Consider the following 115,343-nt stretch of genomic DNA (forward strand, 5'->3'; position numbering starts at 1 on the left):
ACCTATGATCTTGTTCATAATCGTACTAGCAGTGCACATCAACCTGGTACATGGAACTACAACGCGGATAACCAACTTACGCGCTATCCATACTTGAAACCCTTCACATTGGAAGCAACTCCACTCGACACTACCGTGAACTTCACGCCTCAGGGGCACACAAGCTTGGAAACTAATGCGCAGGAAGAAAAGCGTTATGTCTACAACGCGGCTGAACGCTTGGTAGAGTATAAATCAACCCGATTCGGAGACGCTATACCGAGTATCAAGGCTCAATATCGATATGACCCTATGGGTCGGCGTATCAGTAAGTCTATAACGGACGCACAACAGAGCGGAACAAGTACTACCTATTTTGTGTATACCGACGCGGGGTTGATGGGTGAGTTGAATGGCTTAGGCGAGCTCACGCGCGCATACGGATTTAATCCAAACATGGCGGAAAAAGGGCTGTGGAGCACGGAGCCTTTATGGCAGGCTGATAAGGATATCGGAAAAGGACAAAAACTAAACCTTGCAAATGACAATGATGCAGTCTATCAGTATTTGCAAACGGATTATTTAGGAACCCCGATGCTCGCAGTTAATAACGTTGGAGATGTTAGCTGGAGTGTATTAATGGAGGCATTTGGATCTGCGAATGTCAACAGTTCGGCATTTTTTGAAATGAATTTGAGATTCCCGGGGCAGTATTTTGATGTTGAATCTAATTTGCAATATAATTATAGACGAGATTATTTATCGTATAGAGGGGTTTATTTGCAAAGTGATCCTATTAGTATTCGTGGGGGGATTAATTTTTATGAATATTCGCGCAATAACCCAAACATGATATTTGATAGCAATGGGTTAATTTCCTCGGTGCAAGGGTATTCTCACTATTGTGGTAGATCTGGCACGGATTTAAGCATGAATTTTTCAGAAATTAATTTTTCTGGAGCTGAAGGCGAAATAAGAAATAAAATCGTGGAAAAAATTGGATCAAACTGCACGGAGAGAAAGATTCCGTTCTATTGGGTTAGATCATTCAATGCATCAGGAGATGATTTTTTTCTAATAGGGAGTCTTTCGGTAAAAATCGATGGCAACATATCTGTAAAATGTGATTGTTCATGGTCATTTTCTGCATCGATGGAATCTGCTGTTGGTTATGATTTGTACGATTTTAATAAGGCCAATAGGGGTTTTATTGGAGAAACACTAACCGCTATAGGGAGAAATGTCTGTGATAAAGGAGTCGACTACAAAATTCACCTGCTAGGGAAAAGTCAAATTAATCAAAATGGCATTGTAAGATTTGGAAAGAATACATGTTGTGGCGAAAAATGATGATTGGGTTTTCAGTAATTTTGATTGTCGTTTTTATTTCGATCTATATTTTTTATTTTAATAATTATAAAAATGATAACATGAGCTGTATATTTCAGGGGTATCAGAACTCTGTTGAAATGGCAATAAAAGGTCTTAGAGTGACAAATACACTGAAGAATGGGGAAAGCGCGAGTCTTATAAATACTGCCTCACATAACGGTCGTATTGATTATTTCTTTTTAATTGATGATGGCGTTTTTAAAGTTATTGTCTTGAATGACGGCTGTGTTTTGGAAATAGAGCGGCAGTAAGCACCACGATGGGGGTAGGTCTTTAATTTTGAGCCACCCGGCGTTAACATTGAGGTACGGTATATCTCTTTGGGCGTTGTTGCATAAATCCAGGTTCCAGCTGGGGTAGCCTCGAACGATGAGAGAGACGAGCTGGGGTCGGGTAGGTACCGCACAACAAACTGGAAGGCGTACAACGCAGCGTTGAAGGCGCGAGGGGATCTGACCATCTGGCTCGATAGGGAGATGCAGTGGCTAGCCCCACCCACGGGCAAGCGTGGTTGTTGCCAGAAGTTCTCAGATACGGCCATCCAGTTTTGCCTGACCATCAAGAGCCTGTTTGGCCAGCCCTTGCGCCAGACGCCGGGCCTGGTGTAGTCGCTATTGCGTATGGCAGGCCTATCTCAGTGCCCGACTACAGTACGGTGTGCCGCAAACAAAAGAGCTTGGACGTGCGGGTGCGTTACCTGGCAAGCGACAAAGGCTTGCACATGCTCGCTGACTCCACGGGCATCAAGTTCTTGGGCGAAGGTGAGTGGAAAACCAAGAAGCACGGAGCTGAGCGGCGCCGCCAGTGGCGCAAGGTGCATCTGGGTATTGATGCCCAGACGCTGCAGATTCGGGCCATCGCAGTCACAACCAATGAAGTGGGCGACTCGCCCATGGCTGCCGACCTGCTAGGTCAAATCCCAAGCCATGAAGAGATAGTTAGCTTTACCGGTGATGGAGCGTACGACACGCAGGATGTGCATAAGGCGTGCTACCTGAGGGGAGCCATTCCAATCATCCCGCCACGCAAAGGAGCGAAGCTGCGCAAAGGGCTGGCATTTGCTCACCGCAATGAAGCGGTCAAGGCGTGTAGGAGGTTGGGGCGGGCTATCTGGAAAAGATGGAGTGAATCGCCCCGACTTGGCTAGACACTCTTGAGCCGTTGGGAATGGCGCTGTTCAAACTCGATGGGCGATAGCCCTGCTGCCGATGAATGACGGCGCTGCGAGTTGTAGAACATCTCGATGTAGTTAAATATATCCGCTCGCGCATCGCTGCGAGTCGTATAGATACGACGTCGGATGCGTTCGCGTTTGAGCAGTTGGAAGAAGCTCTCCGCCACAGCATTGTCATGGCAGTTGCCGCGTCGACTCATGCTGCTGACTAGATTATGGTCCCGCAGGAAGGCCTGCCATTCGTGGCCTGTGAACTGGCAGCCTTGATCGGAATGGACCAGGACCGATGCATTGGCTTACGTCGCCATAATGCCATCAGCAGCGCATCCAGCACCAGAGCCGTATCGATACGACTGCCCATGGACCAACCCACCAGCACCAAGGCATGCGTTGCCCTCACCGTGGCAGCGCTGTATGTGCTATGGCAGCATCTGTTTACTGAGGGTCGCTGGGTGTTCTTGTTGGACCACGCCAACCTCGCCATCCATGAAGCCGGGCATCCCATCGTGGGCATCTTTTCCAGCCACCTGGCCGTGTATGGCGGCACCCTTTTCCAACTGCTGTTTCCGCTCTTGTTTGTGCACCACTTTTGGCGACAGCGCCAGAGCCTGGGTTTTGCCGCTAGCTGGCTGTGGTTTGGCGCAAGCCTGTTGAATGTGGCGCGCTACATGAAAGATGCACGTGCACAGCTGCTGCCACTAGTTGGTGGCGGTGACCATGACTGGACAGAGATTTTTGGCCGCTGGAATGTGCTTGGCAGCGATGTACGAATAGCCGGATTTTTTGGCTTGGTAGGTACAAGCATTTGCTTGGCTGCAATGGCTTGCCACTCATCCGTAGTCACTTCCTCCCAATAGTCCCTCAGCCACATACATTGCCTTCTTTGTCTATTCTTTAAACCCGCTAACACCACTCTTGATACGTCATTGCTTCGTCGGGGGCGCCCAGCCGGGGGCGCCCAGCTAGGAGCACCTAGCCTTGTCGTACGTTTGTGCTGCCTGCGGCTTCGCCTGACGCGGCCCGGCCTGGCGCGGCCCGGCGCCTCGTCTCAACCGCAAATCTACGATTTGCTGGGTTGTGTTGGCGGCTCTTCATGTGCGGCGAGCGGGTATGTTTGTGCGGCGGGCACAGTTGACGCTCAACAACGGTGTCTATTCTTTTGAGTGTTCGCCACAGGCCCAGCCATGTCAACCAGGGGTGTTGCGTTATGTGCTTCTGCGTTGAATTAGTCCGGTTTTGTATGGCGCATTCGGCCAGCCGCTCGCTTTGCCCTGCAAAGCCAGGGCGCCATGCACGCGCATGAATCCCTGTTTGCGTATGACGGGCGATTGCTAGCAGTGAATGGTGCTGTATGAAAAAACAGTATCATTTGCGCAAATGCTGCCGCCCCATCGTTTCTACTACCTGCACAACTTTCAGCGTGCGCTCGACTGGATTGGCGAGCGCTATGCGGATTTGCTGGATGCGCGCGAGCAGGCGTTTCTGGCCGGTTTTTCCGGGCTGCCGCAGCCGTCGCAGGCGTTGCTGGTGCGCATGCTGATGCGGCGGGGCCCGTGGTTTCGGGTGGACAAGCTGGTGTACGAGGAAATCCCCGATGTTCCGGCGGCCGCAGGCCCCTTGCTCGCGCAAGGCTGGATCGATGCGGATGCCGCCATGGCCTTGGCCGAGCTGTTTGCGCTGCACACCAAGCCAGAGCTGCTGCAGATACTGAGTGGTTTGGGCCTGCAGCGCTCGCTGGGTAAACGCGAAATGCTTCAAATTTTGCAGCAGACCGAACCAGAGGCGAAGCCCTACGCGGCATGGTTTCCTGCTGCTCCGCATGCGGCGTGGCGCGTGGCGATCAGCGATCTGGCCGAGCGGTTGCGGCTGATGTTCTTTGGCAATCTCCACCAGGATTGGTCGGAGTTTGTGCTGGCCGATCTGGGTATCTTCCAATACGAATCGGTGGCGTTCGATGCGCAGTCGCGGGCCTTCCAATCGCGTGCCGACGTGGATGGGTATCTGGCCCTGCAGCAGTTGCGCCAGTTGCTGGACGAGAGCGGTGATGCGGCGGCAGTGCTGGCGGCCATTGACGATGGCCGTGGCGAAGACTGCTGGCGCAACCCCTGGCTGGAGCGGCGCCGCGCCAAGCTGCTGCTGCGCGTGGGCCAGGCCTGTGAGCGTGCGCAGGATTGGGCGCTTGCCGGCGAGGCGTATGCGCGGTGCAACTACCCGGGCGCGCGCCACCGGCGCATTCGGGTGTTGGAGCGGCAGGCGCTTTTCGGTGATGCGCTTGCTCTGGCGCGGACGGCGCAGGCTGCGCCGGAGAGCGACGAGGAAAGCCAACGCATTGCGCGCATGTTGCCGCGCCTGCTGCGCAGCCTGGGTGAATCCCGCCCTGGCCGCCGTGCCCATCTGCAGCCCGAGGTGGCGCAGATGCGCATCGATGTGGAGCTGGAGGCGCCACGCCCACCCACGGCGGTGGAATACGTACTGCGTGACCACTGGCAGAGCGATGCGGCGCCGGTGTTCTATGTGGAGAACGCGCTCATCAACTCGCTGTTTGGCCTGCTGTGCTGGCCAGCCATTTTTGCGCCGCTGCCGGGGGCGTTTTTCCACCCTTTCCAAACCGGCCCGGCAGACCTCGGCGCGCCTGATTTTGCAGCGCGCAGGGCAGCGCTGTTTGATGAATGCCTGGCGCTGCTCGATGGCGATGGCTGGCACGAGGTGATTCTGCAGCGGTTTGACGCCAAGGCAGGCACGCTGTCGCCCTTTGTGTTCTGGGGCACGCTGACGCCCGAGCTGCTGGCGCTGGCGCTGGCCTGCATTCCTGCGGCGCATCTGAAGCTGCTGTTTGCGCGGCTGCTGCGCGATGTGAAGGCCAACCGCAGCGGTTTTCCCGATCTGGTGCGTTTCTGGCCCGCAGAGCAGCGCTACGAGCTGGTAGAGGTGAAAGGCCCGGGCGACAAGCTGCAGGACAACCAGATCCGCTGGTTGGAATACTGCGCCGCGCACGGCATTGCGGTGCGCGTGTGCCATGTGCGCTGGCGCGATGGGGAGACGCCTTCTTTGGGGGCGCCCTTGGGCGATTCCGCCGTGGGCACCTCTGGTGGGGGCATTGCGTGAGCTACGCCATTGCCGTGCGCGCGCTGTGCGAGTTCACGGCCCGTGCGGGCGATCTGGACTTGCGCTTCACCCCTGCGCCCACGGCGCTTGAAGGCGTGGAAGGCCATGGCGTGGTGCGCGCACGACGCAGCCAGGGGTACGAGGCAGAAATCAGCCTGTCCGGCCAGTGGGACGATCTGCTGGTGCGTGGCCGGGCCGACGGGTTTGACCCGGATGCGCAGCAGCTCGAAGAAATCAAGACATATCGTGGCCAGCTGGAACGGGTGCCCGCCAACCACCGCGCGCTGCACTGGGCACAGGCCAAGGTGTATGCGCACCTGCTGTGCCAGGCGCGCGGCCTGCCGCAGATACGGGTGGCGCTGGTGTATTTCAACATCGGCACGCAGCAGGAGACGGTGCTGGCCGAAACCTGGGACGCCGCGCCGTTGCAGCAGTTTTTTGAAGGGCTTTGCCAGCGCTTTCTGGCCTGGGCGCGCAGCGAGGCGGCGCACCGCAGCGCGCGCGATACGGCGCTGGCGGCGCTGCGGTTTCCGTTTGCGCAGTTCCGCGCCGGGCAGCGCGAGCTGTCGGTGGCGGTGTACCGCACAGCCAGCACCGGCGAGGCGGGAGCCTGCCTGATGGCGCAGGCGCCTACGGGCATCGGCAAAACGCTGGGCACGGTGTTTCCCATGCTCAAGGCCTGTGCCACGCAGGGGCTGGACAAGCTGTTCTTTCTGACGGCCAAAGGCACCGGCCATGGGCTGGCGCTGCAGGCGCTCGCCACGGTCAACACACAGCTGCGCACCCAGGGCGAGGCCGCGCAGCTGCGGGTGGTGGACTTGCAGGCGCGCGACAAGAGCTGCGAGCACCCAGACAAGGCCTGTCATGGCGATTCCTGCCCGCTGGCCCGTGGTTTTTACGACCGGCTCGCCGCTGCGCGCGCCCAGGCGTTTGCGCACCACAGCGCACTGGAGCCTGCGCAGGTACGCCAGGTGGCGCTGGCGCACCAGATCTGTCCGTACTACCTGACGCAGGAGCTGGCGCGGTGGAGCGACGTGGTGGTGGGCGATTACAACTACTTTTTCGACAGCGCGGCCATGCTGTATGCGTTGACGCAAGTCAATCAATGGAAGGTGGGCGTGCTGGTGGACGAGGCGCACAACCTGCTCGAACGCGCCCGCCGCATGTACACGGCCGAGCTGCCGCAGTGGGCGCTGGTGGCCGCGCGTGCATCGGCCACCGGTGCGGTCAAAAAGGCGCTCGATGGCCTGCAGCGCCAGTGGGCCGCCATCAACCAGGCGCAGGTACAGGATTACGAGGTGCATGAGAGCGTGCCCGCTGGCTTGCTGGGCGCCTTGCAGCGCGTGGTGGGGGTGATTGCCGATGCCCAGGGCGACAGCCCGCTGCTGCCGGGCGATGCGGTGCTGGATTTTTACCTGGCAGCGCTGCAGTGGCTGGCGCTGGCCGAGCAGTTTGGTCCCCACGCGCTCTTTGATGTGAGCCGCCATGCCAGCGGGCAGGCTGCCATGGCTCGCACAGCAGGGCGCAGAAAGCCGCTGTCCACCCTGTGCATTCGCAATGTGGTGCCCGCGCCGCACCTGGTGCCCCGCTATGCGGCAGCGCAGGCCGTGGTGCTGTTTTCGGGCACGCTGAGCCCGGCGCAGTTCTACCAGGATCTGCTGGGGCTGCCACAGGCCACCCGTTGCGTCGATGTGCCCGCGCCATTTGACGCGGCGCAACTGCAGGTACGGGTGGCGGGCCATATCTCCACCCGTTTCAGGGACCGCGAGCGCTCGCTGGCACCGATTGCCGATCTGGTGGCAGAGCAGTACGCCCGCCTGCCGGGCAACTACCTGTGCTTCTTCAGCAGCTTTGACTACCTGCAGCGCGTGGCGGCCTGCATGCTGGAGCGACACCCCCACCTGCCTCTGTGGCAGCAGACGGCGGCGATGGACGATGCCAGCCGCACGGCATTTCTCGACCGTTTTGTGGAAGACGGGCAGGGCATTGGCTTTGCCGTGCTGGGCGGCGCGTTTTCCGAAGGGGTGGATTTGCCGGGCAAGCGCCTGATTGGTGCCTTTGTGGCAACCTTGGGCTTGCCGCAGGTCAACCCCATCAACGAACACATGATGCAGGCCATGGTCGGGCGGTTTGGCGCAGCCCGGGCCTACGACTACACCTATTTCTATCCGGGTCTGCGCAAGGTGGTGCAGGCCGCAGGCCGGGTGATTCGCACCGAGCAGGACCGGGGAGTGGTGGTGCTGATCGATGACCGCTACCGGCGCGCTCAGGTGCGCGCCTTGCTGCCAGCCTGGTGGCATGTAGAGGGGCGTTAGCAGGCTTTTGCTATGCTATTTAATGATCTGGCGCGCACCCACCAAGCGCTGGCGGCCGGTTTTGTATAAATTCTGGCGCAGCGCTGCCGTGCCATGGCCTGCAACGGCGTGGCAGCCTGCCAAGACGGCATGACGACCGTACTGGCGCTTGGCGGGCCAGGGGCCTGGGCAAAGTCAACCAGCCCATCGCCAGATCGAGAGGCGCCATGAGCTGGGGCGCACTGCGGGGGCATAGGCACAACCCGTAAAATCACCGCTTTTGCAGATGCCCCCGTGGCCCTGCATGCCTGATTCTGAAACGCCCGATGTTCCTGGCGGCCCGGAGCGCTTTGCGCAGCCTGGGCTCCGGTGCGGGCGCCTGTTGGTGCTTTCATGAACAACACCCCCCCATCCTTTTTCAGCCGCATCGCCATTGCGATCGGCAGTTTTTTTGCCATTCTCGGCAACGGCCGTCTGGCAGGCGATGTCAGCCGCTTGCGCGGCGGCGAGGCCCTGGCCGCCGATGTGCAGCCCCAGGAAGTGCGCGTTGAGGTCCCCATCGAGAAGATCGTCGAAGTCCGCGTGGAAGTACCGGTGGAAAAAATCGTCGAGAAGACCGTGGAAAAGCGCGTCGAGGTGCCGGTCGAAAAACTGGTGGAGAAGACCGTTGAGGTGCCGACCGACACCGCCGCCCTGCAACTGCTGGGCCTGATGCAGCGCGAGGCGCGCTTTGTCGACTTCATCCAGGAAGAGGTCGCACCCTACACCGATGCCGAGATTGGCGCTGCCGCCCGTGTGGTGCACGAAGGCTGCCGCAAGGTGCTGCGCGAGCATTTCGCCATGGAGCCCGTGCGCCCTGAGGCGGAAGGCAGCCGCATCACGCTGCAGGCCGGTTTTGACGCCGCCGCCGTGCGGCTGACCGGCCATGTGGTGGGCCAGGCGCCCTTCACCGGCACGCTGGGGCATCGCGGCTGGCAAGTAACGCAAGTTAAGCTGCCGCAGCTCACCGATACGCAAGCCGCCAAAATCATCGCGCAGGCCGAGGTGGAACTGTGAGCATGGAGCACAACGCACAGTACAGCATCGGCATTGACCTGGGCACCACGCACTGCGCGCTGTCGTGGGTGGACAGGTCCGCCAGCGATGGCGAAAAAGTGGTGCAGGGCGTGCTGGACATTCCCCAGCTCTCCGGGCTGGCCAGCGTAGAGGCCAAGCCGCTGCTGCCGTCCTTTCTGTACCTGCCGCACGAGAGCGAGCTGACGGCCGCCGACATGGCGCTGCCATGGGGGGCGCAGCAGGATTTTGTGGTCGGCGAGCTGGCGCGCACGCGCGGCGCTGCCACGCCGATCCGTCTGGTCTCCAGCGCCAAGAGCTGGCTGTGCCACCCCGGTGTGGACCGCCGCTCGCCGCTGCTGCCCGCCGATGCGCCACCCGAGGTGCACCGCGTATCACCGCTCACCGCTTCCATCCGCTACCTCTCGCACCTGCGCTGGGCCTGGGAGCAGGCCCACCCTGAGGCGCCGTTTGACGCCCAGGACATCACCGTCACCATTCCCGCATCGTTCGACCCTGCAGCGCGCGAGCTGACGGCCGAGGCGTGCAAGGCCGCAGGTTTCCAGAACCTGACGCTGCTCGAAGAGCCCCAGGCTGCGCTGTACAGCTGGATTCAGGCCACGGGTGGCGACTGGCGCAAGCAGGTCAGCAACGGCGACGTGATCCTCGTCGTGGACGTGGGTGGCGGCACCACCGACCTGTCGCTGATCGCCGTGCTCGAGCGCGATGGCAATCTGGAACTGCAGCGCGTGGCCGTGGGTGAGCACATCCTGCTGGGTGGCGACAACATGGACCTGGCCCTGGCCTACGGCGTAGCGCGCAAGCTTGCCCAAGAGGGCAAGCAGCTCGACGCCTGGCAGACCCGTGCGCTCGCCCATGGCTGCCGCGCCGCCAAGGAGCAGCTGCTGGCCGACGAAAACCTGCAGGCCGTGCCCGTGGTGGTGCCCAGCCGTGGCAGCAAGCTCATCGGCGGCAGCATCCGCACCGAGGTGACGCGCGCCGAAGTGCTGGCCATGCTGGTGGAGGGCTTTTTCCCCCAGGTGGCCGTCGGCGACAAGCCCCAGACCCGTGCGCGCGGCGCGCTCACCCAGCTGGGCCTGCCCTATGCGCAGGACGCGGCCGTCACCCGCCACCTGGCGGCCTTCCTGTCGCGCCAGGCAGGGGCGACCGAGCAGATCGAAGGCCTGCAGGGCACGCAGCCTGCGGGCGCGAGCTTCCTGCATCCCACGGCCATTCTGTTCAATGGCGGCGTACTCAAGGCTGCGCAAATCGAGCAGCGCATTCTCGCCGTTGTGAACGGCTGGCTGGCGGCTGAAGGTGCGCAGCCCGCGCGCCTGCTTGATGGCGCCAACCTCGACCTGGCCGTTGCGCGCGGCGCTGCCTATTACGGCCATATCGCTGCCATGGGCCACGGCGTGCGCATCCGTGGCGGCACGGCGCAAAGCTATTACGTGGGCGTGGAATCGAACATGCCCGCCATCCCCGGCATGGAGCCGCCCATCTCGGCGTTGTGCCTGGCACCCTTTGGCATGGAAGAGGGTACGGAAGTGGCGCTGGACGCGCAGGAGTTCGGCCTCGTCGTGGGCGAGCCGGTGCGCCTGCGCTTCTTTGGCTCCAGCGTGCGCCGCAGCGACGCCGTTGGCACCATGCTCGACTTCTGGGGCCCCGAAGAACTAGTGGAACTGCAGGAGATCGAAGCCCATCTGCCCGCCGAGGGCCGCGCGAGCGGCGAAGTGGTGCCCGTCACCCTGCATGCCCGCGTGACCGACATCGGCACGCTGGAACTCAACGCCGTGCCTGTGGGCGGCAACGAGCGCTGGAAGGTGGAGTTCGATGTGCGGGCGGAGACTGTAGCCGCAGACGCCGAGTCTGCCGCGTATTGATACCTTGACCTGATCCACCTGCCGCATGACTGCCGTGACTGAAAGCACTTCTTTTGGCTCCGCACGTTATGTGGTGGGTATCGATCTGGGCACCAGCCACACCGTCGTCGCCAGCGTGCCTTTGAGCGGTGTGGCCGCAGAGATTGCGCTGCTGAACATTCCCCAGCGCAGCACGGCTGGCGAAGTGCTTGCGCAGCCCCTGCTGCCTTCGGTGCGCTACCAGGCGGCACCCGGCGAGCTGGGAGACGCCTGGCGCGAGCCCTGGCCGCCGCAGGGTGCCGATGCACAGGCACCCGCCATTATCGGCCGCTGGGCGCGTGATCTGGGCACGGCCGTGCCGGGGCGGCTGGTGGCCAGCGCCAAGAGCTGGCTGTCGCACACCGGTGTGGATCGCACGGCGCCCATCCTGCCCTGGGGGGCGGCTGAAGATGTAGCCAAGATATCTCCGCTGGCGGCATCGAGCGCCTATCTGGCCCACGTTCGCGCCGCGTGGGACCGCGCACACCCCGAGGCCCCGCTGCACCAGCAGACCGTGGTGCTGACCGTGCCTGCCTCGTTCGACGAAGGCGCGCGTGCGCTGACGCTGGAGGCCGCGCAGTTGGCGGGCTTGCCCGGCGTGCATCTGCTCGAAGAGCCCAAGGCCGCCTTTCACGACTGGCTGGTGCTGCAAGGCGAGCAACTGGCATCTCAACTGGCGGGCAGCCGGCTGGTGCTGGTTGTCGATGTGGGCGGCGGCACGACCGACCTGACGCTGATCCGCGTGGATGCGTCGCCCGATGGCGGCCTGCCCGTGCTCACGCGCACGGCCGTGGGCGAACACCTGATGCTGGGTGGCGACAACATGGATCTGGCACTCGCCCACCAGCTGGAGGCGCAGTTCGCAGGGGAGGGCGAGCGATTACCTGCGCCAAGATTTGCCCAGCTGGTGCAGCGCTGCCGTATCGCCAAGGAGCAATTGCTGGCGGCCGATGCGCCCGAGCGCGTGGCGGTGACGCTGCTGGGCGGCGGCAGCCGCCTGCTGGCCCAGGCCCGTAGCGCCACGCTCACGCGCGAGCAGGTGCGCCAATGGGTGGTCGATGGTTTTCTGCCGCCCGCGCAGATCAGCGATGTTCCCGCCCGGCGCCAAGGCGCGTTGCGCGGCTTTGGCCTGCCGTATCCGGCCGATGCGGCGATTTCGCGGCATCTGGCGCAGTTTCTATCGCAACACGCTGCAGGCGCCGGTGCGGCCTATCTGCCCGATACCGTGCTGCTCAATGGCGGCGTTTTCCACGCCCATGCCGTGGTGGAGCGGCTGACCGAGCAGCTCTCGGCCTGGCGCGGCAGTTCCGTGCGCGTGCTGCACAACCCGCACCCTGATTGGGCCGTGGCGCGCGGCGCGGCAGCGTATGGACTGGCGCGTTTTCAGCCAGTTGTTGAAGAAAAAGCGGATTCGCACGAACAGGGTCAGGCGCAGGTTGCTGTCAAAATTGACAAGCCAGTGGCTACCGCGCGCCTGCCACAGATCGGCGGCGGCTCGGCGCGTAGCTACTGGCTGCTGTTGCCCGCAAAATCCGGCGCCCGCCCGCAAGGCATCTGCCTGTTGCCGCGCGGCACGGAAGAGGGAGTGCGCATCGTGCTCTCGGGCCGGCGCTTTGCGCTGCGGCTGGGCGAGGCTGTGCGTTTCAATCTGCTGGCCAGCAGCCGCAGCGATATACCGGCGCAGGCGGGGCAGATTGCAGAGATCGGCGGCGAGGGCTGGGTGGAACTGCCACCGCTGTCCACGGTGCTGCCCGCACCGCAAGGGCGCGATAAGGCTCAGGTCGAGGTGCAGTTGCAGGCCAGCATGACCGAAGTGGGCACGCTGGAAGTGCGCTGCGTACCCGCGCAGAAGTCCGAAGGCGCTTCCCCATCCTGGCTGCTGCCGTTTGTGGTGCGTGGTGCGGTAGACCATGCTGCTGATGCTGCTGATTTGGTCGCTGATGGCGCAGATGAAGATGCCGTTGGGAGCCAGAACGGCTTGAAATCATCGGATGCGCGCCTGCCCGAGGCCGTGGCACTGATCGACCGCATCTTCGGCAACCAGGCGCAGGATGTGACGACCAAGGAAGTGCGGCAGCTGCGCCAATCGTTGGAAAAAGTGCTGGGCCCGCGCGAGGCCTGGGGCATTGCCCTGCTGCGTGCCTTGTTCGATGCCCTGCTGGCCCGCGCCCGGCGCCGGCGCCGCTCCGTGGAGCACGAGCGCGTCTGGCTCAATCTTGCAGGCTGGTGCCTGCGGCCCGGCGTGGGGGCCGAACTCGATGCCTGGCGCATGGAGCAGGTCTGGGTGCTCTATCCCCATGGACTGGGCCATGGCAAGGAAGCCGGCACCTGGACCGAGTGGTGGGTGTTCTGGCGCCGCGTGGCGGCGGGCCTGAGCGAAGCGCAGCAGATGGAGCTGCTCGAAGACGTGGCTGGCCACATGCAAAAAGCCGTGCAGCAAACTGCCCGGGGCAAGAGCAGCCATGGCAGCTACGACGACATGCTGCGCCTGTTTGCCGCCATGGAGGCCGTGCCCTGGCAGTACCGCCAGGAAATGGGCCAGTGGATGCTGCAACGCTTGAAGCGCCCCGAGGAAACCGTGCAGACCTGGTGGGCCATCGGCCGCCTTGCTGCGCGCCAGCCGCTGGCTGCCAATGCACACCGCGTGATGCCGCCCGAGGCTGCGCAGGAGTTTTTGAACGCCACGCTCGCCCAGGATTGGCGCAGAAACGAAACCGCCATGTTCGCCGCCGTGCAGATGGCCCGCATGACAGGTGACCGCGCGCGCGATCTGGCCGATGCCCCGCGCACCCAGGTGCTGGAGAAAATGCGCGCCGCAGGCGCCCCGCCGCGCTGGATCGCCATGGTGGAGCAGGTGGTGCAGATGGAAGCCGAAGACCAGAAGCGCAGCTTTGGCGACAGCCTGCCGCCAGGGCTGGTATTGCTGTAGCCGTAGCAGTTTTTGTCGCCAAGGCGGAACGGTTCGCGCGTGCTGTGGGCGCTTTGCCTGTAAATTGGCAGCTTCCGTGTCATCTGTGGGCCATGGGCCGCCGCGCCATGAAAGATTCTGTATTGCACATTCGGCCGCTTGCCGCTGGCGATTTGCAGGCACTGCTGGCGCTCTACCAGCATTTGCATGCATCAGACGACCCTCTGCCGTCTCCTGCTCGGGTGGAGGCCATCTGGGCAGACCTGGTGGCCGATCCGCACAATCTCTACCTGGGCGGCTTTGTGGGCGACCAACTGGTGGCCAGTTGCGTGCTCACCACCATCCCCAACCTCACGCGCGGCTGCAGACCGTATGGTTTGATTGAGAACGTGGTGACGCACGGGGCATTCCGGCAACGCGGGTTTGGCAAGGCTGTACTGCAGCACGCCTTGCAGCAGGCCTGGGCCCAGGGGTGCTACAAGGCCATGCTGATGACTGGCCGCAAGGACGAAGCGGTGATGCAGTTTTATGAAGGCGCGGGTTTTGACCGCCACGACAAGCAAGCCTTTGTCGCCCGGCCACCGGCGTGACCGGTGCAACAATGCACCGACTCCATTGCGCAGCAACCGGGAGGGTGCTGCCAACAAGTACAAACCTACCGAAAGAGTTTGCTATGAAATTTGATGTTGTGGTGCGCACTGGCCATGCGCCTGAAGCTGTTTTTTTCCCCAACCGACGGTGGCTGGTCTTGGCTGCTGGCGCTGCCGTGCTGGCTAGCATGCCGCAGGCCTGGGCGCAGGCGGTGGGCAACTGGCCTGCCAAACCCATCACCTTCATCGTGCCTCAGGCGCCCGGTGGAGCCAACGATGTGATTGCACGCGCGGTGGCGCAGGGCCTGGAGAACTCGCTGGGCCAGCCCGTGGTGGTGGAGAACCGGCCCGGCGCCAATGGCAACCTGGGCACGAGCCAGGTGGCGCGCGCTGCAGCAGACGGTTACACCTTCCTGGTGACGGCGCAAAGCGCCTACACCATCAACCCGGCGCTCTACACCACGGTGCCGTTTGATCCGCTCAAGGATTTCACGCCCATCATGCAACTGGCGGTGGCGCCATACCTGCTGGTGGTCAATCCCAAATTCCCCGCCAAAACGCTGGACGAGCTGGTGGCCTATGCCAAGGCCCAACCGGGCAAGGTGGAATATGCCTCGGCAGGCAACGGCACGCTCAACCACCTGCTGGGCGAAATGCTGAAAAAGCAGAAGAAGATCGAGTTGCTGCATGTACCGTACAAGGGCGCATCGGCTGCGGCCACCGATGTGGTGGCGGGCCAGTTGCCCATGACGTTCGGCAGCTTTCCCGGTGTGATGCCCTTTGTGACCAGCGGCAAGCTGCGCGTGCTGGGCGTGGCTTCCGACAAGCCCACGCAGTTGGCCCCCGATATTGTGCCCCTGGGCAAGGATCTGGCGGTCACCAGCTGGTACGGTCTGTTTGCTCCCGCTGGCACGCCTGATGCCATCGTCACCCGGCTGCACGCTGCCATCGCCAAGGTGATGGCAACGCCCGCCATGGCAGAGCGGTTGAAGGGGCTGGGCGCAGAGCCCGTGCAGTCCGATCCGCGCAGCTTCAAGGCAGCCCTGCCTGCCGAGTTGGCCTACTGGAAGCAGGTGGTGCAGGATTCGGGGGCGCACATTGACTGATGCACAACTGCTGGCAGCCTGCGCCACTGTGCCCCGGGTAGGCCATTTACCCGCCGGGCCGCGCAATGCCATTACCGATGTGGCGGGCCTGCGCGTGGGTCACTGCACCGTTGCCCAGGGCGACCTGCAGACCGGTGTGACGGTGGTGGTGCCGCCGGCGGCCAACCCCTTCTTGCACAAGCTGCCAGCGGGGCTGGCGGTGATCAATGGCTTTGGCAAGAGTGCGGGCCTGGTGCAGCTGGCCGAGCTGGGCCAGATTGAAACGCCCATCGCACTCACCAACACCTTTGGCGTGCCGGCCGTGGTGCAGGCGCAGATTGCCGAGTGCATTGCCGCCAACCCCGAATGCGGCCGCAGCCTGCCCACGGTGAATGCGCTGGTGCTGGAGTGCAATGACGGCTACCTGAGCGACATCCAGCGCATGGCGGTGACGGCAGACCACTATCGCCAGGCCGTGCAATCTGCCGCCTGTGACGTGGTCCAGGGCGCAGTGGGTGCGGGGCGCGGCATGTCGTGCTTTCAGCTCAAGGGCGGCATTGGTACGGCTTCGCGTGTGGTGGAGATGGCGGACCGCCACTACACCGTGGGGGCGCTGGTGCAGGCCAATATGGGCAAGCTCGCTGACCTGCGCTGGGGCGGTATGCCGGTGGGTGCGGCGCTGCAGCAGCGCCTGCAGGCCAAGGAGCAGCAGGCTGCGCCCGGCGATGGTGTGGACAAGGGGAGCATCATCATGCTGCTGGCCACCGATGCGCCGCTGGACAGCCGCCAGCTTAGCCGTGTGGCCCGGCGCGCCGCTGCGGGGCTGGCGAATACGGGCTCCTGCTATGGCCACGGCAGCGGCGATATTGCGCTGGCGTTCAGCTGTGCCTATACGCAGCCCGCCGATGTGAACGAACCCATGCCCGCCGTGGCAATGGCGCACGAGACGCAGCTCGATCCGCTGTTCCGCGCCGCGTCAGACGCCGTGGAGCAGGCGATCTACCATGCGATGTGGCATGCGCAGACGGTGCAGGGGCGCGATGGCCATCGCCGCTGGGGCTGGCAGGATCTGTGGAAAGACTGAGCAATGAAAGTACTGATTTCTGTTGATATCGAAGGCGTGGCAGGTGTCTACCACGCCGAACAGGTGCGTGCGGGCAACCCCGAGTACGAGCGTGCCCGCCGCTGGATGTCCCAGGAGGCCAATGCGGCGATCGATGGCGCCTTTGCAGCCGGGGCCACCGAGGTGTTCGTCAACGATTCGCACGGCGGCTTTCGCAATATGCCGCCCGATCTGCTGGATGCGCGGGCGCAGGTGATTCAAGGCAAGCCGCGTTACCTGAGCATGGTGGCCGGCGTGGAGCTGGGCGTGGATGCGGTGTGCATGGTGGGTTACCACTCGCGCGCCCAGGGGCGCGGCATTCTGGCGCACACCATCAATGGTTTTGCGTTTGCGCGGGTCTGCATCAACGGCCAGCCAGCCAGCGAAGCCCATATCTACGGTGCGCTGGCTGGCGCCTACGGCGCGCCGGTGGTGATGCTGGCAGGCGATGATGTGTTGCGCGCGGAAAACGAGGCCCTCTTTCCCTGTGCCGTGTTTGTGCAGACCAAGCGTGCCACGGGCCACGCAAGCGGCATCAGCCTGGCGCCCGAGCAGTCTCAGGCCGCGATCCGCGAAGGGGTGGTGCTGGCGCTGACGCAACGCGCGCAGTGCGAGCCGCTCCTGGCCGTCAGCCCGGTGCGGGTGGAGATCACCGCGACCTCGCCCGGCATGGCCGATCTGTTCTGCCAGTGGCCGACGCTGGAGCGTGTGGATGGCTGCACCGTGCGCTTCAGCGCGCCAGAGATCGAGTCTGCCGTGCGCATGGTCAACTGCCTGTCAGCCATGTCGTCAATGCTGCGTTAGGCCGCTGCACCTCGGTGCTGCGTGCAGCAGCCGCGGCGTTGCTCAGCGTATGGGTATCTGCACCGAAGCGGGTACCGGCACCGCCGTCACGCTGTTCTGTGGCGAGCCTTCGATCACGCGGTCGGAATAGGTCATGTAGACCAGCGCGTGGCGGCTGGTGTCGACCATGCGCACCACGCGCAGGCGCTTGAAGAGCAGCGACGTGCGTTCGCTGAACACTTCATCCTGCTGCTTGATCGGCTTGTCGATGGTGATGGGCCCCACCGGCACGCAGGCAATCGACGCTTCGGAGCGGTCTTCCGCCAAGCCCAGGCCGCCTTTGATGCCGCCGGTCTTGGCGCGTGAGACATAGCAGGTCACGCCCTTGACCTGGGGGTCGTCATAGGCTTCGACGACGATCTTGTGGTCGGGGCCGACCAGCTTGAAGACCGTGTCCACCGAGCCGATGGTCTCCGGGCTGGCCATGGCGTGGCCTGCTGCGGAGCAGGCACCTGCCACCAGCACGGCGCGCAGGCAAGGGGTAAATCGCATCATCGAATACTCCTGTAAAAAATCCTTGAAATCCGCGCTGCCGCGCATCTGTCAAGGATTTTGTATTTTATTTTGATAGAAGATGCCGGCGAGGCCGGCATCTTGGGGGCAGCGCGGTTTCAGCGCAGCCGCTACGCAGTTCTCAAGCCAGTGCAGCTTCCGCCACGTGCTTGCGCAGATGTGCCAATGCTTCTTCCACCTGGTCGACCAGCACCAGGCACAGGTCATCCGGTTGCAGGCGCGAGAGCGCGTGGTCGATGGCGATGAACTCGCCGTGGATTTCGGTGACATAGCTGGTGCGCGGCGCACCTTGCAAGCCCTTTTGCAGCAGGGCCAGCACTTCGCCGTCTTCACGGCCACGCTGGCAGGCATCCTGGTACAGGATCACATCGTCGAACACCTTGCCCAGAATCTGGGTCTGCTCGATGATGTCCTGGTCGCGGCGGTCGCCCGCGCCGCTGATGACCACGCTGCGGCGCTTGGCGGGCATGGCTTCCACGGCCTGCACCAGGGCGCGCATGGCATCCGGGTTGTGGCCGTAGTCGGCAATGATGGTGGCGCCCTTGTAATCCATCACATTGAAGCGGGCAGGCGCATTGTCGCTGTCGCTCAAGAAACCAGCAAGGCCGCGGCGGATGGTCTGCCAGGGCAGGCCCGTCGCCCAGGCGGCGCCGATGGATGCCATGATGTTTTCCACCTGGAAGGTGATGGTGCCGTTGCGGGTGAGCGGAATCTCGCGCAGCGGAATGGATTCGCGCCACGAGCCTTCGGCGGCCACGATGCTGTCGCCATCGACATAGACCACGCGGCTGCCCTGGGCGCGGTGCGTGGCCATGACGGGGTGGTGGCGGTCTGCGGCAAAGAAGATGACCTTGCCGGGGCAGACATGGGCCATGGCGGCCACGAGCGGATCGGCCGCGTTCAGCACGGCGTAGCCGGTGGGCGCTACGTTCTGCACGATGACGCGCTTGAGCACACCCACATCTTCCTTGGTGGTGATGTAGTTCAGGCCCAGATGGTCGCCTTCGCCCACGTTGGTGACGACCGCCACCTGGCAGCGGTCAAAGCCCAGGCCTTCGCGCAGGATGCCGCCGCGCGCGCATTCGAGCACGGCCGCATCGGTTTCGGGGTGTGCGAGGGCGTTGCGGGCGCTCTTGGGGCCGGAGCAATCGCCGCTGTCGATCTGGCGGCCATTGACCCACACGCCATCGGTGTTGGTCATGGCGGTGCGCCAGCCGTGCGAGGTGAACAGGTGGGTGATCACGCGCGTGGTCGTGGTCTTGCCGTTGGTGCCGGTGACGGCCACCACGGGAATGCGACCATCGTCGCCCGGGGCGAACAGCTCGTCGACCATGGGCACGCCGACATTGCGCGGGCGGCCGAACGAGGGTGCCAGGTGCATGCGCAGGCCGGGGGCGGCATTGACTTCGACGATGCCGCCGCTTTGCTCTTCCAGCGGCTTGAGCATGGTTTCGCAGACCACATCCACGCCGCAGATATGCAGGCCGATGGTCTGGGCGGCTTCAATGGCGCGGGCGGCGATCTCGGGATGCACATCGTCGGTCACATCGGTGGCGCTGCCGCCGGTGGACAGGTTGGCGTTGTTGCGCAGCACTACGCGCTGGCCCTGGGCGGGCACGCTGTCTGGCGTAAGGCCTTCGCTGGCGATGCGGGCAATGGCGATGTCATCGAGGCGAATCTTGGTGAGCGCCGTGCCGTGGCCCGAGCCGCGGCGCGGGTCCTGGTTGACGATGTTCACCAGCTCGCGGATGGTGTGCTGGCCGTCGCCCAGCACCTGGGGCGGCTCGCGGCGGGCCGCTGCCACCAGTTGGCCGCCAACGACCAGCATGCGGAAATCATGGCCGGGCAGGAAGCGCTCGACCAGGATTTCATCGCCGAATTCGCTTGCCACCTTGTAGGCAGCTTCCAGACCTTCGCGGGTGGTGATGTTGACCACCACGCCCTTGCCCTGGTTGCCATCCTGCGGCTTGACCACGACGGGCAGGCCCACTTCCTGGGCTACGGCCCAGGCGTCTTCCACATCGACCACCGGCCGACCCATGGGCACGGGCACGCCTGCGGCATGCAGCAGGCGCTTGGTCAGGTCCTTGTCCTGCGCAATCGACTCGGCCACGGCACTGGTGGAATCGAGCTCTGCCGCCTGGAAGCGGCGGGCCTTCGAGCCCCAGCCCAGCTGCACGAGTGAGCCTGTGGTCAGGCGCCGGAACGGAATGCCCCGGGCAACGGCGGCATCGACAATCGCGCCGGTGGAGGGGCCGATGCGGTCGTCTTCGTCCAACTCGCGCAATTGGGCAATCGTGGCGTCCGCATCAAAGGCGGTGTCGTTCAGCGCGGCCTGGATCAGCGCCTCGGCCTTTTCCATGGCCAGCTTGCCCACGGCTTCTTCGGTGTATTCAACCACGACCTGGAAGGTGCCGCGTTCCACGGTCTCCTGCGTGCGGCTGAAGGTGACGGGGCAGCCAGCCTGTGCCTGCAGCGACAGGGCTGCGCGCTCCAGCACATAGGCCAGCGACAGCTGCTGGGCCGCGCCGTGCGGCTGCAGCGTGCCAATGGTGGGGAAGCGCGCGCGCAGCTTTTCTTCAAAGCCGGGCATGGCGGTGTACAGCAGTTCGCTGTCGTCACAGTGCACGACGGCTTCGATGGCGGTGCTGCGGGTCCAGAGGTTGGGGCCACGCAGGGCTCGGGTGCGGGTGATCTGCATAGTGTTCTTTCAGCTGAATATCAAGCTTTGTATTGATTTGCGCTTCTGGGGTAAGCGGTAGCAGCTATATTTATAGGAGCAATTGAGGTGCAGGCTCAAACTTGGTATTCAAAGGTCTTGATGCCCGCGCCGATCAGATCGGGCGTGATATCGAGCGCCCAGGCTGTTGCAATCGCAGCCAGCAGCGCAGGGGTATCGGGCTTCTTGCCGCCGGGCAGCGACAGGGCATCGAGCGTGCCCAGGACGCGCTCCTGCGTGCCGGTGGCCAGCACCACGTTGTTGCCCTTGACGAACACGGCGCGGCCGCCTTCATGCTGGGCTTCGGTGTTGGCGCGGTGGGCAGCTACGGCTTCGTTGCCGGCATCGGTCGAATACAGGATCACTTCGCCGTCGCACAGTTCGGCGAGGTCGGCCACTTCGGGCAGGTCGGCGTTCAGCACGCCAGCGCCTTCGTCCAGCACCACATCGATCTGGGTGCGCATCACGCGGCGCATCTGGCCGGGCTCCAGCACATCGTGGTCGGCCAGTTGCTCGTAGCCATCCATGTCGGTGACCACACCAACCAGGCAGCGGTCGTAGGCGAGGCCTTCTTCGAGGATGGAACGGGCCGTGGTCTGGATGACGGCGGCCTGGGCCAGCCGGTTGGTGAGCAGGCGGTGGGCACCAGCCCAGTTGCCGGTATCGGTCTTTTGCGTCTGGCGGTTGGCGATGAACATGCCTTCGCTGCTGGCAACGCCGGTGGCCTTGCCCGACAGTTGCAGCAACCAGCCCACCAGGCGGGCGATGAAGGCATTGTTGCGGGTGCCGACGATGCCTGCAATGGGAATGCGGCCAGCGCCGGGTCCGTCTTCACGCGGGAAGAGATGATCGGCAATCGCCATGCCCACGGGGCGCGGTGCGCCGCTGGTGGGCTTGAGGTGCATGAGCAGGCCCGGGCCCGCGTTGACTTCCAGGATCGCGCCCTGGCCCTGCATGGGCTGGGAGACGTCCTTGAGGATCATGTCCATGCCGGCGATGTCGAGGCCCACGATCTTTGCCGCCAATACGGCGTAGTACGCCACGTCGGGGTGCACATCGTCCAGGCAATCGATTGCCATGTTGCCATTGCGCTGCAACAGCACGCCCTGGCCTTGGGGAATCACGCTGTCGGGGGTGACATGCTGGCGGTTGAGCTCCAGCTTGACGGCGCCGGCTTCCAGGTTGATCCAGTCGAGCGGGTATTCCTGCTCGGGGCCGCGGCGCGGGTCCTGGTTCAGCACGGCAACCAGCTCGCGCAGCGTGGCCTTGCCATTGCCGTACACGCTCACGGTTTCGCCCTTGGTGGCGGCGACGACCTTGTCGCCCACCACCAGCAGGCGGTGTTCCACGCCGTCGATGAATTTTTCGACGATGACATCCGAGCCTTCGGGCTCTGCCAGCGCAAAAGCGGCCTTGATGTCTGCTTCTTCAGACAGCTCCAGCGTCACGCCACGGGCGTGGTTGCCGTCCGATGGCTTGACGGTGACGGGAAAGCCGATGTCCTGCGCCACTTCCCAGGCTTCTTCGGGCGATGCCACGATCTGGCCTTCTGGCACGGGCACGCCGCAGGCGGCCAGCAGGCGCTTGGTGAAATCCTTGTCCTGGGCAATGCCTTCGGCAATCGCGCTGGTCTGGTCGGATTCAGCCGTCCAGATGCGGCGCTGTGCAGCGCCATAGCCCAGCTGCACGAGGTTGCCATCGTTCAGTCGGATATGGGGAATGCGGCGCTCGCTGGCGGCATCGACGATGCAGCCGGTCGACGGGCCGAGGTAGCGGTCATTGATTGCCGTCTTGATGGCATGCACGGCGGGCTTGAGATCGAACGGCTCATCGTTGATGGCCGCCATCAGCAGCTTGTGGCCATGCTCCAGCGCCACGCGGGCCACGGCCTCTTCGGGGCAGCGGAACACCATGCGGTAAACGCCACGCCTGGAGATCTCGCGCGTCTGGCCAAACTCTGCAGGCATTCCCGCCAGGTTCAGCAGTTCAATGACCACATGCTCCAGCACATGGCCCATCCAGGTGCCGCCTTCGAGGCGCTGAATGAAGCCGCCGCGTTCGCCGACACCACAGGTGTGCTCGATCAGGTCGGGCAGCCAGCTGGTCAGGCGCTCGTTGAGGCCGGGAATCTTGTTGGACGGATAGTCTTCCAGCTCTCCCAGATCCAGCCAGACCTCCAGTACCGGGCGGTAGGTCCAGACGCTGGGGCCACGCAGGAAAGTTGTGCGCAAGAGTTGGATGTCGTTGAATTTCGCCATATCAATCAGCGGATAAACATTGGTAACAATTCTGGAGAATTGCCGTCGATGGGAATGCATTGTGCGCCCAAATCGGGCAAGGCGGTGGGCTGTCAGCCCAAATGCATGGTCATGCGTTAATGGGGAGATGGACGGGTGCTAACGTCATTCCGTATCGCCGCAATAATAGGCGGCCTGCCGGCAGCAACGCCGGGCAGCTGCGACCGCCGAGGGCGGGGAAAAACAACGCTATATGCAAAATCACCAATCCGCGGATGCTTCAGCATTCTTTGCTGGCCCTTTGGGGGCCGAACTGCGAGCCAAGCTCAATACCCAAGAAAACGTCTTAGCCGTCGCTCCCGTTGACTTGGGGGCTGATTTGCGTTTTGCCAGTGGGCTGATTGCCCTGACGTCACAGCGCATTCTGGTGGCGGATCCCACGACCCGGCAGTGGAGCGAGTGGGCGCTCGCTACGGATTTGAGCGTGCGCTTCTATGACCACGGCGGAGTGGGTAATCTGGAACTGCACGACACCACGCAGCGCCTGGGCCTGTGGCGCATGACCTTGACCCACCAGACCGCCGTGCTGGGACTGGTGCAGAAATTCGAGCAGCAGCGCGAGCGCCTGTTGCGCAATGAGGCTTACCAGCACCTGGAGGATGAACGCGCCCACTGCCAGGTATGCGGCACCCTGTTGCCGCCCGACGCCGAAGAATGCCCGGCCTGCGCCCGCCAGAACAACGCCCCCACCTCCAGCTGGGTGCTGCTGCGCCTGTGGCGGTTCGCAGAGCCCTACAAAATGCAATTGTTGTTGGGTTTTGTGTTGACCTTGCTGTCCACCGCCGCGCACATGGTGGCGCCGTACCTGACGATCCCTTTGATGGACAAGATCCTGATTCCGTTCCAGAACGGCGAAAAGATCGATAAAAGCCTGGTGATGTTCTACCTGGGGGCCTTGCTGGTGTCGGCACTGGTGGCCTGGGTGCTGGGCTGGGCGCGCACCTTTGTGCTGGCGCGCGTGTCCGAGCGCATTGGCGCCAATCTGCGCACCACCACCTACAACCACCTGCTCAAGCTGTCGCTCGATTTCTACGGCAGCAAGCGCACGGGCGATCTGATGGCGCGCATTGGTGCCGAGACTGACCGCATCAACCTGTTCCTGTCGCTCAACGCGCTGGATTTCGCCACCGATGTGCTGATGATCGTGATGACTTCGGTCATTCTGTTCTCGATCAACCCCTGGCTGGCGCTGGTAACGCTGGTGCCGCTGCCTTTCATCGCCTGGATGATCCACACCGTGCGTGACAAGCTGCGCACCGGCTTCGAGAAGATTGATCGCGTCTGGTCCGAGGTGACCAACGTGTTGGCCGACACCATTCCGGGTATCCGCGTGGTCAAGGCCTTTGCCCAGGAACAGCGCGAAGCCGACCGCTTTGCCCATGCCAACCAGGTCAACCTGGAAGCGAATGACCGCGTCAACAAGACCTGGTCATTGTTCACCCCCACGGTCACGCTGCTGACCGAGATCGGCCTGCTCATCGTCTGGGCATTCGGTATCTACCTGGTGGCCAACGAGAAGATCACGGTCGGTATCCTGACGGCCTTCATCGCCTACATCGGCCGCTTTTACACCCGGCTGGATTCGATGAGCCGCATTGTCTCTGTCACACAGAAGGCAGCCGCTGGCGCCAAGCGCATCTTCGACATTCTGGACCATGTGAGCAACGTGCCCGACCCGGCCAACCCGGTCAAGCTGGGCAAGGTGCAGGGCGCGATCACCATGGAGAACGTGGGCTTTCGCTATGGCAGCCGTTCGGTCATCAAGGATCTGAATCTGCAGATCAGGCCTGGCGAGATGATTGGTCTGGTGGGCCACAGTGGCTCGGGCAAGAGCACGCTGGTCAACCTCATCAGCCGTTTCTATGATGTGACCGACGGCTCGATCCAGCTCGATGGCGTGGATGTGCGCCGCATTGCGGTATCGGATTACCGCAGCAACATCGGCTTGGTGCTGCAGGAGCCGTTCCTGTTCTTTGGCACGATTGCCGAAAACATTGCCTATGGCAAGCCGCACGCCACGCGCGAAGAGATCGTGGCTGCCGCCCGCGCTGCGCATGCGCACGAATTCATCCTGCGCCTGCCGCATGGCTACGACTCGCTCGTGGGTGAGCGCGGCCAGGGCCTGTCGGGTGGCGAGCGCCAGCGCATTTCCATTGCCCGTGCGCTGCTGATCGATCCACGCATCCTGATCCTTGACGAGGCAACGTCGGCGGTCGATACCGAAACCGAAAAGGAAATCCAGCGTGCGCTGGACAACCTGGTGCAAGGCCGCACCACCATTGCGATTGCGCACCGCCTGTCCACCCTGCGCAAGGCCGACCGCCTGGTGGTGATGGACCGCGGCGAGATTGTGGAAGTGGGCCCGCACGACGAGTTGATGGCCAAGGAAGGCGCCTACTGGCGCCTGTACATGGCCCAGGCCCGCCGCGCCGAAGAAGATGCCGAAGCCGCAGGCGTGGCCACGGTGCGCGCCGCTGGCGTCACCTACGACGTGCAGGCCATTCCCAAGACGAATGCCGAGTCGCTGAACGACAACGCCTGATCACCCGGTGCAGAAAGTACCCGCATGAATACGACCCTTACCCCTGCCGCCACTCAGTTGAATGCGCCAATGCCGCTCTCGCGCAACCCTTTTGGGCGCCTGGTGCTGCAAAAGGAAGACGGAACCAGCGCCGTGGTCAACCCGGTGCGTGCCTTTCCGCTGTCTGCCCCGGTGCATGGCATTTCGCTGATTGCCGAAGACGGCAAGGAAGCATTGTGGATTCCCGATCTGGACGCCGTTGACACCGCAGCGCGCGCCTTGCTCGATGAAGACCTGGCCGCGCGCGAGTTCCAGCCGCTCATCGAGCGCATCCTCAGTGTCTCGACCTTCTCGGTGCCCAGCATCTGGGAGATCGAAACCGACCGTGGCCCGGTACGCATGACCCTGAAAGCGGAAGAAGACATCCGCAAGCTCGGCAGTCGGCAGAACCTGCTGATCACGTCGGCCGACGGTGTGCACTACAAGCTGCCCGACACCACCAGGCTCGACAAGGCATCGCGCAAGCTGCTGGAGCGCTTTTTGTAGACGCTTGCCGTCGCTATCTATCCACCCGGATCCACCCAGGCCTGCCATGCAGGCCTTTTTCATGCCCGTGATGTGGAATAATGCAACGTTGTTGCAATAATTGTCGGTTTATATCGCGCAGTCCACCCCATGTTCCGACTTCACCCCACCCGCTGCTTCAGGGCCCGGCAGGCCAATGGACGGGTGCGTGCGGTCTGGGTGCGTTGGCTCTTGGCCTGCTGCGCCTTGCAGGTATTCATGGCCATGCTCGGCCAGATGCACCAGGTGGCCCATGCCCCGGGTGCAAGGGCGGCATGGAAGACCGGCACCGATGCGCTCAGTTTGCCTGTGCGCGGCATTGCCAAAGCCGCTGCAGATGGTTCCTTGACCGCCGCAGAGAAGGCGGCAGGCGATCCGGCGGCAGGCGATCCGGCGGCCGGCGACCCGGCGACCGGCGACCCGGCTGTCAGCGGTATCGAGCGCTGGTTTGGCGCGCACGGCAGCGCTGACTGCGAGCTTTTCCACCACCTGGCATTGGGGCCCGCCATGGCCGGTGTGGCCACGGCCTTGCATACCTTCCTGTTTGCACCCGTGCGCAATGCCTGCATGGGTGCCGTGCTGTTGCGCCAGAGCCCGGCACTGTTCTTTGCGCGTGGCCCGCCCAAGGCGCTGTTCCATTTCTGAATCCGGTATCTGCGCTGCCGAATGCGTCAGCCGGGCCAGGCCTTTGCTGGGCCGTGGCGCCGGGAGTGCGTTGCGTACCCGCGTGATTCTCTGATCTGAAATGGGTTGATGCTATTTAATTTGTAGCTTAAGGCGCTTCATTCAGAGGCGCAACAGGCCGTTTCTTTCTATCTTTGGTTGCCTGCCCGCTGGCGTTGCATGCGGGCGCGCAGCCCTTGGGCATGCCATGTCTTATTCTTCCAAATATTTTTCTTCCTTCACGGCGCGTCTGGCGCAACCGGCCATCGCTGCTGCAGTGGCTGCGCTGTGCGCCAGTACGCCCGTATTTGCACAAAACGCTGCAGACACGCAGCAAGCGCCCGAAGAGGTCACGCTAGGCCAGGTGACGGTGCAGGCCGATGCGCTGGCGCGCAGCGTGGATGACCTGACCACGCCTGCCGATGTGCTGACCGGCGACGAGCTGGTACAGCGCCGTGGCGCCAACCTGGGCGATACCTTGTCAGGGGAGCCGGGCATTCAGGCAACCCACTTTGGCGCGGGGGCGAGCCGTCCGGTGATCCGTGGCATGGACGGTGCGCGCGTCAAGGTGCTGCAAAGCGGCGCGGCGATCCAGGATGCCTCTACCGTCAGTCCGGACCACCTGGTGACCACCGAGCCCATGCTGGCTCGGCAGATCGAAGTATTGCGCGGCCCATCGGCGCTGATCTATGGCGCGGGTGCCATCGGCGGCGTCGTCAATGTGCTGGACGACAAGATTCCCACCAGCGTGCCGAAAAAAGGCTACGAAGGCCAGGTCGAAATGCGCGCGGGCACAGGCGGTGCGGGTGCAGCAGGTGCTGTGTCGGTGACCGGCGGCAGCGGCAATTTCGCCATCCATGCCGAGGGCATGGCCCGCAATGCGCACGATTACCGCGTCGGCAGCGGTTGGGAAGGCGGTGGCAAGGTGGCAGGCAGCCGCTCGCGTGGCAATGATGGCGGTGTCGGTCTCTCCTGGATTGGAGACGATGGCAGCTACCTGGGCGCGGCCTACACGCGGCAGACGGCAAACTATGGCCTGCCAGGCCACAACCATAGTATTGAAGGCTGCCACCTGCATGGCCTGCACCTGCACTGCGGCGGTCATGACCATGGCGACGGCGACGGCGACCATGAAGATCACGACCACGACCATGAAAGCGGCGATGTACCCGTGGTGCGCCTGAAGAGCGAGCGCTACGATCTGCGCGGCGAGTGGCGCAACCCCGTGGCAGGGATCAGCGCCGTGCGCCTGCGCGGCGGTGTCACGGACTACAAGCACGACGAGGTCGAGGATGGGGCTGTGGCCACCACCTTCCGCAACCGTGCGCACGATCTGCGCCTGGAAGCCGTGCACGAGCCCATTGCCGGATGGACGGGCGTGTTCGGTCTGGAAACCTCACGCCGACGCTTTAGCGCCGTGGGAGAGGAGGCCTATCTCCAGCCCACTGTTACACGCCAGAATGGCCTGTTTCTGATGGAGCAGCAGCGGTTTGGCAATGTCAGCGTTGAAGCCGCAGTGCGCCACGACTGGCAGAGTGTCGATGCCGACGAGGTGGAGGGCGGCGAGCGCCGCAGCCACCACGGCACTTCGGCTTCGATAGGAGCAGGCTGGCGCTTTGCCCCCGGCTGGCGCCTGACGAGCCATCTCACCACCGCGACCCGCATGCCGACCGCCGAAGAGCTGTATGCCAATGGCCTGCACATGGCAACGGCCACCTACGAACTGGGCAATTCGAGGCTGCGCGCCGAGCGCTCCAACAACATCGATCTGGGGCTGGAGCGCAAGTTCGATCCCCAGGGCAATACCATTGCCAGTGTCAACCTCTACCGCAACCACATTGCCAACTACATCTACGGCAAGACGCTGGACGCGGTGGACGGTCTGCAACTGCTGCAATACAGCCAGCAGACGGCCACCTTCACCGGGCTGGAAGCCAAGGTGCAGCACAAGATCAATGCCAACTGGCGTGCCACGGTCTGGGGGGATATGGTGCATGCAAGGCTGGACGATGGCAGCCACATCCCGCGCCTGTCTCCCGCACGCGTCGGCTTGCGGCTGGCAGGCCAGTGGGAGCATTGGCGCAGCGAAGCGGAATGGACGCTCGTCAAGCGCCAGGACAAGGTGGCGGAATACGAAACCGAAACGCCCGGTTACGGCATGCTGGGCTGGCGCCTGAGCTACCACGACCGCGCCAGCGACGGCTCGCCATGGCAGGCCTACCTGAAGGTGGACAACCTGACCGACAAGCTCGCGTATGCGCATACCTCGTACATCAAGAACGCAGCGCCGCTGCGGGGCCGCTCGGTGACCGTGGGGTTCGTCAAGCAGTTCTGATGGCTTGATCGCTATGGAAGAAGAGCAGCAGGCGTCTTTGTTGGAAGACGCCTGCAGCTCTTTTCATTTGCTTTGGAAAAAGGACGCTGTTCAAGCGTTGGGCGCAGGCAGCTTCCAATCTCAGGTGTTGGCAATCCCGCTGCTCACATGGCCGGCGGGCACATGGCGCGCGGCACTGTTGACGTGGCCGGTCTGGTCGTCAAAAAAGAAATCCGGCTCGAACTCGCGCAGGAACTCTCCCTTGGCCAGCCCTCCCAGAAACATCGCCTCGTCCACGCCAATATTCCAGTCCATCAGGGTACGGATGGCGCGCTCATGCGCGGGAGCGCTGCGCGCCGTCACCAGCGCCGTGCGGATGCGCATCTGGCTCTGCGTATCTTGCTGCAGGCGGTGCAGGGCGGCCAGCAGGGGTTTGAAAGGGCCATCGGGCAGCGGGTGCGAGGCGCGCTCGATCTCGTGGCGCTGGAAAGCATCCAGGCCCTGGGCCTGGTAGACGCGCTCGGCTTCGTCGGAGAACAGCACGGCATCGCCGTCAAAGGCAATGCGTACTTCATGCGGATGGCCGTCGTGCGCCTGCACCGATTCGGTCAGCACGCGCGCCGCCGGAAAACCCAGCTGCAGCGCCTGCTGCACATCCACTGCATTGGCGGAGAGAAACAGGTGCGCGCCCAGCGGCTTGAGGTAGCTGAATGGATCACGTCCTTGTGTGAACACCCCCCGCTGGATCGAATCGAGCCCATGCGCCTTGCAGGAGCGGAACACGCGCATGCCGCTGACCGGATCATTGCGCGACAGAAGCACCACCTCCACCTTCTGGTCGGTGCCACTGTTGAAGGCCAGGAGCTTCTTGACCAGCGAAAATGCCACGCCCGGAGGCGCAGGTACGTCCAGCTTCTGCATCTGCAGCGCGACATAGGCGCGGTCGTCACCCTGCTCGAACACGAGGTTCTCTTCCTCAAAATTGAACAGCGCCCGTGACGAGATGGCAACGACGAGCTTGTTATCGAGCGTGACGGGCATAGGGTTCTCTATGGACTCAGGAGGGCTAAAAATCCGGTGCGACAGATAAGGCCGAACAGCGCTGCGTGTGCTAGCGCACAAACTGGTTGAGCTGGATGATGGGCATCAGCACTGCCATCACGATGATGCCGACAATGATGCCCATGCCCACGATGAGCAGTGGCTCCAGAATGGTCGCAAGGCGCATCGACCGGCGCTTGACATCGCCCGCCAGCTGGTTGGCCACGCGCTGCAGCATCTGCGGCAGCTCGCCAGTCTGCTCGCCCAGGCGGGCAAACATGGACAGGAGCGCAGGGTAGCGCTTTTTCTGTGCCAGGGCCGATGCCAGCGGCGCGCCTTCGCGCACCATGTCCAGCGCGTCGATGGCATCCTGGCGCATGGCCTGGTTGTTCACGGTCTGCGCGGCAGCCTGCAGGGCTTTCAGAATGGGCACGCCAGCATTGCTGAGCATGGCCAGCGTGGAGGCAAAACGCGCTGCGTTGTAATTGCGGGCCAGCTTGCCCACGATGGGCAACTGCAGCCATGCTGCATCGAAACGTTGCCGAAAATGCGGCTGCCGCAGCGACAGGCGCAGCATCACCGTGCCCACTACCGCCACGCCAGCTGCCAGCCACCACCAGTGGCGGATCAGCTCGCTGAAGGCCAGCATGATGCGGGTGAGAATCGGCAGCGCGTGCTTGGTGCCGGCAAATACCTCGGCGACCTGCGGCACCACATAGCTCATCAGCACCATCACCACCACAAAGGCAAAGCAGGTGACGATGGCGGGGTAGAGCGCTGCGCCCACCAGGCTGTTCTTGAGCTGTTCGCGCTCTTCCAGGTCGTCGGCCAGGCGCTCCAGCACGCGGTCGAGGTGGCCGCTGTGCTCGCCTGCGTCGATCACGGCGCGGTAGATCTGCGAAAAATCGCGGGGATAGAGCCCCAGCGCATTGGCAAAGGTCGATCCGCCATTCACCTCGGCCCGCAGGCTGGCCACCAGTTGCCGCTGCGATTCGCTGTCGATCTCCTCCATCAGCGCGGTGAGCGCCCGCTCCAGCGGCAGGCCGGAACTGATGAGGCCCGCAAGCTGGCGCGTCCAGACCGCCAGCCCCGTCGCGTTGAAGACCGAACGGCGGCTGCGCGCCGCGCCGGGCATTGTGTCATCGCTGCCGGAGGTGGGTTCGACCACGAGCGGTACCATGGCCTGGGCGCGCAGCTGGTTGCGAGCTGCCTTGGCGCTGTCGGCCTCGATCATGCCCTTGCGGGTCTGGCCCTGGGCGTCTAGAACTTCGTACGAAAAAGCTGGCATGGGTGGCTGAGTGGAACAAGGTGGCACCGGCCACATCCGGTCTATTGTGCCTGATCCCCATGGCACGGCGATGGCACCACCCCACCTGCGCAGGCTGCGGGGTTAGGTGATGCCAATTGCTATCAATTTAGATGACCTGACGCGCGCCAGCCGGGCGGCGAAACCGCTTTTGCGCTAAACCGCAGCGGCAGCTTCGGTCTCCATGGGGCCGTCCAGCGCGTCGCCGCGCTGCGAGGCCGGGCGCTGCAGCAGGGGCTCGGCATAGGCCTTGAACTCAGGCAGGGACGGAAGACTGCCTTCCATCATGCCCCAGCCGATGTAGCTGGCAAGGCACAGGTCAGCAGCGGTGAAATGGTTGCCGCACACATAACGCCTGCCCTGGACGGCCAGCTGCAGGCTGCGCACCACATCGTCAAAACGGCCAAAGCCGGCCCGCAGCGCCTGCTCACTCGTCTGTTGGGCCAGCCAGCCTTCGGCCTTGGCGGTGATGGCGGCTTCCACCGGCCCCGCCACGAAAAACAGCCAACGGTAGTAGGTGCCGCGTGCCGGATCGCCGAGCGCTGGCGCCAGTTGCTTTTGTGGAAACAGATCGGCCAGGTAGGCCAGGATGGCCGCGGTCTCGGTGATCACCCTGTCGCCATGCTGCAGGGCGGGTACCTTGCCCATGGGGTTGAGCGCCAGGTACTCCGGCGCCTTCATCGTGGTGCCGAACTCCAGTGGCACAGGTTCATAGGTGGCGCCGCACTCCTCCAGCATCCAGCGCACGATGCGGGAACGCGATTGGGGGTGGTGGAAAAAGCGCAGTGGAGCGGGGGTGTGAGCGTTCACGGTGTGTCCTTCTCGTCATGGCGAAGCTGCCATGCAGGCACTGTAGAAAGAGGCGCTGACAGTTTTTGTCAGCAGTGAACAGGCTCTCGGAACGTAAGCCTCTTCTAGTCGAGCGTGTAGCCCGTTTCGGCCAGCCAGCGCTGGATCAGGTGCTGGCGCGCCTCCGGGTAACGCTCGCCCAGGTCTTGCAGGTGGTGCACGCGGTCGGCGCGGAAATGGCGAAACGCCTGGCGCAGTTCGCACCAGGCGGTGACGACCCGGCTGCGCTCAAAATAGGCCATGGCCACAGGCCAGACCAGGCGCTCGGTCAAGGTGCCATGCTGGTCCTGGTAGTGCAGCACTACCTTGTGCTCGGCGCGGATGGCGCGGCGCAGCGCGGCCTGCCAAGCCTCTGGCGCAGGAGTCTCATGCATATTGGGCACCAGCAAGCCGCTGGTGTCGACGGCAATGCGCAAGTCCAGCGGCAGCGCGGTGCGGATGCGGTCCATGGCGGCTTCGGCGGCGTGGGCGAGGTGCGGATCTGCCTGCAGGCTGGCCCAGCGTGCGCCCAGCAGCAAGGCCTCCAGCTCGTCGGCGTTGAACATCAAGGGCGGCAGCAGAAAGCCGGGTCGCATCTCGAATCCCACGCCAGGGTCGCCTTCGATGGCAGCGCCTTGTTCGCGCAGGCTGGCGATATCGCGGTAGAGCGTGCGCAGGCTGATGTCCAGCGTCTGGGCCAATGCCGGCCCGGTTTGTGGCTGGCGCGCACGACGCAGCAAATCGAGCAGTTGCAGTAATCGGGCAGAGCGGGACATGGCGCAAGCATAGCGCGCCTGCGCCGGGAGGCCGTGGAGAGCGGCGCAAAAAAGCCTGGCCAGCCCTTGTGGAGAAAGCGGTTTCCTTCCGGGCCATGCCTGCCATAAAAAAAGGCCGGCTCTTTTGGCCGACCATTCACTCGCAATGCCAACGGTTGTTTTATGCAGGCGCTTTCTGCCCTATCTCGAAGTTGGCCTGAATCTCCAGTGCGCGCACCAGACCCGAATGGTCCCAGCCCGCGCCGCCATGCGCCACGCAGCTGTTGAACAGCTCCTGCGCCTGCGCCGTGTTTGGAAGCGAAACACCCAATTGGCGTGCGCTGGAGAGCGCCAGGTTCAGATCCTTCTGGTGCAGCGCGATACGGAAACCCGGGGCGAAGGTGCGCTTGATCATGCGCTCGGCATGCACTTCCAGAATCTTGGACGAAGCGAAGCCTCCCAGCAGCGCTTCGCGCACGCGGGCGGGATCGGCGCCAGCGCGCGATGCGAAAAGCAGTGCCTCTGCCACGGCCTCGATGTTCAGGGCCACGATGATCTGATTGGCGACCTTGGCGGTCTGGCCGTCACCATTGCCGCCCACGAGCGTGATGTTCTTGCCCATCTTCTCAAAGAGCGGCTTGACGCGCTCGAAGGCGGCGTCCGGGCCACCGACCATGATGGACAGCGTGGCATTCTTGGCGCCGACTTCGCCACCGGAGACGGGCGCGTCCAGGTACTGAACGCCCAGAGCCTGTATGCGCTTGGCAAATTCCTTGGTGGCGACTGGCGAGATGGAGGACATGTCGACGACGATCTTGCCTGTGCTGCCCTTGAGGCCTGCAGCCAGGCCGTCTTCGGCGAACAGGACTTCTTCGACATCAGGCGTGTCAGGCACCATCACGAAGATGATGTCCGCCCGCTCGGCCACGCCGCGCACGGTGGTGCATTGGGTGGCGCTGCTTTCAGCGATGTTCGCAGGCATCTTGCCTCGGGTGTTGACGAACAGCTGGTGGCCGGCCGCGATCAGGTGGCTGCACATGGGTGCGCCCATGATGCCCAGGCCGATGAAACCGAGCTTGAGGGGCGTTGCATTCATGAAGAGATCTCCTTGGTTTTCTTGAATATGAAAATCAATTTCTATAGTGGATAGCGCTTATCAGGCGGCCACGGCAGCGCATTTCTGGCCTGCAACGGTCTCGATCCAGCGCAGCCCGGATTCGGTGTCTTTGGCGGGCTTGTATTCGCAGCCGACCCAGCCGGTGTAGCCGATGCGGTCCAGGTGCGAGAACAGGAAGGGGTAGTTGATCTCGCCCGAGCCCGGCTCGTTGCGGCCCGGGTTGTCGGCCAACTGCACGTGGCCGATGCGGGCCAGATGCTTTTGCAGGGTGGCTGCCAGCTCGCCTTCGGTGCGCTGGGCATGGTAGATGTCGTACTGGACAAAGGCGTTGGCGGCGCCCACTTCGTCCAGAATGTCCAGCGCCTGGTCCGTTCGGTTCAGGTAGAAGCCGGGAATGTCGAACGGGTTGATGGGTTCGACCAGCAGGCGCAGGTTGGCCATCTTGAGCGCGGCTGCAGCAAAGCGCAGGTTTTCGACGAAGGTGCGGCGCAGCGTTGCTGCGTCCACACCTGCCGGTACCTTGCCGGCCAGGCAGTTGAGCTGAGGCACGCCCAGTGCGTGGGCATAGGTCACGGCCTTGGCCACACCGGCGCGGAATTCATCCACGCGCATGGGGTCGCAGGCGATGCCGCGCTCACCCGCATCCCAGTCGCCCGCAGGCAGGTTGTGCAGCACGATCTGCAGGCCCGTGGCGTTGAGCCGCTCCTTGATCTCTTCGACCGTGTGGGCATAGGGAAACAGAAACTCGACGGCTTCAAAGCCTGCATTGGCGGCGCGCTCGAAACGCTCGAGGAAGGGTACCTCGGTAAACAGCATGCTGAGGTTGGCAGCAAAACGGGGCATGGCAAAACTCCAGTGAAAAAGAGGAACGTTCAATCCAGCAGCGCGAGTGCGCTGGGGGCATCGGCCTTGCCTGCGGCGAGGCCCTCGAACTCGACCACGTTGTCGATTTCGGTGCCCATGGCGATGTTGGTCACGCGCTCCAGAATGCATTCGATGACGACGGGGGTCTGGTGTTCGGCCATCCAGGCTTCGGCCTGTTGCATGGCGGGGGCAAAGTCTTCGGGGCGGTGCACGCGGATGGCCTTGCACCCCAGGCCTTCGACGACCTTGACGTGGTCTACGCCATAGCCGCGCGCGGCCTCATCCTCGCTCATGTTGATGTTGTCGAAGGCGAGCTGCACGCAGTAGTCGATGCTGAAGGCGCGCTGCGCCTGGCGGATCAAACCCAGGTAGCTGTTGTTGACCAGCACGTGGACATAGGGCAGCTTGAACTGCGCTCCCACGGCCAGCTCCTCGATCATGAACTGGAAGTCGTAGTCACCGGACAGGGCCACGATCTTGCGCTTGGGATCGGCCACACGCACACCCAGGGCGGCAGGCGTGGTCCAGCCCAGGGGGCCTGCCTGGCCGCAGTTGATCCAGTTGCGGGGCTTGTACACGTGCAGGAACTGGGCGCCTGCAATCTGTGACAGGCCGATGGTGGACACATAGGTGGTGTCGCGGTCCAGCGAGCGGTTCATGCACTGGTACACGCGCTGGGGCTTCATCGGCACATTGTCGAAGTTGGTCTTGCGCAGGTATTCGACGCTGTTCTTGCGGCCCTGGCACTCGGACACCCAGGCGCTGCGGTCCTTGAGCTTGCCTGCGGCTTTCCACTCGCGAGCCACGGCAACGAATTGCTCCAGCGCCGCCTTGGCGTCCGAGACGATGCCATAGTCAGGCGCGAACACACGGCCGATCTGGGTGGGTTCGATGTCGACGTGGATGAATTTGCGGCCCTTGGTGTAGACATCGACCGAACCGGTGTGGCGGTTGGCCCAGCGGTTGCCGATGCCGAACACGAAGTCCGATGCCAGCATGGTGGCGTTGCCATAGCGGTGGCTGGTCTGCAGACCGCACATGCCTGCCATCAACGGGTGGTCGTCGGGGATGGTGCCCCAGCCCATCAGTGTGGGGATCACGGGCACGTTCAGCGTTTCCGCCAGCTCCACGAGCAGATCGGCCGCGTCGGCATTGATGACACCGCCGCCGGAGACGATCAAGGGACGCTCGGATGCGTTGAGCATCTCGATGGCCTTCTCGGCTTGCTTGCGTGAGGCAGCAGGCTTGTAGGCAGGCAGTGGCTCGTAGGTGTCGATGTCGAATTCGATTTCTGCCAGTTGTACGTCGATGGGCAGATCGATCAGCACGGGGCCGGGGCGGCCGGAGCGCATCAGATGGAACGCTTGCTGGAAGGCGCGTGGCACCTGGGCGGGCTCCAGCACGGTGGTGGCCCACTTGGTGACGGACTTGGCAATGGAGGCGATATCTACAGCCTGAAAGTCTTCCTTGTGCAGGCGGGCACGTGGTGCCTGGCCGGTGATGCACAGGATCGGGATGGAATCGGCGCTGGCCGAATACAGGCCGGTGATCATGTCGGTACCGGCCGGGCCGCTGGTGCCGATGCACACACCGATGTTGCCTGCGACAGCACGGGTATAGCCTTCGGCCATGTGGCTCGCGCCCTCGACGTGGCGGGCCAGGATGTGGCCGATACCGCCGTGGTCCTTCATCGCTGCGTACAGCGGATTGATCGCAGCGCCGGGCACGCCGAACGCAACAGTCACACCTTCTTTTTCGAGCACGCGGACTGCGGCTTCGATCGCTTTCATTTTGGCCATGAGGTCTCCTTTACAACTGGGATTGACTGTATTGAAGACAAACGCTTGCCGGAAGGCGCATGCAGACCATAAAATTTATTCCACTCAAGAATAGATAAGAGTGTTCCGCTTGGAGCGCCGCGCCGCCAGCATCTGCGGTTCAGGCGCGACTGCGGCATTGCGCGCGGTCCGGGCAGAACACTTCAAGGAGACAAAATCATGGACAGACTCGATGCCATGCACATGTTTGTGCGCGTGGTGGAAACCGGCAGCTTCACCAAGGTGGCGCAGGAGTTCTCCACCACCCAACCCACCGTGACCAAGCAGGTTGCAGCCATGGAGGCGCGGTTGAAGGTGCGCCTGCTCAACCGCAACACGCGCGGTGTGAGCCTGACCGAGGCCGGTGCGCTTTACTACGAAAAGTGCAAGCTCATCGTGAACGATGTGGCCGAAGCCGAGAATGTGGTCAAGGTGCGGCAGACGCAGGTGCAAGGCCAGTTGCGTATTGGCAGCTCCGTCGCTTTCGGGCGGCGTGTGTTGATTCCGCTCGCGATGGAGTTCATGAAGCACAACCCCCAGGTGCAGGTGGATCTGAGCTTTGAGGACCGCTACACCGACCTGGTGGCCAATGGCATTGATGTGGCGCTGCGCCTGGGCAAGCTGGCCGATTCATCGCTGGGCGCGCGCATGCTGGGTGTGAACCCCTGGACGTTGGTGGCGTCGCCATCGTATCTGCGCAAGCACGGTACGCCACGCAGGCCATCCGATCTGAAAGAGCATTCTGCGCTGATCTACAGCAGTGTGCAGGGCAACGACATCTGGCGGCTGCGCAATGCCAGTGGTGAGCCGGTCTCGGTACCTGTGACGGGGCGCTTGCGCTCCAACAACCTATCGGCCCTGCTGGCGGCTGCGCGCTCGCACATGGGCATAGCGGCGTTGCCGCGTTATGTGGCGCATGAATCGCTGAAAGATGGCCGCGTGGTCGAGGTGCTCAAGACCTGCCGCCTGCCCGAGCAGGAGATCCACGCCGTCTACCCGTCGCCGCGTCTGGTGCCGCAGAAGGTGCAGTCGTTCATCGCGTTTCTGCAAGGCACCTTCGATGCTGCCTGGTGGGAGAATCTGCCCAATGGTGGCTAGCGGGAGGCGAGGGGTTGGGTGCCTCAAGCGCTTGTCAATCAAGCGCTTTTTGCTATGAAAATTAAAGCTATCAAAGCACCAGAATTGCGCGAAAATCGTTGACGTTGGTGTGTGTGGGGCCGGTCACCACGAGGTCATTGAGAGCCAGAAAATAGCCATAGGCATCGTTGCGGTCCAGATGGTCGCTGATGCGCAGACTTGTGGCTGCCGCGCGTTGCAGGGTGTCTGGAGCCACGCGGGCGCCAGCATTGTCTTCCACGCCGTCGATGCCGTCGGTATCGGCGGCCAGGGCCCAGACCTTTTCCTGGCCTTGTAGTGCTTGCGCCAGGCCCATGCAGAACTCCCCCGCGCGGCCGCCGCGCCCCTTCGCGGCGCCAGGCTGGCGCGGGCGGATGGTCACCGTCGTTTCGCCACCCGAGAGAATGACGCAGGGCCTGGCAAAGGGCATGCCATGGCGGGCTACGGCGCGCGCCATGGCGGCATGCACCTTGCCTACTTCGCGCGATTCGCCTTCGATCTCGTCCGACAGCACATGGGCGGCGATACCGGCCGAGCGTGCGGCTGCGGCTGCGGCGTCCAGCGATTGCTGGGGCGTGGCGATCAGGTGGACTTCATGGCCTGCAAAGCGTGGATCGCCGGGCTTGGGCGTTTCCAGTGTTCCATCTTCCAGCGCGGCGCGCACGGAGTCGGGCACGCTGATCTGGTAGCGGTCCAGGATGGCCAATGCATCTGCGCAGGTCGATGCATCGGGCACCGTGGGGCCGCTGGCGATGATCGAAGGATCGTCACCGGGCACGTCGCTGATGGTCAGCGTCACCACCTTGGCCGGGTGGCAGGCGGCGGCGAGGCGACCGCCCTTGATGCGCGAGAGGTGCTTGCGCACGCAGTTCATCTCGCTGATGGCGGCGCCGCTCTCGAGCAATACCTTGTTGATGCGCTGTTTTTCCTGCAGATCAATGCCTTCGGCGGGGAGTGTGAGCAGGGCCGATCCGCCGCCAGAGATGAGGCACAGCACCAGGTCATCCGCCGTCAAGCCATCCGTCAGCGCCAGTATGCGCTCGGCTGCGGCAAGGCCCGCCGCATCGGGTACGGGGTGCGCGGCTTCCACGACTTCCAGGCGCTGGGGCAGTCCCTGCGGGCGCGGCGGGATATGGTCGTAGCGCGTGACCACCAGGCCGGACAGCGGTGCATCCTTTGGCCACAGTGCTTCGAGCGCCTGGGCCATGGAGCCGCCCGCCTTGCCCGCGCCCAGCACCACCGTGCGGCCCTTCGGTGGCTTTGGCAGATGCTGCGCCATGCTGTGCAGGGGCTGCGCGCGCTGGACGGCGGTGCGGTACAGGTCCAGAAGAAACTGCTGGGGATCGCGGCGGGGATCGGCCAGCACGGGGTGCGGTGCGTTGTTCATGGTGTGGTGTCTCCACTGGCCATTATGAAAGCAGCCACCGGCCATGGGCGGAATATGCGTTATTCCCCCCAGGGCCTGCACACTTCGTGCCGTAAGAACGATTAGCCAAGCGGCGGTGTGCGGTTGCCCCAGTCGGTGTAGTACACACCGTCCGTGCCTTTTCGGATATAGGCGTAGGCCGGGCCAGCGTGCGTATCCCCGTGGGCATTGGCCTTGTCAGGAATGCGCCAGTAGTACACCGTGCCATCCGGTTCAGGGTAGTTGCCCATGTACTCCAGATCCTGGGCCTGGACGGCATGGGCGTCTTGCAGAGACTGGCCCAGTTCCATGCGCACGTAGCGCGGCAGTGCGCGCTCCTGTGCATCGCTCAGGCCCGTATGTCCCAGCCAGGGAGCGCTTTCCTGGATCTGCGCCTCGCTCTGCAGCTGTTCCTGCTTGGTGCGGTATTCGCGGCGGAACTCCGGCGTCTTCATGTGCGCAGCGAGCTGAGGGTCTTCGTTGGCAGCGGGGGATGCTGGCAAGGCCGTCGCCTGTGGCTGGGCAGGCGCGGATGCGGAGGGCGGGTCTTCAGGCGGCTGCTGAATGCAGCCAGCCAGCAGGGTGCTGAGCGCACAGGCACTCAGCACCCCGGTCAGGGCAATGCGAGGGTAGACGGACATGCCCCAAGCATAGCGCGGCTGTACACCCTTGCCGTGTGCTTTAAGTGAAAAGACGCAGTGGTGCAGGATTGATGCAGGCTGATAGCTATCAAAATAATAGTTTTTAACCCCAGGAGTGCACAGCCTGTGCGGCAATCTCCAGCGAGCGCAGGCGCAGTTCTCCGTCGTAGACGTCACTCACCAGCATCAGCTCATCGGCGCCGGTGGAATCGGCCAACTGCCGCATGCGCTGTTGGACGCGCTCGGGCCCGCCAATCGATGCAACGGCGAGAAAGCCTTCAATGGCTTGGCGCTCGGCCTCGTTCAGTTTGTCCATGAAGCCTTCCACCGGGCGCGGCAGCAGGCCGCGCTGGCCCGTCAGGATGCCGAGCACGCGCTGGTAGGTGCTGCTGGCCAGGTACTCCGCCTCGGCATCGGTAGGCGCGGCGATCACGGGCGCACCGACGATGACATAGGGCTTGGCGAGGACTGCAGAAGGTTTGAACAGATCGCGATACAACTGCACTGCCTGGTACAGCATGCGCGGCGCAAAATGCGATGCAAACGCATAAGGCAGGCCCAGATGCGCGGCCAATTGGGCTGAAAACAGGCTGGAGCCCAGCAGCCAGATCGGCACATGCGTGCCCGCGCCTGGTGTGGCAATCAGCTTTTGGCCCGGCTCTGCATCGGCCAGCAGGCGTTGCAGCTCCATCACATCGCGGGGAAAATCCTCTTCGCTCTCGACCCGGTCGCGGCGCAGTGCGCGCATGGTCATGCCATCGGTGCCGGGCGCGCGGCCCAGGCCCAGGTCGATGCGGCCCGGGTACAGTTCGGCCAGGGTGCCAAAGGCTTCGGCCACCACCAGCGGTGCATGGTTGGGCAGCATGATGCCGCCCGAGCCCACGCGGATATGCTGCGTGGCCCCGGCGATATGGCCAATCAGCACGGCGGTGGACGAGCTGGCGATGCCCGGCATGTTGTGGTGCTCTGCCAGCCAGTAGCGCGTAAAGCCGAGGGATTCGACATGCTGCGCGGTGCGCACCGCCAGTTGCAGCGCCTGGGCTACCGTGCCGCCTTCGCGCACGGCCACCAGATCCAACATCGAAAGGGCGGGTCGTTTGTGTGTCTCAGTCATGCAGACATTCTTGCCTAGGCAAATATCCTTTGCTGACTGTGGATATCGGTATGAGGTAAGGCTGCTTACACCCGCTCGAAAATCGCCGCAATGCCCTGACCGCCACCAATGCACATGGTCACCAAGGCGTAGCGGCCACCGGTGCGATGCAACTCATAGATCGCCTTGGTGGTGATGATGGCGCCGGTGGCGCCCACCGGGTGGCCGAGCGAAATGCCTGACCCATTAGGGTTGACCTTGGCAGGATCCAGCGCCAGTTCCTGAATCACCGCGCAGGCCTGCGCGGCAAAGGCTTCATTGGCTTCGATCACATCCATGTCGCCCACGGTGAGCCCGGTGCGCTGCATGAGCTTTTGTGTGGCTGGCACGGGGCCGATACCCATGTACGCAGGCTCCACACCTGCATGCGCCCAGCCTACCAGGCGCGCCAGCGGTTGGATGCCCAGCGCAGCCAACCGGTCGCCAGCCACCAGGGTGAGGGCAGCTGCGCCGTCGTTGATGCCCGAGGCATTGCCAGCGGTCACTGTGCCGCCATCCTTTTTGAAGGCCGGTTTCATGCCTGCCAGCACTTCGGCGGTGGTGCTGCCACGCACATGCTCGTCGGTGTCGAACACGGTGGTGCCCTTGCGGGTTTCCAGCAGTACGGGCGTGATCTGTTCCTTGAAATACCCTGCCGCAATGGCCGCAGCGGCGCGCTGCTGGCTTTGCGCGGCCAGCGCATCCTGCATGGTGCGGCTGATGCGGTAGCGCTCGGCCACGTTTTCGGCGGTGATACCCATGTGCATCTTCTGCCACGGATCGTGCAGGATGCCCAGCATATAGTCGATGCTCCTTGCATCGCCCATGCGCTGGCCCCAGCGCGCAGCCTGGTCGAAATAAGGGCCCCGGCTCATGCTTTCACTGCCGCCCGCCACAGCGATATCGCAGTCGCCATAGCCAATGGCCTGCGCTGCCGAAACAATCGCCTGCAGGCCCGAGCCGCACAGGCGGTTCACGTTCATCGCGGGCGTCTCGATCGGGCAGCCCGCATCGATGGCGGCCACGCGCGCGAGGTAGGCATCCTTGGTGTCGGTGGGGATCACATTGCCCATCACCACGTGGCCGACCGCATCGGCTGCAATGCCCGCGCGCTCGATGGCCGCCTTGACGACGATGGTGGCCAACTGGCTGTTGGGCACATCCTTGAGGCTGCCGCCAAAGGTGCCGATGGCGGTGCGGACGCAACTGGCGACGAATACATCACGATGGGACATGGGGAACTCCGAGGATATGCAAAAGGATGGGATGGCTCAGGCGCCAATGAACTGTGGCTGGCGTTTGGCAAAAAAGGCGTTGATGCCTTCGGGCAGGTCATGCGTTTGGGCGCAATGCAAGAATGCTTCGCCTTCGGCGCGCAGTTGCGTGGGCAGATCGCGCTCGAAGCCACTGCGCATCAGGCGCCGCATTTGCGCATAGGCTAGTGTGGGACCATTGGCCAGCCGCTCTGCCAGCGCGGTGGTGGCGGCCTGTAGCTCCGCAGCAGGCACCACGCGGTTGATAAGGCCCAGGCGCAGGGCTTCATCGGCGTCGAGGTTCTCGCCCAGCATCGCAATTTCCAGCGCGCGGCGCAGACCCACGAGGCGCGGCAAGGTCCACGATGCGCCAATGTCGCAGCTGGCGCCGATGTTGATGTAGGCCAGGTTCATGCGTGTTCCCTGCGCGGCCAACACAAAATCGCACAGCATCATCAGTGACAGGCCAGCGCCTGCCACCGCGCCATGTACCTGCGCGATGATGGGGGCGCGCAGCTGGTGCATCAGGGTGGCCGCCTCGATCAAGGGCTCCAGCAAATCCTTGGCGCCTTGCGTGGGGTTGGCCTGCAGAGTGGCCAGGTCGCCGCCTGCGATGAACGCCTTGCCCGCACCTTGCAGCACCAGGGCGCGCAGTCCCTGGTCGGCTGACAGCGAGCGCATTGCGGCGGCAAATTCCTGTGCCAGCTCCACATTCAGTGCGTTGAACGCTTCGGGCCGATTGAACTGCAGGGTGACAATGCCTGCCTGGCGCTGTATGAGCAAGGTCGCGGTGGATGTCATGTTTTGCTCCTGAATCGATAGCTTGATGCGCATGCAAGGTTTGCGCTGCCGCCATTCGCGAGATTACTGGTACAGCGCCTCGATCTCTTGTGCATAGGTCTTGTAGATGCTGGTGCGGCGCACCTTCATGGTGGCGGTCACTTCGCCGTCGTCGTGGTCCAACTCCTTCTGCAAGAGGTGGAACTTGCGGATCTGCGAGACCTGGGCGAGGCGGTGGTTGCCATCGCTGATTTCCGCATCGATCAGTGCGCGCACCTGCGGAGTATCGACCAGCGAGCGGAAGTGGGTGAATGGCAGGCGGCGGGCCTCGGCCCATTTGCCGACGGTTTCATAGTCGATCTGCACCAGCGCTGCAACAAACTTGCGGCCTTCGGCCACGATGATGCATTCCTTGATGTAGGGGCTGCCCTTCATTGTGTTCTCAATCTCGGATGGCGTCAGGTTCTTGCCGCCAGCAGTGATCATGATGTCCTTGAGACGGTCGACGATCTTGAGTTGGCCTTGCACCTCGCGCACCACATCGCCCGTGTGCAGCCAGCCGTTCTGGATGGATTGGGCCGTAGCCTCGGGGTTCTTGTAATAACCGGCAAATACCATCTCGCCCTTGATCTGCAGCTCTCCCTGGCTGGGGTCATCTGCTGGGCCCGCCTGACCAAGACGGTATTCCACGCCTTGCGTGACTGGCCCCACGGTGCCTACCACGACATCGTCCAGCCGGTGGCCGGTGATCATGCCGGTGGATTCGGTGAGGCCATAGACTTCGACCAGCGGCACACCCAGCACGCGAAAGTAACGCACTACGTCGGGTGGAATGGGGGCGGCGCCGGTGAGCGCCACCTTGGCCTCGCGCAGGCCGATGAAGTTCTGCAGCGCGCGAAAGACCAGCCAGTAGCTGGCGGCAAAGCGCAGCCGCTCGCCAATGGTCCAGCGGCTGCGCGGCTTTTCGGCCAGCGGCGCGCATGCCGCATAGGCCCTGGCGTACAGCGCTCTGCGCAGGCGGCCAGTCTCCATCGTCTTGATGGTGATGGCGGCATGGAGTTTTTCCCAGATGCGCGGCACGCCCAGGAACATGCTGGGCGCGACCTCGCGCAGGTCTTCCTGCACGGTGCGGATGGATTCGCCGAAATTGACCTGCGAGCCCAGATAGATGGGGCAGAACGTGGTGAGCATCTGCTCTGCCACATGGCACAGCGGCAGGTAGGACAGGTGCGTCGTGCGCATATCGAGTTGCAGGCGCTCGATGATGCCAGGCGCCACGCCACGCATGTTGCGCCACGAGATCATCGCGCCCTTGGGCTTGCCGGTGGAACCCGAGGTGTAGATCATCAGCCCGATGTCATCGAGCGTCTGTCGGGCCAGCGCTTCGTCGATGGTGTGGTACTGGCGGTTGGCAGCACCGAGCTTCTCCACCTCGTCGAATGTGGTGATCATCGCGCGTACCTCGGGGGCAAAGCTGCGCAGGCCCTTGGTTTCCATCACGATGATTTTTTTCAGCAGCGGCAGGTCGGGCAGTGCTTCCAGCACCTTGTCCGTTTGCTCCTGGTCTTCGCAGACCATGATCTCGATATCGGCGTGGCCAATCACATAGGCCACTTCGGACGTGGGGCTGGTGGGGTAGACACCCACGGTGATGGCCCCGATCAGCCCCGCACCCATCTGGGCCAGCACCCATTCGATGCGGTTCTCCGCAATGACGCCGACATGGCCGCGCTCCGTCATTCCCAGGGCGGCCAGACCCAGGCCGAAGTGGCAGGCGCGCTCGTAGTATTGCGCCCAATTGATGGGCTTCCAGATACCAAAATCCTTTTGCCGGATGGCGATGCGCTGCGCATCGGTGCGGGCGCGTTGGCGCAGCATCTGGGGCAGGGTGAGTTCAGGAAGATTCATAGCGCCCATCCAGTACGCCGTACCCGACGTATCCCTAAAAACTGGCACGGTCCAGGTGCGCGGCACCGAGGAAGGGCTGCCTCGCACCGAGGGTGTCGTCCCCCTGCCCACATCGTTTTGCGAAGCGGGAATGGGGGGAAGGCGCGCAGCGCCTCAGGAGGTTGTTCTTTCAAGACAGCCACCTTTTCCTGCGCTTGTAGTGCTTGATGTCCTTGAAGTTCTTTGCCTCGCCGCCGCCGCCCATGCCCAGATAGAACTCGCGCACATCCGGGTCGCTGGCGAGGCGCTCGGCCGTGCCGTCGATCACGATCTTGCCGTTTTCCATGATGTAGCCGCTGTGCGCTACTGCCAGCGCCACAGTGGCGTTCTGCTCCACCAGCAGCATGGAGGTGCCGCGTTCGGCGTTGATGCGGGCGATGATGCCGAAGATGTCTTCGGTCAGTTTGGGAGAGAGGCCAAGCGAGGGCTCGTCCAGCAGAATCAGCTCGGGCTGTGCGATCAGCGCGCGGCCAATGGCCAGCATCTGCTGCTCGCCGCCCGACAGGTAGCCGGCCAGGCCCTTGCGCCGCTCGTGCAGGCGCGGAAAGTAGGTGTAGACCAGGTCAAAGTCCGGCTTTGCGGCTTGCTGGCGGCCAGAAAGCGCATAGGTGGACGCCACCAGGTTTTCTTCCACCGACAGGTCTTCAAACACGCGGCGGCCTTCCATCACATGGCTCAACCCCTGGCGCACCAACTGCTGGGGCGCAATACCGGCGGTGCTGGCGCCGTTAAAGCGCACGGTGCCTGATTCAAGCGCGCCATTCTCCAGCGCCAGCAGACCCGATACGGCCTTGAGCGTGGTGCTTTTGCCGGCGCCGTTGCTGCCCAGCAGTGCCACGATCTGCCCACGCGGCACCGCCAGCGACAGGCCGCGCAGGGCCTGTACCACCTTGTTGTAGATGACCTCGATGTTGTTCACTTCGAGGACATGGTCCGAGCCGGTTTCGGTCATGGTCATTGGCAGAGCGTCACTGTGCATGCTCGATCAGGGGGGAGTTCACAACTTGATCCAATCAGAGGCAGCCACCATTTTTTGGGCCTTCATATCGGCCTGGTAGACGCGGCCAACCGGAATCGAGTTGCCGCTGATGGTGATGGGCACGCCGATCAGACCGCCGGTGTCGAATTCCTTGAGGCTGTTGAGCGCAGCCTTCAGGTTGGGGCCCGACAGCGGCTTGCCGGCATCGAGGCAGCGCTTGGCAGATTCGAGAAACAGCATGGCCGCCAGAAACCCCTGGACGTAGGCGGTACTCTGGTATTCGGGCCGCATGGCGCGAATCTTCTCCAGCATTGGGGCTTTCTCGGTGTCGTAGTAGTAGCGGAAAGGCATGACGCCCATGAAGCCGTCGGCGGCTTCGCCCATCTTCATGACGGTGGAGCTGTCCATCGTCCAGAAGGTACCCATCCACTTGCTCTTCATGCCTTGCTGCTTGCCCTGGTTGATGAATTCCGGGATGGGCGCAAGGATGTAGCCGTGGAAGATGGTGTAGTCGGGCGCGGCACGGCGCAGCTTGATGACTTCGGTGGAAACATCCACGCTGCCTGCGGGTGTCATGATCTTGATCGGCACCGACAGGCCGAGCTTTTTGGCCGCGGCTTCGCTCGCTTCGATCGGGTCACGGCCAAATTCCGAATCCGAGTAGACGAAGGCGACCTTGGCCCCTGGCTTTTCCTTGGCGATGTGCTTGAGCAGAATGCCGAACATCTCGGTGTAATCCGGCCCGACGAGGAACTGGTTGGGATATTTCTTGGGGTCGTTCAGCTCGGATGCGAACGAGGCGCCTGCCATCAGAATCTGGCCATTGCGATCCAACTCGGGGTTGATGGTCTTGGCAAAGCCGGTGCTGTCGCCGTAATACAGATTGATCTTGTTCTGGCTCGTGAGTTTCTTGAAGGTGGCGACCGAGACATCGACCTTGTAGCCGGTGTCCTCAGGCACGTACCTGACCTTGCGGCCCTTGATGCCGCCTGCGTCGTTGATGATTTTCACGTAATCCTGCATGCCGGCATTGATGCCTACCCCGGCAAAGGCGAACACGCCGGTCATTGGAATCGAGCCGCCGATGACGATCTCATCGGCGCCTTGGGCCAGCACCGACAGGGGCTGCGTCAGTGTCGCCACGCCCGCCGCAGCGGCTCCCAGCATCAGATTGCGGCGCTTGAGCGAAATGTGTGGTTGCTCCATGCTTGTCTCCTGTGATTCTGTTGAGAGGAAATCGGTGGCCCACACCATTCAATTGCGGAAAGGCCACAGGTGGAAGAAGCGCCGCACACGGCGCCACATTTCTGCGAGCCCCAGCGGCTCGAACACCAGAAAGGCGATGATCAGCCCGCCGAAGATGATCAAGCGCACGGGCGAGAGGAAAACGGTCAGCTCCGATCCGCCGGGCAGCAGATCGACGATGAGCTTGAGCAGCTCGGGCACCATGGTCATGAACACTGCGCCCAGGATGCCGCCCAGGATGGAGCCCATGCCGCCCACGATGATGGCTGCGAGAAAGAAGATGGACATGGTGAGCGGAAAACTCTCGGGCGTGACCACCCGAAAGAAGTACGCCCACAGGCCGCCTGCGATCCCCGCATAGAACGACGACAGGCCAAACGACAGCAGCTTGTAGCGCAGAAGCGGAATGCCCAGCACCTCCGCCGAGATGTCCCGGTCACGGATGGCGATAAAGGCGCGGCCGATGCGGGTACGGAACAGGTTGGCTGCGCCCAGCAGCATCAGCACCGTCACCGGCACGATCAGCCAGTACAGGCGGAACGATGTGTCCAGATCGATACCCAGCATGCGCGCGGGCGGCATGGAGATGCCTGCCGTGCCACCGGTGATCTTGAGGTTGGCGAACAGAAAATGGGCGATGAAGGAGGCGGCAATCGTGGCAATGGCCAGATACAGCCCCTTGACGCGCAGCGATGGAATACCAACGATGACGCCGCCCACCATGGCTACCAAGCCACCAGCCAGCAGATTGAATGCGAACGGCGTACCCCAGCGGGTTTGCAGAATGGCGACCGTGTAGGCGCCCAGCCCCATGAAGGCGGCCTGGCCCAGGCTGACCAGGCCGGTGTAGCCTGTCAGGATGTTGAGACCGGTGGCGCTTGCCACATGGATGGCCACAAGGCATGCCAGATAGAGCCAGTAATCGCTGGCCATGAAGGGAAACAGCACGAGCAGAGCGGCGGCAATGGCCAGCCAGAGCTTTTGCGTGCGCGAGTCGAACAGCGCGGCGTCTGCGGTGTAGCTTTCTTTGAGGGTTCCGATGCGCATGGTGTTGTGCCCTTAAAGACGTTCGATCTCGTGCGTGCCAAACAGGCCATAGGGCCGAATCATCAGAATGATGACCAGCACGACAAAGGTGGCCAGCAGTTTGTACTCGCCGCCCAGGTAGGCACCCGCCAGCGCCTCCACCAGCCCGATGATCAGGCCACCGATCAGGGCGCCCAGCACGCTGTCAAGACCGCCCACGATCACCACCACCAGTACAGACAGGCCAAACACGCCCATGCTTGACGAGATGCCGCCAATGGAGCCGACGATGATGCCGGAGATGGCGGCCAGCATGGCCGACACCACCCAGGCCAGCGAAAAGACGCGTGGCACATTGATGCCGACCGAATAGGCGGCAGCCTGGTCACTGGCCGTTGCCCGCAGCGCAACGCCGCCGCGCCAGAATCGGAACACCAACAATACGCACGCGATGAGGACTGCTGCAATCACCGCCCCCCAGAACACCTTGGGTGCCAGAAAGGCTTCGCCCACCATGATGGGCTGGTTGGGCATGAACTCGGGCAGGCGGCGCTGGTCGGCAGTCCAGATCATTTCAACCAGGCCAATCAAGACCGACGACAGACCCACGGTGACCATGAAGACGGAGATGGGCGGCTCGCCCAGCAGCGGGCGGATCATGGTGCGCTCAATCACCGCGCCGAGCAGGCCACAGGCCAGCACGGCCGCCGGGATGGCCAGCCACAGTGGCAGTGCCCACATGGCGGCAAAGGTGAAGAACAGGTAGCCGCCTGCCATCAGCATTTCGCCAATGGCGATATTGACCACGCGTGTGGCCTTGTAGACCATGACGAAGGCGAGCGCCGCCAGCGCATAGAGGCCGCCGCTGGCCAGGCCCGTCAGGCTGATCTCGAACAGGTAGGCCCAATCCATCATACCGCTCCTGCAGTTGCGGTGGCTGGGCTCGCAGCGGCCTGGAGCTTGCGGCGCAGTTCGCCCACATCGCCCGACCCGAGGTATGCGCGACCTACTTCGGGGTCCGCCTGCACCACGGTGGGCGTGCCCTGGGCAATCACCTGCCCGAAGTTCAACACCACCACATGGTCGGACAGGTCCATCACCATGCCCATGTCGTGCTCCACCATCAGCACCGTGACACCCCATTCAGCGCGCACGTCCAGAATGAAACGCGCCATGTCTTCGGTTTCTTCGCGGTTCATGCCGGCCACGGGCTCGTCCAGCATCAGAATCTGCGGCTGCATGGCCAGGGCTCGCGCCATTTCCACGCGCTTTTGCAGGCCGTACGAGAGGGCCGCAACCGGCGCGTGGCGGATGTGATCGATTTCGAGGAAATCGATGATGCGCTCTTCAATATCGCGGCGCAGTTCGGCTTCTTCCCGGCGGGCGCGGCCCAGGTAGAAGAGGGCGTCGAATACATTGGTCTTGAGGTGGGCGTGGCGGCCCAGTTTGATGTTGTCGAGCACCGTCATGCCGCGAAACAGCGCAATGTTCTGGAAGCTGCGGCCCAGGCCCAGCTTTGCCCTGCGGGGCGCGGAAATGCGTGTGATGTCCTGGCCCTGGAAGTGGATCCTGCCGCCGGTGGGGCGGTAGAAGCCGGAGATGGTATTGAACAGCGAGGTCTTGCCTGCGCCATTGGGACCGATGACGGCGGTGATCGAGCCTGGTTGCACGCCAAAGCCCACGCCTGACAGCGCCTTGACGCCGCCAAACGCCAGCGTGACTCCATCTACCTGCAACAAAGGGGCCGTTGCGTTGGCACTGCCTGGCTGTCTTGTCTCCATCGGCTTCCTCTACGGGTATGTTCGATGCGGTGATGATCTACTTTTGCGTAGACTCTTTACTCGTGAGTAGATTTTGAAGATGATGATCCCGTATGGCATCGGTACTTTCCCGCTCCGATGAGGAATGATGATGGCGTCAACAGTTGCTAAATCAACAGATAAACAGCGCAAAGTGGCATCTCGATCGGGCAGGACCACGGGTCGGTCGGTGGTGGAGGACTCGCCCTGGGCCAGTGCGCCCAGCCGTGAGATGCTGCGCGAGGCCAAGCGCAATGCGGTGCTGACGACCGCGGCGAAGATGTTCAACGAGCGCGGCTTTCCTGCCACCTCTCTGGACGATATTGCCGCGCGCCTGCAGGTCTCCAAGCCTACGCTGTACTACTACGTCAAGAACAAGGACGAGATTTTGCTGGAGTGCGTGCGCAAGGGCCTGCACATGACGCTGGACGGTATCGAGGCGTCGCGCCAGGCAGGAGGAAATGCGCTGGACCAGTTGCAGGCCTGCATGCGCAGTTATGCGGCCATCGTGATCCAGCCCTTCGGCACCTGCCTGATCCGCGTTGGAGACGAGCAGGTGCCCGCTGAAAGCCGCAAGGAACTGCGCAGGCTCAAGTCAGCCATCGACCACGAGTTCCGCAAGCTGGTGGCGCAGGGGATAGAGCAAGGCCTGCTGCGCCCCTGTGATCCCAAGATGGCAGCCTTTGTGATTGCCGGTGCGCTGAGCTGGATTGGCCGTTGGTACCAGGAAGATGGCGACTACACGGCAGAGCAGGTGATTGACCAGTGCGTGGAGCAACTGCTCTGCGGGGTGTTGATGCCGGTGCCGGCCTCGCCGACAGTTACACGCAAGCCTGGCACAAAAAAAGCACCGACCCGCAAGGGGCCAGTGCCTGAGATGTGACGGCTTGCAGGCAGCTTATCTGCGTCTGGCGATTTCGCGCGCGCAGGTGATTCCCACCAGAATGCCCCACAGCAGGATCAGCAGCGCTGTGGCCAGGTATTGCTCGCCCTGCTGCATGGCCACCCAGGAGCCCGCCAGGGCCACAAGGGCTGCAACGCGCATCATGCGCCGCAGTTGCTGGCCCGAGAGGCGCGGGCGCAGATGCCACAGTGCGGCAAGCGATACGACGGCCAGCGCCGTCATGGCAACAAACAGGGCGCCGCCGTACGGAGCGGCCCATTGGGTGAGGGAGTCGATCATGCGGCAATTGTCGCAAACACCGGGTCAGCTGGCGTCCGGCACGGGTTTATCGGGGGATGCGGCGCGTTATTAGAAATCGAATCCGGAATCAGTCTCGGGTGACGCGCATCACTTCTTCGGCGGTGGTGATGCCTTCGCGCACCAGGCGGTCGCCATCGTCGCGCATCAGGTGCATGCCGGCGGCAATGGCGGCGCCGCGAATCTCGGATTCCGGCGCCTGCGCATGGATCTGCGCGCGGATCTGGTCGTCCACCACCAGCAGCTCGAAGATGCCGGTTCGGCCGCGGTAACCGCTGGGCTCGGTGTCATCCACGCGGCGCACCAAGCGCTGGGCCAGTACTCCCAGGAGCGATGACGACAGCAGAAACGGCTCCACGCCCATATCGGTCAGACGGGTGATGGCGCTGGTGGCATCGTTGGTGTGCAGCGTTGCCAGCACCAGGTGGCCCGTGAGCGAGGCCTGGATGGCTATCTGCGCGGTTTCGAAATCGCGGATTTCACCAATCATGATGATGTCCGGGTCCTGGCGCAGGATCGCGCGCAGGGCCTTGGCAAAGGTCAGGTCGATCTTGGGGTTGACCTGTGTCTGGCCGATGCCGGGCAATTCATATTCGATCGGGTCTTCCACCGTCATGATGTTGCCCTGGCTGGCATCGAGCTGGCTCAGCGCGGCATACAGCGTGGTGGTTTTGCCCGAGCCCGTGGGCCCGGTCACCAGCACGATGCCGTGTGGTTGGGCCACCAGCTTTTCGAAGCGGCGCAGGGTTTCACCCTGCATGCCGACCGAGCCGAGGCTGAGCTTGTTTTCGCTCTTGTCCAGCAGGCGCAGCACGGCACGCTCGCCATGGGCACTGGGCAGGGTGGAGACGCGCACGTCGATGGCGCGCGTGCCCAGGCGCAGGCTGATGCGGCCATCCTGCGGCAGGCGCTTTTCCGAAATGTCGAGGTCGGCCATGATCTTGAGGCGCGAGATCAGTGCGGCGTGCAGTGCGCGGTGTGGCTGCACCACTTCGCGCAGCGCGCCGTCGATGCGAAAGCGCACGCTCGAATGGCGCTCGTAGGGCTCGATGTGGATGTCGCTGGCTCCATCACGCGCGGCCTGGGTCAGCAAGGCATTGAGCATGCGGATGATGGGCGCATCACCTGCGGATTCCAGCAGGTCTTCCACCGCCGGAATGTCCTGCATCATGCGCGAGAGATCGGTGCCTTCCTCCACTTCGCTGATCACGGTGGCGGCGTTCGATTCGCTGTGCGAGTAGGCAGCGCTGATGCGCTGGGCCAGCTCGGCATCGGCCAGTTGGGCCAGGTGCTGGACCGGAAACTTGCGCAGCACCTCGGACAGTGCGGCGCCGTTGGGCACGGCGCCGTGCCACAGCAGGTACTGGCCGGTATCTTCTTCCAGCAGCAACTGGCTGCTGCGCGCAAAGGCATAGGGCAGGGGGTGGCGCATCGGGTCAACCGTTCTTCGATCAAGGCTCGAAACGCATGCCTTGCGGCGTGACGGTGAGTGCTGGTGCCTGCAACACTGGCGCTTCGGAGTAGCCCAGCGGGGTGCCGGAGGTTTGCTGTGACATCGGCGTGATGATGGCCGAATCGTTGACCGGCACCATGGTGCTCGGTGTCGGCTGGTTGCTGATCTGCAGGCCGCGCATCAGGTCGTAGCGGTCAAGGCTGACCTGGCGCGTGGTATCTGCATCGCGCATGACAACGGGGCGCAGGAACACCATCAGGTTGGTTTTCTTGCGCGAGCGGGAGTCGCTGCGGAACAGCGCGCCAATGCCGGGCAGGTCGCCCAGGTACGGGATCTTCTGCACAGAGCCAGAGTACTGGTCCTGCAACAGGCCGCCGATGACGATGATGGAGCCGTCATCCACCAGCACGGTCGACTCGATGGAGCGCTTGGTGGTGGAGGGCCCGTTGGTGTCCTTGGCCGTGCCGTCGATGACGTTGGAGGTCTCCTGGTAGATGGTCAGCTTGACCGTGCCATTGGCATTGATCTGCGGGCGCACGCGCAAGGTCAGGCCCACATCCTTGCGCTCGACCGTGGTGAAGGGATTGACCGTGCTGGTGCTGTTGGTGGATGCATAGGAGCCGGTCACGAATGGCCGGTTTTCGCCCACCAGAATCTGCGCCTCCTGGTTGTCCAGGGTCAGGAGATTGGGCGTGGCCAGAATATTGCCATCCGCATTGGATTGCAGCAGGTTGGCCAGGGCGCCCAGCACATATTCGCCGTTGTGCTTGAAGGCGATGCCTGCGTTCATGCCTGCGCTGGGCTTTGCTCCAGAATAGTTGCCATTGTTCTGGCCGGTGGCAATGCCTGCTGCGAGGTCGAACAGGTTGGCGCCGCCCACGCTGAAATTGTTGCCCAGTATGCCCACCACGTTGTTGCCCTGGCCAAGAAGGCTTTGCCACTGCACGCCAAACTGGGCGGCCTTCTCGGCGCTGACTTCCACGATCAGGCTTTCCACCAGCACCTGGGCGCGGCGGCTGTCCAGTTGGTCGATCACGGCGCGGATCTGGCGGTACAGCGGCTCTGGCGCGGTGATGATCAGCGAGTTGGTTGCGGTGTCGGCCTGGATGATGCCGCCAGTGGCACTGCCGGTGTCGGTGCTGCTGCTCAGGGCCGTGCCGGTATTGAGGCGGTTGTTGCCGCCCAGGGTGCTGTTGTTGCTGGTGCTGGTACCCAGCGATCCCGAGGATGTGCCGCCCAGCGAAGTGCTGCCGCCCATGCGGGTGCTGCTGCTCTGGCTGCTGCCCGACAGGTTGGTGGCCGGGCTGGCACCGCCGCCATCCTGGCCGGTCAGCGCCGCGCGCAAGGTGGTGGCAAGCGCCGTGGCATCGGCATTGCGCAGGTACACGACGTGGATGTTGCCGGAAGCGTCGCCCCGGCTCGGGCTGTCGAGCTTGCTGATCAGGTTCTTGGCCTGCGTCAGGCGGGCCGGATTGGCCGCGCGCAGCAGGATGCTGTTGGTGCGGCTGTCCGCCAGGATGGCCGTGCGGTAGGCATTGTCCGCCTGGGCTCCGCCGGGTTGCGCAGCAGCGCTCGGCACGCCGCCACTGCTGGTGGCGGCGTTGCCACCTTCCACCAGGCGTTGGAGCAGCGGGACGATGTCGCTGGCCACGGCATGCTGCAGCGGCACGATCTCGACATCGCTGGCGTTGGCCACATCCATGCTGGCAACGATGCGCGAGAGGCGCTGCAGGTTGTCGGCGTAGTCGGTGATGACCAGCGAGTTGTTGCCGGGGTTGACGTTGATGGTGTTGTTGGGGCTGATCAGCGGGCGCAGCACGGGAACCAGGTTGCTGGCGTTTTCGTAGTTCAGCTTGAAGATCTGGGTCACGATCTGGCCGCCGCCCTGCACCTGGCCACCGGCTCCGCCCTGGCTGATGCGCACGGTGCCGCCCTGCAGCTTGGCATCGGCCTCGGGCACTACCTTGTACAGGCCTGCGGCTTCGACCACGGTGTAGTTCTGCAGGCGCAGCGCGGCAAGAAACTGCTCGAAGGCGGCGCTCGGCGTTACCGCCTTGTCGGTCACCAGGTTCATCGTGCCCTTGACGCGCGGATCCACCACCACATTCTTGCCGGTGATGGTGGCCATGGTACGGGCAATGGATTCGATGTCCGCATTGGCAAAGTTCAGCGTCACCGGCTCGCCCGGGCGAATGCTGGATGTGGCCGTGCTGACAGCGGTCTGTGCATGGATGCTGCCTGTGGCGCCCGCCAGCAAAAGGCTTGCTGCGATTGAATGCAGAGCAAATCGAACGCTGTTCTGTGTGAGATTCTTCATAAATTCAGTCATTCAGGTCGCAGGGCACCAAATGGGCGCTATCCATATTCATCGTCCTCTTGGGGGCGAAAGCGAAGCGATTCAGGGGAGCGTTCATCTAGCCCACCGATAGCAGCACACGCTTGCCGTTGCGCTGCCCAATCATAGTCAAGAGATTGGCAAGGGCTGCTTCGCGGCCCTCGGCCGCCCAGGCCTCACCCTGAAAACGCAGGCGCTGGCCAACCCATTGGCCTTTGCCCTGCAGTTGGAGGGCGCCGTCCAGGGTAGACAGTTGCAAGGTGGTCATGTCGCCGCCTTGCACCTGCACCCGGTAGCTGCCCAAAGGCTGGATGGTGGACAGGCGCGATGTCACGGCCATGGCATCCAACTCGGCGCCGCCTTGCACCTGCAGGCGCCCTGCATTCAAGGCCAGCGAAAGATCACGCGTTTTGAGCAGCAATTGTCCCTGGGCCTGGATGGTGTTCCACGGTGTGCCCAGGCCTGCCAGCAGGGCAGCAGGCCAGCGGCTTTCGTGCGATGCCAGTGTGATGGTGGCGCCACCCCAATGGGGTTGGATATGGATGGGCAGCGGCGTTGCCATGCAGCAGTCCGCATTCCAGCGCATGGCAAGGCCCGTGAACTGGGGGCGCAATTGCCAATCGACCCGACCGGGCAGCGCCATCTGGTCGCGGCTGGCTTTGCCACCGGTCAGCACCCACTGGGCCGATCCGTTCCAGACCGTGCCGCCCGTTTCGCGCAGTTGCAACTGGTCCTGGGTTGCCCAGGCAAGGCCCTGGGCCAGCCAATAGGCGGGTGCGTATGCCACCAGCGCCGCCGCTCCGCCCATGCATGCTCCGGCTACTGCCCAGCGCCAGGGTGCGCGCGCGGTCCTGGCAGCAGTCGTGGTCGGGTGCGAGCGAGACATGGACATGGAAATGCGCCGCCTTACTGTCCGGCCTGCACCGGCAGTTGCAGCACGATGCTGCCTGACCAGGTGGGTGCGGCATCCGCTTTGGCCGCATTGTTGCGCGTCAGGCGCAGTTCGGTTGGAATGGCATGGGCATTGGCCCGCACCTGCCCCAGCCAGCGCTGGGTGGAGGCTGCGGATGCATTGCTCAGTGTGACAGTGACACGTTCGCCCAGCACGGACAGCTTGGCGGTCGTACCCAGTTGCTGGGTGAGGCTGGATTCCAGCTGCTGGCGCGCCTGTGCGGTCGTCAAGGTGGTGGCCGATTGCAGCTGGCGCGCTTCGCTTTGCAGTGACAGCATGCGGGCAAGGTCGGCATCCAGCCGCGCGTGCTCTGCGGGCGCGGTACGCCAGGCCTGCAGCACAGGGGCGATGGCCAACCACCACAGCAGGGCAATCAGGACCACGGCTGCCGCCAGGGATACGCCACGGCGCTCGCGTGCATCGAGCGCCATCCAGCGCTGGCGCAGTTGCCCCATGGCGGTATGGGTGTTGGTGGCTGCTTTGCGGGCTGGCATGGGGGCGTTGTTTCTCATGGCCGGGCCTCCGCGCGGATCACCCACTGGTCGTTTTGCATGTCGGCGCGCAAGCCCTGGGCCTGCAGCTTGGTGCGGAAGGCATCAAAGCCATCGGTGGGCAGGCCGCGCAGGCGCAATTCGCTGTTGCTGTATTCGATGCCCGATGGTGTGGCGCTGGCTGGCAGTGCGGCGAGTGCTTCGCCTGCCGCAGCAAGCAGTGGTTCGGCGTCGCCCGCTGTCAGGCCGCCCGAGGCCTGGCGCAGGTTGGCCACTTCGCGGGCCATCTGCACAGGGGCATCGACCACCACCTGCACCTTGGGGAAGGTCGTGGTGAGCGTGCTGCGCACCAGCGCGGCCTTGGCGCGCAGTTGCTGGCGCTCCTGCCAGGCCCAGATGTTGGCGCCGATCAGGGCAATCAGCGCCAGGGTGACTACGCCCCAGCGGGCCGGTTTCCAGCCAGGGGCATGCAGTACATCGTTGAGCCCGCTGCCCAGGCGGCGTTGCAGGCGGTTGCGGCCACTGTTGGCAAATTCCAGCTGGGCCAGGTCCCAGTCGCTGCGTGCTGCATCCAACATGGATTGGGCCGGGGAGTACAGGCGTACCGGGCGCTGCAACAGTTGCTCGGTGGTACTGGCCACAGCAGGCTCTGCATGCACTGCGCTGTCAGCATCCAGGGGCGGCAGCAATGGCAGGGTGTCGCGCGACAGTGGCAGCACGAGCACGGCGTCATCCGGGCCGGTGCCATACACCACGGCCTGTGGCCACTCGGGGCTGCCGGTGATCAGCAGCTGCGCGCCATCTGGTGAGGGTTCGCCGGGCGCATGGCTGGGCACGACGCGGGCGACGGCGCGGCCAGCGGCTTCCAGGTTTTGCAGATGTTCGCGCAGCCAGGCGCGGGGGCAGCAGGCAATCCATATGGGCTCGCCTGCAGCGATGTGGGTGGCGTCCGGTTGCAGTGCAAAGTGCAGTTGGGCCGGGTCATCGAGCAGGTGTTCTTCCAGCACGCCCTCCAGCACGGCACGCAGGCGGGGCGACCCGGACCCCACGCCCTGCGGCAGGGGCGCACGTTGCCATGACAGCATGGCCGCCGGTACCACGGCCACCACTTCTCCCGTGCGGCCTGGCTGGGGCAGGAGTCCGGCAGTGGTGTTGCCTTGCTGGCTGATGGCCTCGCCGTCCGGCGACAGGGCATAGCTGTAGCTGGGGGCCGTGCCAGCTCCCAGGGTGCCTGTGTCCGGGCCATTGGCCATCGGCAATGAAATCAGTAATGTACTCATGAGCGTGTTGTGCGCTGCATTGTAGAGGGCTGGCGTTCACCGAACTGCAATACGCTTGTCATGGCTTGTCTCTACGGCGATCTCGTCGCTGCTGCCTTGTAGCGGTGGGTGTTTTCAAAAGTAATAGCGGCTGGCGCACATTGCGATTGGGCTTTGAATGAAATGTATGAAAAATTCAAGTCCAGAAAATAGATGAAGCTCTTATTTTTATAGCGTTGGATATTTTCTGGGTGACGGGGGTCAGCAAGCATGGCTGCCGTTGTTACAAGAAGAGCGCGTGCCGTCACTGCCCTCCCGGAAAAGCCGAGCTGCCTTCGGCCAGCAAAGAGGCGGGCATGGCCGCTCCGCGCTCGCGCACCACGGTCGACACGGACAGGCCCTGGCGGTAGACCAGCGATTTCTCCTGCACCACCAGGTCATCAAAGCGTAGACGAGCCCAGACTTCAAAGTAGGCGGTTCTCACATCGAGAAGGCTGGTGGTCGCTGCCACTGCCGCCGTCAGTGCCTCGTTGTTGGGAAAGCGCTGCTTGATGTCAGCGAGGTTTTCAAATGCCTTGGTTGTGCGCGTCTGAGTGATCTGCTGGGCTGTGGCAAAGTCCAGGCCATCGACTGCTGCCCAAATGACCGTGGGCGAAGCTGTATTGATATTGACCATCGTGGTTTGCGGCAGAAGCGTCACATAGGGCTCCAGCGCTGCCAGCGTGGCGGGTGACAAGCCCCACCAGGCCAATTCCTTGTAGGTACGGGGCAGGAGTGGGGCATTGGCGGCCTTGCCTTCGCTGCGCAATGCGGCCAGGGCCTGCTGGCTCAGCACGGTCAGCTCAGCGCTGGGCAGGCCCAGGCGCTCGAACAGACGCTCGAACTGGCGCCGGGTCGTTGGATTCAAGGCATTGCTGCTGACCAGGTTGCGGATGTTGAGCCGTGCCTGGGCGTCCACCACGGCACCGGACAGAAAGGCCTGCGCCGCGTCGATGGTGGCATCGTCCACATTGGTCTGGTTGTTGGTGGCCTGCAGAAAGGTGGACAGGCGTGCCTCGGCCAGTGGAACCGACCAGGGCTCGGTCAGCGAGTCGGTGCCGCCGCTGGTACGCGCATCATGGCGCAGGATCTGGCGCGAAAAGTCCAGCCCGCCCAGCAGCAGCCACGCGGCCTGCACGCGCGTGCGCTCGGCTCCTTCTACCTCCAGATTCCTCCATTGCTGCCACACGGCGCTGGCCGCAATGGTGGCCACCAGGGTGACGGTGAGCATGGCTGCCAGCAGGGCGGCGCCGCGCTGACTCAGGCGGGTGCCATGGCTCATGATTTGTTGCCCCCCAGAATGGGGTTCACCCAATCGGATGTGATGGTGCCGGACAGCGCGCCGGGCGCGGGTAGCTCCAGGCTCAGGCGCACGCCATCGGGCAGGGGTGTGTCGGTGGGGTTGTTCGGGTCGGCTCTGGCGTCGGTGGCGCCGCTCGACAGCGGGTTGCTCCAGCTGTTGCCGCGAAAATACAGCAACTGCCACCCGCGCACCGGCATCAGCACGGTGGTCTGCGGAATGCCGTCGCCGTTGTTGCCTGCATTGCCGTCGATGGCTCCATTGGTGACGGCGTGGTTGGCCATCTCCCAGGCCTGCTGCCATTCCTGTGCATTGCGTAGCGGGTGCGACTGCCAGCGCACCCAGTGGGAGCGACCCTGCACATTGCGCAACGCCCAGCCCACCACGCGCAGCCCTTGCTCGTTGATGTCGCTGCTGCGGCGGGTGATGCGCAATACCCGGCCATTCCATTCGATGGGGATGGTGGCGCCCACGCGCTCGATCGCGTTCAAATCCGTATTCCACTGCGCCAGCGCTGCTTGCGCCACCATCACTTCTTCGCTGTAGACCCTGGCCTGTTCCTGTGCACGTACCATGCCATCGATACCGCGCCAACTGGCCACCGTCATCACGGCCAGAATAGCAATGGCGATCAGCAGCTCAATCAGCGTGAAGCCTTGGGAGTCGCTGGTAATTTTGCGCAGCCTTGGCGCTCGATAGCCTGCCTGGGCCGCCCTACAACGCGGGTTGTCCTGGCAAACGCCATCTCTCCACTGGGGGGGGTATGTGAAACGACTCAGGGCAGGGCGCATCTCAGTATCTGCCTACGATCGTCGTGAGGCGCAGCAGTGGTGTGGCGCCGTCAAACACATGCGCGTCAATGCGCCGGAAATCCGGATTGGGAGTGGGAAACACGCCCACGCGCACGTCAAAAATGCGGCCGGCCTGTTCACAGGCCACGCTGCTGGTGCCCAGGCCCGGCAGTTGCTGTGACAGCCGAGCTGCAGCCAGCTGGTTCTCGGCACACAGCTGGGCCAGCATCACATCGCTTTGGCGCCCTGCAGTCTGCGTGAGGGCATTCATGGCCTTGCCACCAGCCAGCAGCGCAATGGCGACAATGGCGAGCGCCACCAGAACTTCGATCAGGGTGAAGCCTCGGCCATGCCAATGCAGGTTGCGCGTGCGGTGTTCCATGGCCTGCTGTGTTAGTGGCCTTGCAGCGCAAACGGGCGCACGCCGTCGGTCGCCACGAGTACCGTGTTGGCACTGCGGCTGGAATGCGCGATGGCAATGGCTTGCGGGCCAATCAACGGCTCGGGGCCCAGGATGATGTCGCCTGCTGTACGCGCTGCGACCGGCGGCTGCAGCCATGCCACCCGGCGCGTGCCGCCCTGCAGGCCTTCGATCACAAAACCATTGCTGTCCGCACGCCAGCGTGCAGGCTGGCCGCTGGCGCGAGACTGCGCGCGCGCCGCCTCCAGTTGCGCGGCAAGGCGCTGGCCTTCGCGCTGCAACTGGTCCTGGCTGTTATCTCCTATCGCAAACACGACGCCGACGCTCACCAGTGCCATCAGTGCGATCACGACCAGCAGCTCCACCAGCGTAAAGCCTTGGTGGAGTCTGTGCATTGATTTGCTATGGTTTTTGATGATCATCCGCAATATGGACACATGCCGGCAGCCGAAATAAGTTCGAAAACGCTGCGGATGCCCACGATTGTCAACAGGTTCCTGCCGGCTTACTGCCAGCTGCCGATGTCGGCATTGTTGCCGTCGCCGCCCGATTGGCCGTCTGCGCCAAAGCTCATTACATCCACTTCACCCTTCACACCGGGGTTCAGGTACTGGTATGGATTGCCCCAGGGGTCCTTGGGCAGCTTTTCCAGATAGGGTTTCCAGTTCATGGGCTGCGGGCCGCTGGCAGGGCGGTTGATGAGTGCAGCCAGCCCTTGCTCTGCAGTGGGATAGCGTTGGTTGTCCAGCCGGTAACGCTTTAGAGCGCCCATGATGTTGGTCACATCGGTGCGGGCAGCGGTGACCCGTGCTTCATCGGCGGCGCCGATCACATTGGGCACGATCAGTGCGGCCAGCACTCCGATGATGACCAGCACGACCATCAACTCGATCAAGGTAAAGCCACGCTGAACGTGGGCTGAGGCGCGGCGCGCAGCCGGCAGCAGGCGGGTAGAAAACATCATGCTCTCTGGGCAAAGTTTCGGAAATGACATCTGCGTGCATCATAATCTGCGAATGGTGACACTCTCGCGCAACCCCTGGTCTCCTCGGCTCGTGGCCGGCCTTTTATGGGCTGGCGCTGCTGCATTGGCAGTGTTCTGGGGGCTGACGCTCTCGGCGCCGCGCCAGGTGTCTGCAGTGCCCCAGGCGGGCGGTACCGCGCCCGTACAGGCCAGCGGCGCTGCCATGGCGCGCGTGCTGGGCGTGCTGGAAGGTGCGCCTGTTGCCGCTCCCGCAGCCCCCACGCGTTGGCGCTTGCTGGGAGTCATGGCTGGCAAGAACAGTGGCGGCGGAGCCGCTGTGATCGCGGTAGACGACCAGCCTGCCAAGGTGTTTCGCGTGGGCAGCACGGTGGCCGACGGTCTTGTGCTCCAGTCGCTGCGCAGCGATGCCCCCCGTGCCGTGAGCCTGGGCGCTGGCATCGATGGCCCCGCTGCAGTCACCATCGAGTTGCCAGCCATCAAAGGCATAGGCGCTGAGCCACAGCCTTCGGCCGTGCCGGCAGCAGCCGCGCAGCAAGCCAACGTGGACCACAGCACCGGCGTGCTGCGCGATCGCTGACCTGCACCATGAGCCGCATTGCGGATGCGCTGATCGGCCAGCCCCGGCAGGAGGGCGATATTGCCACTGCCATTGCGCAGGCGACGCAATGCCTCGAGCGGTTTACCGACGCTTTCAACCAGCAGGATCTGCCGGGCATGGACGCCTGCCTTCATTTTCCGCACCAGATGTGGTCGGGGGCGCAATTGCTGGTGTGGCAGCAGCCGGGGAACCATCCACCGGATTTCTTTGAACTGTTGCGCGCCACAGGCTGGACGCACACCCGCTACGAGGCCATTTCTTCGGTGCTCGCCAGTGCGGACAAGGTGCACTTCGTGGTGGATTACACCCGCCGAGGCTTGGGTGATGCCGAGCTGAGCCGCCACCGGAATCTGTGGGTTGCCGTGCAGCATGAAGGACGCTGGGGCATTGTGCTGCGGTCGTACTGACAGCCTGCCAGGCCTCACTCAAGGCAAGCCAGCAGGCTGGATGGGTAGCAATGGTTCAGCGAAGCGGTAACCGAATCCATTCACCATAACCCAGCTTGACCGAAGGCCAGTCCTTGGCGGTGGGCTGACGCTCGCCGCGCGTAATGAGCCAGTGCGCACATTGCGCCACCCCAGCATGGGCCAGCCACAGCACGGGCTGGCCTGAGGTCTGAGACTGTACGCGTGCAGCGGCCAAAGCACGGTCCACGCGAGCCATCATCGCAGCCAGCGATTCGCCACCTCCGGGTGGATGGTTCCAGAAATCGGCAGTCCAGGCGTCCATCTCGGCGCGCGCGATGGCATCCCAGCGCTGGCCTTCCCAGTCGCCAAAATCCATTTCGGCCAGATCGGGATCGGCTTTCAGTGTGAAAACAGCATCAAGCGCTTGAAGGGACAGTGCAAGTTGCTCACATCTTTGTAGTGGTGAATGCCATACTTCGCCAGGCGCCAGCCCCTCTTTCAGCCAGGCTTGCTGCAAGGCAGCGGCTGCAGCCGCCGTGGCCTTGTCGTCAGCCGCCAGATTGCTGCGTCCATAGCAAACCCCAGGAGCGACGATGGGCTGGGCATGGCGTTGCAGCCATAGGGAGCTGGGGCTGCTCATCCCGCAGCCTTGGCCAGCCAGGCCCCGATGGGACCCAACGACAGTGATATACCCAGGTAAAACGCAATCTCGCCCACCTGCTCGATTGCTCCCAACCCATCGCCGGTAAAGCCTTGCAGGCGGCGATGGAACCATTGGCGCATCCATAGTGCTGCGGCGGCGCTCAAGGCCAGAGCGCACAGCAGGGCGGGCAGGCCTTGCCACCAGGCAAGCAGCACGGCAGCAGGCAGCGCCCACAGCACGCAGCTCACCAGGCCATTGCGGGTGATGAATTCGGCCAGCGGCTTGCTTTTGGATTTGGCGGTGCTGCCGACATGCGGCAGGCTGCGGACCACGAACATGGGCCACAGCCTTGCAATGACATGGGCGCCGATGAGCGCGGCCAGTGCCAGGCTCAGGCTGTGGCTGGTCAGCAAGGCCAGCAGCGCTACTTTGCTCAGTACAGCCAGCAACATGGCCATGGCGCCATAGGCACCGATGCGCGAGTCTTTCATGATGTCCAGCGCGCGCTCGCGGTCATGGCTGCCGCCCAGGCCGTCCACCACATCGGTCAGGCCATCTTCATGGAAGCAGCCGGTCAGCAGCACCGTCGCCAGGGTGCTGAAGATGGCGGCAACCAGGGGGCTGTAGGTGTTGTCGGTAGGCAGCAGCTGGTCAAAGGTGGCCAGGATGCCCGCTGCCACCAGGCCCACGATCCAGCCTACACCGGGAAAGTGCCCTGCGCTGGCGCGCAGCATTTCGGGGCTGTAGCCCACCCAGTTTGCCAGGCGGCCCGTGATGGGAATGCGGGTGAAGAACTGTACGGCCAGCAAAAAATGGCGAAGGGCTTGCATGGTGCTGTTTTGCTATGCCAAAAATAGCATCCAATGCCCTGTTTGCTGGCGCTGCATGTTCATTTTATGACGAAGCCCTGAGGAACAGCTGGTAGGCCGGGTTATTCGTTTCTTCCACCCATGGGTAGCCCAGGTTGTTCAAGAATTTCTCGAAGGCCTTGGAGTCGCCCTTGGGTACCTGCATGCCCACCAGAATGCGGCCATAGTCTGCGCCCTGGTTGCGGTAGTGGAACAGGGAGATGTTCCAGTTGGGCGCCATCAGGCTCAGAAACTTGAACAGCGCGCCGGGCCGCTCAGGAAAGATGAAGCGCAGCAGGCGCTCGTCCTTGGCGAGCGCCGAATGCCCCCCCACCATATGGCGCACATGTTCCTTGGCCAGCTCGTCAAAGGTCAGATCCAGCGCCTCAAAGCCGTTTTTCTGGAAATTACGGGTGATCTTCTCCGATTCACCCTTGCTATTGGTTGAGATGCCGACGAACACATGGGCGCGGCGGTCGTCGCTGATCCGGTAGTTGAACTCAGTGACGCTGCGCGCACCGCCGGGCAGGTTGCCCACCACTTCGCAGAAGTGCTTGAAGCTGCCCCGCTCCTCGGGAATGGTGACTGCAAGCAGCGCTTCCTTCTCTTCGCCCACATCGGCACGCTCGGCCACAAAGCGCAGGCGGTCAAAGTTCATGTTGGCACCGCTCAGAATCGCGGCATAGGTTTCGCCCTTGGTCTTGTGCTTGGCCACATACTGCTTGATGGCGGCTACCGCCATGGCGCCAGATGGCTCCACCACCGAGCGGGTGTCGGCAAAAATGTCCTTGATGGCTGCGCAGACGGCATCGGTGTCCACGGTGATGTATTCATCGACCAGGCTCGCGGCAACGCGGAACGTTTCTTCACCCACCAGCTTGACGGCTGTGCCGTCGGCGAACAGGCCAACATCGGACAGGGCGACACGCTTGCCTTCTCGGGCCGACTGCACCATGGCGTCGGAGTCGTTCATCTGCACGCCGATGACTTTGATCTCGGGGCGCACGGCCTTGATGTAGTTGGCAACGCCGGCAATGAGGCCGCCCCCGCCAATCGGCACGAACACGGCATGAAGCTGTGAAGATCCGATTTTTTGCACCTGGCGCATGATTTCCATTGCAATCGTGCCCTGCCCGGCGATGACATCGGGGTCGTCAAACGGGTGGACGAAGGTCAGGTTCTGTTCCTTCTGCAGTTGGAGGGCGTGTTCGTAGGCATCGGAAAAGCTCTCGCCTGCCAGCACGGCCTCGCCGCCCATGCTCTTGACGGCATCGACCTTGATCTGCGGGGTGGTTGCGGGCATCACGATCACCGCGCGCACGCCCAGGCGGCTCGCGGACAGCGCCACACCCTGGGCATGGTTGCCCGCCGATGCGCAGATTACGCCGGCCTTGAGTTGCTCGGGTGAGAGCTGGGCCATCTTGTTATAGGCACCGCGCAGCTTGAAGCTGAACACCGGCTGCTGGTCTTCTCGCTTCAGGAGCACCTTGTTGTGCAGGCGGCGGCTCAGGTTCTTGGCGGGGTCGAGATCGGATTCCACGGCGACGTCATAGACGCGCGCGGTCAGGATTTTCTTCAGGTAGTCGGCCGGCGTCAGCGCGGCAGCAGTCTTGGAGGGCATAGGAAATGCACGCTTGGGAAAATGGGCAACAGGACAGACAGGCAAACGGATCGGCCAGGTGCAGACAAAGGGCGTCTGCCGATGCGCTGACCCGAGGCATCGCTTGTGGCTGCCTGGAGAGTGCCGGTGGACAATCAGCGCATCAATAGGGATCGCTGCACTATAACCGCTGGCGAGCCATACAGCGGCACGGCGGCAGATTTGTCGCCGCGTGGGCTGTTCGGCTGGCCTGGGATCGTTGCTGGGATCGCGGGCGATTGAGTGGAGGCGGCCGTGTGCTTGGGTACAAGGATAAAAAAAGCCCCTGATATGCATCAGGGGCTTGAAACCACCATTGAGAGGTGGAGGAGACAACCAGCATGCTACATTCGTCAGCCCTTGCGGGGCGAGGACTGCGAAGAGCAGATGAACCAAGTATAGCGGTGATTCTGTTGCAATGCAGCAAAATTATGTCGGCGGCTCATGTTTTTTCACAATCATGGCTATAGCCATCAACGGTTGGTGTGGGCAGCGCCGTTTCTGTCACACTGGCAGCCGTTGAATTTTGGAGAGATGCAATGGAATGCACAGTCACCTGGACAGGCGCAAGCGGTGCGCGATCAGGAATGGGTTTTGTCGCCGAAACCGGCAGTGGCCATGTGGTGGCCATGGACGGTGCGCCAGATGCGAACAATCCAGCCAATGGTGGTCAAAACCTGGCGGCGCGCCCCATGGAGTTGCTGCTTGCGGGCACGGGCGGTTGCACGGCTTATGATGTGGTCCTGATCTTGAAGCGTGGCCGTCATGATGTGAAGAACTGCACCGTCGCCTTGAAAGCGGAACGTGCAGACACTGAGCCCAAGGTCTTCACCAAGATCCACATGCAGTTCACGGTGACGGGCAAGGGCATTCCGCCTGCAGCGGTAGAGCGTGCCATTGCCATGAGCCACGAAAAATACTGCTCGGCGAGCATCATGCTGAGCAAGACCGCCGAGATCACGACCGGTTTTGATCTGGTGGAAGCCTGATCAGGGCAAAAAAGGTCTCTGGCGCTTGACTGGAAAGCGCGGGCAGCTATCAAAAATTACAGCGTTGCCGGGTGAGCTGCCCGGCAACGCCGTTTCATTGACGCTCCGTGGCTGTCAGGGAATTGGATCGCTGCAGGATGGCGGGGCCAACCTGCCTCAGGTGCAGCAGGCGCAAGGTCCATTAAGAATGCACTAGACACTAGATATAGTGCGCGGTGGTCGTCATCACCTTGGCGGCCACTTGCATCAAAGCCTTGGCGGGAGGGGGAACGGGCACCGCTCCGGCGTCCACTGCGGCGGCTGCGTGGCGCTCTTCGTCATCCTTCATCTGTGCAACCACGGCGAGCGACGCGGCATCCTGTGGGGGCAGGCGATCGATATGGGACTGTAAGTGAGCGGACACCTGGTTTTCGGTTTCTTCCACAAAACCCAGGCTGGCGCGGTCACTCACCTTGGCCGCCACGGTTCCGATCAGGAACGCACCGGCAAACCACAGGGGATTCAGAATGCTGGGGCGCTCGCCGAGAGCCTGAAGGCGCTGGTGGGTCCATGCCAGGTGGTCCATCTCTTCTTGCGCCGCTTCCAGCAGGTGTTCGCGCAGGCGTTCATCCTTGGTCACCATGGCCTGGGCCGTGTAGAGCGCCTGGGCGCAGACCTCTCCGACATGGTTCACACGCATATAGGCGCCAGAGAGTTTTTTCTCGGCCGCACTCAGGTCTGCCTCCTCAATGCCCGATGCCGGCGAAGGCTGGCTGGCGCGAGGTGTTGCAAAGAGGGTACGGAGCGCAGTATCAGCGGCACAAAGAAGTCGGTCTTGCATAACTGCCAATGGTACCCACTACAATGGAACTGCTGCAAACGGCAGGCATATTGCTCTCGCAAGGCCTTGTTTTGCGGCAAATTTTTTTGAAAAAAACAACGGCTGCTGACATTCGTTAAACGTTGCACACAAGCAACGATTTACACGGATTCGTCGTCCAAGTGGGGGAATTTGTTTGCGCAACCGACTGTGGTCTGTTGAAATAGAGATAACTTCCACACTAGGAGGTTGGCGCGGGAGCAGGTAGAAGTTGTGCAGATCCGTGAGGCTGACATCAACCCCCCCGTACCAGCGCCGTCTGTTAAACCTTGGAGTAACTCGCAATGAAAAAATCTCTTGTTGCCTTGGCAGTGCTGGCCGCTTCCGGCGCCGCAATGGCTCAATCTTCCGTGACCCTGTTCGGTATCGTTGACGCTGGCGTGACCTACGCTAAGACCAGCGGTGGCGACTCCGTGTACGGCCTGACCAACTCTGGTAACGCTACCAGCCGTCTGGGCTTCCGCGGCGTGGAAGACCTGGGTGGTGGTCTGAAGGCTGGCTTCTGGCTGGAAGGCGCTATTCAGAACGACTCCGGCACCGGTGCTGGCGGTGGCGCTTCGGGTCCTGGCTTCGAATTCAAGCGTCGCTCGACCGTGTCCCTGATGGGCAACTTCGGTGAAGTGCGTCTGGGTCGTGAACTGACCGCTGCTTACAACACCGTGAGCGCATACGACGTGTTCGGTCAAGTTGGTATCGGCCAACACTTCGGCTTCGGCGTGGCTGGTTCGCCTTTCCGCGTGTCGAACATGGTTTCGTACTACACCCCTGGCATGTCTGGCTTCAAGGCTGGCATCAACTACGGTTTCGGTGAAACCGCTGGCGACAGCTCGTTCGGCCGTTACATCGGTGGTTCCGTTGGCTATGACAACGGCCCTCTGAGCGTTGGCCTGGGTCTGGAACAACAAAACGACCCATCTGCTGCTTTCGACAAGGAGCAATCCCTGGGTCTGGGCGCTTCGTACAACTTCGGCGTTGTGAAGCTGGCTGGTCTGATCCGTCAACAACGTAACACCCCTGTTGGTGGTGGCGACAAGTGGAAGATGAACTCCGCTTCCCTGGGCGTGACCGCTCCTGTGGGCGCTGCTGGCGAAGTTCGTGCCGCTTACAACTACTACGACGTGAAGTCGGTGGACGGCAAGGCTCACCAACTGTCGCTGGGCTACGTGCACAACCTGTCCAAGCGCACCGCTCTGTACGGCACCTACGCTTTCCTGAAGAACCAAAAGTCTGAAACCTTCAGCGTCAGCGCTAACGGCCTGGGTATCGCTACCCCAGCTGGCGGCAAGAACCAAAACGCTCTGACCGTTGGTATCCGTCACGCTTTCTAATTGACTGCTGGGTCTCCCAGCTTCAATCTGAAAAGTCAAAAGCCCGTCGAAAGACGGGCTTTTTTATTTTGCGCATACCTCTTTGCGGGACGGAGAGGAAACTGAACGTGGCTGGATGGGCTGTTGGTGCATGCTGGAATTGGCTACCTGTCCATGCTTGTTGCCAACCTGATTTTGTTGTCAATTTGTAGGAAATTGTCCTACAAATAGTCGACTCCCATGCAGGTGTTCGCGGGATATTGAGGAATATCTGAAACCGGTATCCGTCGTCGTCCTCAATGCAGCGCGGCAACAGGAACTCTGCGCACCAAATGTTAGTGATTGCCATCTGTATTCTTGTTGCCAGATGGAGATTTTCATGTGGCAAACATTCTTGTGCAGTCTGGGAAATATGGCATAGGCAACGTTTAGCAGAAAACTCACAAATTTGACGATTTCCTACCCTGGGGGAAGCACCATGAGGCAGTTGAGTTCCTTGCGGCATAGTGGAACTCTTTTTTCTGCGAGACCTTATGAAACAGCCTTCTCTTGCTCTAGCTGCAATAGCGGTAGCCGCCGCCATGGCAACTGGTGTTGCCCAGGCCAAGTCTTTCAAATGGGCCAGCCAGGCCGATGTGGCCAGTTGGGATATCCACGCGCAAAACAACGGTCTGCACAACGCCATTCACCCCTACGTCTACGAAACTCTGGTTACCTATAACAGTAAAAACTTCCAGACCGAGCCGCTGTTGGCCACTTCGTGGAAAGAGGTGACTCCCAAGCAAATGCGCTTTAACCTGCGCACAGGCGTGAAGTTTCAGGATGGATCGGCCTTCACGGCCGACGATGCCGTGTTCTCCATCACCCGTGCGATGGGCAAGACATCCAACTACGGCCCATTTGTGCAGGGCATCGAGAAGGTCGTGAAGGTGGATGATTCGACCATCGACATCTACATGATCGATCCCAATCCGGTCTTGCTGCGCCAACTCACCGAACTGCGAATGATGAGCAAGGCCTGGGCTGAAAAGAACAAGTCCACAGAGCCGATGGACATCAAGAAGGCCGATGAGAACTTCGCGCACCGCAATGCCATGGGAACAGGCCCTTACATTCTGGAATCCTGGCAGCCTGATGTGAAGATGGTGCTCAAGAAGAACCCCAACTGGTGGGGCAACATGCCGGGCAATGTGACGGCAATCACGTATACACCGATCAAGTCGGCGGCCACCCGCATGGCGGCGCTGCTCTCTGGTGAAGTGGACATGGTGCTGGACCCTACGCCGCAGGATCTGAACCGCCTGCGTGCCAGCCCGGATCTGAAGATCCTCGAAGGCCTGGAAAACCGCACCATCTTCTTCGGCATGGACCAGTATCGCGATGAGCTGCCGGGCTCCAGCGTCAAAGGCAAGAACCCGCTCAAGGACCAGAAGGTCCGCCAGGCACTCTACCAGGCCATTGACATCAATGCCATCACCAAGACCATTCTGCGTGGTCTGGGCAAGCCTACCGGCACCTTGGTGGCGCCCCAGGTCAATGGCTGGACCGAAGCGGTTGGAAAGCGCCTGCCCTATGACCAGGAGGCTTCCAGGAAGCTGCTGGCCGAGGCCGGTTACCCCAATGGTTTCGAGGTCGATTTTGCATGCCCCAACAACCGCTACATCAGCGACGAGGCCATCTGCCAGTCGGTGACTGCCATGTGGGCCAAGGTGGGCGTCAAGGCCAAGCTCCGCACGTTGCCGATGGCTACCTATTTCCCCATGATTCAGCGCAACGAAGCCAGCATCTACATGCTGGGCTGGGGCGTGCCGACATTCGATTCGCTCTACAGCCTGCAATCGCTGGTGCGCACGGTGGGCAAGGGCGGCGACGGCAACTACAACGTGGGTCGTTACAGCAACGAGCGGATGGACTATCTGGTGGATCGCGTGAAGACGGAAACCGACCAGCCCGTGCGCACGCGCATGCTGACCGAAGGCCTGCAACTGTCGAACGACACCGTGTCCCACCTGCCGCTGTATGACCAGATGATTCCCTGGGCGATGAAGAAGAACATCGACATGGTGCACCGCGCGGACAACCGCGTGGACATCAAGCTGGTGACCATCAACTGATCGAGAACTTTGGTCTTGGGCCCGGTGCCATTGGCGGCACCGGGCTATTTAAGAGATAGCGGGTTAGGCAAACAGGATGGGCGCAAGCCGTTGCTTTGCCATTGAAGAGAGTCAGCTATGTTTGCATTCATATTGCGCCGATTGATACAGGCGGTGATCGTGATGGTCGCCGTGGCGTTCATTTCTTTCATGCTGTTCCAGTACGTGGGTGATCCGGTCACCTTCCTGCTGGGACAAGACGCAACTCCCGATCAGATCGCCGAGCTGCGCAAAGCCCTGGGGCTGGACCAGCCGTTTTTCGTGCAATTCTGGCACTTCCTGCTGAATGCTGCGCAAGGCGAATTTGGCATCAGTCTCCGTCAGGGCGCAAAAGTGTCCTCGCTCATTGCCGAACGCTTTCCAGCCACCTTTGAGCTGGCCATGGTCGCTGCCGTGCTGGCGCTGGTCATCGGCGTGCCAATGGGGGTGTACGCGGCACTCAAGCGCGGTACGTTCATGAGCCAGATGTTCATGACCCTGTCCCTGCTGGGGGTCTCGCTGCCCACGTTCCTGATCGGTATCCTCTTGATCCTGATCTTCTCGGTGCACCTGGGCTGGTTCCCGAGCTTTGGCCGTGGCACGACCACGCAGCTGGGTTTCTGGAGCACCGGTCTGCTCAGCGCCAAGGGCTGGCACCACATCATTCTGCCGGCTATCACCCTGGCTATTTTCCAGCTCACCCTGATCATGCGCCTGGTGCGTGCCGAGATGCTGGAGGTGCTGCGCACCGATTACATCAAGTTTGCCAAGGCACGCGGCCTGACCAATCGCACCATCTACTTTGGCCATGCGCTCAAGAACACGCTGGTGCCGGTCATGACCATTACTGGCCTGCAGCTGGGTGGCCTGATTGCCTTTGCCATCATCACGGAGACCGTGTTCCAGTGGCCAGGCATGGGGTTGCTGTTCATCCAGGCGGTGACGTTTGCCGATATCCCTGTGATGGCGGCATACCTGTGCCTGATCGCGCTGATCTTTGTGGTCATCAATCTGATTGTGGATCTGCTGTATTTCGTGGTGGATCCGCGACTGCGCGTCGAAAAGTCGGGAGGACACTGATATGCAGCGTCTTCCATACAGCGCCAGTTCGCGGGCGTTTTCTCACCTGGCGCAGATTCACCCAGAGCTCACGGCATTTCGCCGCGATCTGCATGCCAACCCAGAACTTGGCTTTGAAGAAAAATACACCGCAGCCCGCGTGGCAGAGGCATTACGTCTTTGCGGCGTTGACGAAATCCACCAGGGGATCGGCAAGACCGGTGTGGTGGGGGTCATCCGTGGCAAGAAGCATGCAAGCCGCCGCATGATTGGCCTGCGTGCCGACATGGACGCGCTGCCCATCACCGAGCAGGGCAACTGCAGCTGGAAATCAGGCAAGCAAGGCCTGATGCATGCCTGCGGCCATGACGGCCACACCGCCATGCTGGTGGGCGCGGCACGCTACCTGGCTGAAACCCGCAACTTCGATGGAAGTGCTGTGCTGATTTTCCAGCCAGGGGAAGAGGGCTACGCGGGTGCGCGTGAAATGATCCAGGATGGGCTGTTTGAGCAATTCCCGGTGGAATCGGTCTATGCCATGCACAACTGGCCAGCCATGCGCCAGGGCACGATTGGCATCAACCCGGGGGCAATGATGGCGGCGGCCGACCGCATCCAGATCAATGTGGCTGGAAAAGGCGGCCATGGGGCGCATCCTTACCAGACCAATGATGTGGTGCTGGCTTCTGCGCATCTGATCACTGCCATCCAGTCCATCGTCTCGCGCAACGTGCGTGCCATTGATGCGGCGGTTGTCAGTATCTGCGCAGTGCAGTCTGGCGACCTGGGCGCCTTCAGTGTCACACCAGGCTCTGCCACCCTGGTGGGTACAGTGCGCACCTTCAACCCCGATGTGCAGAATCTGGTGGAGCGGCGCCTGGGTGAGCTGTGCCAGGCCGTAGGGCTGGCCTTTGGCGTGACGGCGCAGCTTCAGTACGAGCGCTCGTACCCTGCCACCATCAACACACCCGATGAAGCCTTGTTTGCTGGCGATGTGGCTGCCGAGCTGGTCGGCGAGGCGCAGGTCGTGCGCAACATGGACCCCAGCATGGGTGCGGAGGATTTTTCCTTCATGCTGCAGCACAAGCCTGGTGCATATCTGCGCCTGGGGCAGGCGGTCGGTGACGACATCATCCCACTGCACAACAACCGCTACGACTTCAATGACGATGTGCTGCCCCTCGGGGCCGCGCTGCACGCCGGCATTGTGGAGCGTGGTATGCCACTTGCTTCGGTCTGAAGCGTGTCCAACGATAGCCGGCCACGAGTCGGCATTCACAAGGGGTAGATGATGAAACATGCAATGCACAAGACCTTGGTGGTGGCCATGCTGGCTGCCGGCTGCATGCTGGCGGGTGCACAGACGGTACGCATTGGAGCGCAAGGCGATGCCTTGTCGATGGATCCGCATTCCTTCAATGAAACCGTGCAGTTGAGCGTGACGGGCAACGTCTATGAGCCACTGGCAGGGCGCAACAAGGATCTGAGCCTGCGCCCGGTGCTGGCCACCAAATGGGAGCAGACATCGCCGACAGTCTGGCGCTTCACCCTGCGCAAGGGCGTTCAGTTCCACGATGGCTCACCGTTCACGGCAGACGATGTGGTCTTCTCGATGATGCGCACGCAGTTGGAAGGCTCGGACATGAAGACCTATACCAACGCCATCAAGGAGACGCGCAAGATCGATGACTACACCGTCGATATCGAGTCCAGGGAGCCCGCCCCCATCCTGCCCAGCATGATCTCGCAGGTCTACATCATGAGCAAGAAGTGGACGGAAGCGAACAACGCGGTCAACCCCGTCGACCGCCGCAAGGGCATTGAGAACGCGGCCTCCTTCAAGGCCAATGGCACGGGCCCATACCGTGTACGCGAGCGACAGCCCAATGTGCGCACCGTCTTCAGCCGCAGTGGAAACTACTGGGACAAGGTGGACAGCAATGTGCAGGAGGTGGTCTACACGCCGGTTGCCAACGATGCCACGCGTGTCGCGGCCTTGCTGTCGGGGCAGGTGGATGTGATCGACCCGGTGCCGGTGCAGGACATTGACCGCGTCAACAACACCGGCAGCACGCGGGTGGTCTCCGGGCCGGAGCTGCGCGCCATCTTCATGGGCATGGACCACAAGCGCGATGAGCTGCTCAATTCCAGCGTCAAGGGCAAGAATCCGTTCAAGGACAAGCGCGTGCGCCAGGCCTTCTACCAGGCCATCGATATCGAAGGCCTGCACAAGCAGGTGATGCGCGGAGCTTCTGGAAACCTGGCCACCTTGATCGGCAAGGGTGTCAATGGCTATACCGACGACATCAAACGCCTGCCATATGACCCGGCTGCTGCGAAGAAACTGTTGGCTGAGGCGGGCTACCCCGATGGCTTCGAGGTGACGCTCAACTGCTCGAATGATCGCTACATCAATGACAGCCGTATCTGCCAGGCAGTATCGGCCAACCTCGCCAAGATTGGCGTCAAGGTGCAGCTCAATGCAGAAACCAAGGGCACCTATTTCCCGCGCATCATGCGCCACGAAACGGCGTTCTACATCCTGGGCTGGACGCCGTCGACCTACGACGCGCACAACCCGCTGCTGGCCCTGATGAACTGCAACGATGGCAAGGGTGCAGGGGCGTTCAACTACGGTAACTACTGCAACCCCAAGGTGGACGCGCTGACCCGGCAGGTGCAGTCGGAGACCGACACGGCCAAGCGCAATGCGCAGATCCAGGAGGCGCTGAAGATCGTTGCCGACGATGTCGGCTACCTGCCGCTGCACCAGCAGTACATGAACTGGGGTGTGAGCAAGAACGTGGAGCTGGTGCAGATGGCCGATGGCTTCATGCCCTTCAAATGGATGACGGTGAAGAAATAAGCAGTGATGGACCGGTGCTGCCAGGCCATGACCGGCAGTGCCACCATAGATGAGAGAAATATTGATGACGACGAAAAACCGACTCAAACGCTGGCTCGATAGCGATGTGGGCTACAGCTTCCGAAAATCGCCGATGGCGATCGTGGCAGCCATCATTGCAGCCATCTGCGTGTTCTGCGCGATTTTTGCCAACTGGGTGGCTCCGCACAACCCGTTTGACCTGACGACCCTGGAGCTCAGTGACGCCCGCATTCCACCCGTGTGGAGCGAGGAGGGAAGCTGGAAGTACATCCTGGGCACGGATGACCAGGGCCGGGATATTCTTTCTGCGCTGATGTACGGCGCACGCATCTCGCTGATCGTGGGCCTGGCATCGGTGGCGCTATCGGTCGTCGTGGGGGTGGCCCTGGGGTTGCTGGCAGGCTTCAAGGGAGGCTGGATCGATTCGGTGCTGATGCGCCTGTGCGATGTGATGCTGTCCTTCCCTGCCATTCTGGTGGCTTTGCTGATCGCCGGTGTGGGCCGTGCGCTGTTTCCCAACGCCAATGAATCGCTGGCCTTTGGCGTGCTGATCATCTCGATATCACTGACAGGGTGGGTGCAGTATGCGCGCACGGTGCGCGGCTCCACGATGGTGGAGCGCAACAAGGAATACGTGCAGGCTGCCCGGGTGACCGGCGTTGCGCCGCTGCGCATCATGATCAAGCATGTGCTGCCCAATGTGCTGGGGCCTGTGATGGTGCTGGCTACGATCCAGGTGGCTACGGCCATCATCACCGAAGCGACGCTGTCGTTCCTCGGCGTGGGTGCACCTCCCACATCGCCTTCGCTGGGCACCCTGATCCGCGTGGGCAATGACTACCTGTTCTCTGGCGAATGGTGGATCACCATCTTCCCGGGCCTGATGCTGGTGCTGATCGCTCTGTCGGTCAACCTGCTGGGCGACTGGCTGCGCGATGCGCTCAACCCGCGCCTGCGCTGATGGTGCAATCACAAGACGAAGAAGGACGAACCACGATGTCGTTGTTGGAAGTTAAGAATTTGGTGGTCGAGTTCCCCAATCGCCATGGTGTATTGCGGGCTCTGGACAATATTTCGTTCTCCATCGCTCCCGGAGAAATCCTGGGCGTGGTGGGTGAATCGGGCGCGGGCAAGTCGCTCACTGGCGCCTCGATCATTGGCTTGCTGGAGCCGCCGGGCCATGTGGCATCGGGCGAGATCGTGCTGGAGGGCGAGCGAATCGATCATCTGCCGCCCGAGAAGATGCGCCATATCCGCGGTCGCCGCATTGGCGCGATCTTTCAGGATCCACTGACCTCGCTGAACCCGCTGTACACGGTGGGTCGCCAGTTGATCGAGACCATCCAGACCCACCTCAAGCTGTCGGACAAGGATGCGCGCGAGCGTGCGATCCAGTTGCTCAGGGACACTGGTATTCCGGCGGCGGAGGAGCGGGTTGACCACTACCCGCACCAGTTCTCCGGCGGCATGCGCCAGCGTGTGGTGATTGCGCTCGCGCTGGCTGCCGAGCCCAAGCTGATTGTGGCCGACGAGCCAACCACTGCGCTCGATGTGTCGATCCAGGCTCAGATCATCACCTTGCTCAAGAACATCTGCCGCACGCGTGGTGCTGCCGTCATGCTCATCACCCACGACATGGGGGTGATTGCCGAGACCTGTGACCGGGTGGCCGTCATGTATGCCGGCCGGGTTGCGGAAATCGGTCCGGTGCATGAGGTCATCAACCATCCTGCACATCCCTATACGCGTGGCCTGATGGCTTCGATCCCAGATATGGAGGCAGATCGTGAGCGTCTGAACCAGATCGATGGCGCCATGCCGCGCCTCAATGCCATTCCCAAGGGCTGTGCATTCAACCCGCGTTGCACCAAGGTGTTTGACCGCTGCATGGAGCAGCGCCCCGACCTGATGGCGGCAGGGGCCACGCAGGCCGCATGCTGGTTGCATGCAGCCGACGATCGGCCGGGTGTGGCAGCGACGGAGGAAACGGTATGAGCGAGGTGGCGACGATGGAAAAAAACACTGCAACTGGTGTGGCAGCAGGCTCGGCTGGACGCGGGCCTTTGGTGCAGGCACGTGACCTGGCAAAGACTTTTGATGTGTCGGCTCCCTGGCTCAACCGCGTGCTGGAGCGCAAGCCGCGCAGCCTGCTGCGTGCGGTGGACGGAGTGAGCTTCGATATTGAGAAGGGCAAGACGCTCGCCCTGGTGGGCGAATCGGGCTGCGGCAAAAGCACTGTGGCGCGCCTGCTGGTGGGCTTGTATGGCCCCACGCGTGGCACTTTCACCTTTGACGGCCAGGATGCACACGCGGCGTTCAAGGACCCGAACGCAAGAGCCATGCGCCGGCGCGTGCAGATGATCTTTCAGGACCCATATGCCAGCCTGAACCCCCGCTGGTCGGTCGAGCAGATCATCGGCGAGCCGCTCAAGGAGCACGGCCTGATCACCAATACCGAGCAGCTCAAGGCCCGCGTGGCGGAGTTGCTGGTGCAGGTAGGTCTGGCTCCCATGGACATGCTCAAGTACCCGCACCAGTTCTCGGGCGGGCAGCGCCAGCGTATTTCGATTGCGCGCGCCCTCGCGACCGAGCCGGAGTTCCTGGTCTGCGACGAGCCGACCTCGGCGCTGGACGTATCGGTGCAGGCGCAGGTGCTCAACATCATGAAGGACCTGCAGAAAAAGCGCAGCCTCACCTACCTGTTCATCTCGCACAACCTGGCGGTGGTGCGGCATGTGAGCGACCAGGTTGGCGTGATGTATCTGGGCCGTCTGGTGGAGCTGGCCGACAAGCAGACCCTGTTTGCCAAGCCGCGCCACCCCTACACGCGCATGCTGCTCGACGCCATTCCCAAGATGCACGATACCGGCAAGGCACGTACCCCTGTGCAAGGCGAGGTGCCCAACCCGTTGAATCCACCGACCGGCTGCGCCTTCAATCCGCGTTGCCCATTGGCCAATGACCGCTGCCGCACTGAGCGCCCTCAACTGCTGGATGACGATGGAGTGAAGGTGGCGTGCCATGCCGTGGAGGAAAAGCGCATTCCCGTCATTGCCGCTTAAGCAGACTCTCTCTTGAAAGGCCGGCAGCGTGCATGCCGGCCTTTTTGTGTCCGGGTTTGAAGAGAGTGAGCGCGCTCTTGTCGATGTACGGATGAAGATACGTTGACGCCTAGTGCCTTGCGGGATTCATACGCGCGTCATCAAACTGCCAAACCATGGAGTCCTTTCTTGAAACGGAGATGGGCATGGCAGCAGTGTGGATGCAAGAGGGTACGCGTCGGGCGATGTATTGGGCAGTGTGCGGCGTGTCTGCTGCGGTGCTGGTTGCCTGCGGAGGAGGCGGCTCGGACGATGATGCGAAAGACGATGTCCTGACCATTTTGCATGTCAACGACCATCACTCCACGTTGGCCAGCAAGACTGCGACTTTGCAATTGCCTGTGGATGGCAAGACGACGGCAGTCACCGTCAATGCGGCGGGCTTTCCGCGCGTGACGGCCGCCATTGAAGAGCTGGCTGCGAAATCGGGCAATGTACTCAAGCTGCATGCGGGCGATGCAATCACCGGCACCTTGTACTTCAACCGTGCGGGCGCGGATGGCGAGGCCGACATGGCGATGCTCAATACGGTGTGCTTTGACGCCTACACGCTGGGCAACCATGAGTTCGACAAGGGAGATGCCGGTCTCAAGGGCATTCTCGACCGACTCAAGAGCGGCAGCTGCAACACCAGCGTGCTGAGCGCCAATGTGCAGTTCGGCGCCAGTTCGGCATTGAATCCGAGTCGCGCGCCCAATATGGTGCGCCCTTCCACCGTGGTTGAGCGAGGAGGCAACAAGATCGGCATCGTGGGGCTGACCATTGCCCAGAAGACCAAGGCCTCGTCCAGCCCCGACAAGGACACGATGTTTGAAGATGAAGCCACGGCTGCGCAGCGCGAGATCGACAAGCTGCAAGCCCAGGGCGTCAAGCGCATCGTGCTGCTCAGCCACATCGGCTACGACAATGACAGGGAACTGGCCCGCAAGCTGCGTGGTGTGGATGTGATCGTGGGTGGCGATTCTCACACCTTGCTGGGACCGGAGGCGATGAAGACCCTCGGCGTGGGCTCTCCCGCCGGCGCCTACCCGACCGGTTCCACCGACAAGGACGGTAAACCCGTGTGTATCGTGCAGGCCTGGGAATATTCGCAGGTGGTGGGTGAACTCAAGGTCAAGTTCAACAAGAATGGCGAAGTCAGCGAATGCAAGGGAACGCCCCATGTGCTGATCGGCGACAAGTTCCAGATTGGCGGCAAGGATGTGACGGAGGCGCAGCGCAGCGCCATTGTGAACAGTGTCAACGCGGCGGGCTTTCTGCGGATGACGGTGCCGTCTGCCAAGGCCCAGGCTGTGTTGCAACCATTCACCGACAAGGTTGCCAGCTTCAACACCACCAAGGTTGCAGTGGCTCCGCAGGAGCTGTGCTCGCGCCGGGTACCCGGTGGTGAAGGCACCATGGACTACAGCCGCTCCAGCGCCGCATGCAATGCCGAAGGCAGTGTCAGCCTGCGCGGCGGAGATATCCAGCAGCTGGTGGCCCAGGCGTATCTGGAAGTGGCCAACGCCAAATATGGCGGCGCCGATATCTCGCTGCAAAGCGGTGGCGGAGTGCGCGTGCCCTTGAGCGGAGAAGTCACTGCTGCCAACGCCATCCAGGTGCTGCCCTTTGGCAATATGTTGTACCGCTTGAATGTGACCGGCGCAGAAGTGAAGAATATGCTGGAAGACGGGCTGGAGGCGGTCTATGGCGCGGGGGGCTCCACCGGCCCTTATCCATATACGGGTGGGCTGCGTTTTGATGTGAGTGCAGCGTCTGCCTTTGGCAGCCGTGTTTCTGGCATTGAAGTGCGAGATGCCTTGACCGGCCAGTGGGCCTCTCTGGACCAGGGCAAGACCTATCGGCTCTTTGTGCTGAGCTTCAATGCCAATGGCGGCGACGGCTACAAGACATTGGCATCGGTTCCGGCTGATCGCCGTCTGGACATTGGCGTGCTCGACGCTGACGTGTTCTTCAATTACATCGAGTCCCAGGCCAAGGATGCTGCGACAGGTCTGCCGGTGCTCAAACGTCTGCCCGCGGATCTGTACAGTACCAAATCGTTTGCAGGTGGCCGTTGAATAGTTGATGGTGCACATCAAAATGGGCAGCTGGTGCTGTCCATTTTTTATGCCCAGGACCCAGCGGCCAACCCTTGCGCCGCGTGGTGTCCGCCGTGGCCAAGCCGCTGCATCACGTATAGCGCTTGGCGCGCAGGTTGTCCTTCATCTGCAGCAGCACGGGTTGCAGTGGCTCACCAATGCGCAGGGCCACGCCGGTGGCAAGCACGTCGATGATCAGCAGGTGCAGCAGGCGTGAAACCATGGGGCTGTATCGGTCGTAGCCCTCGGGGTGGTCTGCGGCGAGGTGAATGTCGGCGGCACGCGCGAGCGGCGAGCCACTGGCGGTGATGGCGATGGTGGTGGCGCCGTTGCGCTTGGCGATGTCCGTGGCATCCATCAGGTCGCGCGTGCGGCCCGAGTTGGAAATCACGATGGCGCAGTCTCCGGCGCCCAGCATGGTGGCGCTCATCACCTGCATATGGCCGTCGCTGGTGGCGAGGCTGGTCACGCCCAGGCGGAAGAACTTGTGCTGCCCGTCCTGCGCCACGATGCCGGAGTTGCCCACACCATAGAATTCGATGCGCTTGCCCGCGCGCCAGGTCGCAACGATGGCGGCGGCTGCGGCCTCCAGCGCCGTGGTGCTGGCGGCATTGCGGTAGGCCAGAAATGCGGCTACCGAGTTGTCAACCACCTTCACCAGCACATCGCTGGTCTTGTCGTCGGCATCCACGCTGCGATGGATGAAGGGCACGCCTTCGCTCACGCTGCCCGCAAGCTTGAGCTTGAAATCTGCCAGCCCGTCATAGCCCATGCTGCGGCAAAAGCGCACCACGGTGGGCTTGCTGACATGGGAGCGATCAGCCAGCTCGCGCACCGGAAGGGATGCGAAGGCACGCGGGTCGGCCAGCACCAGACGCGCCACGCGCTGCTCGGCAGGGGCCAGCGAGGGCAGGGAGGCGGTTATGCGATCCAGCATCTTTACAGCTCCTCCATCCAGCTGTGGCCATCGCGTGCCACCAATGCGCTGGCAGCACCGGGGCCCCAACTGCCTGCCGCGTAGGGCCGTGGCCCTTCTCCGTTGGCGTTGGCCTGCTGCCAGTTCTCCAGGATCGGCTCCACCCATTGCCAGGCCGCTTCCTGCTCGTCTGCGCGAACGAACAGGTTCAGGCGCCCGGCGATCACATCGAGCAGCAGGCGCTCGTAAGCGCCGACCCGCTCGCTGCCAAAGCGCTGGTCAAAATCGAGGTCGAGCGCAGCGGGGGAAAGCGTCTGCACGCCGCCGGCATCGCCCTGGCTTTGCGCTGCCGCCATCAGGTGCAGGGTCAAGCCGTCCTTGGGCTGGAGGTGGATGACCAGGCGGTTGGCCGCGCCCATGGGCGTGCGGTAGATGGCGTGGGGCACCTGGCGGAAATGCACCACGATGGAGGCCTCGCGGCCCGCCAGGCGCTTGCCGGTGCGGATGAAGAAGGGCACGCCGGCCCAGCGCCAGTTGCTGATCTCGGTGCGCAGCGCCACAAAGGTTTCTGTCTGGCTTTGTGCGGCTACGCCCGCTTCCTGGCGGTAGCCGGGAACGGGCTGGCCCTTGATCTGGCCGGGCGCGTACTGGCCGCGCACCACATCACGGCTGAGCGTCTCGGGCGTCCAGCGCTTGAGCGATTGCAGCACCTTGAGCTTTTCGTTGCGTATCGCATCGGCATCGGCGCTGATGGGCGGCTCCATGCCGATTGCGCACAGCAGTTGCAGCGCATGGTTCTGCACCATGTCGCGCAATGCTCCAGTGGTGTCGTAGAACTCGCCGCGCTTTTCCACGCCCAGTTGTTCGGCCATCGTGATCTCGATGCTGGCGATGTTCTCGCGTCGCCACAACGGCTCGAAAATGGTGTTGCCAAAGCGCAATGCCAGCAGGTTCTGTACCGACGGCTTGCCCAGGTAGTGGTCGATACGGAAGATCTGCGCCTCGTCGAATACCTGCCGTACTGCGGCGTTGATGGCCATGTTCGATGGCAGGTCGTGGCCCAGCGGCTTTTCCAGCACCACACGCGTATGCGGCGTGTTCAGCCCACAGGCACCCAATTGCTCGACGACGGTGGAAAACAGTGAAGGCGCCGTTGCCAGGTACATCACCACCGTATCGGCCTTGCGCTGCAAAAGCAGATCGCGCAGCGCTGCATAGTCGCCAGGGTGCGACAAGTCCATGCGCTGGTAGCGCAGCAACTGCGCGAACTGTGCGAACTCACCGTTATTGGGGCGCTTGTCGGCCTCCACCTCGGCCAGGCGCTGGGCAATCAGCGCTCGGTATTCGTCATCCGACATCTCATTGCGGCCGACGCCAATGATGCGGCCATCTGCCGGCAAGCTGCCATGCCGAAAGGATTGGAACAGTGCGGGCAGCAGTTTTCGCCATGCCAGATCACCGGTGCCACCAAACAAAACCAGATCAAAGCTCATGAAACTTCCTGAACATTAAGGCAGTTATTAATGTAACTTAGTTTCATTGATCGGTGGAAGCCCTCAGGCGAATGAAACGTTGCTTTTTGAAATATGTCAGTTTGATGACGATAATCGATGGCGACAATCGAGCAATTAATACATTTATCCGGCAAGGAGAAAGCTATGCAGCGTTGGTTGATAGGTGGCGCATTGGTGGCCGCAGCGTGGGGAGCGCAGGCCCAGGGGCAAGTCAATGTGATCTGCTCGGTGCAAGCCGAATGGTGCAATACCATGGCCACGGTCTATACCAAGACGACGGGGGTCAAGGTCAACATCACGCAAAAGGGCTCGGGTGAGGCACTGGCACAGCTCAATGCCGAAAAGGCCAATCCCAAGACCGATCTGTGGTTTGGCGGTACCGGCGACACGCATTTGCAGGCGGCCGAGATGGCCCTGACCCTGGAATACAAATCGCCGCTGCTCAAGGAGCTGTACCCCTGGGCGGTTCGGCAGGCAGAAGATTCCAAGTTCCGCACTGTGGGTGTTTACCTGGGCCCCCTGGGCTTTGGTTTCAACAAGGAGCTGCTGGCCAAGAAAAAGGTGGCAGCGCCTGCCTCGTGGGCCGATTTGATCAAGCCCGAGTACAAGGGTGAGGTGCAGATGGCCAACCCGGCCAGCAGCGGAACTGCCTATACGGTGATTGCCACACTGGTACAGATCATGGGCGAGGACAAGGCCTTTGATTATCTGCGTGCGCTCAACAAGAACATCTCCACCTACACTCGGGCGGGTACGGCGCCGGTCAAGGCTGTGGCGCGGGGTGAGACGATGGTGTCGATCAGCTTTGTGCACGATGTGACCACCGAGGCCGTGCATGGCTTTCCGGTTGACGCCAACACGCCTGCCGAAGGTACGGGGGCAGAAATCGGCTCCATGAGCATCGTCAAGCATGGCCCCAACACCGCCAACGCCAAGGCATTCTATGAATGGGCGCTGACGCCGGGCGGCCAGCAATTCGGCTTGGCGGCCAAGCAGTACCAACTGCCCAGCAACAAGAATGTGCCCAAGGATCCGCGTGTCGTGGATCCCGCCAAGATGAAGCTGATCAACTACGACTACGCCAAGTACGGTGCCAGCGCCGAGCGCCGCCGCCTGATCTCCAAGTGGGAAAAAGAAGTTCAGGATTCCAAGTAAAAGCAGGTCTTAGCGCCCGTCATTCGGGCGGAGAAAGCAATGAATGCAGTAGCAAAAATGCCGGTGCCATCACCGGCAATACGCCCTGCACACAAGGCCCAGGGCGCCAACCAGGCGCTCTGGGCCTGGGTGTTGTTGGGGCTGGCAGCCTACGTGGTGCTGCCGTGGTATGCCATTCAGGATGCCAACGGGCTGGCCAAGGTCGCCGATGTGTTCAGCGACGAGTCGGCGGGCAATGGACTGATGCAGGCCTTGCAATGGGGCAGGGGTTGGCTGTGGGGCGGCGTGGCCGGATTGGCACTGGCTGCCGTGGCGGCGAGCATGCCTGCGGGCAAAAAGCAGGGTACGGTTCTGCTTCTGGGCGGTGCGCTGGGCTTGCTGGCATTGCTCGGCAGCGGTTTTTCCATTGGCGCGCGTGGTTGGTCGTATGAATGGATGAACCAGGCCTGGGGCGAGTTGGATGTGCGCCAATTCGGCTTCGGTTGGGGGGCATTCGTCGTGCTCACCAGCCTGATGGTTTTGTTCGCCTTTGGTCTGGCGCGACGCGGATTCTTCAAGGGCGATCTGTTCGTGGCCGCAGCCGTGGTGGGCTGCGCGAGCCTGCTGGCGCTTTTCATCGTCTACCCGGTTACCAAGGCGCTCGCAGGAGCGTTCTTCACCGAGGACAACCAATTGCAGTGGACCGCCATCATTGGCCGCGTCTTCAACGAACGCAATTTCGGGCTGGCCTGCATCAGCGATGGCAAGCGCTGTGGCGTGGCCTGGAATACCTTGTTCATCGGCCTGATGACGGCTGCCAGTACCACCTTCCTGGGGACCTTGATGGCGCTGATGGCCGAGCGCTCGGGCCGCAAAGGCAGCAAGGCGCTGAATGTACTGGCGCTGCTGCCCATCATCACACCGCCGTTTGTCGTGGGGCTGGGTCTGATTCTGCTGTTTGGCCGCGCGGGCATCGTCAATGCAGCGCTTGAATCCTGGTTCGGCGTTGAGCCCACGCGCTGGTTCTATGGCTGGTTTGGCGTGTGGGTGTCGCAGACCTTCGCGTTCACGCCGATTGCCTTCATGATCATGCGCAGCGTGGTGCAAGGTGTGGCGCCCAGCATGGAAGAGGCCGCGCAGACGCTGCGTGCCAGCCCGGTGCAGACTTTCTGGACGATCACCTTGCCGCTGCTCCAGCCTGGCCTTGCCAATGCGTTCCTGGTCGGCTTCATCGAAAGCATGGCCGATTTCGGCAACCCGATTGTGGTGGGCGGTCAGTTTGCGGTGCTCTCCACCGAAATCTTCTTCTCCATTGTTGGCGCGCAGTACGACCAGGGGCGTGCCGCGTCGCTTGCCTGGATTTTGATGGTGTTTGCGCTGGGTGTTTTCATGCTGCAGCGCAAGGTACTGGGCAGCAAGAGCTACACCACGGTATCAGGCAAGGGCGATGCGGGCATCCCGATGCCGCTGCCGACTGGCATTCGCCGTGCGGTATACGGCATTGCAGTGCCGTGGATGCTGTTTACCCTGGTGGTGTATGTGTTCGCATTTGCTGGCGGCTTTGTGCAGACCTGGGGGCGCGACTACACGCCAACCCTGAACCATTTCCGTTCGGCCTTTGCGCTGGAGTGGGGGCAGTTCGGCATCGTGTGGGCGGGCACGGCCTGGAACTCGTTCTTCACCACCATCAAGCTGGCCGCCATTTCGGCGCCAATGACCGCTACGGTTGGGTTGCTGATTGCGTGGCTCCTGGCGCGCACCGAATTCAAGGGCCAGAGCGCATTCGAGTTCTCGGCGCTGCTGGCCTTTGCCATCCCTGGCACGGTGCTGGGCGTGAGCTACATCCTGGCCTTCAATGTGCCGCCGTTTGAACTGACAGGGACCTCGCTCATCATCGTTCTGTGCTTCATGTTCCGCAACCTGCCGGTTGGCGTGCGTGCGGGTACTGCGGCGTTCAAGCAATTGGACAAATCGTTGGATGAAGCCTCGATGATGCTGCGCGCAGGCAGCGTGCAGACCTTGCGCCATGTGGTGCTGCCGCTGCTCAAGCCCGCGCTGGTGACGGCGTTGGTCTACAGCTTTGTGCGGGCGATCACGACGGTGAGCGCAGTGATCTTTCTGGTCACCGCCGAGAACGAATTGGCAACCACCTACATCATCGGCCGCGTCGGCAATGGCGACTATGGCATTGCGCTGGCCTACTGCACGGTGCTGATCGTGCTGATGTCTTTGGTAACGGCAGCCATCCAGTGGCTGGTGGGAGAGCGTTCGCTGGGCCGCCGCAAGGCCAAGGCTGCAGCAGGAACGCAGGGAGTGCATTGATATGAGCGGTATTGTTTTTGAAAATATCTCCAAGCGGTATGGCAGCAGTGCTGATGCGCCGCTGGCTGTGCGGGACATCAGTTTTGAGGTGCCCAGAGGCAGCCTGACCACCATCCTCGGCCCCTCGGGCTGCGGCAAGACCACGACCTTGCGCATGATTGCAGGGCTCGAATCGCCCACCGGCGGCCGCATCTTCATCGACGGACAGGATGTAACCACGCTGGGCCCCGCGCAGCGCAACGTCAGCATGATGTTCCAGAGCTACGCGCTCTTTCCGCACATGACCGTGCTGGAGAACGTGCAGTACGGTCTGCGCATGTCCGGTGTGGCCAAGGAGGAGGGCAGGCGCCGCGCGGTGGAGGCGCTGCGCAATGTGGGCCTGGACCGGTTTGACGACCGGCTGCCGAGTGAGCTGTCGGGTGGCCAGCAGCAGCGCGTGGCCCTGGCGCGGGCGCTGGTGCTGGAGCCTGCGGTGCTGCTGTTTGACGAGCCCCTGTCCAATCTGGATGCGCGCCTGCGCCGCGAAATGCGTGAAGAGATTCGCGCCCTGCAGCAGCGCCTGCAACTGACCGTGGCCTACGTGACGCATGACCAGAGCGAGGCGCTGGCCGTCAGTGACCAGATCATCGTGATGGATGTGGGCCGCATCACGCAGCGCGGTACGCCGCAGGAGTTGTACGAGGCACCGCAGTCCGAGTTCGTGGCGGGCTTCATGGGCGAAGCCATGCTGTTCCCGGGCGTGGCCCAGCCCGATGGCCGCGTGCATCTGGGGCCATTGGTGCTGAACCCACGCCAGCCGGTTGCAGCCGGAGAGGTGAAAGTGGCAGTGCGGCCCGAGGCATGGCAGATTGAGGCGGCAGGCACGGGCATCACCGCAACGCTGGTCAAGCGGGCCTATCTGGGAAGCGGCTACGAATACACATTCGATACGGCGCTTGGGGCGATTTTTGTCGTCTCACCCGATCTGGGCCGGGTGTTGCCGATCGGGGCGCAAGTTGGGTTAAGCTTGGGCCAGCACGGCGTCTCTGTCGTACAAACGAAGTGAGCGATGCATGCATTCCCCTGGAAAACAGCGGAAGTAGTGCAAAAACCATAGCTGATGGCGCTCGTCTTGATTGGAGTTTAGTGATAAAAATCATTGAAATTCAATATGGATGGGCGCTGAAAGCTCTCTTTTTTTAGCAAGCGACCATGAACCAACTCGATGCACTGAAAGCGCTGACCACGGTGGTGGCAGATACCGGCGATTTCCACCAGCTGGCGCAATTCCAGCCGCAGGATGCCACCACCAATCCGTCGCTGATCCTGAAAGCGGTGCAAAAGCCGGAATATGCACCGCTGTTGACGGAAACAGTGCAGAAGTTCCGCGGCAAGCCCACCGATGAAATCATGGACCGCCTGCTGGTGCGCTTTGGCACCGAGATCCTGTCCATCATTCCCGGGCGGGTTTCGACCGAAGTCGATGCGCGCCTCTCGTTCGATACCGAGGCAACCGTGGTCCGCGCCCAGCGCATCATCGCGCTGTACCAGGCCGAAGGCGTGCATATCGACCGCGTGCTGATCAAGGTAGCATCGACCTGGGAAGGGATTCAGGCCGCCAAGCGCCTGGAAGAACAAGGCATCCACACCAACCTGACCTTGCTGTTCGCGCAATGCCAGGCCATTGCCTGTGGGCAAGCCAAGGTTCAGCTGATCTCGCCCTTCGTGGGGCGCATCTACGACTGGTACAAAAAGCAGGCGGGTAGCAACTGGGACGAGGCCGCCATGGCTGGCGCCAACGACCCGGGCGTGCAATCGGTACGGGCCATCTTCAACTACTACAAGCACTTTGGCATTGCAACCGAGGTGATGGGTGCGAGCTTCCGCAATATCGGCCAGGTGATTGCATTGGCTGGCTGCGACCTGCTGACCATATCGCCCGATCTGCTGGCGCAGTTGGCTGCTGCCAATGCGCCAGTGGCGCAGGCGCTGTCGGCCGATGCTGCCAAGCGCATGCAGCTGGAGCCGGTTCAGTATGACGAAGCGGGTTTTCGCTTTGCCTTGAATGAAGATGCGATGGCGACCGAGAAGTTGGCCGAGGGCATTCGTGCATTTGTTGCCGATGCCATCAAGCTCGATAAGCTGCTGCAGGCGGCCTGATCGGGGACTGCATTTGGCAAGTGTTGCTGTCTGCGGTTGGCTTCTCGGCACCTGACCGCAAGGGCTGCAGCTTGCCAGGTCGTTTCAGTGATTGTTTCCAAGCGCCTGCGCTCTCAGTGTGCGGGCCCACCACCATGAATTCAGCTTTCTCCATGCAGCGCAAGCGCTGCGACCAGACGCCTGCCTGGCAGCGGCTGCAGCAGTATTTTGGGGCGACCGGCCAGCAACTGGACGTGCGCGAGGCCTTTGTGCAGGATTCGTCCCGCTATGCCTCTTTCTCGCAGCAGGCGCCACACGTGTTTGCCGATCTGTCCAAGAACCGGGTGGATGCGACCAGCGAGCAATTGCTGCTGCAACTGGCACGCGAATGCGAGCTGGAGCGCTATCGCGATGCGATGTTTGCAGGCGATGCCATCAATCAGTCGGAAGACCGCGCCGTCATGCATTGGCTGCTGCGCCAGCCTGAAGAAGGGCTGAACAGCTGGCTGCCGGGCAGCAACGCTGCGGTGCGTGGCGCTCTGCAGGAAGTTCATGCCAGCCTGAACCAGATGCTTGCGCTGGCCGAGCAGGTGCGAGCCAATCCGCAGATCACCGACATCGTCAATATCGGCATCGGCGGCTCCGACCTGGGGCCTGCCATGGTCGTCAATGCGCTGGAAGACTGGCGTATCGAAGGCAAGCGCTTCCACTTTGTCTCGAACGTGGATGGCCATGAACTGGGTCACGTGCTGGCGCAGGTGAGGCCCGAATCCACCTTGTTTCTGGTGGCTTCCAAGTCATTCACCACGCTGGAGACCATGGTCAATGCGCATTCGGCGCGTGAGTGGTTTGTGGCGCAAGGTGGCAGCGACGACCGTGCTGCGGCATTGTCGATTTCCAGGCATTTCTGGGCGCTGACAACCAACACCGAGGCTGCCGCCAAGTTTGGTATTGATACCACCCTGGGTTTCTGGGACTGGGTGGGCGGTCGCTATTCGCTGTGGTCAGTCATCGGGCTGCCCATTGCGATTGCGGTGGGGGCAGAGCATTTTCGTGCGTTGCTGCGCGGCGCGCATGACATGGATGTGCACTTCAAGACGGCGCCGCTGGAGTCGAACCTGCCGGTGCGCATGGGTCTGCTCGATATCTGGTATCGCAACTTCTTCGGCTTTGGTTCGCGCTGCGTCGCGCCATACAGCCATGGCCTGCGACGTCTCTCGGCCTACCTTCAGCAGCTGGAGATGGAGAGCAATGGCAAGGGCATGGATGTGCACAACCAGGTGTTGCCGTATTCCACCTCGCCGGTGGTCTGGGGGGAGCCTGGTACCAATGGCCAGCATGCATTCTTCCAGATGATCCACCAGGGGCGGGATGTGATTCCGGTCGAATTCATCGCTGCCCGCGATGGCGGCAAGACGCTGGCGAGCCACCAGAACAATCTGGTCATCAACGCCATCGCGCAGGCTCAGGCATTGCTGGTGGGTCGCACCGAGGAAACCGGCCCCAGATACTGCCCGGGCAACCGCCCCAGCACTTTCCTGCTGGTGGACAAGCTCTCGCCCACCACGCTGGGCGCACTGATTGCACTGTACGAACACCGTGTATTCGTCAGCGGAGCCCTGTGGGGCATCAATAGCTTTGACCAGTGGGGCGTGGAGTTGGGCAAGCAGCTGGCCAAGGATCTGTTTGCCCGGCGCGACCGCAACGACTGGCAGGGCGTGGACCCTTCCACCCAGGCACTCGTGAACAAGCTGGCGCCTTGACGACAACGGCTGCTTGACACTGCGCTGCAGCATGTTGTTTCCAATTCGGTAATACATGCTTCCGAATCGGCGTTTGGGAATCCCTTCAGTCTCTGGAATACTTGATCAGTTATTGCGCGAACGCAACTTTTCAGTTTGGCTCCTGCTCGGGGCTTTTCTGGATAGTCGGCGCGCAGAGCCGACAGCACACTGACAAAACTGGCGCGGCAGCCTGGCGATTGACCGGACTGCTGCATTCGTCATTTCCAAGGGGATTCCAATAATGAAGTTCAGCATCAAGATGGCGGTGGCGGCGATGGCCGTGGCCGCAGGCGGCGCAGCCATGGCGCAAAGCACATTCGACAAGATCAACAGCGCTGGCAAGGTGGTGATGGGCGTGCGCGAAAGCTCGGCACCCATGGCCTATGCCATCGGCTCCAACCAGACCTTTGGCGGCTACCACGTGGAACTGTGCGAGCGCGTGCTCAAGGAAATCGCGCCCAATGCCAAGATCGAATACATGGCATTGACCGCACAGAACACCATGCCGCTGGTGCAGAACGGCACGGTGGATATCGGCTGCGGCCCCACGACCAACAACCTCACCCGCCAAAAGCAGGTGTCGTTTGCGGTGACAACCTATGTGAGTCAGGTGCGTGCAGCCGTCAAGGCAGATTCCACCATCATCAGCCTCAAGCAGCTTGACGGCAAGAATGTGGCCGCCTCGGCAGGCACCACGGCTGTGCAGTTGCTGCGCAAGTTTGGCAAGGACAACAACGTCAACCTGCCCACTACCTTGGGCAAGGACCATTTCGAGAGCTTCATGCTGCTCGAATCCGGCCGTGCCGATGCCTTTGTGCTGGATGACAACCTGCTGGCAGGCGTGATTGCCAACTCCGCCAATCCCAAGGGCTACAAGATCGTGGGAGAAGTGCTGGGCTCCGAGCCCATTGCCATCCTGTTCCGCAAGGACGACCCCGCTTTCAAGAAGGCGGTGGACGACAGCCTGACCAAGCTGATGAAATCCGGCGAGCTGGCCAAGGTGTATGACAAGTGGTTCATGCAGCCGATTCCGCCCAAGAACATGGCCTTGAATCTGCCGATGAGCGACACGCTGAAGAAACTCATCCAGGAACCCAACGACAAGCCCTTGGAAGCCTACGCCGACCAGTAAGGCCCTCTCCCTGGCTTGATTGCAAACCCAGCTTTGGCTGGGTTTTTTGTTGCCAGGCGCTGTCAGCATCCGATCCACAGAGCTTGTATGGATGCGAAGGAGGTGGCGTTGAAAGACTTTCAGACCATGCAGACCGTGCAAATGTCGTCGCAATAGAGAGCTGTTGCGTAACTTTGATCTGTATTTGTATCTCGAAAAAAAGGGAATACCCTATTGCGTTGATGCAAGAAAGTATAGGTTCTGGAGTAAATGGTACCGAACTCGTAACTGGGCATGCGGACAATCCTTGGTCATACAAAACACCTAGGAGATGTCATGAAGCGTTTTGCCCCAGCTTGCCTCGTGCTTGTTCTCGCCACTGCTGGATTCGATGTCCATGCGGACACTGAGCTCGTCATTGCCACCGTGAACAACGGCCACATGATCGAGATGCAGAAGCTCACACCCTTCTTCGAAAAGGCCAATCCTGAGATCAAGCTCAAGTGGGTGACGCTGGAGGAGGGAACCCTGCGTCAGCGTGTGACGACCGATATCGCTACCAAAGGTGGGCAGTTCGATGTGATGACCATTGGCCTGTACGAAGCGCCGATCTGGTCGAAGAAAGGCTGGCTCAAACCCATAGCGACCGATGCCGCCTATGACGCGGACGACCTGTTGCCCGCCATCCGCAATGGCCTAAGCTACCAGGGGCAACTGTATGCGGCTCCCTTCTACGCAGAAAGCTCCATGCTCATGTACCGCAAGGATCTTGCTGACAAGGCGGGCGTCAAGTTCAGCGATCCGCCGACTTGGACAGAGGTCAAGGATTTTGCGACCAAGGCCAACGACCCCAAGGCGGGTGTATATGGCATCTGCCTTCGCGGCAAACCTGGTTGGGGCGACAACATGGCGCTTCTGACCACCCTGGTCAATACCAACGGTGGGCAGTGGTTCGACATGGCCTGGAAACCGCAGATCGACACCCAGCCATGGAAGGATGCAATCGGCTTTTACGTCGATCTGATGAAAAAGAATGGCCCGCCGGGCGCATCGGCCAACAGCTTCAACGAAAACCTGGCGCTCTTCAATGAAGGAAAGTGCGCCCAATGGGTAGATGCGACCATTGCTGCTTCTTTCATCTCCGATCCCAAGCAATCAAAGGTGGCCGACAAGGTGGCATATGCGCAGGCGCCGGTGGCTGTCACCCCCAAGGGGGCCAATTGGCTGTGGTCGTGGAATCTGGCCATTCCAGCCAGTTCATCCAAGGGCGAGGCAGCGCAGAAGTTCATCCGGTGGGCTACCTCCAAGGATTACATCAACCTGGTTGCCAGGGAGCACGGCTGGAGGGCAGTACCTACGGGTACGCGCAAATCGACGTACGCGAATCCGGAGTTCCAGAAGGTCGCCGGGTTCGCCGCAGCAGAGAAGCGCTCCATCGATGCGGCCAACCCCAATGCCGGAGAGAACACATTGCTTCCATCGCCCTATGCGGGCGTGCAGTACGCGGCCATTCCCGAGTTTCAGGCCATTGGCGTTGCAGTGGGCCAGCAGATGAGCGCGGCACTCGCGGGCAAAGTACCGGTCGAGCAGGCGCTCAAGACGTCGCAGGCGATGGCCGAGCGTGAAATGAAGAAGGGCGGTTACTACAAGTAAGCGCATCCGTGCTTCTTGCTTGCTTGTGCACTCCCTGTGGGATGCGCACCTGTCATATCCCTGCAGCCTTGGCTGCTGCGGGGATAGAGACAAAGCGTTTGAGAAGAGGCTGGAGCCTGTAGGTTGATGCGCCCCGCCAGCTCTCGCGCTCATGTTCATTGTTGTTAGCCGGAATGCCCTATGCAACGTCTGCTGCCCCGCGCCCTGATGGCGCCTGCCGTGATTGCGCTCCTTCTCTGGATGATCGTGCCACTGTTGATGACGCTGTATTTCTCGTTCATCAACTACAACCTGATGCAACCGGGTGAGCGCAGTTTTTCGGGTATTGAAAATTTTCAGTACTTCGTCACCGATCCCGATTTCTGGCCCGCCGTGTGGAACACGCTGCTGCTCATTGGCAGCGTGATCGGAATCACCGTAGTGCTGGGAGTGCTGCTGGCGCTCCTTGTCAACGAGCCTTTTCCGGGGCGCGGAGTCGTGCGGGTGTTGCTGATCTCGCCCTTTTTCGTCATGCCCGCGGTCAATGCGCTGTTGTGGAAGCACATGATGATGAATCCGATCTACGGGATTCTGGCCGATCTGTGGCGCAGCTTCGGGGCAGAACCGGTCGACTGGCTTACCGACTGGCCCTTGCTGTCGATCATCATCATGGTGTCCTGGCAGTGGCTGCCCTTCGCATGCTTGATCTTCATCACTTCGCTTCAGTCGCTGGATCGCGACCAGATGGAAGCTGCGCGCATGGATGGCGCGAGTGGACCGCAGCGCTTCTTCTACCTCATGCTTCCGCATCTGGGGCGGCCGATGGCGGTGGTCATCATGATCGAGATGATCTTTCTGCTCTCGGTCTTTGCCGAGATCGCCATCACCACCGGTGGCGGCCCGGGTAATGCCAGCACGAATATCACCTACATGATCTTCAAGCAGTCGCTGCTCAATTTTGACGTGGGTGTGGCCTCTGCCGGTGCGCTTTTTGCAGTGGTGCTGGCCAATATCGTCGCGGCTTTCTTGATTCGCATCATCGGAAAAAACCTGGATTGAGGAGCCCTGCATGTCATCCCACCCCTTTGCGCTCCGCACTCTTGTTCCCACCTTGGCCCGAACGGCGACTGCATGGGCGGTTTCGCTGCTGCTGTTCTTTCCGCTTGGCTGGCTGTTTCTCACGGCGTTCAAGACAGAGTTGCAGGCCATTGCCGTGCCGCCGCTCTTCGTCTTTGAGCCATCGCTGGAAAATTTTGCCGAAGTACAGCGCCGCAGCGATTACCTGCTGTATGCGCGCAACTCGCTTGTCACCAGTGTGGCCTCTACCCTCATCGGTCTGGCGATTGCATTGCCTGCGGCCTATTCGATGGCTTTCTTCCGTACCAGAAAGACGCGCGACATCCTGATGTGGATGCTCTCGACCAAGATGATGCCCGCGGTCGGTGCGCTGGTGCCTGTCTATGTGTTGGCGCAGACCGCAGGCATGCTCGACAGCCTGCCTGCATTGATCGTGGTATTTACCCTCTCCAATCTGCCCATCATGGTGTGGATGCTCTACACCAGCCTCAAGGACATTCCGCACGAAATTCTGGAAGCTGCACGCATGGATGGTGCCACGCTGTGGATGGAGTTCCGCCATGTGGTGATGCCGCTCATGGTGGGCGGCATGGCCTCCTGTGGCCTGCTGTGTCTGGTTCTGAGCTGGAACGAGGCTTTCTGGGCGCTGAACCTCACATCGGCCAAGGCAGGCACGCTGGCCACGCTGATCGCGTCGTACTCGAGCCCGGAGGGCCTGTTCTGGGCCAAGCTGTCGGCGGCTTCGCTGATGGCCATTGCCCCTATCGTGGTTTTTGGCTGGTTTTCGCAGAAACAACTGGTTCAGGGCCTCACCTTTGGTGCGGTCAAGTAACCGCAAGATGGAGACAACATCATGGCTTTCCTCCAACTCAAAAATATCCAGAAGAGCTTTGGCGATGCGCACATCATCAAGGGGGTGGATCTGTCGATTGAACAAGGCGAGTTCATCGTCTTCGTCGGCCCGTCAGGCTGCGGCAAATCGACCTTGCTGCGCCTGATTGCCGGCCTGGAGCCGGTCAGCAGCGGGCAGATGCTGCTGGATGGGCGTGACATCACCCACCTCCCCTCGGGTAAGCGGGATCTGGCGATGGTGTTCCAGAGCTACGCACTTTATCCGCACATGAGTGTGTTCGACAACATGTCCTTTGCGCTCAAGCTTGCCAAAGTTCCTGCGCAGGAGATCCGGCAGAAAGTCGAAGCTGCGGCCGACAAGCTCAATCTCTCCAAGTACCTGCAGCGCACGCCCAAAGAGCTTTCGGGTGGTCAGCGCCAGCGCGTGGCCATCGGGCGTGCCATCGTGCGCGCACCCAAGGTCTTTTTGTTTGATGAGCCGCTCTCCAACCTGGACGCTGCGTTGCGCGGCAATACACGGGTAGAGATCAAGAAGCTGCACGAATCATTGGGCGCCACGACGATCTACGTGACGCACGACCAGGTGGAAGCCATGACCCTGGCAGACAAGGTGGTGGTGTTCAAGGACGGGCTGATCGAGCAGGTGGGATCGCCGCTTGGACTGTACGACCGCCCGGCCAACCAGTTCGTTGCACAGTTCATCGGCATGCCATCGATGAACATGCTGCCAGCCAACGCGTTGCCCACGGTGTCGCAGCTGAGTGACGGCCGATTGCCGGCAGACGGATTTGTCGGCGTGCGGCCCGAGAGCGTTCGCATCCACCCAGGCGCAACCAGCGGTATGCCGGGGCGTGTGGAACTGGTGGAAGCGCTGGGGGCAGACACGCTGATCCACGTGAACATCGATGGCATCACCATGGTGGCGCGTCAGAACGATCGCACAACGCTGCATGCGGGCGACGGTGTGGGTGTGGAGGTGGATCCATCGATGCTGCACCTGTTCAACCGGGACGGCCGCAGCCTTTCCGTTGCGTGATTTTTTAGTCAGAATTTCTGGGAGGTCTTTGTGAAATCTTCTCCTGCACCCGCCGGTTTGGTGGTGCTTCATCTGGGATTGGGCTCCTTTCATCGCGCGCATCAAGCAGCGTACTTGCAGGCATTGCGCGGGGCGGGCGATATGCAATGGTCGCTGGCTGGCGCCAATCTACGGCCTGACATGGCTGACGTATTGAATGCGCTGCATTCGCAGGAGGGCGCTTACACGCTGGAAACCGTGTCTCCCGCAGGCGAGTACCGCTACGAGCGCATCGAAGCCATTCAGGAGATCATTCCTTATGTACCGGGTCAGGCCGCCATGCTGGCCCGAGGAGCCGATCCGGCTACACGCATCATCTCGTTCACCGTCACTGAGGCGGGCTATTACCTGAACCACGAGCATCGGCTGGATCTGAGCTACCCCGACCTGGTGGTAGATCTGGAATGCGCACGGCGCGGACAATTGCGCGCAGAAGGCACGACAATCTATGGCGCGATCACCGCCATTCTGCGCGCGCGCATGGCGGCCAAGGCCGGGCCGGTGACGCTGCTCAATTGCGACAATCTGCGCCACAACGGCGAGCGCTTTCGTGCCGGGCTGCTGGATTTTATTGAATACGCTGGAGATGCGCCGCTGCTGGCGTGGGCCCAGGCGCATACGGCCAGCCCCAACACCATGGTGGATCGCATCACGCCGCGCCCGCCCGCCGACTTGCGGGGCCGCGTGCGTCACGCCACTGGCTGGGATGATGCAGCGCCAGTCACCGCAGAGAGCTTCATTCAGTGGGTGATCGAGGATGATTTCATTGCTGGTCGCCCGGCCTGGGAGCGCGTGGGTGTGGAACTGGTGCAATCCGTGCAGCCATATGAAGAAGCCAAGATCCGCATTCTCAACGCCAGCCATAGCTGTATCGCATGGGCCGCTACGCTCCGCGGTCTGCAATACATCCACGAAGGCGTGCGTACGCCGGCCATTCGCCAGATGGCTTACGACTATGCCACCAACGATGCCATTCCCTGCCTGAGCCAACCCGGTCACGCCAGTCCCGTCGACTTGCCTGCCTACCGGGATGTGGTGCTGGAGCGTTTTTCCAACCCCGCCATCCGTGACACCAACCAGCGTGTGGCTGCCGATGGCTTTGCCAAAATTCCGGGCTTCATTGCACCCACCGTACGCGAGCGCCTGGCAGTGCATGCAAACATCGACAGCGTGGCCATGCTGCCTGCCCTGTTTCTTGCCGTTCTACAGCGCTGGCATACAGGGCAGTTGAGCTATACCTACCAGGACCAGAGCATGAATACAGCGGTAGCGCATGCCATCTGCGCTGCCACCGACCCTGTGGAGGCGCTGTGCGCCGACAAGATTTTGTGGGGCGATATCGCAGGCGATGCGCGTCTGACAGAGGCTGTGCGCCGCGCAGCCAGCCGGGTTGCACAGTTGCAGGCCGCAGCATGATACAGGCATGGACTGGCCTGACAGGGGGGCTTGTATGACAGCTTCAATGCGCATCGTTTTCATCGGCGAATCGCTGATCGACTTTACCGCTGCCAGTGGACTGGTTTTCCAGGGGCACGAAGGTGGCGCGCTCACCAACAGTGCGGTGGCCTGCGCGCGGCTGGGGCAACCGACAGGTTTTGTCACCCAGCTCTCGACCGATCTGTTTGGCGAGCGTCTGCTGGCTTATCTGCAAGCCAACGGCATCGACACCCGTTTTGTGCTGCGCAGCGACGCGCCCAGCACGCTGGCCTTTGTGGAGCGAACGACCACAAGCAACCGCTATGCCTTTTACATGCAGGGTACGGCAGACACGCTCTGGTCGCCAGTGGAGCTGCCCCTTCTGCCCGACAGTTGCCGCTGGCTGCATTTTGGATCGATCGCGCTGCTTCAGGAGCCGGCAGCCACCCGTATTACCGAATTCGTACAAGCACAACGCGGCCAGCGCATGGTGTTGTTCGACCCGAATGCACGGCCCAGCCTGATCGCCGATCCTCTCAGCTGGCGCAAGCGTTGCGAACGATGGTTTGCCGCCGCCGATGTGGTCAAGATGAGTGATGAAGATGCGGCACTGCTGATGCCCGGGCGGGGGCTCGCCGATGTGGCGGCCGATTGCTTGCGGCTTGGGCCGCGTGCCATAGTCATCACGCGCGGCGGAGAAGGGGCAACGCTGTATCGCCCGGGCACAACGCCATTGAATGTTGCATCGCCGACCGTCGAAGTGGCTGATACCATTGGTGCAGGTGATACCTTTGCTGCGGGCCTGTCGGTGGCTTTGCTGGAGCGTGGGGTTGAAGATGTTGCAGCCTTGGCGGCATTGTCCTCCGAGTGCTGGCGGGATGTTCTGAAGTTTGCCACTGCGGCAGCCGCCATCAACTGCATGCGTGAAGGCGCCGATCCGCCGCGCCGCGTGGAAGTGGATGCATTGCTGGCGAGCGGGAGCAATGCGTAAATGGAGCTGGCGTTGCTTGCCTGCAGTCTCTCATCCCAGCACAAGCAAAGACCTTGGGGTACAGCTGCAGATACCGTTTGGCAGAAATAGAAGGGAAGACAAAGTTTCATGGAGCAACGCAATCCTGGTCCGCAAAGCGGCTGGCACATCCGTGCACTGTGGCCCCAGAATTTGATGGCGGCCTTGTGATTTCCCGGCTTTGATGTCGCCATGAGCGCATTTCCACATCCTGTCCAGATACGCCCTCGCCAGCGCCAACCAGAATTGGAGCGTGAGTTTCTGCGCTCCCCGGCACTAGGCTATGAAACGCCTGAAGAGGCCGGCCTGGTGCGTTGTCTGGCGCATGGCTTTCCCACGCCATTGGCACGCTGGCATTTCCATGATGAGTACGAACTGCACCTCATCACGGCAACATCGGGAAAAGCCTTTATCGGAGACTGGATCGGCCCGTTTGAGCCGGGCCATCTGGTGTTGTGCGGGCCACGACTGCCACACAACTGGATATCGCTGGACACGGGTGGAAAAACGGTGGAAGAGCGCGATCTGGTTATCCAGTTTCTCCACGAACCCCTGCAAAGCGCAGGCGAGAGCATTCCCGAGTTGCATGATGTAATGCAACTCCTGAGCCGCGCACGCCATGGCGTGGAGTTCTTTGGCGTGTCCGAGCGTGCCCGCGCGCACTGGGACTTGATCAAGGCATCGCGTGGCATTCGGCGCTTTGGCCACTTCTGCGAGCTCATGGCCGATCTGACGCAATGCACGGATTATCGGCTGTTGTCCACCGTGCAAATGCAAGGTGACGGCGGCGCAGAGCAAGACCAGATCAGCCGGATCGTTGATCGCATCACCACCGATGTGGGCAGCTCGATCAGCATGGGCGATCTGGCGGCGGAGCTGGGTATGACGGAATCGCGCTTTTCTCGATTCTTTCGCCGCTCCACCGGCAACAGCTTTACCGATTTTGTCAATCGCGTGCGCATCAACAATGCATGCCACTTGCTGATGCAGACGGACCACTATGTCACGGACATTTGCTACCAGGTGGGCTTCAACAATGTGGCCAACTTCAATCGCCGCTTTCTGGAGATCAAGGGCATGACGCCGACCGAGTTCCGGCGGCAGGCAGACCACCGGTTCGGAGGCCAGCGCTGATGGTGCACCAGCGCCAGAGCTGCGAATGGCTGGCAAGACATTGCATGCACAGATTGCGCAACGCCGTCTCTCTTTGTATGAAGGATTGAACCCATGTATCTTGGGCTGGATCTGGGCACATCTGCGCTGAAGGCCTTGCTGCTGACGGATGAGGGCGACATCGTTGGCATCGCAGATGCGCCGCTTTCGGTCGATCACCCACAGCCGCTGTGGTCGGAACAACACCCCAGCCAATGGGCACAGGCCCTGGAGGTGGTGATGGCCGCGCTGGGCGGGCTTCACACGGATGCCTTGGCCAAGGTCAGAGGCATCGGCCTGTCAGGGCAGATGCATGGTGCTGTAGCGCTCGATGCTGCGGGCACAGTGTTGCGCCCCGCCATATTGTGGAACGATGGCCGCAGCGCCCCGCAGTGCATCAAACTCTGCCAGCGTGTGCCTCACCTGACCCGCATTGCAGGCAATCTGGCCATGCCTGGCTTCACGGCGCCCAAGCTGTTGTGGATGCGTGAGATGGAGCCCGCACTGTTCGCCCGCATCGCTCGCGTGCTATTGCCCAAGGATTGGTTGCGGCTGCTGCTCAGCGGCGATGCGGTGAGCGACATGTCGGATGCCTCCGGCACCCTGTGGCTGGATGTTGGGCAGCGCGATTGGTCGGATGAGCTGTTGGCTGCCACCGGCCTTACAAGGGCGCACATGCCGAAGCTGGTGGAAGGCAGCGACGCTGCAGCCTGGCTTCGGCCGGAACTGGCCAGGCGCTGGGGTGTCGGCACAGCGCACAAGAGTGGCGTGGTGATTGCGGGGGGCGGTGGCGACAATGCTGCCAGCGCGGTTGGCATGGGTGCGGTCAATCCGGGGCAGGGGTTTGTCTCCCTCGGTACGTCGGGGGTGATCTTCATCGCAGGCCAGCACTTTGCCCCGAACCCCGAGCAGGCCGTGCATGCCTTCTGCCATGCTGTGCCGGGCCGCTGGCACCAGATGTCGGTCATGCTTTCGGCGGCGAGTGCCGTGCGGTGGGCCGTTGGCACGCTGGGTTTCCAGGACGAAGCTGCGCTGCTCGCCGCTGCAGCGTCGCTGGACACCAACGCTCGTGCACATGCTCCGCTGTTTCTTCCCTACCTCTGCGGAGAGCGTTCTCCCCACAACGATCCCCACGCACAAGGCGTTCTGTTTGGCCTGACCCAGGCGCATGGCCGGGCAGACCTGGCGTACGCCGTTGTGGAGGGTGTGAGCATGGGCCTGCGCGATGGCCTGGATACGCTGGAGCGGCCTGCCGGTGCACTGGCGCTGGTGGGCGGGGGCGCACGCAGCGCCTGGTGGGCGCAATTGCTGGCGGACATCCTTGAAGCACCACTCACCTTGCACAAGGGGGGCGAAGCCGGCGGGGCGCTGGGAGCAGCCCGTTTGGCGCACCTGGCCGATGGAGGCAAGGCGAGCGCCGTGTGTACTACCCCTGCGGTGCGGCAGCGCTTTGAACCCGATTTCACGAAGGCTGAGAGCCACCAGAGGCGGCATATGCGGTTCAAGGCCTTGTATGCCGGACTGCGAGCGCACTTCACGCCAGAAGCGGGCGGCGTTGGTGGCTTGGAAAGCCAATAATTGTCTGCACCGATCACCAGGTTCCAATAGCCCTGGCAGCAGCCGATGCGCGCTGCAGAGGTATATGCGGCGCGCTGAACCCGCCTCGATATTGTGCGTATTTGGAACAAAGTCGCGCGCTATTGTCGTTTGACCTCGGACAAGGCGGCTTCTAGCATCATGCGCAGTGAATGGTAGTGCCTGATCAATGGAATGAAAATTTCCATTCCTGCCCATCCTGTCTTATTTTTCTGCTATTGAATTGATACTTTCAATGACTGCGTTTGTTCACCCCGATGAAGTTCGCGCGCGCTTTTCACGCGCCATGTCCGATATGTACCGCGAGGAAGTGCCGCAATACGGCTCCTTGATCGACCTGGTGGCCGACGTGAACGGGCAGGTGTTGCAGGCGCAGCCACAGCTGGCGGCAGCCATGCAGCAGGCCGATGAATTGGCGCGCCTGGATGTGGAGCGCCATGGCGCCATTCGCGTCGGCACGCAGCAGGAGCTGTCGACACTGCGCCGCCTGTTCGCCGTGATGGGCATGGAAGCCGTGGGCTACTACGATCTGTCGGTGGCCGGTGTGCCTGTGCATTCCACCGCCTTCCGGCCGGTCGCCACACAGTCGCTCAACCGCAATCCGTTTCGGGTGTTCACCTCGCTGCTGCGCCTGGACCTGATCGCCGATGCCGATTTGCGCAATGAGGCAGCCGCCATTCTGGCCAAACGCAATATCTTCACGGAACGGGCGCTGGCACTGGTTGCGCAGCATGAAGCCGCTGGTGGCCTGACGGACGCCGAAGCCACCGAGTTTGTGAACGAGGCGCTGGAAACCTTCCGCTGGCACAGCGAGGCCACTGTCGACGCGGCCACCTACGACAAGCTGCACAAGGCGCACCGCCTGATTGCCGATGTGGTCTGCTTCAAGGGCCCGCACATCAACCACCTGACGCCGCGTACGCTGGACATCGATGTTGCACAGGCGGGCATGCCGCAGCATGGCATGGATGCCAAGGACGTGGTCGAAGGTCCGCCGCGCCGCAATTGCCCGATTCTGCTGCGCCAGACCAGCTTCAAGGCGCTGCAGGAAAAGGTGAACTTTCCCGGCGGCGGCAGTGACCAGGGCACCCACACCGCGCGCTTTGGCGAGATTGAACAGCGCGGCGTGGCGCTTACCCGCAAGGGCCGTGCGCTGTATGACGAGCTGCTGGCCAATGTGCGCAGCATGGGCAATGCCGGCAGCGCCAGTACCAACTACCAGGATCGCCTGCAGACGGCGTTTGCGGCCTTCCCCGACACGCACGAAGCGATGCGCCAGCAGGGCCTGGCCTTTTACCGCTATGTGCTGCAAAACACCGATGCGGACCTGCCCCCAGATGCCGCTGATACCGATATCGAAGCGCTGATCGCAAGCGGCGTTGTCCGCGTCGAGCCCATCGTGTACGAAGATTTTCTGCCCGTCAGTGCGGCAGGCATCTTCCAGTCCAACCTGGGCGGCGAAGAGCAGAAGCATTACGCGGCCAACCAGGCCCAACAGGCTTTCGAAGCCGACCTGGGGGCCAAGGTGCACGACGAGATTGCGTTGTACCAATCGATGCAGGATGAGTCGCTGCGTGCTGTCCGCGCAGCACTGTCTGCCAATGCTGCAGAAAGCGTGGCCTGAGTCATGAGTGCAACCGAGGCAGTCAATACAGCGGACAACACGGCGCTGCTGGCCGAGCTGCATGCCATCGTGGGCGCTAGCGGTGTGCTGCAGGGGGCCGATATGTCCGCTTACGAAGAAGGCGCGCGCTACGGCCAGGGCCACGCGCGCCTGGTGGTGCGGCCGGCCAGTGTAGAGCAGGTACAGGCGGTGGTGCGCCTCTGCGCGGCGCAGCAGATTCCGCTCTTGCCGCAAGGAGCCAACACCGGCATGGTGGGGGCCAGCACGCCCGACATGAGTGGCACGCAGATCGTGCTGAACCTGTCGCGCCTGCGCGCCACCTGCGAGGTGGATGCCGCCAACCGCAGCGTGGTGGTGGATGCCGGCGTCACTCTGCAGGAGTTGAATGACAAGCTGGAGCCGCATGGCCTGTGGTTTCCCATCGACCTGGGCGCCAATCCATCGATTGGCGGCATGATTGCCACCAACACCGGCGGCACGCGCCTGATCCGCTACGGCGATGTGCGCGCCAACCTGATGGCGGTGCAGGCCGTGCTGATGGACCCTCCTGGTGAGGTGGTGGAGCTCGGCCGCGCGCTGCGCAAGAACAATACAGGCGTGGACTGGAAGCAGCTGCTGGTGGGGGGCTCAGGCGCTGGCGCCATCGTCACGCAGGCCACGATACAGGTGCATGCGCGCCCCACGCAGCGGGCCACAGCGTTGGTGGTACCCGCATCGGACGAAGCCGTGATGGAACTGCTGCAGGCCATGGAGCGTGATCTGGGCGACTGGCTGGCCGCGTTCGAAGGCATCTCCGGCAACGCCATGCAGGCTGCCATTGACCATGTGCCCAATCTGCGCAACCCATTTGCGCCCGAAGATGCACCCGATTACGCGATCCTGATCGAGCTGGAGGCCAATGCGGCCACCAAGTACAGCAATCTGGATCTGCAGGAGGCACTGAATGGCTTTCTAGAAGACCAGTTCGAATCGACCATCGTCAACGCGGCGCTGGGCAACGCGCAAGAGCTCTGGCACCTGCGCCACAGCATCAGCGAAGGCGCGCGTGCGCTGGGCAAGCCGATTGCGTTCGACGTTTCCGTACCGCGCTCGCGCATCATGGAATTCTGCCGCCAGGGCCGCGCATTGGTGGCGCGCGACTACCCATTCCTCACGGTGGTGGACTTTGGCCACATTGCCGATGGCGGCGTGCATTTCAATGTCATCTGGCGCAAGGATGCTGCTGAGCCCTACGACGCAGCGGTGGTGCAGCGCCTGCGCGATGCGATCTACACGATGGTGGTGCAGGATTTTGGTGGTAGCTACAGCGCCGAGCATGGCGTGGGCCCGCACAACATCGCTTACTACCGGCAATTCACACCTGCGCTGCTGCAGCAATGGGCCGATGGCTGGCGCGAGCGGCTCGATCCGCAGCGCCTGTGCGGCACGGTGGATCTGGGTGTGGCCAAGTAAGGAAATAGGAAATAGGGCGCGCGCAGTCTGGCAGATGCTTTCAAGAGCACCGCTGACAGCGTGCACCTTGCCTCACTCTGCAATATGAGAATTGCCTAAAACCGATAGAGACAGGCGCCAAAGGGGCGTTTTTTGATGTGACCGGGGCACGAGCCTGGTGTGCCGCATGCCTGTACGGACCAGATTTCCTATTCAAGAACAACAAGGAGACACGCAACCATGTCATTTTTCCGATTCACCCCGGCATTCGCCAATCCGCAGGGCTCGCCAATCCGCGAACTGTTTCCCTACCTCAGCCGCCCCGGCATGATCTCGCTGGCGGGCGGTTATCCATCGCCCAGCCTGTTTGACCAGGAGGGGCTCGCAGCAGCGGCGGCCCAGGCCATGACCACGGGAGCCACCGCGCTGCAGTATGGCGCCACCGAAGGCTCACCCGCACTGCGTGAGCAGTTGGCCGCACAGTGCCAGGCGCGCGGCATCCGCTGTGCTGCCGGCGACGTACTGGTGACCACCGGCTCCCAGCAGGGCTTCGACCTGTTGTTGCGGGTGCTGGTGCAGCCCGGCGATGTGGTGTGTGTGGAAACACCTGCCTATCCGGCCACCATTGCGGCGTTGCGCCAGGCCGGTGCCCGTATCCTGAGCACGCCGGTGGATGGGCACGGCCTCAACGTGGATGCATTGCAGGTGCTGCTGGAAGAGCTGCCTGCGGATGAGCGTCCGCGTCTCCTCTACACCGTGCCCAATTTCTCCAACCCGTGCGGCACCTTGCTGACGCAGGAGCGGCGGATCAGGCTGGTGCAACTGGCACTGCAGTACGGCTTTGTCGTGGTGGAGGATGATCCTTACGGCGAACTGGCCTTTACCGGCGAGCGCCCCGCGTCGGTTTATGCAGCGGCGCAGCAGCTGCTGCAAGAGCAGAGAGGCGAGGTGGAAGGAGAGAACCCAGTCGTATACCTGTCGAGCCTCTCCAAAACCGTGGCACCCGGCTTGCGCGTGGGCTGGATGGTGGCAGATCCCGCTGTGCTGCGCCGCTGCGTTGTGGCCAAACAGACCAACGACTTGTGCACCTCGCCGCTGGCGCAGGCGGTGGCGGCGAGCTACCTGCAGTCGGGCCGCTACGCCCAGGCGGTGGCTACGGCTTGTGCCGAGTACCGGCGCCGCATGCAGGCGCTGACCGATGGCATGAAGGCGAAATTGGGGAATCTGGTGCAGTTTGTGCAGCCAGCGGGCGGCATGTTTGTCTGGCTCACATTCGACAAAGGCATTGATCCGCAAAAGCTGTTTGATGCAGCGGTTGCTGCCAATGTGATCTTTGTGCCCGGCAAGGCCTTTTATGCCGACAACGCCGATCTGCACTCCATGCGCCTGTCCTTCGCTGCACCGGATGTGGCGCAGATCGAGCAGGCCGTGGAGCGCCTGGCACAGGCATTCGAAAAGGCGCGATAAAGGCAGGTTCCGGGCTTCGGCTCTTTGGCATAGCCAGGCCCGCGGTTTTCATGGAATCGCGGGCCTTTTCACGCCAGCGATTGCTCGGAGGCGGGTACCACCCGCCTTGTGCACCACCCGTCAGTTGCCCTGCATTCTTTGGCGCGTGTCCTCGTCCACCGCCTGGCGTAGCGCGGCAAAGAGCGGCGTAGCATCGGTGTATTGGCGACCATAGGAGAGGTTGAAGCCGTAATCGAAATCCGCAGGGTTCTGCCCCTGGTTGTGCTGCAGGATGGTCTCCAGCTTGTCCAGCGCCTTGACCGCCCGGGCCTCGGGGCTGGCGGCATCTTCGTACTCCTGCCACAGGGCCAGCAAGGCATTCTGCTGCGCGGGCTCCAGCGTTTGGCTCAGTTGAAGCAGATCGTTTTTTTCCTGCGCGCTCTTGTCGGGATGTGCACCTTTGTCGATGGCGGGAATATCGCCGTGAATGGCTTCGCCCAGGTCGTGAATGATGCACATCTTGAGCAGTTTGTACATGTCGAGCGGGCCCAGTTCCTGCTCGAATGTCATGGCCATCAGGCACAGCCGCCAGCTGTGTTCGGCGGTGCTTTCCGGTCTGCCGGTGGAAGTATGCGCGCTTCTGAGCACGCTCTTGAGACGCTCGGCTTCGCGCAGGAATTGCAGCTGGCCCAGGAGGTTCTTGCTTGTCATGGATTCTTTGGGATGAACTTGTTTCAAGACCAAGCCTATCGGATCTGCCTGTACCCATGTGGCGTGGGGATTTCGTGTGTTTTGCCAACCGCTGCAAATCACAACGCGCGAGCGTAGGAACACATGCGCGACAGCACTTGCGCAGAGCCGCCTCTAGCATGGCATGCGTTTAGCCCGACAGATCACAGACAAGGAGAGCCGCATGGCCGCAGGAAACTGGACACGCCGATGGGTAATGGCAGCTGCATGCGCGGCTGCCTTTGCAGCGCAGGCCGCATACCCGGACAAGCCGATCAAGATCATCGTGCCCGGAGTGGCGGGGGGCAGCCCCGATGTGCTCACGCGCCTGATCGGCAACGAGCTGTCCAAAAAACTGGGCCAGCCTGTGGTGATTGACAACAAGGGCGGCGCGGGCGGCAATATCGGCATCCAGGCCCTGGTCAGCGCTGCGCCCGACGGCTACACGCTGGCCTATGGCAACAATGCCACGCTGACGACCAACGAGTTTCTTTTCAGCCGCCTGCCCTACAACCCGCAAACCCTGGTAATGGTGGGCGGCATTGCCACCACCAGCAGCTTCTTGCTGGTCAACAACAACGTGCCTGCCAGAACGGTGGCCGAGCTTGTTGCCTACGGCAAGAAGGCAGACAAGCCCTTGCAGTATGGATCGGGGGGCATCGGCACCACCAGCCATCTGGGAGCGGAGCTGTTCAAGACGAAGATGGGCCTGCAATCGGCGGAACACATCCCCTACAAGGGCTCGCCACAGGCCATGGGAGATCTGATGGCCGGCAGCCTGCAGTTCTATTTTGAGAACATCGTAACCGCTGCCCCGCAGGTACAGGCTGGCAAGGTACGCGCGCTGGCGGTGACCAGCACGGAGCGCTCGCCTCAGTTCCCCGATCTGCCGACGATGCAGGAAGCCGGGGTGCCCGGCTTCGTGATGAACGCCTGGGGCGGGTTGGTGGCACCGCCGGGTACACCACGCGATGTGGTGATGGCGCTGAACACCGCACTGAATGATGTGCTCAAAACTCCCGAGATCGTCGCGCAGCTCGACCGGATGGCTTTCAAGCCCCTGGGCGGGCCCCCGGAAGCCTTCAAGACCCTGGCCGATTCGGAGCGCGCGCAATGGGGCGCCGTGGTCAAGGCCAGTGGTGCCAAGGTGGATTGATAATTTTTGATTGAAAATGGCCGTCAGCGCTTTCCCAGAATGCGCTGACAGCTTCTGTTTTTATAGTGTTTTCATCGTATTGAACCCCGGGGCTGCACCATGGCAGAACAACATTTTGAGATTTTGATTCGCGGTGGCGAAGTGATTGACGGCAGCAAGCGCCCGCGCTTCAAAGCCGATGTGGGCATTCGCGCGGGCCAGATTGCGGCCATCGGCGATCTGCAGGCTGCCACGGCTGATCAGGTCATCAATGCGGCAGGCAAGATCGTCGCGCCCGGCTTCATCGATTCGCATACGCACGACGACCAGGCGCTGCTGCTGCAGCCCCAGATGGAGTTCAAGGTGTCGCAAGGCGTGACGGCGGTGGTGACAGGCAACTGCGGTATCAGCGTGGCGCCACTGTTGCCGGAATCGCCTTTGCCTGCGCCGCTCAATCTGCTGAGCGACGCGAAGACCCGGTTTTCCACCTTCAAGGAGTACCTGGCCGCACTCACAGCAGCGCCACCTGCCGTCAATGTGATCCCCATGGTGGGTCACACCAACCTGCGCGTGCTGGCGATGAGCGATTTGAACCGCGCAGCCAGTCAGGACGAGATTGCGCATATGCAGGCGCTGCTGCGCGAGGCGCTGGCGGCGGGCGCTGTAGGACTCTCCACGGGTACTTACTACCCGCCGGCTGCAGCTGCCACCACTGAAGAGGTGAGTGAGGTAGCCAAGCCCCTGGCTGAATTCGATGCGCTGTACGTGACCCATATGCGCGACGAAGGTGTGCACTGCCAGCAGTCCATCGACGAGACCCTGCAGATTGGCAGAGGTGCGCAGGCCGCCGTTGTCATCTCGCACCACAAGCTGGCGGGCCAGGCCAACTGGGGCAATTCGGCCAAGACCCTGCCGCAGATCGAGTCGGCGATGCATTGCCAGTGCGTATCGCTCGACTGCTACCCCTACCATGCCAGCTCCACCATGCTGCACCTGCAGGAAGAGCGCCTGCCCGGCAAGATACTGATCGCCACCAGCGAGCCGCACCCGGAACTGCAAGGCAAGGAGCTGGGCGAGATTGCCGAAGACTGGGGTGTCTCTCGCGCCGAAGCATCGGCCCGCCTGCAACCGGCCAGCGCCATCTACTTCAGCATGGACGAGCGCGATGTGCAGCGCATCCTCCGTTTCGAGCCCACCATGATCGGCTCGGACGGCATTCCGTCGAACGAGCGCCCGCATCCGCGCCTGTGGGGCACGTTCCCGCGCGTGCTGGGCCACTACAGTCGCGATGTAGGCCTGTTTCCGCTGGAGACAGCCGTGTGGAAGATGACGGGCCTGACCGCTCAGGTCTTTGGTGTTGAGCGCCGTGGAGTGCTGGCAGAAGGCAACTTTGCCGATGTGACCATATTCGATCCGCACACGGTGCGCGACACCGCCACCTTTGACAACCCGATGCAGGCCGCCGCAGGCATTGACTGTGTGATCGTGAATGGCGCTGTCGCCTACGAAGCGGGTACCTACCTGGGAACGCGCACAGGCACGGTGCTCAAGCGCACGGCACCGACGAAGAAGAGTCCCGGGATGGCCGCGTAAATATATTTTTGGTGAAACTGACTGTTTACATACATCTGGTGGCGTTAGATGCTAATTAATTGATGGCAAATTGGCCTGCGACACAGATAGACGACACCTTGTATGCTTTTTTCAGGGATGCACTTTAAAGAGCTGAACGCGATAGGTACTTGATGCATCCAGGTTCTGGGTTTGTTTCTCTTTGCCTTCAAATACCAAGCTATCGGTGGCTACATCCCAGTGCATAGGCTGCAGGTTGTAGGGGTTGCGAAGTTCTTGGGGGGATTTTTCGAGCCAAGTGGGAATATTCGCGGGAGATTGTTGTTCCTTCAGCGCTTGGTATTGAAGCTGAACCAGTCGGCGGTAGCCCTCGATGTCAGAGACTCGGTGCATATATCTGAGATAGATTGAGTAAGAATCAGAAATACCGACAAGGCATCTGCCTACCGCATTGCGCATGTCAAACCAAGAGCTGCCACAGGGGCCACCTACCGAATCCAGCTGCACTTGGAATTGGCTATAGGCGGAGTCTTGCTCATGCGCAGGACGTAGGCTGATACTTCTTACGTGGTCGAGGTCTCGAATGCTTGTGTTGAGGGTCTCACCATGTAAAAAGCCGATATTGATCAAATGGTTCGCCATGCGCTCCCAAAGATCTGGCGAGCCCATCTGTTTTTCCAAGATCAGCGCGTTGTAGTTGACGTCTTTGATGGATGCATATACGCCCGCCATGAATTGCTTTTCACCTGCGAACGCTGAATCCAAGCTAGGAGGAGGGGTCTGAAGCAGGGCGTTGACGGTTGAAGATACCGCCCCTGAGGTATCGGGCGTGGTACGAGCGATTGCATTGCTCAGCCAGCGCAACTCCTGATACTGCAAGGCCAATGCAATCATGCTGGTGATCAGGCTATTGGAGCTTGCCGCCAGTTTTATGCGCAATACGGAGGCCTGCGTGACATGCGCGACTGCATCTGCCTGCTTTCCATTCTGCCATTCCAAGGAGGCCATGGCGAGCCACAATTCGTGGCTACTCCTCAGTAGTGAATAGGGGGGAAGGTCGGAATAAAGATAGTGAGGCCATGGGTTGCTGAATTGCTTGGCATTTGCAGCAGCATCCAGTCGCAAAATCAGCGCCTGATTAGCGCGAAAGGTTGATTCAATGGTTGTTTTGTACTGCTGGTACCATGCAAAACAATCAGCTTCGCCTTGTGGGCAGCGCAGTTGGGTCGGCACGATATTGAGCCCACTCTTTGCTCTTTCGATGAGCGGGGGCATGCCTTGTGTAGTGGTCGGATGCGCTTGCACCCAGGCATGGCGCTCAATCTCGCGCGTTAGGCGTTTGCGCCCGAGTTCCGCTGCGGTCGTTACAGCATTTTTGTCGGCGGCATCCCATGGCGCATCCAAGCCTGCGATGATGAGTAATCCATTGTCTTGCCATTGCGCTTGAGTCGGTGGCGTGTATTGCATGGCCTGCTTGGCTTCTTCGCTCAACGGATCATCGTTCCAGTTGGCAATCACCACCCATGCATATAGGCTGAAGGCCAGCAGCACGAGAAAAACCAGCAAATAGCCTAATACTTTGAGGCAGTAGCGCAGAATTTTCATGGATTAGTGGCTTGGACCAGAAACAGGGGTTTTGCCCAATCTACCATGCAGAATCAAAACGCATCTTTATCGCTAAATCTGCAAAGATCGCTCGTCTGTTGAGCGCTACACAGTCTCTCGATTGACAGCAACGTCACTCAGCAAGCAGGCATGAAAAAACCCGGCCACCAAAAGGTGCCGGGTTTTCTTTATCGGGCCCTGGCGCAGAACGCCGAGACCCGATGGTGTGCTATGACAGCGGTGGCAATTACATGCCCATGCCGCCCATGCCACCCATGCCGCCCATGTCGGGCATGGCAGGAGCGGATTCAGCCTTGGGGGCTTCTGCGATCATGCACTCGGTGGTCAACAGCAGCGATGCCACGGAAGCAGCATTCTGCAGGGCGGTACGGGTCACCTTCGTTGGGTCCAGGATGCCCATTTCCAGCATGTCGCCGTAGGTGTCGTTGGCCGCGTTGAAGCCGAAGTTGCCGTTGCCCTTGAGCACGGCATCCACCACCACCGATGGCTCGCCACCGGCGTTGGACACGATTTCGCGCAGAGGCGCTTCGATGGCCTTGAGCACCAGCTTGATGCCAGCGTCTTGCTCGGCATTGCCGGTAGCCAGGCTGCCCACGGCTTGCTTGGCGCGCAGCAGGGCAACGCCACCGCCGGCCACAATGCCTTCTTCCACGGCAGCACGGGTTGCGTGCAGTGCGTCTTCCACGCGGGCCTTCTTTTCCTTCATTTCGACTTCGGTGGCAGCGCCAACCTTGATCACGGCAACACCGCCAGCCAGCTTGGCCACGCGCTCTTGCAGTTTTTCACGGTCGTAGTCGCTGGTCGCTTCTTCGATCTGGGCACGGATTTGCTTGACGCGGGCTTCGATTTCAGCAGCTTGGCCAGCACCGTCGATGATGGTGGTGTTTTCCTTGCCGATTTCGACGCGTTGGGCTTGGCCCAGGTCTTCCAGGGTCACCTTTTCCAGCGACAGGCCCACTTCTTCAGCGATGACCTTGCCGCCAGTCAGGATGGCGATGTCTTCCAGCATGGCCTTGCGGCGGTCGCCGAAGCCAGGAGCCTTCACAGCCACAACCTTCAGGATGCCGCGGATGGTGTTGACCACCAGGGTTGCCAGGGCTTCGCCTTCGACGTCTTCTGCAATGATCAGCAGAGGACGACCGGCCTTGGCCACGGCTTCCAGCGTAGGCAGCAGGTCACGGATGTTGCTGATCTTCTTGTCGAACAGCAGCACGAAGGGGTTGTCCAGGATCGCGGCTTGCTTTTCGGGGTTGTTGATGAAGTAGGGCGACAGGTAGCCGCGGTCGAACTGCATGCCTTCAACGACGTCGAGTTCGTTGTCCAGCGACTTGCCTTCTTCAACGGTGATCACGCCTTCCTTGCCGACCTTGTCCATCGCGTCAGCAATGATCTTGCCCACGGATTCGTCGGAGTTGGCGGAGATCGAGCCGACCTGGGCGATTTCCTTGGAGGTGGTGGTGGCCTTGGATTGCTTCTTCAGCTCTTCCACCAGGGCGGCGACAGCCTTGTCGATGCCGCGCTTGAGGTCCATGGGGTTCAGGCCGGCGGCCACGTACTTGGAGCCTTCGCGCACGATGGCCTGGGCCAGCACGGTAGCGGTCGTGGTGCCGTCACCAGCGATGTCGTTGGTCTTGGAGGCCACTTCCTTCACGAGCTGGGCGCCCATGTTCTGCAGCTTGTCCTTGAGTTCGATTTCCTTGGCCACGGACACGCCGTCCTTGGTCACGGTGGGGGCGCCGAACGAACGCTCGAGCACCACGTTGCGGCCCTTGGGGCCCAGGGTCACTTTGACGGCGTTAGCCAGAATGTTCACGCCTTCAACCATGCGTGCACGTGCTTCACCGCCGAATACTACGTCTTTTGCTGCCATTTTTGGCTCCTCAATACTTGAAAACTTTGAAATAAAAATGGGTTGTAGGGGAAGAAAGCGTCGCGAGCAGGCGGTAGGCGAGGCGCACGGAGCACAGCAACCGGAACGTACTCAGGTACGTGAGGATTGCGAGCACTGCGCAACGACGCCTGGCGCCTGCGCAGTAGCTTTATTTCTCTACAACAGCGAACAAGTCTTCTTCCTTCATTACCAGCAACTCGTTGCCGTCGACCTTCACGGTCTGGCCAGAGTACTTGCCGAACAGCACGCGGTCTCCGACCTTCACGCCCATGGCGATGGCTTCGCCCTTGTCGTTCTTCTTGCCTGGGCCGACAGCCAGCACTTCGCCCTGGTCAGGCTTTTCCGCTGCGTTGTCAGGAATGTAGATGCCCGAAGCCGTCTTGGTTTCGTTTTCCAGGCGCTTAACGATCACGCGATCGTGCAGAGGACGCAGGTTCATAACAACTCCTTCAATATCAAATACCGGGTTTTGATGGAAAAAGGCCCAGCGCAAAGGGCCAAGCCTTGAGTGCAAAGCGGTCAGGAATGGTGAACCAGAGCCGCTAACACAACCCTGCAAATCGTAGATTTACGGTTGAGACGAGGCGCGAGGCCGCAGGCAGTACAGGCGTACGACCAGGCCGAGCAACGACGTATCAAGGGTTGTGTTAGCGGCTTTTAGCACTCCACCCCTTCGAGTGCTAATAATAAGGGTGTTTGATGACAGTTCAAGAGCGGGGGGTTAAAAAATCGGCATTGACCGCTCATGGTCTTGCAGGGTTTCAGGCGAAAGTGAGAACAAGCGCTTGCAGTACAGGCGCATATTGCTATTAAAACAGGAGCGAATTGAAGCCTTCGTATCTCTTGAAGGAAGCCATCAGCCCGCCAGATCGACCTTCAGGGTGGCGGCAATCATCTGCACGAGCAGGGTTTCAGCCACCAGGTAATCGGCGGGTTCGAGCTGGCTTTGGCCCAGCAGCAGGGCAAACTGGGTGCGCTGGTCCACATAGCCCTGGGTCAGCGCCCAGATGGTGAACATCAGGTGCGTGAAGTCGACCCGCGCTATTAGACCTTGCGTGGCCCAGTACTCAAACACGGCCACGTTGGCCGCCAGCAGCGGTGCGATGCGTTCGCGCACGGCAGCGCCCGCAAAAGGGGCGCCTGCAATCATTTCCTTGGTGAACAGCTGGCTGGCAAAGGGGCGGTTGCGCGAAAACGCAAACTTGGCGCGGATGTATTCGCGGATCTGCTGGCGTGGATCACCGTCTCTGGAGAGGTCTGTCATGTGGACAAGCCAGTCGTCCAGCAGCGATTCGAGGACCGCCTGGTACAGCACCTCCTTGCTGGGGTAGTAGTACAGCAGGTTGTGGCGGCTGAAGCCCGAGGCCGCGCCAATGGCCTCGAGCGAGGCGCCCTCGAAACCATCGCGTGCAAACACTTCTTCGGCGCAGGAGAGGATGTGGTTCTGCTTGCGCAGGCGTGCCGCCGACGGGCCACGCAGCAGGCTGTAGCCCGAAGATGAATCCGCAGAGGTGGTGGAGGACGGTGACGCGCTGGACATGGCAACTCACAAGCTCGGATGGCGCCACAAGTTGGGACGGGCGCCTACATGCCTATTGTGCGGCCAGATGCCATGCCCATTGCGTACTTTGATGCACAACAAAATGAACCCAGCCTTTCAGGTGTATGAAGGGGCGGCGGTCAACACGCTGTGCGGAAGCAGTCCGTGACCAATTGTTCAATGCTAGTGTTTTTACCAGTGCGTAAAACTTTAATAAGGCTTTTAATGGATTTCAACAGCGTTGCGACAACAGCAGCGCAGAAAGACAAAACACCCACGATGAGGGCCTGATGAACCCTCCCCGGTTGGTGCAGCTTTGGAGGCGGACGGATTGCGCAGCATTCCGGTCTGCTTGGTGAGTTGTGGATGCGATGGCGCTGGGAAGGCGGCAGAGTCACGACGCCGCTCGAACTGGTGCTGATAACCCGGTCGAGGAGGATGAGTCATGGACGGATCCAAGGGATGCGGTGTGCGCGCAGGACGGCTTGGCGCGGATCAATACGCCGACAATTTTTCCGATGCACACCCGCCGCTGACGTGGGCGCAGGCATCGATCGAAGCCGAGCGCTGCTATTACTGCTACGATGCGCCCTGTGCCACGGCCTGTCCCACCAGCATCGATGTGCCCAGCTTCATTGCCCGCATCGCGCAGGACAATATCCGGGGCGCAGCCAAAACCATTCTCGAATCGAATCCGCTGGGCGGCATGTGCGCCCGGGTGTGTCCCACCGAGGTGCTGTGCGAGCAGGCCTGCGTGCGCAACACCAATGAGGACAAGCCGGTGGAAATCGGCGCGCTGCAGCGCTACGCAACCGACCGGTTCATGGCTGCAGGAGGTGCGCCACTGTTCAAGCGGGCCGACCCCACGGGCAAGAAGGTGGCCGTGGTGGGGGCGGGCCCTGCAGGGCTGGCATGCGCCCATTTGCTGGCCTTGCAAGGCCACGATGTGAGCCTGCTGGACGCCAAGCCCAAGCTCGGCGGCTTGAATGAGTATGGTCTTGCCAGCTACAAGACGACCGATGATTTTGCGCAGAAGGAAATTGACTGGCTGCTGTCGGTGGGCGGCATTGCTCCGCGCAACAACCAGCGGTTGGGCCGCGACTTTACCCTGGACAGCCTGCTGGCCAGCCATGACGCCGTGTTTCTGGGCCTGGGCCTTGCCGGTGTCAATGATCTGGGCATTGCCGAGCCAGCGGCCCAGGGCTTGCGCAACGCGGTCGATTTCATTGCCGATATCCGCCAGGCCTCCGACAAATCCACGGTGCCGGTGGGCCGTCGGGTAGTGGTGATCGGCGGCGGCATGACGGCGGTGGACGCCGCCGTCCAGGCCCGCCTGCTGGGCGCAGAAGAAGTTACCATCGTCTACCGGCGAGGACAGGACGCCATGTCGGCGTCGGCTGTGGAGCAGCAATGGGCGCAGACCCATGGCGTGACGATCCGTCTGTGGGCAGCGCCGCAAGAGGTGCTGGTGGAAAACGGCTCAGTTACCGGCATCCGTCTGGCAAGCACGCAGCAGGTGGATGGCAAGCTGCAGAACACTGGGGAGACTACGGTGCTTGCCGCCGACATGGTGCTCAAGGCCATCGGGCAGAGCTATATCGCGGAGCCTGCGGGCTCGCGTGTCGCCCTCAAGGGGGGACGGATTGAGACGGACGATGACGGCCAGACCAGCGTGGAGCGGGTGTGGGCTGGCGGTGACTGCCGGTGGGGCGGCCGCGATCTGACGGTGGAGGCTGTGGAGCATGGCAAACGCGCCGCTGCAGCCATGCACCGCATGCTGATGCGCGAAGTCGGCA

Annotated in this window: 92 protein-coding genes and 2 pseudogenes (2 of these 94 cut by a window edge); 50 read left to right on the forward strand and 44 right to left on the reverse strand. The window is 62.0% G+C overall.

Annotated elements, in window-relative coordinates; genetic code table 11:
* Both ACH2DG_RS01730 and ACH2DG_RS01735 read left to right on the forward strand, forming a co-directional pair.
* A protein-coding gene (locus ACH2DG_RS01730) for an RHS repeat-associated core domain-containing protein (RefSeq protein WP_395023993.1) crosses the window boundary here: on the forward strand, positions 1–1,329 show its final stretch. 3,150 nt of this gene lie to the left of the window's left edge; the window shows 1,329 of its 4,479 coding nt (coding positions 3,151–4,479); its start codon lies beyond the left edge, outside the window; its stop codon occupies positions 1,327–1,329.
* 425 nt (positions 1,330–1,754) lie between these two features.
* Positions 1,755–2,497: pseudogene (locus ACH2DG_RS01735) on the forward strand (IS5 family transposase); the annotation flags it as partial.
* Between the two features lie 17 nt (positions 2,498–2,514).
* Here the strand turns inward: ACH2DG_RS01735 and ACH2DG_RS01740 are convergent.
* Positions 2,515–2,921 (reverse strand): annotated as a pseudogene (locus ACH2DG_RS01740) (IS3 family transposase); the annotation flags it as partial.
* Between ACH2DG_RS01740 and ACH2DG_RS01745 the strand changes: the two are divergent.
* From ACH2DG_RS01745 to ACH2DG_RS01790, 10 genes are all read left to right on the forward strand, one after another.
* Positions 2,905–3,402, forward strand: a complete 498-nt coding sequence (locus tag ACH2DG_RS01745; protein ID WP_395023994.1) for a hypothetical protein — start codon at positions 2,905–2,907, stop codon at positions 3,400–3,402. The pseudogene ACH2DG_RS01740 and the gene ACH2DG_RS01745 sit on opposite strands and share 17 nt — an antisense overlap.
* Before the next feature lie 520 nt (positions 3,403–3,922).
* Complete coding sequence (locus ACH2DG_RS01750) at positions 3,923–5,650, forward strand: VRR-NUC domain-containing protein (RefSeq protein WP_395023995.1); 1,728 nt, start codon at positions 3,923–3,925, stop codon at positions 5,648–5,650.
* The gene (locus ACH2DG_RS01755) at positions 5,647–7,965 is read left to right on the forward strand and encodes an ATP-dependent DNA helicase (protein WP_395023996.1); all 2,319 of its coding nucleotides are present in this window, start codon (positions 5,647–5,649) and stop codon (positions 7,963–7,965) included. Before ACH2DG_RS01750 ends, ACH2DG_RS01755 begins: the two co-directional genes overlap by 4 nt.
* A gap of 372 nt (positions 7,966–8,337) precedes the next feature.
* Complete coding sequence (locus ACH2DG_RS01760; RefSeq protein WP_395023997.1) at positions 8,338–9,000, forward strand: DUF2760 domain-containing protein; 663 nt, start codon at positions 8,338–8,340, stop codon at positions 8,998–9,000.
* 2 nt (positions 9,001–9,002) lie between these two features.
* Entirely contained in the window at positions 9,003–10,880 is a 1,878-nt protein-coding gene (locus ACH2DG_RS01765; protein WP_395023998.1) for an Hsp70 family protein, read from the forward strand.
* Positions 10,881–10,905: 25 nt separating this feature from the next.
* Positions 10,906–13,827 carry an Hsp70 family protein gene (locus tag ACH2DG_RS01770; protein ID WP_395023999.1) on the forward strand — a complete coding sequence of 974 codons (2,922 nt, stop codon included), beginning with the start codon at positions 10,906–10,908 and terminating at the stop codon, positions 13,825–13,827.
* A 107-nt stretch (positions 13,828–13,934) separates the two neighbouring features.
* Positions 13,935–14,396, forward strand: a complete 462-nt coding sequence (locus ACH2DG_RS01775) for a GNAT family N-acetyltransferase (RefSeq protein WP_395024000.1) — start codon at positions 13,935–13,937, stop codon at positions 14,394–14,396.
* An 83-nt stretch (positions 14,397–14,479) separates the two neighbouring features.
* Complete coding sequence (locus tag ACH2DG_RS01780; RefSeq protein ID WP_395024001.1) at positions 14,480–15,502, forward strand: Bug family tripartite tricarboxylate transporter substrate binding protein; 1,023 nt, start codon at positions 14,480–14,482, stop codon at positions 15,500–15,502.
* Entirely contained in the window at positions 15,495–16,565 is a 1,071-nt protein-coding gene (locus tag ACH2DG_RS01785; protein WP_395024002.1) for a P1 family peptidase, read from the forward strand. Before ACH2DG_RS01780 ends, ACH2DG_RS01785 begins: the two co-directional genes overlap by 8 nt.
* Positions 16,566–16,568: 3 nt before the next feature.
* Entirely contained in the window at positions 16,569–17,387 is an 819-nt protein-coding gene (locus tag ACH2DG_RS01790) for a M55 family metallopeptidase (RefSeq protein WP_395024003.1), read from the forward strand.
* Positions 17,388–17,429: 42 nt separating this feature from the next.
* Here ACH2DG_RS01790 and ACH2DG_RS01795 read toward each other — a convergent pair whose 3' ends face one another.
* The 3 genes from ACH2DG_RS01795 to cphA (ACH2DG_RS01805) form a co-directional block, all read right to left on the reverse strand.
* Entirely contained in the window at positions 17,430–17,918 is a 489-nt protein-coding gene (locus tag ACH2DG_RS01795; protein ID WP_395024124.1) for a CreA family protein, read from the reverse strand.
* A 142-nt stretch (positions 17,919–18,060) separates the two neighbouring features.
* Complete coding sequence (cphA, locus tag ACH2DG_RS01800; RefSeq protein WP_395024004.1) at positions 18,061–20,640, reverse strand: cyanophycin synthetase; 2,580 nt, start codon at positions 20,638–20,640, stop codon at positions 18,061–18,063.
* 95 nt (positions 20,641–20,735) lie between these two features.
* On the reverse strand, positions 20,736–22,916 hold the full coding sequence (gene cphA, locus ACH2DG_RS01805; RefSeq protein ID WP_395024005.1) for a cyanophycin synthetase: 2,181 nt from the start codon (positions 22,914–22,916) through the stop codon (positions 20,736–20,738).
* Positions 22,917–23,148: 232 nt separating this feature from the next.
* On the opposite strand from cphA (ACH2DG_RS01805), the gene ACH2DG_RS01810 reads away from it, so the two are divergent.
* The 4 genes from ACH2DG_RS01810 to ACH2DG_RS01825 all read left to right on the forward strand — a co-directional run bounded on the left by ACH2DG_RS01810 (position 23,149) and on the right by ACH2DG_RS01825 (position 29,038).
* Positions 23,149–25,497, forward strand: a complete 2,349-nt coding sequence (locus tag ACH2DG_RS01810) for an ABC transporter ATP-binding protein (RefSeq protein ID WP_395024006.1) — start codon at positions 23,149–23,151, stop codon at positions 25,495–25,497.
* A gap of 24 nt (positions 25,498–25,521) precedes the next feature.
* Positions 25,522–26,022: a DUF1854 domain-containing protein gene (locus tag ACH2DG_RS01815; RefSeq protein WP_395024007.1), complete on the forward strand. Its 501-nt coding sequence runs from the start codon at positions 25,522–25,524 to the stop codon at positions 26,020–26,022.
* Positions 26,023–26,151: 129 nt separating this feature from the next.
* Positions 26,152–26,685 carry a hypothetical protein gene (locus ACH2DG_RS01820; protein WP_395024008.1) on the forward strand — a complete coding sequence of 178 codons (534 nt, stop codon included), beginning with the start codon at positions 26,152–26,154 and terminating at the stop codon, positions 26,683–26,685.
* Positions 26,686–26,911: 226 nt separating this feature from the next.
* On the forward strand, positions 26,912–29,038 hold the full coding sequence (locus ACH2DG_RS01825) for a TonB-dependent receptor domain-containing protein (RefSeq protein WP_395024009.1): 2,127 nt from the start codon (positions 26,912–26,914) through the stop codon (positions 29,036–29,038).
* Between the two features lie 120 nt (positions 29,039–29,158).
* Here the strand turns inward: ACH2DG_RS01825 and ACH2DG_RS01830 are convergent, their stop codons facing one another.
* The 7 genes from ACH2DG_RS01830 to gcl form a co-directional block, all read right to left on the reverse strand.
* Complete coding sequence (locus tag ACH2DG_RS01830; protein ID WP_224150338.1) at positions 29,159–30,058, reverse strand: 5'-nucleotidase; 900 nt, start codon at positions 30,056–30,058, stop codon at positions 29,159–29,161.
* Between the two features lie 70 nt (positions 30,059–30,128).
* Positions 30,129–31,346, reverse strand: a complete 1,218-nt coding sequence (gene gspF / locus ACH2DG_RS01835; RefSeq protein WP_395024010.1) for a type II secretion system inner membrane protein GspF — start codon at positions 31,344–31,346, stop codon at positions 30,129–30,131.
* A gap of 174 nt (positions 31,347–31,520) precedes the next feature.
* Complete coding sequence (locus ACH2DG_RS01840) at positions 31,521–32,174, reverse strand: glutathione S-transferase family protein (protein ID WP_395024011.1); 654 nt, start codon at positions 32,172–32,174, stop codon at positions 31,521–31,523.
* Between the two features lie 104 nt (positions 32,175–32,278).
* Positions 32,279–32,968: a helix-turn-helix transcriptional regulator gene (locus ACH2DG_RS01845; protein WP_395024012.1), complete on the reverse strand. Its 690-nt coding sequence runs from the start codon at positions 32,966–32,968 to the stop codon at positions 32,279–32,281.
* 160 nt (positions 32,969–33,128) lie between these two features.
* The gene (gene glxR, locus ACH2DG_RS01850; protein ID WP_395024013.1) at positions 33,129–34,043 is read right to left on the reverse strand and encodes a 2-hydroxy-3-oxopropionate reductase; all 915 of its coding nucleotides are present in this window, start codon (positions 34,041–34,043) and stop codon (positions 33,129–33,131) included.
* Between the two features lie 60 nt (positions 34,044–34,103).
* Entirely contained in the window at positions 34,104–34,907 is an 804-nt protein-coding gene (hyi, locus tag ACH2DG_RS01855) for a hydroxypyruvate isomerase (RefSeq protein WP_395024014.1), read from the reverse strand.
* 29 nt (positions 34,908–34,936) lie between these two features.
* The gene (gene gcl / locus ACH2DG_RS01860; protein WP_395024015.1) at positions 34,937–36,727 is read right to left on the reverse strand and encodes a glyoxylate carboligase; all 1,791 of its coding nucleotides are present in this window, start codon (positions 36,725–36,727) and stop codon (positions 34,937–34,939) included.
* Positions 36,728–36,925: 198 nt separating this feature from the next.
* On the opposite strand from gcl, the gene ACH2DG_RS01865 reads away from it, so the two are divergent.
* Entirely contained in the window at positions 36,926–37,843 is a 918-nt protein-coding gene (locus tag ACH2DG_RS01865; RefSeq protein WP_395024016.1) for a LysR family transcriptional regulator, read from the forward strand.
* 70 nt (positions 37,844–37,913) lie between these two features.
* On the opposite strand, the gene ACH2DG_RS01870 is transcribed toward ACH2DG_RS01865, so the two are convergent.
* The 11 genes from ACH2DG_RS01870 to ACH2DG_RS01920 form a co-directional block, all read right to left on the reverse strand.
* Positions 37,914–39,248 carry a glycerate kinase gene (locus ACH2DG_RS01870; protein ID WP_395024017.1) on the reverse strand — a complete coding sequence of 445 codons (1,335 nt, stop codon included), beginning with the start codon at positions 39,246–39,248 and terminating at the stop codon, positions 37,914–37,916.
* A gap of 101 nt (positions 39,249–39,349) precedes the next feature.
* Positions 39,350–39,907: a hypothetical protein gene (locus ACH2DG_RS01875; protein WP_395024018.1), complete on the reverse strand. Its 558-nt coding sequence runs from the start codon at positions 39,905–39,907 to the stop codon at positions 39,350–39,352.
* Positions 39,908–40,010: 103 nt separating this feature from the next.
* Positions 40,011–41,021 carry an LLM class flavin-dependent oxidoreductase gene (locus ACH2DG_RS01880; protein ID WP_395024019.1) on the reverse strand — a complete coding sequence of 337 codons (1,011 nt, stop codon included), beginning with the start codon at positions 41,019–41,021 and terminating at the stop codon, positions 40,011–40,013.
* A 65-nt stretch (positions 41,022–41,086) separates the two neighbouring features.
* The gene (locus ACH2DG_RS01885; protein ID WP_395024020.1) at positions 41,087–42,274 is read right to left on the reverse strand and encodes an acetyl-CoA C-acyltransferase family protein; all 1,188 of its coding nucleotides are present in this window, start codon (positions 42,272–42,274) and stop codon (positions 41,087–41,089) included.
* Positions 42,275–42,310: 36 nt separating this feature from the next.
* The gene (locus ACH2DG_RS01890) at positions 42,311–43,093 is read right to left on the reverse strand and encodes an enoyl-CoA hydratase/isomerase family protein (RefSeq protein ID WP_395024021.1); all 783 of its coding nucleotides are present in this window, start codon (positions 43,091–43,093) and stop codon (positions 42,311–42,313) included.
* Positions 43,094–43,156: 63 nt separating this feature from the next.
* Positions 43,157–44,980 carry an AMP-dependent synthetase/ligase gene (locus ACH2DG_RS01895; protein WP_395024022.1) on the reverse strand — a complete coding sequence of 608 codons (1,824 nt, stop codon included), beginning with the start codon at positions 44,978–44,980 and terminating at the stop codon, positions 43,157–43,159.
* 169 nt (positions 44,981–45,149) lie between these two features.
* Positions 45,150–45,971 carry an ABC transporter ATP-binding protein gene (locus ACH2DG_RS01900; RefSeq protein WP_395024023.1) on the reverse strand — a complete coding sequence of 274 codons (822 nt, stop codon included), beginning with the start codon at positions 45,969–45,971 and terminating at the stop codon, positions 45,150–45,152.
* 45 nt (positions 45,972–46,016) lie between these two features.
* Positions 46,017–47,204 (reverse strand): ABC transporter substrate-binding protein, encoded by a 1,188-nt coding sequence (locus ACH2DG_RS01905; protein ID WP_395024024.1) that lies wholly within the window; start codon positions 47,202–47,204, stop codon positions 46,017–46,019.
* A gap of 48 nt (positions 47,205–47,252) precedes the next feature.
* Positions 47,253–48,290 carry a branched-chain amino acid ABC transporter permease gene (locus ACH2DG_RS01910; protein WP_395024025.1) on the reverse strand — a complete coding sequence of 346 codons (1,038 nt, stop codon included), beginning with the start codon at positions 48,288–48,290 and terminating at the stop codon, positions 47,253–47,255.
* 12 nt (positions 48,291–48,302) lie between these two features.
* The gene (locus ACH2DG_RS01915) at positions 48,303–49,184 is read right to left on the reverse strand and encodes a branched-chain amino acid ABC transporter permease (protein WP_395024026.1); all 882 of its coding nucleotides are present in this window, start codon (positions 49,182–49,184) and stop codon (positions 48,303–48,305) included.
* On the reverse strand, positions 49,181–50,050 hold the full coding sequence (locus tag ACH2DG_RS01920; RefSeq protein WP_395024027.1) for an ABC transporter ATP-binding protein: 870 nt from the start codon (positions 50,048–50,050) through the stop codon (positions 49,181–49,183). The genes ACH2DG_RS01915 and ACH2DG_RS01920 overlap by 4 nt, the downstream gene beginning before the upstream one ends.
* 250 nt (positions 50,051–50,300) lie before the next feature.
* Between ACH2DG_RS01920 and ACH2DG_RS01925 the strand changes: the two genes are divergently transcribed.
* Complete coding sequence (locus ACH2DG_RS01925; protein ID WP_395024125.1) at positions 50,301–50,951, forward strand: TetR/AcrR family transcriptional regulator; 651 nt, start codon at positions 50,301–50,303, stop codon at positions 50,949–50,951.
* Positions 50,952–50,966: 15 nt separating this feature from the next.
* Here the strand turns inward: ACH2DG_RS01925 and ACH2DG_RS01930 are convergent, their stop codons facing one another.
* The 11 genes from ACH2DG_RS01930 to gspG all read right to left on the reverse strand — a co-directional run bounded on the left by ACH2DG_RS01930 (position 50,967) and on the right by gspG (position 61,271).
* Entirely contained in the window at positions 50,967–51,251 is a 285-nt protein-coding gene (locus ACH2DG_RS01930) for a hypothetical protein (RefSeq protein ID WP_395024028.1), read from the reverse strand.
* An 88-nt stretch (positions 51,252–51,339) separates the two neighbouring features.
* Entirely contained in the window at positions 51,340–52,701 is a 1,362-nt protein-coding gene (locus tag ACH2DG_RS01935; RefSeq protein ID WP_395024029.1) for a GspE/PulE family protein, read from the reverse strand.
* 19 nt (positions 52,702–52,720) lie between these two features.
* Positions 52,721–55,039 carry a type II secretion system secretin GspD gene (gene gspD / locus ACH2DG_RS01940; protein WP_395024030.1) on the reverse strand — a complete coding sequence of 773 codons (2,319 nt, stop codon included), beginning with the start codon at positions 55,037–55,039 and terminating at the stop codon, positions 52,721–52,723.
* 97 nt (positions 55,040–55,136) lie between these two features.
* Positions 55,137–55,943, reverse strand: coding sequence for a type II secretion system protein N (gspN, locus tag ACH2DG_RS01945; RefSeq protein ID WP_395024126.1), 807 nt, complete (start codon positions 55,941–55,943; stop codon positions 55,137–55,139).
* A 20-nt stretch (positions 55,944–55,963) separates the two neighbouring features.
* Positions 55,964–56,521, reverse strand: a complete 558-nt coding sequence (gspM, locus tag ACH2DG_RS01950; RefSeq protein ID WP_395024031.1) for a type II secretion system protein GspM — start codon at positions 56,519–56,521, stop codon at positions 55,964–55,966.
* On the reverse strand, positions 56,518–57,780 hold the full coding sequence (gene gspL / locus ACH2DG_RS01955) for a type II secretion system protein GspL (RefSeq protein WP_395024032.1): 1,263 nt from the start codon (positions 57,778–57,780) through the stop codon (positions 56,518–56,520). The genes gspM and gspL overlap by 4 nt, the downstream gene beginning before the upstream one ends.
* Before the next feature lie 283 nt (positions 57,781–58,063).
* Positions 58,064–59,080, reverse strand: a complete 1,017-nt coding sequence (gene gspK, locus ACH2DG_RS01960) for a type II secretion system minor pseudopilin GspK (protein WP_395024033.1) — start codon at positions 59,078–59,080, stop codon at positions 58,064–58,066.
* A complete protein-coding gene (locus tag ACH2DG_RS01965; protein WP_395024034.1) occupies positions 59,077–59,889 on the reverse strand; it encodes a prepilin-type N-terminal cleavage/methylation domain-containing protein in 813 nt (270 codons plus the stop codon). Before ACH2DG_RS01965 ends, gspK begins: the two co-directional genes overlap by 4 nt.
* Before the next feature lies 1 nt (position 59,890).
* Entirely contained in the window at positions 59,891–60,271 is a 381-nt protein-coding gene (gspI, locus tag ACH2DG_RS01970) for a type II secretion system minor pseudopilin GspI (protein ID WP_395024035.1), read from the reverse strand.
* Positions 60,272–60,282: 11 nt separating this feature from the next.
* The gene (locus tag ACH2DG_RS01975) at positions 60,283–60,705 is read right to left on the reverse strand and encodes a Tfp pilus assembly protein FimT/FimU (RefSeq protein ID WP_395024036.1); all 423 of its coding nucleotides are present in this window, start codon (positions 60,703–60,705) and stop codon (positions 60,283–60,285) included.
* Positions 60,706–60,815: 110 nt separating this feature from the next.
* Complete coding sequence (gene gspG, locus ACH2DG_RS01980) at positions 60,816–61,271, reverse strand: type II secretion system major pseudopilin GspG (RefSeq protein ID WP_395024037.1); 456 nt, start codon at positions 61,269–61,271, stop codon at positions 60,816–60,818.
* Positions 61,272–61,326: 55 nt separating this feature from the next.
* Here gspG and ACH2DG_RS01985 point away from each other — a divergent pair, with 55 nt between their 5' ends.
* On the forward strand, positions 61,327–61,872 hold the full coding sequence (locus tag ACH2DG_RS01985; RefSeq protein ID WP_395024038.1) for a type II secretion system protein N: 546 nt from the start codon (positions 61,327–61,329) through the stop codon (positions 61,870–61,872).
* An 8-nt stretch (positions 61,873–61,880) separates the two neighbouring features.
* A complete protein-coding gene (locus ACH2DG_RS01990; RefSeq protein WP_395024039.1) occupies positions 61,881–62,300 on the forward strand; it encodes a hypothetical protein in 420 nt (139 codons plus the stop codon).
* A gap of 55 nt (positions 62,301–62,355) precedes the next feature.
* Here ACH2DG_RS01990 and ACH2DG_RS01995 read toward each other — a convergent pair whose 3' ends face one another.
* The 3 genes from ACH2DG_RS01995 to ilvA form a co-directional block, all read right to left on the reverse strand.
* The gene (locus ACH2DG_RS01995; protein ID WP_395024040.1) at positions 62,356–62,940 is read right to left on the reverse strand and encodes a histidine phosphatase family protein; all 585 of its coding nucleotides are present in this window, start codon (positions 62,938–62,940) and stop codon (positions 62,356–62,358) included.
* Positions 62,937–63,773: an adenosylcobinamide-GDP ribazoletransferase gene (gene cobS, locus ACH2DG_RS02000; protein ID WP_395024041.1), complete on the reverse strand. Its 837-nt coding sequence runs from the start codon at positions 63,771–63,773 to the stop codon at positions 62,937–62,939. The genes ACH2DG_RS01995 and cobS overlap by 4 nt, the downstream gene beginning before the upstream one ends.
* Before the next feature lie 64 nt (positions 63,774–63,837).
* Positions 63,838–65,412: a threonine ammonia-lyase, biosynthetic gene (gene ilvA / locus ACH2DG_RS02005; RefSeq protein ID WP_395024042.1), complete on the reverse strand. Its 1,575-nt coding sequence runs from the start codon at positions 65,410–65,412 to the stop codon at positions 63,838–63,840.
* Between the two features lie 557 nt (positions 65,413–65,969).
* On the opposite strand from ilvA, the gene ACH2DG_RS02010 reads away from it, so the two are divergent.
* Positions 65,970–66,419 (forward strand): OsmC family protein, encoded by a 450-nt coding sequence (locus tag ACH2DG_RS02010; RefSeq protein ID WP_224150298.1) that lies wholly within the window; start codon positions 65,970–65,972, stop codon positions 66,417–66,419.
* A gap of 199 nt (positions 66,420–66,618) precedes the next feature.
* On the opposite strand, the gene coq7 is transcribed toward ACH2DG_RS02010, so the two are convergent.
* Positions 66,619–67,239 carry a 2-polyprenyl-3-methyl-6-methoxy-1,4-benzoquinone monooxygenase gene (gene coq7 / locus ACH2DG_RS02015; RefSeq protein ID WP_395024043.1) on the reverse strand — a complete coding sequence of 207 codons (621 nt, stop codon included), beginning with the start codon at positions 67,237–67,239 and terminating at the stop codon, positions 66,619–66,621.
* A gap of 323 nt (positions 67,240–67,562) precedes the next feature.
* Between coq7 and ACH2DG_RS02020 the strand changes: the two genes are divergently transcribed.
* The 9 genes from ACH2DG_RS02020 to ACH2DG_RS02060 all read left to right on the forward strand — a co-directional run bounded on the left by ACH2DG_RS02020 (position 67,563) and on the right by ACH2DG_RS02060 (position 79,824).
* Complete coding sequence (locus ACH2DG_RS02020) at positions 67,563–68,606, forward strand: porin (RefSeq protein WP_224150296.1); 1,044 nt, start codon at positions 67,563–67,565, stop codon at positions 68,604–68,606.
* A gap of 560 nt (positions 68,607–69,166) precedes the next feature.
* Positions 69,167–70,699, forward strand: coding sequence for an ABC transporter substrate-binding protein (locus ACH2DG_RS02025; protein WP_395024127.1), 1,533 nt, complete (start codon positions 69,167–69,169; stop codon positions 70,697–70,699).
* 117 nt (positions 70,700–70,816) lie between these two features.
* Entirely contained in the window at positions 70,817–71,797 is a 981-nt protein-coding gene (locus ACH2DG_RS02030) for an ABC transporter permease (protein WP_395024044.1), read from the forward strand.
* Position 71,798: 1 nt separating this feature from the next.
* The gene (locus ACH2DG_RS02035) at positions 71,799–73,016 is read left to right on the forward strand and encodes a M20 aminoacylase family protein (RefSeq protein ID WP_395024045.1); all 1,218 of its coding nucleotides are present in this window, start codon (positions 71,799–71,801) and stop codon (positions 73,014–73,016) included.
* 51 nt (positions 73,017–73,067) lie between these two features.
* The gene (locus ACH2DG_RS02040) at positions 73,068–74,642 is read left to right on the forward strand and encodes an ABC transporter substrate-binding protein (protein ID WP_395024046.1); all 1,575 of its coding nucleotides are present in this window, start codon (positions 73,068–73,070) and stop codon (positions 74,640–74,642) included.
* A gap of 64 nt (positions 74,643–74,706) precedes the next feature.
* Positions 74,707–75,624: an ABC transporter permease gene (locus tag ACH2DG_RS02045; protein ID WP_224150291.1), complete on the forward strand. Its 918-nt coding sequence runs from the start codon at positions 74,707–74,709 to the stop codon at positions 75,622–75,624.
* Between the two features lie 35 nt (positions 75,625–75,659).
* Positions 75,660–76,658 carry an ABC transporter ATP-binding protein gene (locus ACH2DG_RS02050; RefSeq protein ID WP_395024047.1) on the forward strand — a complete coding sequence of 333 codons (999 nt, stop codon included), beginning with the start codon at positions 75,660–75,662 and terminating at the stop codon, positions 76,656–76,658.
* Between the two features lie 14 nt (positions 76,659–76,672).
* Complete coding sequence (locus tag ACH2DG_RS02055) at positions 76,673–77,725, forward strand: ABC transporter ATP-binding protein (RefSeq protein WP_395024048.1); 1,053 nt, start codon at positions 76,673–76,675, stop codon at positions 77,723–77,725.
* A 224-nt stretch (positions 77,726–77,949) separates the two neighbouring features.
* Positions 77,950–79,824 carry a bifunctional metallophosphatase/5'-nucleotidase gene (locus tag ACH2DG_RS02060; protein ID WP_395024128.1) on the forward strand — a complete coding sequence of 625 codons (1,875 nt, stop codon included), beginning with the start codon at positions 77,950–77,952 and terminating at the stop codon, positions 79,822–79,824.
* A gap of 112 nt (positions 79,825–79,936) precedes the next feature.
* On the opposite strand, the gene ACH2DG_RS02065 is transcribed toward ACH2DG_RS02060, so the two are convergent.
* A complete protein-coding gene (locus ACH2DG_RS02065) occupies positions 79,937–80,782 on the reverse strand; it encodes a MurR/RpiR family transcriptional regulator (RefSeq protein ID WP_395024049.1) in 846 nt (281 codons plus the stop codon).
* A gap of 2 nt (positions 80,783–80,784) precedes the next feature.
* Positions 80,785–82,254 (reverse strand): glucose-6-phosphate dehydrogenase, encoded by a 1,470-nt coding sequence (gene zwf / locus ACH2DG_RS02070; protein ID WP_395024050.1) that lies wholly within the window; start codon positions 82,252–82,254, stop codon positions 80,785–80,787.
* Between the two features lie 165 nt (positions 82,255–82,419).
* Here zwf and ACH2DG_RS02075 point away from each other — a divergent pair, with 165 nt between their 5' ends.
* From ACH2DG_RS02075 to ACH2DG_RS02155, 17 genes are all read left to right on the forward strand, one after another.
* The gene (locus ACH2DG_RS02075; RefSeq protein WP_395024051.1) at positions 82,420–83,430 is read left to right on the forward strand and encodes an ABC transporter substrate-binding protein; all 1,011 of its coding nucleotides are present in this window, start codon (positions 82,420–82,422) and stop codon (positions 83,428–83,430) included.
* 57 nt (positions 83,431–83,487) lie between these two features.
* Positions 83,488–85,731: an ABC transporter permease gene (locus ACH2DG_RS02080; RefSeq protein WP_395024129.1), complete on the forward strand. Its 2,244-nt coding sequence runs from the start codon at positions 83,488–83,490 to the stop codon at positions 85,729–85,731.
* 1 nt (position 85,732) lies between these two features.
* Positions 85,733–86,776 (forward strand): ABC transporter ATP-binding protein, encoded by a 1,044-nt coding sequence (locus tag ACH2DG_RS02085; protein WP_395024052.1) that lies wholly within the window; start codon positions 85,733–85,735, stop codon positions 86,774–86,776.
* Positions 86,777–86,922: 146 nt separating this feature from the next.
* The gene (tal, locus tag ACH2DG_RS02090; protein WP_395024053.1) at positions 86,923–87,870 is read left to right on the forward strand and encodes a transaldolase; all 948 of its coding nucleotides are present in this window, start codon (positions 86,923–86,925) and stop codon (positions 87,868–87,870) included.
* A gap of 134 nt (positions 87,871–88,004) precedes the next feature.
* Positions 88,005–89,612, forward strand: coding sequence for a glucose-6-phosphate isomerase (gene pgi / locus ACH2DG_RS02095; RefSeq protein WP_395024054.1), 1,608 nt, complete (start codon positions 88,005–88,007; stop codon positions 89,610–89,612).
* 262 nt (positions 89,613–89,874) lie between these two features.
* Positions 89,875–90,765, forward strand: a complete 891-nt coding sequence (locus ACH2DG_RS02100) for a transporter substrate-binding domain-containing protein (protein WP_395024055.1) — start codon at positions 89,875–89,877, stop codon at positions 90,763–90,765.
* 315 nt (positions 90,766–91,080) lie between these two features.
* Complete coding sequence (locus ACH2DG_RS02105) at positions 91,081–92,397, forward strand: ABC transporter substrate-binding protein (protein WP_395024056.1); 1,317 nt, start codon at positions 91,081–91,083, stop codon at positions 92,395–92,397.
* Positions 92,398–92,577: 180 nt separating this feature from the next.
* Positions 92,578–93,435 (forward strand): carbohydrate ABC transporter permease, encoded by an 858-nt coding sequence (locus ACH2DG_RS02110; RefSeq protein WP_395024057.1) that lies wholly within the window; start codon positions 92,578–92,580, stop codon positions 93,433–93,435.
* 10 nt (positions 93,436–93,445) lie between these two features.
* Positions 93,446–94,285 carry a carbohydrate ABC transporter permease gene (locus tag ACH2DG_RS02115; RefSeq protein WP_395024058.1) on the forward strand — a complete coding sequence of 280 codons (840 nt, stop codon included), beginning with the start codon at positions 93,446–93,448 and terminating at the stop codon, positions 94,283–94,285.
* Between the two features lie 21 nt (positions 94,286–94,306).
* Complete coding sequence (locus tag ACH2DG_RS02120) at positions 94,307–95,341, forward strand: ABC transporter ATP-binding protein (protein WP_395024059.1); 1,035 nt, start codon at positions 94,307–94,309, stop codon at positions 95,339–95,341.
* Positions 95,342–95,404: 63 nt separating this feature from the next.
* The gene (gene dalD / locus ACH2DG_RS02125) at positions 95,405–96,796 is read left to right on the forward strand and encodes a D-arabinitol 4-dehydrogenase (protein ID WP_395024130.1); all 1,392 of its coding nucleotides are present in this window, start codon (positions 95,405–95,407) and stop codon (positions 96,794–96,796) included.
* 46 nt (positions 96,797–96,842) lie between these two features.
* Complete coding sequence (locus ACH2DG_RS02130) at positions 96,843–97,787, forward strand: carbohydrate kinase (protein ID WP_395024131.1); 945 nt, start codon at positions 96,843–96,845, stop codon at positions 97,785–97,787.
* A 210-nt stretch (positions 97,788–97,997) separates the two neighbouring features.
* A complete protein-coding gene (locus tag ACH2DG_RS02135) occupies positions 97,998–98,939 on the forward strand; it encodes an AraC family transcriptional regulator (RefSeq protein ID WP_395024060.1) in 942 nt (313 codons plus the stop codon).
* Between the two features lie 93 nt (positions 98,940–99,032).
* Positions 99,033–100,535: a xylulokinase gene (gene xylB, locus ACH2DG_RS02140; RefSeq protein WP_395024061.1), complete on the forward strand. Its 1,503-nt coding sequence runs from the start codon at positions 99,033–99,035 to the stop codon at positions 100,533–100,535.
* Between the two features lie 253 nt (positions 100,536–100,788).
* Entirely contained in the window at positions 100,789–102,177 is a 1,389-nt protein-coding gene (locus ACH2DG_RS02145; RefSeq protein ID WP_395024062.1) for a VOC family protein, read from the forward strand.
* 3 nt (positions 102,178–102,180) lie between these two features.
* A complete protein-coding gene (locus ACH2DG_RS02150) occupies positions 102,181–103,629 on the forward strand; it encodes an FAD-binding oxidoreductase (protein ID WP_395024063.1) in 1,449 nt (482 codons plus the stop codon).
* Between the two features lie 219 nt (positions 103,630–103,848).
* Positions 103,849–105,075: a PLP-dependent aminotransferase family protein gene (locus ACH2DG_RS02155; protein WP_395024064.1), complete on the forward strand. Its 1,227-nt coding sequence runs from the start codon at positions 103,849–103,851 to the stop codon at positions 105,073–105,075.
* Positions 105,076–105,195: 120 nt separating this feature from the next.
* Here ACH2DG_RS02155 and ACH2DG_RS02160 read toward each other — a convergent pair whose 3' ends face one another.
* Positions 105,196–105,765, reverse strand: coding sequence for an HD domain-containing protein (locus tag ACH2DG_RS02160; RefSeq protein WP_395024065.1), 570 nt, complete (start codon positions 105,763–105,765; stop codon positions 105,196–105,198).
* Positions 105,766–105,967: 202 nt separating this feature from the next.
* On the opposite strand from ACH2DG_RS02160, the gene ACH2DG_RS02165 reads away from it, so the two are divergent.
* Entirely contained in the window at positions 105,968–106,939 is a 972-nt protein-coding gene (locus tag ACH2DG_RS02165; protein ID WP_395024066.1) for a Bug family tripartite tricarboxylate transporter substrate binding protein, read from the forward strand.
* A gap of 99 nt (positions 106,940–107,038) precedes the next feature.
* A complete protein-coding gene (locus tag ACH2DG_RS02170) occupies positions 107,039–108,511 on the forward strand; it encodes an amidohydrolase family protein (RefSeq protein ID WP_395024067.1) in 1,473 nt (490 codons plus the stop codon).
* A gap of 111 nt (positions 108,512–108,622) precedes the next feature.
* Here the strand turns inward: ACH2DG_RS02170 and ACH2DG_RS02175 are convergent, their stop codons facing one another.
* The 4 genes from ACH2DG_RS02175 to ACH2DG_RS02190 all read right to left on the reverse strand — a co-directional run bounded on the left by ACH2DG_RS02175 (position 108,623) and on the right by ACH2DG_RS02190 (position 113,547).
* Positions 108,623–110,095, reverse strand: coding sequence for a hypothetical protein (locus tag ACH2DG_RS02175; protein ID WP_395024068.1), 1,473 nt, complete (start codon positions 110,093–110,095; stop codon positions 108,623–108,625).
* A 247-nt stretch (positions 110,096–110,342) separates the two neighbouring features.
* Positions 110,343–111,986 (reverse strand): chaperonin GroEL, encoded by a 1,644-nt coding sequence (groL, locus tag ACH2DG_RS02180; RefSeq protein ID WP_395024069.1) that lies wholly within the window; start codon positions 111,984–111,986, stop codon positions 110,343–110,345.
* Between the two features lie 169 nt (positions 111,987–112,155).
* On the reverse strand, positions 112,156–112,446 hold the full coding sequence (groES, locus tag ACH2DG_RS02185; protein WP_184706909.1) for a co-chaperone GroES: 291 nt from the start codon (positions 112,444–112,446) through the stop codon (positions 112,156–112,158).
* Positions 112,447–112,863: 417 nt separating this feature from the next.
* Positions 112,864–113,547, reverse strand: coding sequence for a TetR family transcriptional regulator C-terminal domain-containing protein (locus tag ACH2DG_RS02190; protein ID WP_395024070.1), 684 nt, complete (start codon positions 113,545–113,547; stop codon positions 112,864–112,866).
* A gap of 445 nt (positions 113,548–113,992) precedes the next feature.
* Between ACH2DG_RS02190 and ACH2DG_RS02195 the strand changes: the two genes are divergently transcribed.
* Positions 113,993–115,343, forward strand: partial view of an NAD(P)-dependent oxidoreductase gene (locus tag ACH2DG_RS02195; RefSeq protein ID WP_395024071.1) — the 5' portion only. It continues 11 nt past the right edge of the window; the window shows 1,351 of its 1,362 coding nt (coding positions 1–1,351); the start codon lies at positions 113,993–113,995; its stop codon lies beyond the right edge, outside the window.

The sequence above is a fragment of the Comamonas odontotermitis genome (genome assembly GCF_040396735.1).
Classification (GTDB): domain Bacteria; phylum Pseudomonadota; class Gammaproteobacteria; order Burkholderiales; family Burkholderiaceae_C; genus Comamonas; species Comamonas odontotermitis_C.

Excerpts from the sequence above, each read along its gene's own strand:
- ACH2DG_RS01920 (WP_395024027.1), bottom strand. The coding sequence starts at position 50,050 with ATGGAGACAAGACAGCCAGGCAGTGCCAACGCAACGGCCCCTTTGTTG.
- ACH2DG_RS01760 (WP_395023997.1), top strand. The coding sequence starts at position 8,338 with ATGAACAACACCCCCCCATCCTTTTTCAGCCGCATCGCCATTGCGATC.
- ACH2DG_RS01765 (WP_395023998.1), top strand. The coding sequence starts at position 9,003 with ATGGAGCACAACGCACAGTACAGCATCGGCATTGACCTGGGCACCACG.
- ACH2DG_RS02145 (WP_395024062.1), top strand. The coding sequence starts at position 100,789 with ATGACTGCGTTTGTTCACCCCGATGAAGTTCGCGCGCGCTTTTCACGC.
- ACH2DG_RS01995 (WP_395024040.1), bottom strand. The coding sequence starts at position 62,940 with ATGAGCAGCCCCAGCTCCCTATGGCTGCAACGCCATGCCCAGCCCATC.
- ACH2DG_RS01875 (WP_395024018.1), bottom strand. The coding sequence starts at position 39,907 with ATGTCCGTCTACCCTCGCATTGCCCTGACCGGGGTGCTGAGTGCCTGT.
- ACH2DG_RS01890 (WP_395024021.1), bottom strand. The coding sequence starts at position 43,093 with ATGACATCCACCGCGACCTTGCTCATACAGCGCCAGGCAGGCATTGTC.
- ACH2DG_RS01830 (WP_224150338.1), bottom strand. The coding sequence starts at position 30,058 with ATGCCCGTCACGCTCGATAACAAGCTCGTCGTTGCCATCTCGTCACGG.
- cphA (WP_395024005.1), bottom strand. The coding sequence starts at position 22,916 with ATGGCGAAATTCAACGACATCCAACTCTTGCGCACAACTTTCCTGCGT.
- ACH2DG_RS01965 (WP_395024034.1), bottom strand. The coding sequence starts at position 59,889 with ATGCGCCCTGCCCTGAGTCGTTTCACATACCCCCCCCAGTGGAGAGAT.
- hyi (WP_395024014.1), bottom strand. The coding sequence starts at position 34,907 with ATGCCCCGTTTTGCTGCCAACCTCAGCATGCTGTTTACCGAGGTACCC.
- ACH2DG_RS01900 (WP_395024023.1), bottom strand. The coding sequence starts at position 45,971 with ATGACCGAAACCGGCTCGGACCATGTCCTCGAAGTGAACAACATCGAG.
- xylB (WP_395024061.1), top strand. The coding sequence starts at position 99,033 with ATGTATCTTGGGCTGGATCTGGGCACATCTGCGCTGAAGGCCTTGCTG.
- ACH2DG_RS02065 (WP_395024049.1), bottom strand. The coding sequence starts at position 80,782 with ATGCTGGATCGCATAACCGCCTCCCTGCCCTCGCTGGCCCCTGCCGAG.
- ACH2DG_RS01930 (WP_395024028.1), bottom strand. The coding sequence starts at position 51,251 with ATGATCGACTCCCTCACCCAATGGGCCGCTCCGTACGGCGGCGCCCTG.
- ACH2DG_RS01895 (WP_395024022.1), bottom strand. The coding sequence starts at position 44,980 with ATGAATCTTCCTGAACTCACCCTGCCCCAGATGCTGCGCCAACGCGCC.
- ACH2DG_RS01780 (WP_395024001.1), top strand. The coding sequence starts at position 14,480 with ATGAAATTTGATGTTGTGGTGCGCACTGGCCATGCGCCTGAAGCTGTT.
- ACH2DG_RS01745 (WP_395023994.1), top strand. The coding sequence starts at position 2,905 with ATGGACCAACCCACCAGCACCAAGGCATGCGTTGCCCTCACCGTGGCA.
- ACH2DG_RS02190 (WP_395024070.1), bottom strand. The coding sequence starts at position 113,547 with ATGTCCAGCGCGTCACCGTCCTCCACCACCTCTGCGGATTCATCTTCG.
- groL (WP_395024069.1), bottom strand. The coding sequence starts at position 111,986 with ATGGCAGCAAAAGACGTAGTATTCGGCGGTGAAGCACGTGCACGCATG.
- ACH2DG_RS01795 (WP_395024124.1), bottom strand. The coding sequence starts at position 17,918 with ATGCGATTTACCCCTTGCCTGCGCGCCGTGCTGGTGGCAGGTGCCTGC.
- ACH2DG_RS01815 (WP_395024007.1), top strand. The coding sequence starts at position 25,522 with ATGAATACGACCCTTACCCCTGCCGCCACTCAGTTGAATGCGCCAATG.
- ACH2DG_RS01870 (WP_395024017.1), bottom strand. The coding sequence starts at position 39,248 with ATGAACAACGCACCGCACCCCGTGCTGGCCGATCCCCGCCGCGATCCC.
- ACH2DG_RS01990 (WP_395024039.1), top strand. The coding sequence starts at position 61,881 with ATGAGCCGCATTGCGGATGCGCTGATCGGCCAGCCCCGGCAGGAGGGC.
- ACH2DG_RS01820 (WP_395024008.1), top strand. The coding sequence starts at position 26,152 with ATGTTCCGACTTCACCCCACCCGCTGCTTCAGGGCCCGGCAGGCCAAT.
- tal (WP_395024053.1), top strand. The coding sequence starts at position 86,923 with ATGAACCAACTCGATGCACTGAAAGCGCTGACCACGGTGGTGGCAGAT.
- gcl (WP_395024015.1), bottom strand. The coding sequence starts at position 36,727 with ATGGCCAAAATGAAAGCGATCGAAGCCGCAGTCCGCGTGCTCGAAAAA.
- gspF (WP_395024010.1), bottom strand. The coding sequence starts at position 31,346 with ATGCCAGCTTTTTCGTACGAAGTTCTAGACGCCCAGGGCCAGACCCGC.
- ACH2DG_RS01845 (WP_395024012.1), bottom strand. The coding sequence starts at position 32,968 with ATGTCCCGCTCTGCCCGATTACTGCAACTGCTCGATTTGCTGCGTCGT.
- ACH2DG_RS01935 (WP_395024029.1), bottom strand. The coding sequence starts at position 52,701 with ATGCGCCACCCCCTGCCCTATGCCTTTGCGCGCAGCAGCCAGTTGCTG.
- ACH2DG_RS02055 (WP_395024048.1), top strand. The coding sequence starts at position 76,673 with ATGGAAAAAAACACTGCAACTGGTGTGGCAGCAGGCTCGGCTGGACGC.
- ACH2DG_RS02120 (WP_395024059.1), top strand. The coding sequence starts at position 94,307 with ATGGCTTTCCTCCAACTCAAAAATATCCAGAAGAGCTTTGGCGATGCG.
- gspD (WP_395024030.1), bottom strand. The coding sequence starts at position 55,039 with ATGAAGAATCTCACACAGAACAGCGTTCGATTTGCTCTGCATTCAATC.
- glxR (WP_395024013.1), bottom strand. The coding sequence starts at position 34,043 with ATGAATGCAACGCCCCTCAAGCTCGGTTTCATCGGCCTGGGCATCATG.
- ACH2DG_RS01775 (WP_395024000.1), top strand. The coding sequence starts at position 13,935 with ATGAAAGATTCTGTATTGCACATTCGGCCGCTTGCCGCTGGCGATTTG.
- ACH2DG_RS02010 (WP_224150298.1), top strand. The coding sequence starts at position 65,970 with ATGGAATGCACAGTCACCTGGACAGGCGCAAGCGGTGCGCGATCAGGA.
- cobS (WP_395024041.1), bottom strand. The coding sequence starts at position 63,773 with ATGCAAGCCCTTCGCCATTTTTTGCTGGCCGTACAGTTCTTCACCCGC.
- ACH2DG_RS02100 (WP_395024055.1), top strand. The coding sequence starts at position 89,875 with ATGAAGTTCAGCATCAAGATGGCGGTGGCGGCGATGGCCGTGGCCGCA.
- groES (WP_184706909.1), bottom strand. The coding sequence starts at position 112,446 with ATGAACCTGCGTCCTCTGCACGATCGCGTGATCGTTAAGCGCCTGGAA.
- ACH2DG_RS01905 (WP_395024024.1), bottom strand. The coding sequence starts at position 47,204 with ATGGAGCAACCACACATTTCGCTCAAGCGCCGCAATCTGATGCTGGGA.
- ACH2DG_RS02020 (WP_224150296.1), top strand. The coding sequence starts at position 67,563 with ATGAAAAAATCTCTTGTTGCCTTGGCAGTGCTGGCCGCTTCCGGCGCC.
- pgi (WP_395024054.1), top strand. The coding sequence starts at position 88,005 with ATGAATTCAGCTTTCTCCATGCAGCGCAAGCGCTGCGACCAGACGCCT.
- ACH2DG_RS01770 (WP_395023999.1), top strand. The coding sequence starts at position 10,906 with ATGACTGCCGTGACTGAAAGCACTTCTTTTGGCTCCGCACGTTATGTG.
- ACH2DG_RS01915 (WP_395024026.1), bottom strand. The coding sequence starts at position 49,184 with ATGATGGATTGGGCCTACCTGTTCGAGATCAGCCTGACGGGCCTGGCC.
- gspI (WP_395024035.1), bottom strand. The coding sequence starts at position 60,271 with ATGGAACACCGCACGCGCAACCTGCATTGGCATGGCCGAGGCTTCACC.
- ACH2DG_RS02175 (WP_395024068.1), bottom strand. The coding sequence starts at position 110,095 with ATGAAAATTCTGCGCTACTGCCTCAAAGTATTAGGCTATTTGCTGGTT.
- ACH2DG_RS02085 (WP_395024052.1), top strand. The coding sequence starts at position 85,733 with ATGAGCGGTATTGTTTTTGAAAATATCTCCAAGCGGTATGGCAGCAGT.
- ACH2DG_RS02080 (WP_395024129.1), top strand. The coding sequence starts at position 83,488 with ATGCCGGTGCCATCACCGGCAATACGCCCTGCACACAAGGCCCAGGGC.
- ACH2DG_RS02160 (WP_395024065.1), bottom strand. The coding sequence starts at position 105,765 with ATGACAAGCAAGAACCTCCTGGGCCAGCTGCAATTCCTGCGCGAAGCC.
- ACH2DG_RS02030 (WP_395024044.1), top strand. The coding sequence starts at position 70,817 with ATGTTTGCATTCATATTGCGCCGATTGATACAGGCGGTGATCGTGATG.
- ACH2DG_RS02060 (WP_395024128.1), top strand. The coding sequence starts at position 77,950 with ATGTATTGGGCAGTGTGCGGCGTGTCTGCTGCGGTGCTGGTTGCCTGC.
- ACH2DG_RS02165 (WP_395024066.1), top strand. The coding sequence starts at position 105,968 with ATGGCCGCAGGAAACTGGACACGCCGATGGGTAATGGCAGCTGCATGC.
- ACH2DG_RS01880 (WP_395024019.1), bottom strand. The coding sequence starts at position 41,021 with ATGACTGAGACACACAAACGACCCGCCCTTTCGATGTTGGATCTGGTG.
- ACH2DG_RS02130 (WP_395024131.1), top strand. The coding sequence starts at position 96,843 with ATGCGCATCGTTTTCATCGGCGAATCGCTGATCGACTTTACCGCTGCC.
- ACH2DG_RS02025 (WP_395024127.1), top strand. The coding sequence starts at position 69,167 with ATGGCAACTGGTGTTGCCCAGGCCAAGTCTTTCAAATGGGCCAGCCAG.
- ACH2DG_RS02150 (WP_395024063.1), top strand. The coding sequence starts at position 102,181 with ATGAGTGCAACCGAGGCAGTCAATACAGCGGACAACACGGCGCTGCTG.
- ACH2DG_RS01910 (WP_395024025.1), bottom strand. The coding sequence starts at position 48,290 with ATGCGCATCGGAACCCTCAAAGAAAGCTACACCGCAGACGCCGCGCTG.
- ACH2DG_RS02135 (WP_395024060.1), top strand. The coding sequence starts at position 97,998 with ATGAGCGCATTTCCACATCCTGTCCAGATACGCCCTCGCCAGCGCCAA.
- ACH2DG_RS01865 (WP_395024016.1), top strand. The coding sequence starts at position 36,926 with ATGGACAGACTCGATGCCATGCACATGTTTGTGCGCGTGGTGGAAACC.
- zwf (WP_395024050.1), bottom strand. The coding sequence starts at position 82,254 with ATGAGCTTTGATCTGGTTTTGTTTGGTGGCACCGGTGATCTGGCATGG.
- gspL (WP_395024032.1), bottom strand. The coding sequence starts at position 57,780 with ATGAGTACATTACTGATTTCATTGCCGATGGCCAATGGCCCGGACACA.
- ACH2DG_RS02045 (WP_224150291.1), top strand. The coding sequence starts at position 74,707 with ATGACGACGAAAAACCGACTCAAACGCTGGCTCGATAGCGATGTGGGC.
- gspG (WP_395024037.1), bottom strand. The coding sequence starts at position 61,271 with ATGTTTTCTACCCGCCTGCTGCCGGCTGCGCGCCGCGCCTCAGCCCAC.
- ACH2DG_RS01825 (WP_395024009.1), top strand. The coding sequence starts at position 26,912 with ATGTCTTATTCTTCCAAATATTTTTCTTCCTTCACGGCGCGTCTGGCG.
- gspK (WP_395024033.1), bottom strand. The coding sequence starts at position 59,080 with ATGAGCCATGGCACCCGCCTGAGTCAGCGCGGCGCCGCCCTGCTGGCA.
- ACH2DG_RS01975 (WP_395024036.1), bottom strand. The coding sequence starts at position 60,705 with ATGCACAGACTCCACCAAGGCTTTACGCTGGTGGAGCTGCTGGTCGTG.
- ACH2DG_RS02035 (WP_395024045.1), top strand. The coding sequence starts at position 71,799 with ATGCAGCGTCTTCCATACAGCGCCAGTTCGCGGGCGTTTTCTCACCTG.
- ilvA (WP_395024042.1), bottom strand. The coding sequence starts at position 65,412 with ATGCCCTCCAAGACTGCTGCCGCGCTGACGCCGGCCGACTACCTGAAG.
- ACH2DG_RS01985 (WP_395024038.1), top strand. The coding sequence starts at position 61,327 with ATGGTGACACTCTCGCGCAACCCCTGGTCTCCTCGGCTCGTGGCCGGC.
- ACH2DG_RS02110 (WP_395024057.1), top strand. The coding sequence starts at position 92,578 with ATGCAACGTCTGCTGCCCCGCGCCCTGATGGCGCCTGCCGTGATTGCG.
- ACH2DG_RS01925 (WP_395024125.1), top strand. The coding sequence starts at position 50,301 with ATGCTGCGCGAGGCCAAGCGCAATGCGGTGCTGACGACCGCGGCGAAG.
- ACH2DG_RS02050 (WP_395024047.1), top strand. The coding sequence starts at position 75,660 with ATGTCGTTGTTGGAAGTTAAGAATTTGGTGGTCGAGTTCCCCAATCGC.
- coq7 (WP_395024043.1), bottom strand. The coding sequence starts at position 67,239 with ATGCAAGACCGACTTCTTTGTGCCGCTGATACTGCGCTCCGTACCCTC.
- ACH2DG_RS02170 (WP_395024067.1), top strand. The coding sequence starts at position 107,039 with ATGGCAGAACAACATTTTGAGATTTTGATTCGCGGTGGCGAAGTGATT.
- ACH2DG_RS02075 (WP_395024051.1), top strand. The coding sequence starts at position 82,420 with ATGCAGCGTTGGTTGATAGGTGGCGCATTGGTGGCCGCAGCGTGGGGA.
- cphA (WP_395024004.1), bottom strand. The coding sequence starts at position 20,640 with ATGCAGATCACCCGCACCCGAGCCCTGCGTGGCCCCAACCTCTGGACC.
- ACH2DG_RS02105 (WP_395024056.1), top strand. The coding sequence starts at position 91,081 with ATGAAGCGTTTTGCCCCAGCTTGCCTCGTGCTTGTTCTCGCCACTGCT.
- ACH2DG_RS02155 (WP_395024064.1), top strand. The coding sequence starts at position 103,849 with ATGTCATTTTTCCGATTCACCCCGGCATTCGCCAATCCGCAGGGCTCG.
- ACH2DG_RS01885 (WP_395024020.1), bottom strand. The coding sequence starts at position 42,274 with ATGTCCCATCGTGATGTATTCGTCGCCAGTTGCGTCCGCACCGCCATC.
- ACH2DG_RS01810 (WP_395024006.1), top strand. The coding sequence starts at position 23,149 with ATGCAAAATCACCAATCCGCGGATGCTTCAGCATTCTTTGCTGGCCCT.
- gspN (WP_395024126.1), bottom strand. The coding sequence starts at position 55,943 with ATGTCTCGCTCGCACCCGACCACGACTGCTGCCAGGACCGCGCGCGCA.
- ACH2DG_RS01750 (WP_395023995.1), top strand. The coding sequence starts at position 3,923 with ATGCTGCCGCCCCATCGTTTCTACTACCTGCACAACTTTCAGCGTGCG.
- ACH2DG_RS02040 (WP_395024046.1), top strand. The coding sequence starts at position 73,068 with ATGAAACATGCAATGCACAAGACCTTGGTGGTGGCCATGCTGGCTGCC.
- gspM (WP_395024031.1), bottom strand. The coding sequence starts at position 56,521 with ATGAGAAACAACGCCCCCATGCCAGCCCGCAAAGCAGCCACCAACACC.
- ACH2DG_RS01790 (WP_395024003.1), top strand. The coding sequence starts at position 16,569 with ATGAAAGTACTGATTTCTGTTGATATCGAAGGCGTGGCAGGTGTCTAC.
- ACH2DG_RS02115 (WP_395024058.1), top strand. The coding sequence starts at position 93,446 with ATGTCATCCCACCCCTTTGCGCTCCGCACTCTTGTTCCCACCTTGGCC.